The following is a 111167-nucleotide window of genomic DNA, read 5'->3' on the forward strand; positions in this document are numbered from 1 at the left end:
CGCGGTGGATGGCACCGGCTTCGCCGGTGTTCGCGCTAGCGCTTAGGTGCTATGCAAGGCAGTTGCCCCCATAGGTACTGCATAAGCCTGAAGCCTGCGCGAACCTGTAGGACCGTACTCCCCGGGCATATTGCTGCCTACAGCGTCAGCGGGTAGCTGACGATCAGTCGCGTCTGGTCAAAATCGCTGTTGAAGCTACGCCGGTTGGTGGCGTTGTTCAGGCGGATGTTGAGGTTCTTCAACGCGCCGCTCTGGAACGTGTAGTTCACCTCGGTATCACGCTCCCACTCCTTGCCATTGCTGCCCGCCGCCGTGGTGGCATTTTCGCCATGCCCGTAACGCACCATGGCCAATAGCCCAGGCACACCCAGCGCGGCAAAGTTGTAGTCGTAGCGCACTTGCCACGAGCGCTCGTCGGCATTGCTGAAGTTGCCGTTGAACATGTCGTTGCCCAAGGTGCGCCCGCTGCTGCCGTACACCGACATCCACTGGCTGTCGCCACTGACTTTCTGCAACCCCAGGTACAGTGTGTGGCCACTGTGCGAAGCTGAGAGCAAGGCGTAGCCCGTGCGGCTCTGGATATCGCCGATGCGCGCCTGGCCGTCATCACGGTCGATGAAGTAACCCAGGTTGGCCCCCAGCGTCCACTCGCCCACTCGCTGGCTGTGCAGCAGGTTGAAGTAGCTTTGCTGGTAGATGTCCTCCAACTGCGAATGCCACGCGCCGATCAGGGTGCGCTGCTGGTTGAAGCGGTACTCGGCGCCGACGTAGTTGAAGCCGTCCGAGGTGACCCCAGGCGCGGCCCAGGCAGAAAGGTCCTGCATATCGGACGAGTTGCGCAGGCTGACCTCGCGGTACTGGCCGGCTTGCAGGCTCAGGCCTTCGATTTCCCGCGAGTCGAGCATGGCGCCACGGAAGGTTTGCGGCAGCAGGCGGCCATCGTCGTAGCGCAGCAGCGGGATATCCGGCAGCAGCTCACCCACCTTCAGCTCGGTCGATGAAATACGCAGCTTGGCCGCCAGCCCGGCGCGGCCATAATTGTCGGCCGCACGCCCGTCGTCGTGCACCGGCAGCAGTTCGGAGCCGCTGGTACCACGGCCACTGTCCAGCTTCACGCCGAACATGGCTATGCCGTCCAGGCCAACACCAATTAGCCCCGGGGTGTAGCCAGAGCTGAACTTGAGGATGAAGCCTTGGGCCCATTCTTCGACTTTGCTCTTGGCCGCACCCGGGTCACGGAAATCGCGGTTGAAGTAGTAGTTGCGCAGCGTCAGCCCGGCCTTGGCATCCTCAAGGAAGCCCCCCTCCTCGGCCCAGGCCGGCAAACCCAGGCCAAGCGCCAGCGAAACCGCCAGGGCTGAACGGGCCAGGGTGCAGTTTGTGTGCATCATTATTATTGTTCTCCGCGTTACTTGGGCGCAGCCGCCCCCCGCAGGCTGCCCAGAGCCCGTGGTCGAATGGCTGCATGAATGCCCGGCCTGGGCCGGGCGCTACTCAGTGGCTCAATGCATCAGAACGGATACTGGCGCGGCACGTGCTGCACGCTTACCCAGTGATCGCGGGTGAACTCGTCGATGGCCCAGTCCCCGTTGAAACGGCCAAGCCCCGAGTTCTTCTCACCGCCGAACGGCGCGTTGGCCTCGTCGTTCACCGGGATGTCGTTGATGTGGCTCATGCCTGCACGCACCTGGCGGGCAAAGCGCACGGCACGCTCCAGGTTGCGGCTGAACACCGCGCTGGAAAGGCCGAACTCGCTGGAATTGGCCAGCTCCAGGGCATGCGCTTCGTCACGCGCGCGCAGCAAGCCCACCAAGGGGCCGAAGATTTCGTTACGCGCAAGGTCCATGTCGACGGTGACCTCGCCATACACATGCGGCGCCAGCAAGTTGCCGTCGACCCCGCCCTCGTACAGCGGCTCGGCACCTTCGCCGCGTGCCAGGCTGATCTTGTCCAGCAGGCCTTGCAGTTGCCGGGCATTGATTACCGGCCCGATCACCGTAGCTGGCGAGTCCGGATCGCCTACCACTAGTGCCCTGACACGCTCGACGAAGCGCTGCGCAAAAGCGTCGTAGAGGCTGTCGTCAACGATGATCCGGTTCACCGCCATGCAGATCTGCCCCTGATGCAGGAACTTGCCGAACACGGCAGCATTCACCGCCTGTTCAAGGTCGGCATCGTCCAGCACCACGAACGGGCTGTTGCCGCCCAGCTCCAGGGCAACGTGCTTGAGGAATTCGCCACCGCTGGCAATACGGCCAATGCCACGCCCCACCGGGGTGGAGCCAGTGAAGGTGATCAGCGCCGGCACCGGGTGCTCGACAAAGGCATCACCGATATCGCTGCCCGCGCCGACCACCACGCTGAGTACGCCGGCTGGCAGCCCTGCCTCTTCGAAGATGCGCGCCAGCAGCAGGCCGCCGCACACCGGGGTGTCGCTGGCGGGCTTGACCACCACGGCATTGCCCAGCGCCAGCGCCGGGGCAATCGAGCGCTGGGTCAGGTGCAGCGGGAAATTCCACGGGCTGATGACCCCGACCACACCCAGGGCACTGCGGTACACACGGCTTTCCTTGCCCGGCACGTTGGACTCGACAATGCGCCCATGCACCCGCGACGGGAACGATGCCGACTCCAAAGCAATTGCCCGCGCCGCGCCCCACTCCAGTTGCGCCTTGAGCCGGGTACTGCCGGATTCGCGGATGATCCAGTCGATGATCTCGTCGCGGCGACGATCAAATATCGCCACCACTTCGTACAGTACCGCCGCGCGTGCGGCGGGGCCCAGTGCCGCCCATTTTGACTGGGCCCGGGCTGCAGCCTGATAGGCGGCATCCAGGTCGGCACGACTGGCCTGTTGAACCTCAAGCAACAAGTCGCCGTTGTATGGGTTGTACACATTCAGGGGCTTGCCGGCACTACCGGCGCGCCACTCGCCGGCAATCGGCAGCAGTTGAAGGTCTTGATAACGAGGGCAATTGGCAGACATACAAGGCTCCTTGGTCAGCACGTAGGTTTGTTGGCAGCTTCAGGCTCACTGGCCTGTTGTGGCGCACGCACCTGGATGAAGGCGATGGCCAGCGCACCGATCACCCCAGGCAGGGCGAAGGCGAGGAAGTTTTGCTGGATCGGCAACTGCAACGACAGCAGGGTGCCACCCAGCATGGGCCCGGCGATGGCGCCGAGGCGGCCGATACCGGCAGCCCAGCCCACCCCGGTGGAGCGGATGTGCGCCGGGTAGGCGATAGAGGCATAGGCATGGATTACTGCCAGCGTGCCGATGGTGGTAGCGCCGGCGATCAGCAACAGCAGGTTCAGCAACAGCGGGCCCGGGTTGAGCCCCAGCGCCGCCAGCGACAGCGCTGCCAGCACGAAGAACAGCGCCAGCGTGCGCTGCACCCCCAGGCGGTCGGCGAGCCAGCCACCAAACAATGCACCCACCGTGGCGCCAATGTTCAGCGTCACCAGAAACGCCAGGCTCGAGCCCAAGGGGTAGCCACCCTGCGCCATCAGCTTGGGCAACCAGGTGTTGAGGCCGTAGCTCATCAACATGCACATGCCGAACGCCACCCACAGCAACAAGGTGGCCAGGGCCTGACCACGGCCGAACAACTGCGCCAGGCGCGCCTTGCCTACCGGTTGGTCGCTGCCCGCCAAGCGTAGCTCGGTACCCGGGCGAAACGCAGGGTCGACCTTCGCCAGCAACCGCTCAAGCTCGGCACGGCGCCCCTTGAGTTCAAGAAACGCCGCCGACTCCGGCAGGTAGCGCAGCATGAACGGCACGGCCAGCACCGGCAGCACCGCCACATAGAAGACAGCCTGCCACCCCCACTGCGGGATCACCGCGATCGCCAGCAAGGCCGACAGCACTGCCCCTACCGAATAGAAGCTGGACATCACGGTGATCATGGTGCTGCGCCGCCCTTGCGGGGCGAATTCGCTGATCAGGTTGACGGCGCTGGGTACCAGCGCGCCCAGGGCCAGCCCGGTCACCAGGCGGCAGGCACCGAGCTCCAGCGGGGTTTCTGCATGCCCGGTCATGAACGCCGCCAGGCTGGCCAGCAGTGTGGTGAGGATGATCAGCTTGCGCCGGCCGAAACGGTCGGCCAGTGGCGCCAGCAAGGTACCGCCGAACAGCATGCCGAACAGCGCACAGCTGCCGAGCGTGCCGGCTTCGATGGCGCTGAGTTGCCATTCCTGCATCAGGCGGGGCACCACCGAGCCGTAAATCACCATGTCATAGCCGTCGAACAGCATGATGAAACAGCCCCACAGCAGTATCAGCAGGTGCGTGCGATTGAAGGGTGCAGCATCGATCACTTCACTTACGGAAGTCGTCTTCATAGCCACCTCGGTTCTTGTTTTTGTGGGTGTCGCGTGGTGTGCGTGTGTGTCGGGTTCAGGGCTCGATGGTCTGGGTCGGCACTTCGATCAGCACTGGCCGGTCACCTTCCAGCGCTTCACGCAAGGCCTGGGCGAACGCGCTGCCGGTGGCCGCATGCACCGCCTGCACGCCATAGCCACGGGCGATGGCGCAGAAGTCCAGGCCTGGCACGTCCAGCCCGGGCGCATCGTTGACGTCCAGCACATCGGCGAACCAGCGCAACGCGCCGTAGGTGCCGTTCTTGAGGATGATGAACACCACCGGGATGTTGTATTGCGCGGCGGTCCACAACGCGGTGATGCCATAGTTGGCCGAGCCGTCGCCGATCACGCCGATCACCCGCCGGCCAGGCGATGCCAGCTGCACGCCAACTGCTGCTGGCAGGCCAAAGCCCAGGCCACCGGCTGCAGGGAAGAAATAGCTGCCGGGCTCACGCATTTCCACGCGGCGCCAGAACGCCCCCACGGTAGAGGTGGACTCCTTGACGTAGATGGCGTCCTTGGGCGCCAGGGCGTTGAGCACGTCGAACACTGTTTCAGGGCGCAACAGGCCACCGTCATCCGCCACCGGTTCAGCAGCAGGCAAAGCGGTGGGCATCGGCCGCACGCTCTGCGGCACGCCGTCCAGCACGGCTTCGAGGCTAAGCGCGATGTCGCCGACCAGGGCGTCGCCCATGGGCGCGCGCGCCGCCTCGCCCGGGTCACAGGTCAGGTGTAGCAGCTCGCAGCCGGCCGGCAGGTAGTTGCCTGGGGCGAACTGGTGGTAGCGGAACACCGGAGCCCCCACCACCAGGACCAGGTCGTGCCCGGCCAAATTGTGGCTGATGCCGGCAATGGCTGCCGGCAATACCCCGCGGAAGCACGCATGCCGAGTGGGGAACGGGCAGCGAGACGCCGAAGGCGCGACCCAGGCAGGCATGCGCAGCTTCTCGGCCAACTGCACAGCCAGGCCATTGGCGGCGCTGCCATCGACATCCGGGCCCAGCACCAGCACCGGGTTGCGCGCCGCTGCCAGGCGTTCGCACAGGTGCTGCAGCTGCGCCGGCGACGGCAGCCCGGCACTGCTCACCTGGCGCCGTGCCAGGTGCTCGACACCGCTTGGCGCTTCACACGACCAGTCGTCGTATGGGATCGACACGTACACCGGCCCGCGTGGTGGCAGGCTCGCGGTGTGGATCGCCTGGCTCAGGGCACGCGGCACGTCCTGCGCGGCAGCAGGTTCGTGACTCCACTTGACCAATGGTTTAGGCAACTGTGCGGCATCGACATTGGCCAGCATCGCTTCTACACCGATCATCGAGCGCACCTGCTGGCCGGCGGTAATCACCAGCGGGCTGTGCGAGTACCAGGCATTGGTGAGGGCGCCCATACCATTGCCGGTACCGGCAGCCGCGTGCAGGTTGACGAAGGTGGGCTGGCCGCTGGCCAGTGCGTAGCCATCGGCCATGCCGACCACGGCGCCTTCGTGCAGGCCGAGGATGTAGCGGAAATCCTCCGGAAAGCCCTTGAGAAACGGCAGCTCGTTGGAGCCGGGGTTGCCGAAGATGGTGGTCAGGCCATGCTGGCGAAGAATGTCGTAAGTGGCGCCGTGAACAGTTTTCATAAAGCCCCTTGCAGCTTGTTTTTGGAATTCGGGTTACTTTTGCAGCCACGGTCAGATTGATCAAATTGATACTATCTTTACTAAAAATAAAACCTATCTATGTGAAGCCCGCGCCCCATGAGCCACATCGACCTGAACCTGATCCGCACCTTCGTCACCCTGTACGAGGCCCGCAGCGTCACCCTTGCCGCCGAGCGCCTGTTCGTCACCCAGCCCTCGGTCAGCTATGGCCTGGCCCGCCTGCGCGAACTGTTTGACGACGCCCTGTTCAGCCGCACGCGTGACGGCATTCAGCCGACGTTTGTTGCCGAGCAGCTGTACGGCACCCTGCGTGACGCATTGACGCGCATCGAAGGTGCCGTGCAGAGCACCCGCCAGTTCGACCCCGCGACCACCGAACGCAGGTTTCGCATCGCCCTTTCCGACCTTGGCGAAATGGGCTTCTTGCCGCTGATTCTGGCGCGCCTGAACCGCGATGCCCCGCAGGCTGAAGTCGAGGTGCTGCCACTGCAGGTCGACCAGGTGGGCGACTGGCTGGCCAGCGGCAAGATCGACGCCGCCATCTGCCGCCCCCCGGTGCCGGGCACGCGTAGCCAGGTACTGATGCGCGAACGTTATGTATGCCTGCTCAGTTGCGACCACCCACGCATCGGCAATGAACTGAGCCTTGAGCAGTTCATTGCCGAGCGCCATATCAGCGTTACCCGTACCACGGGCCACGGCAGTGTCGAAGACGTGCTCACCAGCATGCAGTTGCAGCGGCGCATCAGCCTGCAGGTGCCGCACTTCTCGGTGCTGCCGAAGATCATCCCGGGCACCGACCTGCTCGCCGTGCTGCCGGCACAGATCGGCCGGCTGTTCATGCAGGACGGGGGTTTGAAAATGCTTGAGCTGCCGTTCCAGGTTGCCGAGTTCAATGTGTCGCTGAACTGGCACCCCAACAGCGACAACTCCGCCGCCCTGCAATGGTTCTACGCCACGGTCGCCCAGGCGATCATCGACGGCCAGGCTTAGGCGTCGGCCAGCACTGGCGGCGCGGGCCTGGCCGCCGGGCGCAGCAACAGCAGGCAACCGGCGGCAAGCACGAATACGATGGCAAACACCCCGTACAGGTCCAGCGGTTGCCAGCCGCCATCGAGCAACACACCGGCCACGGTCGGCGACAGGATTGCGCCCATGCGGCCGATGCCGATGCCCCAGCCCACGCCGGTAGCGCGCACCGAGGCGTCATAGACCACCGGCGACAGGGCATACAGGCCGGCCACGCAGCCGTTGGAGAACAGCCCGATCAGCAACCCCAGCGCCAAAGCGGCACTGACCGACGCGCCATTGACCACGAACAGCACCAGCAGCGCCGCGGTGATCAACATGAACAGCGCCAGCACGCGGGTGAGTGGCCAGCGCGAAGCCAGGCCACCGATCAGCGCCGCGCCGAGGATGCCGCCGACACTCAGCAGCACCCCGCCGGTAATGCCCTGCTGTGCCGACAAGCCAGCGGCCACCAGCAGTTTCGGCGTCCAGCTCATGACGAAGTAGAAGCCGAACATGACCAGGAAAAACAGCAACCAGATCACCAGTGTGGTGCGGCGCATGGCAGGTGCCAGTAGCTGCCGGAAGCCGCGGGCGGCGCCCGGGTCCCTTGCTGCGGGTGTTGGCAGGTGTGCCAGCGCCGGCTGGCCAAGGCGCACGGCCAGGCGGTTGACCCGTGCCAGGGCATTGGCCGGGCGACGCGCCAGCAGAAAGTCCAGCGACTCCGGCAGCCACAACAGCACCAGCGGGATCACCAGCACGGTGACAATGCCGCCAAACAGGAACACCGAGCGCCAACCCCAATGCCCCAGCAGCCATACCGCCAGCAAACCGCCCAACGTCGCGCCCAGGGCATAACCGGTTGACTGCAGGCTCACCGCCAGGCCACGCCAGCGCTTGCTGGCGTACTCACTGGCAATCACGTTGCTGCTGGCCAGGATACCGCCGATGCCCAGCCCGGTCAGGCCACGCAGCAGCGCCAGTTGCAACGGGCTCTGGCTCATTGCCGAGAGCAGCATGCCGATGCCGGAAAGCGTCAGGCACAGCAGGATCAGCGGGCGACGGCCAAAGCGGTCGGCCCACGGCGCGATGAACAACGAACCGGCCGCCATGCCGAACAGGCCGGCGCTGAGCAGTAGCCCCACCTGTGCGCCGTTCAGGTTCCACTCGGCGGACACCGACGAGGCAGTGAAGGCCATGACCAGTACGTCAAAGCCATCGATCATGTTGAGGACGATGCAAATACCAATGGCCAGGTACTGGAAGCGGCCCATCGGGTCGTTGTCCAGGCGTTGCTTGAGATCGGTATTCATGGAGTCACCTGCCAGTTGGCCACAGGCGGGAGGACAGATGCGCACGCGCAGGCAAGACGGGGGGAACCCTGACAGTTCCGGGCCGCTGGAGAGCCATTCATGACTGAACCCTTTTTGTAATTGTTATTGCATACGGCAGGAGGGCTCCGGCCGTTGTCAGGCGCTAATCAATCAGATAATGGATCCATAAACAACAGGTCGCATTTGATCACTCCGAGAAAATCACCCATGGCGAAGGTTGGAAATGGATGATCAGTAGGTTTTCATCTCATTTATCAACAGCTTGATGATTTAGTATCTAATCCAATTTTCGTTCGTTTATCGAACACTACAGTTTTATGGATCCATAAAACACCAAAAAACCACACCTGGTACTCAAGGACTTAGCTGCCATGAACAAATCTTCATGTTCCCCGCCAGCGCCCTGATTGCGGGGCGAACAGCCGTTATCCACCCACCGCCAGCCGCCGCTCGCCTTGAGGGCGCGGTAGGTGTTGCGTAGCATCCCCGGCCCGATCGCGCGCCCGCACAGCCACCGCGATACCTGCAAAAAAGAGCTACTGATGCCACAACCCATCCCCCTCAAGGACCACGAAAAGGAAAAGCACCTGGTCAATCGCCGGCTCCTGGCCTGCGCCATCCTGGTCTTCAGCCTGGTCGCCGTGCTGGTGGGGCGGCTGTATGTATTGCAGGTGCTGCAGCACGACCAGCAGACCGCCGTGTCGGAAAACAACCGCGTGCACGTGCTGCCCATCGCCCCCGAACGCGGGCTGATCTACGACCGCAACGGCGTGGTGCTGGCCGACAACAAACCCAGCTTCGACCTGACCATGACCCGCGAGCGGGCGGGCGGCGACTCGGCCAAGGTGCTCGACACCCTCACCCAGGTGCTAGGCCTGACCGAAGACGACCGCAAGCAGTTCGACAAAGACCTGCGCCGTGGCCGCAAGCCGTTCGAACCGGTGACCCTGATGGTGGGCCTGAGCGAAGAGCAGATCGCCCTGGTTGCGGTGAACCAGTTCCGCCTGCCGGGCCTGGAGGTGGAGCCGCAGTTCATCCGCGAATACCCGCTGGCTGGGCATTTCGCCCACTCGGTAGGCTACGTGGGGCGCATCAACGAGAAAGAAGCCAAGGTCCTGGACAGCACCGAGTACCGTGGCACCCAGTCAATCGGCAAGACCGGTATCGAGCACTTCTACGAAAGCCAGCTGCATGGCCACGTGGGCTACGAGGAAGTCGAGACCAACGCCCAGGGCCGGGTGATGCGCGTGCTCAACCACAAGGCCCCGACCCCGGGCCAGGACATTGTCCTGACCCTGGACGCCTACTTGCAGGTGGCCGCAGAAAAGGCGCTGGGCGACCGCCGTGGCTCGGTGGTGGTACTGGACCCGGCCAACGGCGATGTGCTGGCAATGGTCAGCAACCCCAGCTTCGACCCCAACCTGTTCGTCAAGGGCATCAGCTTCAAGCAATATGCCGAACTGCGCGATTCCATCGACCGCCCGCTGTTCAACCGCGTGCTGCGCGGCCTGTATGCCCCGGGCTCGACGGTGAAGCCGGAAGTGGCCATCGCCGGCCTCGACAGCGGCGTGATCACCCCCGGCAGCCGGGTGTTCGACCCGGGCTATTACGAGCTGCCCAACTACGACCACAAGTACCGCAACTGGAACCGCAGCGGCGACGGCTGGGTAGACATGTACACCGCCATCATGCGGTCCAACGACACCTACTTCTACGACCTGGCGCACAAGCTGGGCATCGACCGCCTGCATGACTACATGGCCGAATTCGGCCTGGGCCAGAAGGTGTCGCTGGACATGTTCGAGGAAGCCTCCGGGCTGATGCCGTCGGCCCAGTGGAAGCGCGCCACCCGGCGCCAGGCATGGTTCCCGGGCGAAACGCTGATCCTGGGCATTGGCCAAGGCTACATGCAGGTCACTCCACTGCAGCTGGCCCAGGCCACCAGCCTGCTGGCGAGCAAGGGCGTGTGGCATCGCCCGCACCTGGCCATGACCGTGGGTGGCGATGCGCCGGTGGACCCCAACCCGATGCCCGATATCGTGCTGCACGACAAGCATGCCTGGGACCAGGTCAGCCAGGGCATGCAGATGGTCATGCACGACCCGCGCGGTATTGCCCGCGCCGCTGCGGCAGGCGCGCAGTACCGGATCGCCGGCAAGAGTGGTACCGCGCAGGTGGTGGCAATCAAGCAGGGTGAACGTTACAACCGCAACAAGACCCTGGAGCGCCACCGCGACAACGCCCTGTTTGTCGGCTTTGCACCGGCCGACCACCCGAGTGTGGTGGTGGCGGTGATGATCGAGAACGGTGAGGCTGGGGGCCGGGTGGCGGGGCCGGTGGTGCGCGAGGTGATGGATGCTTACCTGCTGGATGAGCAAGGGCATCTGAAGCCGGAGTATGCGGGCGGGGTGCCTGCTCGGGGGGTGCCGCACACTTGAGATTGCCGGGGCCGCTTCGCGTCCCATCGCGACGCAAGGCCGCTCCTACCCGTCCTGCGTTGGCCAGACAGGCGCCCAAAATAAAATAATAGTATAAGAATATGAATTCTTATTCTTTTTTTGAAAAGAGTAATCATTTATAACTTTCCCAACTGTACAGCAGCCAACACCCGGCCAACTGTCTGCAGCGCAACACCCGATCAACAGAAAACGCCCGCACGGCAACACCCGCGCAGACACGAATTTGCGCTAACCCGTTGATCCCAAACAACATTAGAACCAGGCACGACGATTGCTCAAGCAAAGTCCCGCTCAACCAGAACCGGAGACCTGCCCATGAGCACCCCACTGAACGTCGTAGCCCTGTCCGGCGGTACTTCCCGCCCATCGCGCACCCTGGCCCTGACCGAGGCGATCCTCGCCGAACTGGCCGAACACCTGCACATCAAGCCGCACCTGATCGAACTGGGCGACATCGCCCGCCCGCTGGGCAGTGCCCTGTGGCGCAGCGAGCTGCCCGAAACCGTCGAACAGCAACTTCGCCTGGTGGAAAAGGCCGACCTGCTGGTGGTAACCACCCCCGTATACCGTGGCAGCTTCACCGGCCACTTCAAGCACTTGTTCGACCTGATCGGCCAGGACGCCCTGGTCGACACCCCGGTACTGCTTGCCGCCACCGGTGGCAGTGAACGCCATGCACTGGTGCTCGACCACCAGCTGCGCCCGCTGTTCAGCTTCCTGCAGGCCTTGACCCTGCCCATCGGTGTGTTCGCCAGCCAGGCGGAGCTGGCCGACTACCGGGTCTCCAGCGATGCCCTCGCCGCCCGTATCCGCCTGGCCGCCGAACGCGCCGTGCCGCTGTTCGGCGCCCACCACGCACTGCGTAAAAGCGCCTGAGGAGCGGCCATGAATGCACCTGTAAATACCCCCCTGCGCCCGGCCTTGGCCATCGCCCGCGAACTGGCCGGGCAGTTTGCCCAGACAGCCGTCGAGCGCGACGAGCGTGGCGGCACGCCGAAAGCCGAGCGCGATGCCTTGCGTGACAGCGGCCTGCTGTCGCTGGTGATCCCGCAGGCCTTCGGCGGCCAGGGCGCCAACTGGCACGACACCTTCGCGGTGGTGCGCGAGTTCGCCCGGGTCGACAGCTCCATCGCCCATGTATTCGGCTTTCACCACCTGATGCTGGCCACCGTGCGCCTGTTCTCGCGCCCGGACCAATGGCAGCCGTGGTTTGAACAGACCGCCCGCAAACAGTGGTTCTGGGGCAATGCCCTTAACCCGCTGGACACGCGCACGGTGGTCAAGCACTTTGACGGCTGGTGCGAGTTCTCTGGCAAGAAAAGCTTCTGCTCCGGCGCCAGCGATTCGGAAATGCTGATTGCCTCGGCGGTGGACGAACGTGCCGGCGGCAAACTGCTGATCGCCGCCATTCCCAGCGGCCGCACCGGCATCAGCCTGCACCGCGACTGGAACAACATCGGCCAGCGCCAGACCGACAGTGGCAGCGCCACGTTCGAACGGGTGCGGGTGGAGCACAATGAACTGCTGCTCGACCCAGGCCCCCTGAGCACGCCGTTTGCCGCCCTGCGGCCGCTGATTGCCCAGCTGCACTTCGCCAACCTGTTCCTCGGCATTGCCGAGGGCGCCTTCGACGAAGCCCGCCACTACACGCTGAAGGAGAGCCGGCCGTGGTTCCGCTCCAGCGCCGCCAGCAGTGCCGAAGACCCTTACGTGCTGCGCCATTACGGCGAGTTCTGGGTCAGCCTGGAAAGCGTGCGCCTGCTGATCGAACGGGCCGCACGCCAACTGGACGCCGCCTGGGCCAAGGAGCATGCGCTCACCGCCGAGGAGCGCGGCGACCTGGCACTGGCCATCGGTACCGCCAAGGTCGCCGCCAGCCGCCACGGCCTGGACATCTGCAACCGCCTGTTCGAAGTCACCGGTGCCCGTGCCACCCATGCCTCGCTGCGCTTCGATCGGCACTGGCGCAACCTGCGCACGCAAACCCTGCACGACCCGGTGGACTACCGCATTCACGAACTCGGCGAGTGGGCCCTCAACGATAAACGCCCTACCCCATCCTTCTACTCCTGAGGACTGCCCATGCAACTGCTGACCCTCCCCCCGTCACCGACACTGGCTACCTCGATCAGGGCGACCGCACAGGTCTTCGAAGACCCCAGGTCGCAGGCGCTGCTCGCCCACTTGCAACAGGTCGCCCCCAGCGAGGCCAGCGTCCTGATCATTGGCGAAACCGGCACGGGCAAGGAGCTGGTCGCGCGCCACATCCACAACCTCAGCGGCCGGCGCAACGGGCCGTTCGTTGCGGTCAACTGCGGCGCGTTCTCTGAGTCGCTGGTGGAAGCCGAACTGTTCGGCCATGAAAAAGGCGCCTTCACCGGCGCCCTGTCGGCCAAGGCCGGCTGGTTCGAGGAGGCCAACGGCGGCACGCTGTTCCTCGACGAAATCGGCGACCTGCCGCTGCCAATCCAGGTCAAGCTACTGCGCGTGCTGCAGGAGCGCGAGGTGGTGCGGCTCGGGTCGCGCAAGAGCATCCCGATCAACGTTCGGGTATTGGCCGCGACCAACGTGCAGCTGGAAAAGGCCATCAACGCCGGGCATTTCCGTGAGGACCTGTACTACCGGCTGAACGTGGTGACCTTACAGTTGCACCCGTTGCGCGACCGCCCGGGTGACATCCTGCCGCTGGCCCGGCACTTCATCCGCAGTTACAGCGACCGGCTGGGCTACGGGCCGGTGGAACTGAGCCCCAAGGCCCAGGCCAAGCTGGTGGAATACAGTTGGCCGGGCAATATCCGCGAGCTGGAAAACGTGATTCACCACAGTTTGCTGACCTGTGGCGACGGTACGATACAGGCACAGGACCTGCGTTTGTCCAACCTGCGCATCGAGCGGCAAGAAGAAGAGCCGGCAGGCAATGGTGTGGAGGACTTGCTGCAGCGGGCGTTCAGCCGGTTGTACGAGGAGCAGTCGGGCGACCTGTACGAGAAAGTGGAAAACGCCCTGCTGCGCTCGGCCTATCGGTTCTGCCATTACAACCAGGTGCATACCGCGCAGTTGCTGGGGTTGTCACGCAACATCACGCGCACGCGGCTGATTGCCATTGGCGAGCTGGTGGTGAACAAGCGGCGCGGGCAGGAACAGCAGGTGCTGGACAACCGGGTAGTGCGGTTGTCGATCTGAGGCCTGGTAGTGCATGTGTAATTTAGGCAAACACAAGCCCTGTAGGAGCAGCCTTGTGCTGCGAAGAGGCCATCGCAGGCAAAGATAATGTTTAGCCTTACCGGCCTCTTCGCAGCACAAGGCTGCTCCTACAAGGTGATGCGGCAGCCTGAGTGATGGTGCAAGACAGCTGCTCCCATAAAGGGCCTCGTAAAGATTGAGCGCTGCGCTGTACCTGTGGGAGCGGGCGTGCCCGCGAAGGGGTCAGGATGCCGTGCGCGGCATCAGCTCATACGGGTGCTTCCACCCTGGCAGCGCCTGGATCCGCGCCTTCCACGCCTCGATATGGGCGAACTGCGCCAATGGAATACCGGTGTCTTCCGGCATGAATACATACCCCGCCAGCGACAGGTCGGCGATGGTGAGCCGGCCGCCAACCATGAACGGCGTCTTCGCCAGATGCGCGTCGACAATGCGATAAGCCGCCGTCGCACGCTCACGAAGAAACCGGGTCACGTCCGTTTCGCCGGTGTTCTTCAGGCAGAACAGAAAGCGCAGCGCGGCGTAATAGCTGGTGAACTTGTGGTTGTCGAACAGCATCCAGCGCCAGATCTCGCGCTTTTCGTCATCGTCACGCGGGCCGAACTGGCCGGTCTGTTCGGCAAGGTATTCCAGTATCAGCGCAGACTGGGTGAAGGTTTTGCCCGCGTGCTCCAGCACCGGCACCTCGCCCTGCTCGTTCACTTCGTCACGCCAGGTTTGCTCCCGGGTCTGGCCATGGAAGAAGTCGACAAACACCGGCTGCCAGTCCTGGCCCGTGAGTTCAAGCATCAGCGCAGCCTTGTAGGCGTTGCCGGATTCGGCGAAGCAATGCAGCTTGTAGTCGGGCATGGTGGGACCTTCAATTTCCTTTGAATGATCATGTAGCACGAGCAAATCACGCCCGGAACGGAACGGTCAATGCCCTCAGCCAAAACATCCCATTCCCCGTCCCTCCCGTCATAGTCCCCGCCCAACCGTCAATGCCATAGTGGAGAAAACAACACGGATAAAGACCATGTACAGAAACACCTCTACCCCCGCGGACGACAACGGTTGCGGCTGGTTCCACCTCAGCCCGCCGCGCCAGCCACGCGTTGCGCACCGGGGGCGGAGCGAGGCGCGCTGGGTGGTGCTTGGCGCGGGTTTCACCGGCCTGGCCGCTGCGCGCCAACTGGCCCTGCATCACCCTGACGACGAAGTGATCCTGGTCGACGCCCAGGAAGTCGGCTTCGGCGCCTCGGGGCGCAACTCCGGGTTTGCCATCGATCTGCCCCACGACATTGGCGCCGCCGACTACATCGGCGACCTGCCCACGGCGCGGATGAACCTCAAGCTCAACCTGCGCGCGCAGGCGATCTTGCGCGGGTTGATCAACCAGCACGGCATCGACTGCCAGATCCGCCCGGACGGCAAGTACCAGGCGGCCGTCGAAGACAAAGGCCTGGCGGTGCTCGAAGCCTACCGCAGCGGCCTGGAAAAACTCGGCCAGCCTTACCAGATGATCGATACCCGCGACCTGCCCGAGCACTTCGGCACCAGCTTCTACCGCAAGGCGCTGTACACCCCGGGCACCCAGTTGCTGCAACCCGCGGCCCTGGCCAAAGGCCTGGCCGACAGCCTGCCGGGCAACGTGACCCTGCACGAACGCACCACCATCACCCACATCGAGCACGGCCGGCGCATCACCCTCAAGCACGCCAACGGTGAGATCGTTGCCGACCAGCTGTTGCTGACCAACAATGCCTTCGCCTCGTACTTCGGCTTCCTGCCTGGCCGCCTGCTGCCAATCTTCACTTACGCCAGCATGACGCGCCCGCTGACCGAGGACGAACAAGCCCGCCTGGGCGGCAAGAACACCTGGGGCATCATCCCGGCAGACCCGTTCGGCAGCACCCTGCGGCGCACCCCGGACCAGCGCCTGCTGGTGCGCAACAGCTTCAGCTTCAATGCCGACGGCCGCGCCAACCCACGCCACATCGCCCGTGCCGGGCGCCAGCATCGCGATTCGTTCGAGCGGCGCTTCCCGATGCTGTCGGGCATGGCGTTCGAATACACCTGGGGTGGCTCGATGTGCCTGTCGCGCAACCACCTGTCGCACTTCGGTACCCTCGCCCCCAACGTGCATGCGGCGCTGTGCTGCAACGGCCTTGGCATCACCCGTGGCACAGCAACCGGCACCCTGCTGGCTGACTGGCTGAGCGGCGAACGCGACGAGCTGATCGACTTTCTGCTCGGATCCGCTGGCCCCAATCGCAACCCGCCGGAGCCGCTGCTGAGCGCGGGCGTCAACCTCAACCTGCACTGGGGCCAGCGCCGCGCCGGCCTGGAAAGCTGACCAGGAGGCACCATGCATAGCCTTGGCATTCTCGGGGTGGGCGAACTCACCGAAAAAGTGGTCATCGGCCTGCGCCGCAGCGGTTTCGAGGGCCCCATCCTGCTGTCACCGCGCAATGCGCAACGGGCAGCCCTGCTGGCCCAGGAGCACGGTTGCCAGGTGTTGCCGAGCAACCAGGCCGTGGTCGACCAGGCAGAACTGGTGATCCTTGGCGTGCGCCCGCATTCGCTCGCCGAACTGGCAGAGGACGTACACCTGCGCCCTGGCCAGCGGCTGGTTTCCCTCGCCGCCGGGGTCAACCTTGCGCAGCTGTCCGCGGCTTTCCCAGGCGCCCTCTGTGTGCGTGCGATGCTGTCGTATGCGGCGCAGTACAACCAGTCCACGGTAGTGGTGTGTCCGCCCGATACGCTCACCACACAGTATCTGGGGCCACTGGGCAAACTGGTGGTGCTGCACGGCGAGCCAGAATTCGAACTGGCCACCGTGGCGGCGTGCATGAATGGCTGGTTCTACTTCCTGCTGCACGACCTGCAGCAGTGGCTGATGGACAAAGGCCTGCCCGCAGCCGAAGCGCGTGCGCTGGTGCTGGGTAATCTGCAGGACTGCGTGGCCAGTGCCGCGCAGCAGCCGGAATACACGCTCAAGGCCTTGGGCCAGGCCATTGCCACGCCGGGCACCTTTACTGCCGATGGCCTGGCGGTGCTGATGCATCAGCCGGTAAGCGCCACCTGGGGCGCGGCATGCGAGGTGGTGCTGGACGGGTTGTTGACGCGGTCAGGGCTGGCCGGGCACTAAGCGTCACAGGGCCGACGACAGCATCGTCGGCCCCGCCTGCGGCTACAGCTGCCGATACACCCGCGTCGTATCCTCCTCAACGCCTCAGCCGCGTCTGCGCACCACCTCCACCCTCCGCACCACCCACTGTCATCCCATCCCATGACTCGTCCGAGCCGTTATAGGGCGCCCGCGCAGGCCGGTGCCATAGTGCCGCCACGTTAGTGCACCACATAACAACAAGAGGTAAGCCGTATGTCCGTTTCCAAACGCTCCGTAGAAGATGCGCCGCTCAACGGGTTCCACCGCAAGCTGACGGTCTATTCCGCTGGCGGGCCTTTTCTCGATGGCTATGTACTGAGCATCATCGGCGTCGCCATGCTGCAAATCACCAACGCCTTGCAGCTGTCGGCCCTGTGGGAGGGGCTGATCGCCGCGTCAGCTTTGATCGGTGTCTTTCTGGGTGGTTTTCTCGGTGGCTGGTTCACCGACAAGTACGGGCGCAAGGTGCTGTACCTGGTCGACCTGGTCGCCATCGTCGGTTTCTCGGTGGCGCAGTTCTGGGTCGAGTCGGCCTGGGCCCTGTTCGCCTGGCGGTTGCTGATCGGTATCGCGGTCGGTGCCGACTACCCGATCGCCACGTCGTTGCTGGCCGAGTTCCTGCCACGCAAGCAGCGTGGGCCGTTGCTGGCGGCCATGGTGCTGATGTGGTTTGCCGGTGCCGCCGTGGCCTATATGGTCGGCGAACTGCTGCTGCGCGTAGGCGGTGAAGACGGTTGGCGCTATGTATTGGCCAGCGCCCTGATACCCGGTGCGCTGTTCCTGGTTGCCCGCAGTGGCACACCAGAATCGCCTCGCTGGCTGCTGAGCAAAGGCCGAACCGCCGAAGCCGACGCCGTGATCAAGAAAGTCTACGGGCCCGACTACTCCATTGCCGACCTGCCAGAGCAGACCAGCGACAAACCGGTGTCGGTGTGGTCGCTGTTCCACTCTGGTTACGGCAAGCGCATGGCCTTTGTCACCCTGTTCTGGACCTGCGCGATCGTGCCGCTGTTCGCCATCTACTCGTTCGCCCCCAAAGTGCTGCAGGCACTGCAACTGACAGGTGACTGGGCGGCCTTTGGCTCCATCGCCATCACCTTGCTGTTCACCCTGGGCTGCCTGCTGGCCACCAAGCTGATCAACCGCCTGGGCCGGCGCAACATGCTGATTCACAGCTTCCTCTGGTCGGGTATGTCGCTGGTGCTGCTTGGGGTGTTCCCGGATTCCTCGCCAACGACCGTACTGGTGCTGTTCGGCGCCTATGCCGTACTGATCGGCGGCGCCCAGGTGCTTGAGTATGTCTACCCCAATGAGCTGTTCCCGACCGAAATCCGTGCGTCGGCGGTGGGGCTGGCTACTTCGTTGTCGCGCATCGGCGCGGCCGTGGGCACGTACCTGGTGCCGATATCCCTGGCCTCCTACGGCATTGCCAACACCATGTTCGCAGCGGCACTGATCTCGCTGTTCGGCGCCCTGATTTCCTGGTGGCTGGCCCCCGAGACCAGCAAGCTCGACCTGCAGCAAGCCGCGGCGCTTGGTAACCCCACCCGCACCTCTACCGCTGCCAAACCCGCTGTTCGTAAAGCCTGAAGGAGCCTTTTCGTGAACCAAGTACTGACTGTCGTGCGCAATGCCCCCCTCGCGTCGCTGGGTGCCCCTGCCCCGGCCCGCCTGCCGATCGGTGAACCCGTCGCCCAGGCCGCCACCGCACAGGACCAGACCGACGAAGCCGTCGGCGCCAGCATCGGCGTATGGGAAAGCAGCCCGGGTGTGTTCCGCCGGCACCTGAAAAACCGAGAGTTCAGCCACATTGTCAGCGGCTGGTGCACCTTCACCCCAGACGGAGGCGAGCCACTAGAGCTGCGCGCCGGCGACGCAGTGCTGTTCCCGGAGAACTGCGAGGGTGTCTGGGACATTCGCGAAACCCTGCGCAAGACTTACGTGCTGTTCTAAGGCACGCCAGCTCTGACACCCACGCGGTCCCTGTAGGAGCGGCCTTGTGTCGCGATGGGCCGCAAAGCGGCCCCGGCAATCTGTGCTGAATGTGCGATCCTGGGGCTGCTCTGCAGCCCTTTCGCGACGCAAGGCCGCTCCTACACCTGACCGCGATAACTTGTTAGAGCTCCGGGTCCAACCCCACCTTGTCGCCATGCCAGTCAAACCGCTCCACTTCATGCCTGCGCTTGCGGAAGCTATACGGCGTCTCGCCATACTGCTTGCGGAACCACAAGATAAAGTGCGACGCATCGGAAAACCCACAGGCCAAAGCAATGGTGGTGATGTTCTGGCTGGTGTTCACCAGCAACCGCCGAGCATGATCCAGGCGCAGTTTGCGCCAGTAGTTGGCCGGTGGCTCCTGGGTATTGGCCACAAATTCGCGGTGCAACTGCCGAGGGTGGGTGCCCACCGCTTCAGCGACGGCCTTGAGCGTCATCGAGGCATCCAGGTTGGCGCGCATGAAGCTGATCGCCCGCTGAACGCGGTCGTTCAGGTACACGCATTCGCTGGCCGCCTTGTCCTGCTCTTCGGCGCGCTCATCCACCAGCAGGTACTCCAGCCCCTTCTGCGCCCGCACTGCGCCGCAATGCCGGCGGATCAGGCTGGCCGCCAGGTCGATGGCCGTGCCGCCCGGGCAGGTGATGATGCCGCGGTCGTCCACGTAGCTCTTGTCGATCACCGCCGTGGCCAGTGGAAAACGCTCCTTGAACTCGTCACGCAAGGTGAAATGCAGCGCACAGCGCCGGCCATCGAGCAGCCCGGCTTTGCCCAGCACGAACGACCCCGAGCACAGGGCGATGATCGGGATATTCGCCGCATGCACCTCACGCAGCGCATCCAGCAGCCAGGCCGGCGGATTGCGGGTTTCGTCCAGCAGGCCACCGGCCAGCACCACATAGTCGTACTGGGCAAACAGGTTAAGCGGCTTGGTCGGCGAAATGGGCATGCCGCAACTGGCGGTGATCGGCTGGTCGTCCAGCGTCATCCAGTCCCACTGGCAGAACACCTGCTGGCTGCGGAATGACTTGTCCGCAGCAAAGCGCAGCGAGTCCACCAACCCCGCCACCGGCACCAGGGTGAAGTGGTTCATCAGCACGAAACCTACCCGTAGTTCGGGCTTGACCTGCGCAGTGATGACGGGGGCTTGTACCGGTTGTTCTTGTTGTTCGGCAAACATGGACGCTGGCCTCGTTACATCGGTAATGGCGTCATTCTAAAGCGCGCCCTGCGTCCGTCATATCATATGCATCCCCACAAATAGGAAATGCGTGACAAAAGGCGGCGTCGTTCTATCAATTGTCATGGCTGTAATATCAGCGCACTCGCCCGGCTGAGCATCATGTAGGCACAAGACAAACATGCTCAGAGGCACCCCTCATGTACCGTGGATTCTGGTATGCCCAGGCGCTTGACCTGGACAACGACCTGGCCCCTGCCCTGCAGGACTCGATTCAAGCCGACGTGTGCATCGTCGGCGGTGGCTTCCTTGGCCTGTGGTCGGCCATCCGCCTGAAACAGGCGCACCCGGAAAAAACCATCGTCATCGTCGAGCGCGACCGCTGCGGCTCGGGTGCCAGCGGGCGCAACGGTGGCGTGGCCACCAACTGGTGGGGCAAGTACCTGTCGGTGCGCACCATCTGCGGGGATGTCGAGGCGCGGCGCATCTGCGAGGCGGCCGAGTCGGCCATCGACGAGATCGGCAGCTTCTGCCGGGAGCACGGCATCGACGCCCAGTACCGCAAGGACGGCTGGCTGTGGACGGCCACCAACCAGCGGCAGATGAACTCGTGGCGCGTACTCACCGACGGCCTGCAGAAACTCGACGTCAACCCGTTCCAGGAACTGGACCGCCAGACCATTCGCGGCCGCGTCGGCTCGCCACTGGTGCTGGGCGGCATCTTCGACCCCAACGCGGCCACTGTGCAGCCCGCCATGCTGGCCCGCGGCCTGCGCCGCGTGGCACTGAAGCTGGGCGTGCAGATTTTCGAGAAATCGCCGTTCACTCACCTGCAGCGCGGCAAGCACCCTGTGGTGCACACCGCCAAAGGCCATGTAAAAGCCAACCACGTGGTGCTGGCGCTCAACGCCTGGGGCGCGCAATTCCCCGAGCTGCGCCGGATGATCGCGATCATGTCCAGCGACATGGTCGCCACCGCGCCGGTCAAGGCCAAGCTCGACGCCATCGGTTTCAGCGGCGGCGAATGCATGACCGACTCGCGCACCGTGCTCAACTACTGGCGCAACACCCCGGACGGTCGCGTGGTGTTCGGCAAGCCGCTGGGCCAGTTCGCCTATGCCGGGCGCATCGGCAACCTGTATGAAAAACCCTCGCCGGCCGCCGACAAGGTCGCTGCCGAACTGCGCCGCCTGTACCCGCAGTTGCAGGATGTACCGGTGGTTAGCAGTTGGACCGGGCCAATCGACCGGGCCATGAAGGGCCTGCCCAACTTCGGCTACCTCGACCATCACCAGACCGTCAGCTACGGCATCGGTTTTTCCGGCAACGGCGTCGCCACCACGGTGTTTGCCAGCCGCATCATCAAGTCGCTGGCCACCCATGCCAACGACGAGTGGGCCAACTGTGGCCTGGTCAACCAGAAGATGAAGCTGCTGCCGCCAGAGCCGTTGCGCTTCTTTGGCGCGCATCTGGTTCGCGATGCACTGGTGCGCAAGGAATCGCTGGAAGACCACGACCAGGATGCCGGCTTCATCACCCGCCAGCTTGTGGGCATGGCGCCCGCCGGTTACGTGCCCGCGCAGAAAAAATAAGGACAAGACCGTGAGCGAACATATCGTCTTCCTTGACGACGAAGGCCTGGCGCCTTCCACCCGCCTCAAGCGCCCCGACTGCGATCACACCTGGCAGCAGTACGCCTACACCCACCCCGACCAGATGCTTGAGCACCTGAAAGACGCGACGGTGGCGCTGACCTGCAGCGTACCCCTGCGCGAAAAGCACCTGCGCCAGTTGCCCAGGCTGAAGATGATCTCGCTGGCCCTGACCGGCCGTGACATCGTCGATGTCGACTACTGCGAAGCCCACGGCATCGAAGTATCGAGCGTACCGGGCTATGCCGCCAACACCGTGGCCGAGCACAGCCTGGCGATGATCCTTGAACTGTTCCGCCGCCCGGCCGCCTTCACCCGCCTGATGCGCCAGGTGCATGCCGGCGACAAGCCGTACCAGAACATCTACTTCAACCACCGCATTCGCGATGTGCGTGACAAACAGCTGGCGATCATCGGCAGCGGCCCGATTGCCCTGCGCCTGGCGCACCTGGCGCGGGCATTCGGCATGCAGGTGCTGTTCGAAGACCGTGGCGGCAAGCGCAAGGGCACCGATTGCCGGCCACTGGCCGAGCTGCTGAAAAGCTGCGATGTACTGTCGATCAACTGCCCGCTCACACCAGAAACCTACAACCTGATCGATGTCGACCAACTGGCGTTGATGAAGCCCGATGCCATCGTGGTCAACACCGGCCGCGGCGGTGTGGTCAACGAAGCGGCGCTGATCCAGGCGCTGCAACAGGGACGCTTGGGCGGCGTGGCGCTGGATGTGGTGGAAGTGGAGCCGCTGCACCCGAGCAACCCGCTGTTCGAGCTGATCGACCGCGACGACTTCCTGCTCAACCCGCACATCGCCTGGAGCAGCGAAGACGCCATGCAGCAACTGATGGACAGCGCCGTGGACAACATCAGCGACTTCGTCGCCCGCCAGGTTTCTGAAAAAAGGATTCGCACTGCATGACCCGGGGGAAGACCACCTACCAGTTGGCCTGACCCTGCCTCGGGGCCCGCGCGGCGGCCCCGACAATCTCCAGCCAGCTAAGGGAACTACCCGCCCCCCCGGCCCTCTTAAACACTGAGTGGTTTATTTCCCTGTGCTTCACGCTATTGGAGAACTCGACATGCGCCACCTACTCCTCGCCCCTGCGCTGCTGCTCCTGCTGCCTGCTGGTGCTGCCCTGGCCCGCGTCGATGCGGGCGACGTCGCCACCTCAGCCGGTGTTTCCGCTTCGCTTTATTCGACCTTCAAGGACGACAAACGGATCATCCCGGCCCGTGACGAGCTTTCTGCCTTCGTCGCAAGCGGCGGTGCGATCCGTGGCGCCTATGTTGAGTCGGCGCTGGAACAGGCGCGCAAGGATCATCCGGGGCTGCAGGCCAATGATGAAGAGCTGGCCAGGGCTATTCTTTCCCAGGATGACCGTATAGCCGATCATTGAAGTCAGCCAGTACCGGCCTCTTCGCGGGTAAACCCGCTCCCACAGGGACTGCACAGCGTTCAGATCTAGTGCGTTTCCTGTGGGAGCGGGTTTACCCGCGAAGAGGCCGGCACAGGCGACTTCACCCCCAGCCATCCATGCGCATGGTCGCCCTGACCAGGCGCTGCTCTTCCTGCTCGATCTCCCGCAAACTGTCGCGTATCCCGTTGATATGCTCACGCGCCGCCCGCTGCGCCTGCTCTGGGAGTTGCTCCATCACCGCGTGATACAGCCGCGCATGCTGCCGATCAATCTGGCGTTTCTGCGCCGGGCGGCAGTACAGGTTGTTGACCGACGCAAACACGGTGCTCAAGGTCAGGTCACTGAGCGATTGCAGGGTATGCACCAGCACCGGGTTGTGCGACGCCTCGCTGATCGCTCGGTGAAAGGCATGGTCACGGCGGGCGTGCTCACGGGCGTCCAGCGCCTCTGCCGCCTCGTGGGCAGCCAGCATTTCTTCATAACGCCGGCGAATCAGCAAGCGGTCGACCTCGGTGGCGCGTAACGCCGCCAGCCGCGCCGACTCGGCCTCCAGCAACGCCCGCACCTCCAGTAGGTCGAACAGCGTGCGTGGCTGGGAGCTGAACAGGTGCATCAACGGTGTGGCGCCCGCCTGCCCCGTCAGGTCGGCGACGAACGAGCCTCGCCCCTGCTCGGTGTCGATGATGCCGCGCCCACGCAAAATGCGTAGCCCTTCGCGCAGGGCCGAGCGTGAACAACCCAGCTTCTCTACCAGCCGCCGCTCCGAAGGCAGGGCCTGGCCCACCTTCAGCACGCCGTCGACGATCAGCCGCTCGACCCGCTCGGCCACCTGGTCGGCGACCTTGGCCTTGCCATCAGTAACCACTGCGCACCCTCCTGCTGGTAGGACCAGTTAGACCACCTGCTCCAATCTAGCCGGGTAAACCCATCAATAACCAGTACCCCGAAGAAAAACTGGTAGGACCAGTGCCTGCCATGCTCGACCGCTGATGCTGGCGCGCGCAGGCTGCAACGGTGACCGCTTTGCCAACAACAACAAAAACCGTTGCCGAGTGAGCCGATGAATATCCTGTACGACGAACGCGTCGATGGCGCGCTGCCCGCCGTGGACCAGGCAGAGCTGCTGCAGGCACTGCGCAGTGCCCTGCCGGACCTCGATATCCTGCACCGCGAAGAAGACCTCAAACCCTACGAATGCGATGGCCTGTCGGCCTATCGCACGGTACCGCTGCTGGTGGTACTGCCCGAGCGCCTGGAGCAGGTGCAGACGCTGCTCAAGCTGTGCCACCAGCGCGGTGTACCGGTGGTCGCGCGTGGCGCCGGCACCGGGCTTTCGGGCGGTGCCCTGCCGCTGGCCAAGGGTATCCTGCTGGTGATGGCACGCTTCAACCGCATCCTGGAGGTCAACCCGCAGGGCCGCTACGCCCGCGTGCAGCCCGGCGTACGTAACCTGGCCATCTCCCACGCCGCCGCACCCCATGGTATGTACTACGCACCAGACCCCTCCTCGCAAATTGCCTGCTCCATCGGTGGCAACGTCGCCGAGAACGCAGGTGGCGTGCACTGCCTGAAGTACGGCCTGACCGTGCACAACCTGCTGAAGGTGGACATTCTCACGGTCGAAGGGGAACACCTGACCCTGGGCAGCGATGCCCTGGACAGCCCCGGCTTCGACCTGCTGGCGCTGTTCACTGGCTCTGAAGGCATGCTCGGCATCGTCACCGAAGTGACCGTGAAACTGCTGCCCAAACCGCAGGTGGCGCGGGTGCTGCTGGCCAGTTTCGACAGTGTCGAGGACGCTGGCCGGGCGGTGGCCGAAATCATCGCCGCCGGCATCATTCCAGGCGGCCTGGAGATGATGGACAACCTGGCAATCCGCGCCGCCGAAGACTTCATCCACGCTGGCTACCCCGTTGACGCGGCGGCCATCCTGTTGTGCGAGCTGGATGGCGTGGAGGCCGATGTGCACGACGACTGCGAACGGGTGGCCGCCGTGCTGACCCAAGCCGGCGCCCGCGAGGTGCGGCTGGCCTGCGACGAGGCCGAGCGCGTGCGTTTCTGGGCCGGGCGCAAGAACGCCTTCCCGGCGGTGGGGCGCATTTCCCCGGACTACTACTGCATGGACGGCACCATCCCACGCCGCGAACTGCCGCGGGTGCTCAAGGGCATCAGTGACCTGTCCAGCGAATACGGCCTGCGCGTGGCGAATGTGTTCCACGCCGGCGACGGCAACATGCACCCGCTGATCCTGTTCGATGCCAACCTGCCCGGCGAGCTGGAGCGGGCCGAAGCCATTGGCGGCAAGATCCTCGAACTGTGCGTGGCGGTGGGCGGCAGCATTACCGGCGAGCACGGTGTAGGGCGCGAAAAAATCAACCAGATGTGCGCGCAGTTCAACAGCGACGAAATCACCTTGTTCCACGCGGTCAAGGCCGCGTTCGACCCGCAGGGCCTGCTCAACCCCGGCAAGAACATCCCCACCCTGCACCGTTGCGCCGAGTTCGGCGCCATGCACGTGCACCACGGACAACTGCCGTTCCCCAACCTGGAGCGCTTCTGATGAGCATGGACCGCGACATCGGCCAGGCCCTGCTGGAGCAGGTTAACCAGGCCTTGAACCAAGGCACGCCATTGCGTATCCAGGGCAGCAACAGCAAGGCCATGCTCGGCAACCCGGTGGCCGGCGAAGTACTCGACACCCGCAGCCACCGTGGCATCGTCAGCTACGACCCGACCGAACTGGTGCTCACCGCCCGCGCAGGCACTCCGCTGCGCGAGATCGAAGCGGCGCTGCACGAGGCCGGACAGATGCTGCCCTGCGAGCCCCCGCATCTGGGCCCCGAGGCCACCTTGGGCGGCATGGTCGCGGCGGGCCTGTCCGGCCCCAGGCGGCCGTGGGCCGGTTCGGTACGTGACTATGTGCTCGGCACGCGGGTGATCACCGGCCACGGCAAGCTGCTGCGCTTTGGTGGCGAGGTAATGAAGAATGTGGCCGGTTACGATGTATCACGGCTGATGGCCGGCAGCTTCGGTTGCCTGGGGTTGTTGACTGAAGTTTCCTTGAAGGTGCTGCCTCGGCCGCGCGAATGCCTGAGCCTGCGCCTGCCGATGGGCTGCCACCAGGCACTGGCCGAGATGGCCGAATGGGGCCAGCAGCCATTGCCGATCAGCGCGGCCTGCCATGACGGCGACGCCCTGTACCTGCGCCTGGAAGGCGGTGAGGGCTCGGTGCAGTCGGCCCGCCAGCGCCTGGGCGGCGAAACCATCGACAGCGGCTTCTGGCGCGACCTGCGCGAGCAGCGCCTGGCGTTCTTCAGTGACTCCGCGCCGCTATGGCGGCTGTCGCTGCCCAACGCCACCGGCGAGTTGCACCTGCCCGGCCGGCAGTTGGTCGACTGGGGGGGGGCCCAGCGCTGGCTGAAGTCCAGCGCACCGGCGCAGGCGATTCGCGAGCAACTCGCCAAGGTGGGCGGCCACGCTACCTGCTACACCCCCGGTGCAGCCAGCAGCCCACCCCTGCCCGCCGCACTGATGCGTTACCACCGCGCCCTCAAGCAGCAGCTCGACCCCCAGGGGGTGTTCAACCCTGGCCGCCTGTACCCGGACCTGTGAGGCCAGACCATGCAAACCAACCTGAGCGAAACAAGCCGCCGGCTGGCCCGCGCCGACGAGGCCGAAAGCATTCTGCGCTCCTGCGTGCACTGTGGTTTCTGCACCGCCACCTGCCCCACCTACCAGCTGCTGGGCGATGAACTGGACGGCCCGCGCGGGCGTATCTACCTGATAAAGCAGGTGCTCGAAGGCGAGCCGGTCACCGCCAGCACCCAACTGCACCTGGACCGCTGCCTGAGCTGCCGCAACTGCGAAACCACCTGCCCATCCGGGGTCAGGTACCACGACCTGCTGGACATCGGCCGCGCCGTGGTCGAACAGCAGGTACCGCGCCCGCTTGGCCAGCGCCTGCTGCGCCAGGGCCTGCGTGCGGTGGTGCCACGCCCTGCGTTGTTCAAGGCGCTGACCCGCAGCGGCCAGGCCCTGCGCCCGCTGTTGCCGGCCACGCTCAAGCGCAAGCTGCCGGCGCGCATCACGGCGCCCGGCGAGCGCCCCGCGCCACGCCACGCACGCCAGGTGCTGATGCTGGAAGGCTGCGTGCAGCCGGCCTTGTCACCCAATACCAATGCCGCTGCGACACGCCTGCTCGACCGCCTGGGGATTAGCGTGCAACCGATCCATCAGGCCGGCTGCTGTGGCGCGGTGGATTATCACCTCAATGCCCAGGAGCAAGGCCTGCAGCGTGCGCGGCGCAATATCGACGCCTGGTGGCCGGCTATCGAAGCAGGTGCCGAGGCCATCGTGCAAACCGCCAGCGGCTGCGGCGCGTTCGTGCGCGACTATGGTCACCTGCTGGAGCACGACACCCGCTACGCTGCCAAAGCTGCAAGGGTCAGCGCCCTGTCCCGCGATCTGGTAGAAGTATTGCGCGATGAGCCGATCGAGCAACTGGGCCTGTGCGCCGAACAGCGCCTGGCCTTCCACTGCCCCTGTACGCTGCAACACGCCCTGAAACTGGGGGGCGCGGTAGAGGCGCTGCTGACGCGCCTGGGCTTTACCTTGACCTCGGTGCCGGACGGCCACCTGTGCTGCGGCTCGGCTGGCACCTATTCGCTGACCCAGCCGGCGCTGTCGCTGCAACTGCGTGACAACCGCCTCAACGCACTGGAAAGCGGCAAACCGCAAGTCATCGCCACCGCCAACATCGGCTGCCAGGCCCACCTCGATGGGGCCGGGCGCACGCCAGTACGGCACTGGATCGAAATCGTCGAAGCAGCCTTGAACCCGGAGAACCCCCATGCATAGCAAGTTCGTGATCGGCCATGCCGAAGTCGCCCGTGTGCTGGCCGCCGCCCGCCAGGAAGCCTTGGCACAACAATGGAACGTGACCATCGCCGTGGTCGACGACGGCGGCCACCCCTTGGCCCTGGAACGCCTGGATGGCTGTGCGCCGGCCAGTGCCTACATTGCCGTGGAGAAAGCCCGTACCTCCGCGCTGGGGCGCAAGGAAACACGGGATTACGAGCAAATGGTCAATGGCGGCCGTACCGCATTCGTCACCGCACCGCTGCTGACCAGCCTGGAAGGTGGCGTGCCGTTGCGGGTGGATGGCCAGGTGGTGGGTGCCATCGGCGTATCCGGGGTCAAGTCCGAACAGGATGCCCAGGTAGCCAAGGCTGGGGCGGCTGCCTTGTAGATCCTGTAACGGCCTCTTCGCGGGTAAACCCGCTCCCACAAGTACTGCACTGGATTTGAGGTGCCTGCGGTCCCTGTGGGAGCGGGTTTACCCGCGAAGAGGCCCGCACAGGCGACTGAATTCCCGAAGACCGAACATCGAGCGAACAGACAATGTCAAACGAACTCCAGATCGCCCCCACCCTCCAGCGCTTCATCGAAGACGAAGTCCTCCCCGGTACCGGTATCGAAGCCAACGCCTTCTGGCAAGGTTTCAGCACCCTCGTCCACGACCTTGCCCCGCAAAACCGCGCCCTGCTCGCCGAACGCCAGCGCCTGCAAACCGAGCTGGACAACTGGCACCGCCAGCACCCCGGCCCGATCCGCGACATGGCCGGCTACCAGCACTTCCTGCAAGGCATCGGCTACTTGGTCGAAGCCCCCGAACACGTGCAGATCAGCACCGCCAACGTCGACCGTGAAATCGCCATACAAGCCGGCCCGCAGCTGGTTGTGCCGCTGAGCAATGCCCGCTACGCCCTCAACGCCGCCAACGCCCGCTGGGGTTCGCTGTACGATGCGCTGTACGGCACCGATGCCATTGCCGAAACCGCTGGCGCCGAACGCGGCCAAGGATACAACCCGGTGCGCGGTGCCAAGGTGATTGCCTATGGCCGGCAGTACCTCGACGCTAGCGCCCCACTCGACGGCGCTTCACACAGCGACGCCACAGCCTACGCAATCGACCAGGGCACCCTGCAGGTCACCCTGGCCGACGGCCGTCAGGTCGTGTTGCAGAATCGCGCACAACTGCGGGGTTACCAGGGTGAGCCGAGCACACCCACGGCAATCCTGTTGCAGCACAACCAGCTGCATTTCGAAATCCAGATCGACCCAACCAGTGCGATCGGCCAGCAGGACATGGCCGGGGTCAAGGACATCGCCCTGGAAGCCGCGCTGACCACCATCATCGACTGCGAAGACTCGGTAGCTGCCGTGGATGCCGACGACAAAGTCAGCGTCTATCGCAACTGGCTGGGCCTGATGAAGGGTGACCTGAGCGAACAGGTGAGCAAAGGCAGCAAAACCTTCAACCGCACCCTGGCCGCAGACCGCCGGTACCACGGCGTAGACGGCCAACCCTTGACACTACCGGGCCGCTCGCTGCTGTTCATCCGCAACGTCGGCCACCTGATGACCAACCCGGCCATCCACGACCGCGATGGCCGGGAAATCCCCGAAGGCATCCTCGATGCCGTGATTACCAGCCTGATCGGCCTGCACGACCTCAAGCGCCGCGGCAATTCCCGCGAAGGCAGCCTGTACATCGTCAAACCGAAGATGCACGGGCCGGCCGAAGTGGCCTTCGCCGACCAGTTGTTCGGCCGCGTCGAAGCCCTGCTGGGCCTGCCGGCACATACCCTGAAGATGGGCATCATGGACGAGGAGCGACGCACCAGCGTCAACCTCAAGGCCTGTATCGCCAGCGCGGCGTCACGGGTGGTGTTCATCAACACCGGTTTCCTCGACCGCACCGGTGACGAGATGCACAGCGGCATGGAAGCCGGCGCCATGCTGCGCAAGAGCGACATGAAAGGCAGTGCCTGGATCCAGGCCTACGAACGCAGCAACGTGCTGGTCGGGCTGGCCTGCGGCCTGCGCGGCAAGGCACAGATCGGCAAGGGCATGTGGGCCATGCCCGACCTGATGGCGGCCATGCTCGAACAGAAAGTTGCCCAGCCAAAGGCTGGTGCCAACACCGCTTGGGTGCCGTCACCCACGGCCGCCACCCTGCATGCGCTGCACTATCACCAGGTAGACGTAGCCGCCGTACAACAGGCGCTGGAACAGGTCGACCTGGAAGCCCAGCGCGGCGCCTTGCTGCATGACCTGCTGAGTATTCCGGTCAGCCCCGAACGGCCTTGGAGTGCCGCTGATATCCAGGCCGAACTGGACAATAACTGCCAAGGTATCCTCGGTTACGTGGTGCGTTGGGTCGAGCAAGGAATCGGCTGCTCCAAGGTGCCCGACATTCACGATGTGGGCCTTATGGAAGACCGCGCCACCCTGCGCATTTCCGCGCAGCACATTGCCAACTGGCTGCACCATGGGGTGGTAGGGGCCGAGCAGGTCGAGGCGACTTTGCAACGCATGGCCCAGGTAGTCGACCAGCAGAATGCGGGGGATCCGGCATACCGGCCGATGGCAGCCGGTTTCGATACATCGCATGCCTTGCGCGCTGCGCGGGACCTCGTGTTCAAAGGGCGCGAGCAGCCCAGCGGCTATACCGAACCGTTGCTGCATGGCTGGCGCTTGCGCTTCAAGCAGGAGGTTCAGCGCTAGCCCAAGCTGCGCGGTCCCTGTGGGAGCGGCCTTGTGTCGCGATCGGGCTGCAAGGCAGCCCCGGGATTTCAGCAGCGATGCACATATTGCCGGGGCCGCTTTGCGGCCCGATCGCGACACAAGGCCGCTCCTACACTTGATCGGTGCAGACCTGTTTGATCAATCCTGCGAATCGACCACCACCGCCTCGCCAATCGCATAAAAATGCCCACCCGCCACGTAGTGCAGACTGCGCCATTGCGGGTCGGCACTCTCATAAGCCCAGTGCCCGTCCCGGAACACCCGGTCATCGGCCCAGGCCGCCACCACTTCGCCAATGAACAGATCATAGGTGTTCTGGTTGTGCGGCTCGTCGATCACCCGGCACATCAGCCACGCCGAGCAGCCCTGCACCAAGGGCGCCACATGCCCTTCCACCCGCGCCAGCTGCACACCGATGCTGGCCAGTTTGTCGGGCTGGTCGAACAGGCTTCGGGTACCGACCTGATGGGTCAGCTGCGCCTGGGCTGCGGTCGGCACCTGGATCACGAACCAGCCACTGCCCTCCACCAGCTGCCGGGTGCGGGCGATCTTGTCGAGCACCACGGTCACCTTGGGCGGGTCGAAGTCCAGCGCACAAGCCCAGGCAGCCGCCATGACGTTGTCCACCCCCTCGTGGCTGGCCGACACCAGCACCGTCGGCCCGTGGTTCAACAGGCGATAGGCCTTTTTCAGGTCGACGGGTTGGAAATGGCTGTTCATGGCAATCCTCGGCAAGACGGGTATCAGACGACGAATTGTGCAGCAGCCCCCGGCCTCCTGCCAGTCACGCATTGCACCTCAGCGCCTTCAGGCATTTCCCACAAGGTTCTCGGAAGCGTCCTACTTGCTGCCGCTGACCTTAGAAAACAAGATCGGATCTGGATGAAGCAAAGCCGCGCTCCAGAGGAGGCTCCGTATGCACCTGTACGCCCGCTCCATTGCCGAACTGCGCAGCAGACTGCGCGAAATGCTGGCCCATGACATGAGCAACCCCGATGAAGACCCGCACCTGTCGGGGGTCATGTTCTTCTGCGCCACCGATGAACAGTCCCGGCAATTGATCGAACGCATCGAGTTGCTGGCCAGCGAGGTGTTCTTCGACGCCAACGGGCGGGCCATCACCGAACACCTGAAAGCTGCCGCAGTGGATGGTGTGCGTATCAAGCGCAACCGCAAGGCGCCAGCGGACGAGACAGTGATCCGCATCGCGGTGGCGGACAAGGGCTATATCACCGTGAGCACCGCCCGGTTCTGAGCTTTTTGGGGCTGCGTTGCAGCCCCATGCCCTTCCTTGTCCAATCCGCTATCCTGAGCACTCCCCCGCTCCGGACCGCCCCATGGAACTGCACATTCGCCTGGAAGGCCGCAAAGGCCTGGCAGACCAGCTTTACCAGCAGCTGCGCGCCGGTATCGACAGCGGCCACCTGGCTGCCGGCACCCAACTGCCGCCCACCCGCCTGCTGGCAGAACAACTGGGCGTATCGCGCAAGACCGTGGCCGAGGCCTACTCGCGGCTGACCTACGACAACCTGCTCAGCGGCGTGGTCGGCCGTGGCACGTTCATCACCCCGCGCCAACCCCTGCGCAGCCATGAATCAGCCAGCGTTCCCCTGGCCGGCGCCGCATCCCTCGAACGCTGGCAGCAGCGCGCCACCGTGCTCGCCCAACGCCAGCTGCAAACGCCCTCGCGCTATGACTTTGTCGGCGGGGCATCGAGCAAGTCGCAGTTCCCGTTCGACCAATGGCGCAGCTGCCTGAATTACGCCCTGCGCCGCAGCCAGCGCCACCCCGAACGGCAGTTCCAGGCGCAGGGCCTGCCAGAGCTGCGCGAGGCCATTGCCCACCACATCGCCTACGCCCGCGGCGTGCACTGCAGCGCGGCCGACCTGCTGGTGTGCAACGGCGCCCAGCAAGCGCTGGACCTCATCGCCCGGGTACTGGTCGAACCAGGTTGTCAGGTGGCCATGGAAGACCCAGGCTACCCGCCGGCACGGCAGCTGTTCCTGGCCCTGGGCGCACGCCTGCAGTCCGTGCCGGTGGATGATGAAGGCCTGTGCGTGGAGCAGATCACCGATGGCACCCGGCTGATCTACGTAACGCCCTCCCACCAGTTCCCGCTGGGCATGCCCATGAGCGAGCCACGCCGACATGCCCTGCTGGCGCGAGCTGCCGAGCTGGGTGCACTGATCATCGAAGATGACTACGACTGCGAGTTCCGCTACCACGGGCCAGCTTCGGATGCACTCCAGCGCCTGGACCGGCACGGGCTGGTGGCCTATGTCGGGACCTTTTCCAAGACCTTGCTGCAAGAGCTGCGGCTGGGCTATGCCGTGCTGCCGCCTGCCGTGTTGCAGGCCGCCTGCGTGGCAAAGCACCTCAGTGACTGGCACAGCCCCACTTTGCTGCAGTGGGCGCTGGCGCGTTTTTTGGGCGAAGGCCACCTGAACAAGCACATCCGCCGCTGCCATGAGGTCTACAGCGCCCGCCGCGAGCGCATCCTGGCGCGCCTGGGGGGCGACCTGGCACCATGGTTCAGCCCAATTCCCGCCAGCGCCGGGTTCCACCTCAGCGCCTTGGCCGCGCCCGGGGTGGATGTGGAGTTGCTGGCCAACCTGGCACGCAAGGTAGAGGTCGGCCTGTATTCACTGGCGCCGTTCTTCAGCGAAGCGCCGGTACGCCCGGGGCTGTTGATGGGCTTCGGCGCCATCGAACTGCTGGACATCGACCCCGCACTGGACCGCGTGCGCGATACCCTGCAACGTCTCAGCTGACCGGCGCGGCGTTACCTGGCGCGACCGGTCGCGCGATGGCTGCGGCGTAGCCGCGCGGATTGAAGCAGCTGGTTACCAGCAACATGGCCACCACGGTCACGGTGAGCAGCGTCCACGACGCCTGGAAGTCACCGCTCACGTCACGCAGCCAGCCGGTGATATACGGCACGATACCGGTGATGATGAAGCCGATGCCCTGCACGAACGCCGCCAGGCTGCCGGCCTCGGCGGGCGTCCTCAGGTGCTCCAGGGTCAGCGTCAGGCTTTGGCTGAAGCAGGCGCCCAAGCCAAAACCGATCATCGCCACCCACAGCCCCGAAGCCTGGGTGGGTGCCAGCAGCAGGCCGAGAAAACCGGCCAGCTGGATCGCCAGTGCCAGCCACAGGCCCGGGCGGCGGTCGGCCCAACGCCGCAGCAACAGCGGCAACCCCAGAGCGCCGGCCACCTGGAACACCGTCATCAGGCCAACCAGGTCTGCGCCGCCCTGCGCACTGCCGCCGTGCTCGATATGGTACGCCGGCAGCCACGCCACCATGCTGGTGTAGCCGCCATTGATCAGGCCGAAGTACAAAGCCAGCAACCAGGCCCGGCGCGTGCCGAACCAGTGCCCGCCAGCAGCGCCGGCCAGCTTTGGCGCCCCCTGCCGTGGCCGCAGTACCGCCCATGCCAGCAGCGCCAGCAGCGCCGGGATCGCCCACAGGCCAAGGCCGACCTGCCAGTGGCCGAAATGGCCGCTGATATGGGGGCCAAGCACGGCAGCCATGCCGCCACCACTCATCAACGCTGCCGAGTACAGCCCCATCGCCCCCGCCAGGCGGCTTGGAAACCAGCGGTTGACCAGGCCCGGCATCATGCCCTGCACCACCGCCACGCCCAGGCCGGCGACCACCGCACTGGCAATCAACGCCCAGGCGCTGTCCAGTTGCAGGCGCCACAGGCAGGCCAGGGCAATTGCAGCCAGGCCACCGAGCATGCCGCCATGCTCGCTGATCCAGCGTCGTAGCCAAGGTTGCAGCAACGGCACCAGGCCCATGCACAGCACCGGCAACGCCGTCAGCAGGGCTGCCTGCTGGTAGCCCAGCCCGGTGCTGGCGCGCATGGGTTCGAGTAACGGGCCGATACTGGTCAGGATCGGCCGCAGGTTCAGCGCCAGCAGAATCACCAGCAACAGGTTCAAAGCAGCTCTCATTGTGCATCGGTTCTCGGGTAGCAGGACCCAGCCATTATCCCGGCTTGGCAGGCCTGGCAGAAATGAAGAGATTGGATGCTTGTCAGTGGCCACCTGAATGGCCGATTGGCCTCCCGCTTATGTGCGTAATTGGCTATCGGGGAGGCCAAAGGGCAGCGCTACAGTAGAGCCATTCCCACCCCACACCTTTTGGAGACAGCCATGCACAACCGTATCGAATGGGCCAAGCACGCCCCGGAAGCCTACAAAGCCATGGTCGGCCTGGAACAGGCCTTGGCCAAGAGCGGCCTGGAGAGTTCGCTGCTGGAACTGGTGCGCCTGCGCGCTTCGCAGATCAACGGCTGCGCCTATTGCATCAACCTGCACGCCAACGATGCCCGCAGGGCCGGCGAGACCGAAGCGCGCTTGCAGACCTTGAGCGTGTGGCGCGAAACCGCCTATTTCACCCCGCGTGAACGTGCGGCACTGGCCTGGGTAGAAAGCCTGACTCGCCTACCTGAACAGGGCGCGCCGCAGGGGGAGTATGAAGCCCTGCAGGAACACTTCGAGCCGGCCGAGGTGGCCAACCTGACCCTGGCGATTGCCACCATCAATGCCTGGAACCGCTTCGGGGTCGGGTTTGCCATGGTGCCGGCCTGATCATGCCTCATTACCTGCACCGGCCTTTTCGCGGGCACGCCCGGTCCCACAGGGACTGCGCAGGTTTCAGATCCCGTGGGGGCCTGTGGGAGCGGGCGTGCCCGCGAAGAGGCCGGTGCAGGTGACACATCAACGCCCGGCCAACCGCGCCCGATAGCTGCCGGGGCTCTGCCCGGTCCATTTCTTGAACGCCCGGTGAAATGCACTGGGCTCCTGGAAACCTGCCTGCTCGGCGATCTCGGCAATGCTCAACACCCCCTCGCGCAACCGCTCGAAGGCCATCGCCCGGCGCACCTCATCCTTGATCTGCTGGTACGACCGCCCTTCCCGCTCCAGCTGCCGGCGGAACGTACTGGCACTGATCCCCTGCTGCTGTGCCAGCGCCGCCAGTGTCGGCCACTGCCCATAGTGCCGGGCGCGCAAAAGCCGGTATACCTCAGCCGCCAGCCCGTTCTGGTTGCGAAAGCGGATCACCAACCCCTGCGGCGCACTGCGCAGAAAGGTTTTCAGGGTCGCCAGGTCCTGCACCACTGGCAGACGCAGGTAGGCGCTGTCGATCTCCACTTCGGTACGCCCGCTGCCCAGGCGCAGGTCCGGGCCCCACAACAGCAGGTCGTCGTCCTGGGCCGGGCGCGACACGGCCAGCTCGGTGCGGTCGATGGCAATCCGCCGCCCAGCCAGCCAGCACAACATGCCGATCATCAGCACCAGGTAGGTTTCCTCGGCATACACCCGGGTCAGCGGGTCGGCAATGCCCGACTGCACGCTGATCAGCGCGCGCCCACCGCGCACCGTCAGGCTGCCACGCAGGTCGCGCAGGAACAGGCCGAAGCCACTCATGCACTGGCGCAAGGCCTTTTCCAGGTTCGGTTCAAGGATCAGCCCCCGGCAGATCAAGGCGAAACTGCCCAGCGGCATGCCATGGCTGTCGAGGCGGAAGAACTCGTCGTCCAGGTGCTGGATCTGTGCCAGCCACAGCTCGGCGAAGGCCTTGGCCGGTACGCGTGCCTGGGGCTGTTCAAGCAGCTGCGGGTCGATGCCTACCGCGCGCAACTGTGCATCACGCTCGGCTGGGCTGTCGCGCAGGGCGTGGAGCATGGCATTGAGAAAGTACACGGCGACCGAATCGCTATCGCGCATGGTGGTTTTCGCTGTCTATGCTGAGTGGCAAAAAGTGCCAGGTTGTTTGAACAGATCCGGCATAGGCTGCAACAGAGCCTTTGCCTAGACTCGATCCCACTCCGGGACCGCCGGCCATTCTCGCAGAGCCTGGCCCGGTCCCGCCATGCCTAAGCTTACGGAGCCTCTATGAGCAGCCCAGAAATCTACGTCGTCAGTGCCGTGCGTTCCGCCATCGGTGGTTTTGGAGGCTCGCTCAAGGACCTGCCCCTGGCTGACCTGGCCACCACCATCACCCGCGCCGCCATCGAGCGCTCGGGCGTGGCCGCCGAGCAGATCGGCCATATGGTCATGGGCACCGTGATCCCGACCGAACCGCGCGATGCCTACCTGTCGCGGGTTGCCGCGATGAACGCCGGCATCCCCAAGGAAACCCCTGCCTTCAACGTCAACCGCCTGTGCGGCTCGGGCCTGCAGGCCATCGTCTCTGCCACCCAGTGCCTGCTGCTCGGCGATGCCGATGTGGCCGTGGCCGCCGGTGCCGAGTCTATGAGCCGTGGCCCGTACCTGCTGCCGCAGGCGCGCTGGGGCGCGCGCATGGGCGACCTGCAAGGCATCGACTACACCGTCGGCGTGCTGCAGGACCCGTTCGAACACTTCCATATGGGCATCACCGCAGAAAACGTCGCCGCCAAACACGGCATTACCCGCGAGATGCAGGATGAACTGGCACTGACCAGCCAGCGCCGCGCCGCCCGCGCCATTGCCGAAGGCCGTTTCGACAGCCAGATCGTCCCGGTGGAGCTGAAAACCCGCAAAGGCACCGTACAGTTCGCCGTGGACGAGCACGTGCGTGGCGACGTTACCGCCGAGCAACTGGCCGGCATGAAGACCGTGTTCAAGAAGGACGGCACCGTGACTGCCGGCAACGCCAGCGGCATCAACGATGGCGCGGCCGGCCTGGTGCTGGCCAGCGGTGATGCCGTGCGTCGCCTGGGCCTGAAGCCGCTGGCGCGCCTGGTGGGCTATGCCCACGCCGGTGTCGAGCCCGAACTGATGGGCCTGGGCCCGATCCCGGCCACCCGCAAGGTGCTGGAAAAGACCGGCCTGAAACTGCAGGACCTGGACGTGATCGAGTCCAACGAAGCGTTCGCCGCCCAGGCCTGCGCCGTGGCCCGCGAGCTGGGCTTCGACCCGGAGAAGGTCAACCCCAACGGTTCGGGTATTTCCCTGGGCCACCCGGTGGGTGCCACTGGCGCAATCATCGCCACCAAGGCCATCCATGAACTGCAGCGCATTCAGGGCCGCTACGCCCTGGCCACCATGTGCATCGGTGGCGGCCAAGGCATTGCCGTGGTCTTCGAGCGCGCCTGAGGGAGCCTGACACATGAGTATTGAACAGATCGCCGTGATCGGCGCCGGCACCATGGGCAACGGCATTGCCCAGGTGTGCGCCGTCGCCGGCTACCAGGTGCTGCTGGTGGATGTTTCCGACGCGGCGCTGGAGCGCGGCGTGGCCACCTTGAGCAAGAACCTCGAGCGCCAGGTGAGCAAAGGCACCCTGGATGCGGACAAGGCGGCGGCGGCAAAGACGCGCATCCGCACCAGCACCGACTACGCCCAACTCAGCAGCGCGCAGCTGGTGATCGAGGCCGCCACCGAAAGCCTGCAGCTCAAGCAGCGCATTTTGCAGCAAGTGGCCGCCAACGTCGCCAACGACTGCCTGATCGCCACCAACACTTCGTCGCTGTCGGTTACCCAGCTGGCCGCCAGCATCGAGCACCCCGAGCGCTTCATTGGCGTGCACTTCTTCAACCCGGTGCCGATGATGGCGCTGGTCGAGATCATCCGCGGCCTGCAGACCAGCGACAGCACCTACGCCCAGGCGCTGGTGGTGACCGAAAAGGTCGGCAAGACGCCGATCACCGCAGGCAACCGCCCAGGCTTTGTGGTCAATCGCATCCTGGTCCCGATGATCAACGAAGCGATCTTCGTGCGGCAGGAAGGCCTGGCCAGTGCCGAGGACATCGACACCGGCATGCGCCTGGGCTGCAACCAGCCCATCGGCCCGCTGGCCCTGGCCGACCTGATCGGCCTGGACACCCTGCTGGCGATCATGGAGGCCTTCCATGAAGGCTTCAGCGACAGCAAGTACCGCCCTGCCCCGCTGCTCAAGGAAATGGTCGCGGCCGGTTGGCTGGGGCGCAAGACCGGCCGCGGTTTCTTCACCTACTGAGGACAAGGCGCCATGCCCCCGGTCAATGCCGCAATGCGCTGTGCCAGCTTTGAGGAGCGACGTGACCGGGCCATGGCGCTGTTTGCCGAAAAGGGCTTTGGCCAGGTCAGCATGCGCGAGCTGGCGGCCCATGTGGGGCTGACGGCAGGCTCGCTGTACCACCACTTTCCCAGCAAGCAGGACCTGTTGTACGACTTGATCGAGGAGTTGTACGAAGAACTGCAGGCCACTTTGGACCAAGGCCGCCGGGCCATGGCCCGCGGGGCCTCGGCACTGGGCTGCCTGATCGCAGCGCACTGGCAATTGCATGCCGAGCGGCCGATGCAGTTTCGGCTGGCGGAGCGTGACTTGTGCTGCCTGAGCGATGACCAGCAGGCGCGCCTGGCCTTGTTGCGCAACCGTTACGAGGCGGGGTTGCTGAGGTTGATCGCGCCACAGGCGAAGTTGCAGGGGCAAGCCTTGGTGGCGACGGCGCATGTGGTGGCGACGCTGCTGAACCAGTTGCCGGGGATGTTGAAGGCATTGCCAGAAGAACAGGGGCTGGGGCTGATGGAAAGCATGTTGGCAGGCGGTATAGAGCGGACCCTGCGCTAGGCCCACCCAGGCCAACACAGACCTGTAGGAGCGGCCTTGTGTCGCGATGGGGCGCGCAGCGGCCCCGCCAATCTCGCGATGAGGCAAAGATCTAGGGGCCGCACTGCGCCTGAAGATCTGCTTTCAGCGCAACAATTTCTGGATCTGCTCGTGCAAGGTATCCAGGTCAAACGGTTTGGCCAGGATCGGTGCCTTGCGGGTGATCGGGCTGCCAGACTCGAGGATCTCGGCCGGGTAGCCACTGATGAAAATCACCTTCAGGTCTGGCCGCAACTTAACCGCGGGCTCGGCAATCTCCACGCCGGAGATGCCACCCGGCAAGCGGAAGTCCGTCACCATCAGGTCCAGGTGCGGTTTGCTGGCCAGGATGGCAAACGCCTGTTCGCCATCTTCGGCCACCAGCACGTGGTACCCCTCACCTGCCAGGTAATCACGCAAAATCATGCGAATCGCCGGTTCGTCCTCGACGACCAACACCACATCTTGTGCATCTTCACTCATGTTAACGCCTTGAAATTCTTACAGTTGGCCATCAGACCCCAGGCTCACGCAGAGGTTGCCCGCGCCTGGTCGTTTTGTTCTTTGAATGTTGCCAGCGGCAATTGCAGGGTGAATGTGGCGCCCTTGCCTTCCTCGCTTTCAACCCGTATCCGGCCACCGTGCGCCTGCACGATCTGTTCGGAGATGTACAACCCCAAACCCAAGCCCCCACTGGCTTGCTGGGCAGCGACCCGCTCGAATTGCTGGAAGATCCGCTGCTGGTTGGCGGCGCTGATACCGATGCCGTGATCCTGCACCTGCACCCAGGCCATGCCCTCCTGCTCGAACACCCGCACCTGCACCGGTTTGCGCTCGCCGTAACGCATGGCGTTGGACAACAGGTTGGCCACTACTTGTTCAATCCGGAATTCGTCCCACTCACCCTTCAACGCTTCGCAGCGCTGCAGTTCGATGTGTGTTTCCAGGGCCATGGCCTGGGCGGTGAAGTTTTCCACCAACCCGCGCACCAGCTGGCCGAGGTCGAACAGCCTGGGGCGCAGCGACAATTTACCGGTACGGATGCGCGAAACATCAAGCATGTCTTCGACCAACCGGATCAGGCTGTTGATCTGCCGCTCGTCGCGCTCGACCATGGCCTGCAGCTTGTCGGCGCTGAAGGCGTCCAGGTTGCCCCGTGCCAGGTGCATCTTGCGCAACTGGGTTTCCAGGATCAGGCCATTGAGCGGCGTGCGCACCTCGTGGGAGACGATCGACATGAAGTCGTCGCGCATGCGCACGGCATGCTCCAGCTCACATCGCGCCACCTGCAGCTGGCTGAGCAATAGCTCTTGCTCCTGGCGGCTATGCTCCAGGGCTTCCAGCTGCCGGCCCAGCACCTTGCGCTGGCGGAAAAGGTCGACGAACACCGAGACCTTGCTTTTCACCGCCAGGGTATCGAGCGGCTTGTGCAGAAAGTCCACGGCGCCGCTCTCGTAGCCCTTGAAGGCATAGTTCATCTCGCGGCCTGCGGCGCTGACGAAAACGATCGGGATGTTCTTGGTCTTGTCGGTGCCGCGCATCAGCTCGGCAAGTTCGAAACCGTTCATGCCCGGCATCTGTACATCGAGGATGGCCAGCGCGAACTCGTGCTCGAGCAGCAACGACAACGCCGCTTCGGCAGACTGGGCCTGGTGCACCTCGCGGTCGTCGCCCTGGATCAGGGCATCGAGCGCCAGCAGGTTTTCCGGCAGGTCGTCGACAATCAGCAGTTTGGCGGTGGTGTGGCTTAGCATGCGCTGTATTCCAGGGTCGCGAGCAGCTGCCCGATACCACTCAGAGTAAGGATATGGTCGGGCTGGTGCAGGGCCAGGGCGGCCTCCGGCATCAGGGCGACCTGTGCGTCGCGAGGGTCTTGGACTATCGTGCGGCCCCCATTGTTCTTGATATAGGCAAGGCCCCTAGCGCCGTCTTCATTGGCACCGGTGAGCAGCACGCCTAGCAGGCCGTCGCCATAGGCATCGGCCGCCGAGATGAACAAAAAATCGATTGCTGGACGCGAGAAATGCACGGGTTCTTCCTGGCTCAGCGACAGCGTCAGGTCGTGCTCCACCGACAGGTGGTAACTCGGCCCCGCCACATAGATCTGCCCGCTGCTGATCCGTTCCTTGTCACGTGCCTCGTGCACCGGCCGATGCAGCCGACGCTGCAGCACTTCGGCCAGTTGGCTGTGGCGGTCGTCCGGCAGGTGCAGCACGCAGAGCACAGGCAGGGCGAACGCCGGTGGCAGCGCGCCGAGCACTTCAAACAATGCCGCCACGCCGCCAGCCGAGGCGCCGATCACCACTGCGCGTACGCCGTTCATGATTTACGGAAGATCCGTTCGGGCTTGACCAGCGGCTCGAACCGGTCGCTGTAGGCCGAAAAGTCCACCGACTCCTTGCTGCCCAGCACCAGGAAACCCCGGTGGCAGAGCGACTCATGGAATAGCCCGAGGGCGCGGTCCTGCAGCTCCTTGTTGAAGTAGATCAGCACGTTGCGGCACGACACCAGCTGGGTCTCGGAGAAAACGCTGTCGGTGGCCAAGCTGTGGTCGGCGAAGGTCACGTTGTCGCGCAGGCTGCTGTCCATGATGGCGTTGCCATAAGCCGCCGTGTAGTACTCGGTAAAGTCACGACGGCCGCCGGCCAGGCGGTAGTTTTCCTCGTACTCGCGCATGCTCTGCATCGAGTAGATGCCCTGCTTGGCCCTGTCCAGCGAATGCGGGTTGATGTCGGTGGCGTAGATGATAGTGCGCTCGAGCAGCCCTTCTTCACGCAACAGAATGGCCATGGAATACACCTCTTCCCCTGTGCTGCAGCCTGCAATCCAGACCTTGATCGAGGGCCAGGTACGCAGCAGCGGCACCACTTCGTTGCGCACGGCAAGGAAGTGGTCAGGGTCGCGGAACATCTCGCTGACCGGGATCGTCAGGTACTGCAGCAACTGCATGAACATGCCTGGGTCATGCAGCACACGCTCCTGCAGCGCCGACACCGTCAGGCAGTCGAACTGGCGCAGCGCGTGCAGGATCCGGCGCTTGATCGAAGCGCCGGAGTAGTTGCGGAAATCGTAGCTGTACTTGAGGTAGATGGCCTCGATCAGCAAGCGGATTTCGATGTCGGTGTTACGTTCGCTAGTCAAATTCGCTCCAGTTGCGGCAGCCATACACGAATCAACGAGAACAAGCGGTCCAGGTCGATCGGTTTGGCCAGGTAATCATTGGCTCCGGCCTGCAGGCAACGCTGCTGGTCATCCTTCATGGCCTTGGCGGTCACGGCGATGATCGGCAGTTTGCGCCAACGCGGTTGCTGGCGGATCAGCCGGGTGGCCTCGAAGCCGTCCATCTCGGGCATCATCACGTCCATCAGCACCAGGTCGATGTCGTCATGCTGCTCCAGGCGCTCGATGGCCTCGCGGCCGTTACGGCCGATCTCGACGATGGCGCCCTTGTGCTCCAGGGCACTGGTCAGGGCGAAGATATTACGCACGTCGTCGTCCACCAGCAGCACCCTGCGCCCCTCGAACACCTTGTCGCGGCTACGCGCAGTCTTGAGCATGCGCTGGCGTTCGTTGGACAGCTGCGATTCTACCTTGTGCAGGAACAGCGTCACTTCGTCGAGCAGGCGCTCCGGCGAACGCGCGCCCTTGATGATGATCGACCGCGAATACTTGAGCAGGTCGGCTTCTTCTTCGCGGGTCAGGTTGCGCCCGGTGTACACGATTACCGGCGGGAAGGAGCGGATATCCTCGGCGGTCATGCGCTTGAGCAGCTCGTTGCCGAGCATGTCGGGCAGCTTGAGGTCGATGATCATGCAGTCGTAGATGTTCTCGCGCAACAGCGCCAAGGCGTCCTGGGCCATGGCCACGGCAGTGATCTCGATATCGTCGTCGCCAATCAGCCGGGCGATGCTCTCGCGCTGCAGGTCGTCGTCTTCCACCAGCAGGATATGCTTGAGCTTTTGCGTAAGCTTGGCTTCCAGGCGAGCGAAGACTTCCTTGAGTTCTTCGCGACTGGTCGGTTTCACCGCATACCCCACCGCGCCCATGTGCATGGCCGCTTCGACGCGGTCCTCCACCGAAATGATGTGCACCGGGATATGGCGGGTGCCAGCCTGCTCCTTCAGGCGCTGCAGCACGGTCAGGCCCGAGTGGTCGGGCAGGCGCATGTCCAGCAGGATGGCATCCGGTATGTACTGGGCCGCCAGCTCGAAGCCTTCGTCGGCACCATGAGCCACCAGGCAGCTGTAGCCCAGTTCGTGCGCAAGGTCGAATAGGATGCGGGCAAAGTTGGGCTCGTCTTCGATCACCAGAATGCACCGGGTATCGAAGGGTGCCCGCTCGCGGTCGTCGGCAAAAGTCGGCGCCGGGCGCATGGCGGCAGCGGCCACCGGCACTTGGGGTGCAGGTGGCAACGCGTCGACGGCAGGGCGCAGGCTTTGCGGCTCTATGTCCTCGGCCTCGGCAGCATAGCGTTCCGGCAGAATCAGGCTGAACACACTGCCCTGGCCCGGGGTGCTCTCGACATTGATCTGGCCACCGAGCAAATGCGCCAGGTCCCGGGAAATCGACAGGCCCAGGCCGGTGCCGCCGTAGCGGCGGTTGCTGGTGCCATCGACCTGATGGAAGGCGCCGAAGATCGCCTGCTGCTGATCGGCAGCAATGCCGATGCCGCTGTCGCGCACGGCGAACACGATACCGCTGCCAGCCTGGAAGCTGACGTTCATGCTGACCTGGCCGCGCTCGGTGAACTTGATGGCGTTGGACAACAGGTTCTTGAGGATCTGCTCCAGGCGCTGACGGTCCGTGAACAGGGTGGCCGGCACCTGCGGCTCGACCTTGACCTCGAAGGCCAGGCCCTTGTGGCCGGCAAGCGGCTGGAACATGCCGCGCAAGCCTTCTGCCAGGCGCTCGACCTGGGTGGTCTCGGGGCGCACTTCGAGTTTGCCGGCCTCGACCTTGGCGATGTCGAGAATGTCGTTGATCAAGTTGAGCAGGTCGTTGCCGGCCGAGTAGATGGATTCGGCGAACTTGACCTGCTCCTCGCTGAGGTTGCCTTCGCCGTTTTCTGCCAACAGCTTGGCCAGGATCAACGAGCTGTTCAGCGGCGTGCGCAGCTCGTGGGACATGTTGGCGAGGAATTCGGACTTGTACTTGCTCGAGCGCTGCAAGTCGTCGGCGCGGGCCTGCAACTCCACCTGCGCCCGGCCCAGCTCGTCGTTCTTGCGGTCGAGCGCATCGGTGCGTTCCGACAACTGCTCGTTGGTCTGCTCCAGCTCGGCTTGTTGGGTCTCCAGGTGGGCCTGGGACTCCTTGAGCACCCGTGACTGCTCTTCGAGCTCTTCGTTGGCAGTCTTGAGTTCTTCCTGCTGCACCTGCAGCTCTTCATTCAGTTGCTGGGTTTCGGCCAGCACTTCCTGCAGGCGCTGACGATAACGGGCGCTTTCGATAGACATGCCGAGGTTGCCGCCGACGCGTTCCAGCAGCTCTTCATCGCGTTCTTGCAGCGGGCGCAGGAAACCCAGCTCGATCACCCCGTTGATCTGGCCGTCTTCGGTAGCCGGCATCAGCAGCGCACTGCGCGGCAAGCCGCTGCCCAGGCCGGAACTGAGGCGATAGAAGTCTTCTGGCAGGTCGTCCAGGCGCAACAGGCGGCCTTCGCGCACCGCCTGGGCCAACAGGCCATCGTGGTCCAGCCTGATCTGCTCGCGGGCCTGCTCTTCGGCGCCCAGGCCATAACAGGCCACCCGCACCAGGCGGCCATGCTCGTCGCGCACATACACCGCGCCCACCACGCTGCCCAGATAAGAAGCGAAAAAGCGCAGGATGTTGTCGCCGAGCATGGGCAAGGTCAGTTGCCCGAGCACCTGCTGAGCCAACTGGGTCTGGCCGTTGCGCAACCAGGCCTGGTGCTCCAGACGCTGCGCCGAGCGCTGCTGGGCCTGAAGGTTTTCATCGTAGCTGGTCGACAGGGCCAGCAAGTCTCGACGGCCCAGGTACGCCAGCAAACCACTGAGGCTGACGATGAACAGCACGAAGGCCGAAATCGCCGTCACAGTAACCGAGCTGACCGTTTCGTTCCGGGCCATGCGCAGCTGTTGTTCGGTGCTGATCAGGCCATCGAATTCCTTACGGATTTCATCGGTGATGCGCTTGCCCCGGCCATTGCCGATTGAGGCCTGGTAATCGCCCTGGCTGCGGCGCAGGGTGATCATCTCGTTGCCGAAGTCGTTCCAGGCGTGCTGCAAGGCAATCAGCCGGTCGATGCGATCAACCTGCTGCGGGTTGTCCTCGACCATCGCGCGCAGGCTTTGCAGGCTGCCGAGAATACGCGGCTTGGCCACCTCGTAGGGGTCAAGGAAACGCTCGTCACCCGTGATCAGGAAGCCGCGCATACCGGTTTCCATGTCGATCGACAGTTTGACCGTCTCGTTGGCATTGCCGATCACCCGGTCGGTGTGCTCGACCCACTGCATGGCCGAAAGCAGGTAATTGATCACCGCGACGAAGGCCACCGCACCCAGCAGGCCAACCCCCAAGGGTAGGCCGATGTTACGGCTCAGCAGTTTGCGGAAGCTTCGCTGGTCCATCGAGGCTGCTTGAATCATGTGAAAACGCCCGAGAAAGAAAAGTCCATTGGAAAAGAGTGGCGGATTGTTGTTATCTGCCACTGCGCCGTCCTGATAAGCGAGTCTAACCAGCTTTACCGGGTCTGGCAGGGCATTTAGCCAGTATTTGAAGGCGCAGTGCGCCAATCGTTCCATCTGATTGCAGGGATCGGTATCCTCGGGAACTTCTGCTGCCAACCGGAGCACAGATTAAAGACATTCATTGCACAGGACCCAAACCATGCACCTTCTGGTAGTCGAAGATGACGACATCGTCCGTATGCTGATGGTCGAAGTGCTCGACGAGTTGGGCTACTCGGTCATCGAAGCCGAAGACGCCGCAGCCGCGCTGCGGGTGCTCGAAGACCCGAACCAGACACTGGCACTGATGATGACCGATGTGGGTTTGCCGGACATGCGCGGTGAGGCGCTGGCAGGCAAAGCACGCGAGTTGCGCCCGTTGCTGCCCGTGCTGTTCGCCAGTGGCTATGCCGACAGCATCGATGTGCCCGAGGGCATGCATCTGATTGGCAAGCCGTTCAGTATCGACCAATTGCGCGACAAGGTGGTGGCCATTCTCGGTCCGGTTTGAGATTGGGGCTCCCTGTACCGGCCCCTTCGCGGGTAAACCCGCCCCCACAGGGACCGCACCGTTTCGAACGCTGTGCAGTACCTGTGGGAGCGGGTTTACCCGCGAAGAGGCCAGTACAGGCAACACAGCTCACAGCTCCCTGCGCAACAGATAGGTATCCATGATCCACCCCTTGCGCCGCCTCTGCTGCTCACGCACTTCCAGTATCCGCGCCTTCACCCCCTGCAACGGCCCGGCAATCAGCACTTCATCCTCAGTCCCCAGGTAAGCGCCCCAATAGATCATCAACTCCGGGTCGTCGAGCTGGGCAAACGCGCACTGCCCGTCCAGCATCACCACCACGTTGTCGATAGGCCCGTGCCCGGCCAGGCGCCGCCCTGGCAGCACGGTCAGCGGCTCGCCGATGCGGTTGAGCGGCACCTGGTGACGCGCCGCCAGCGCCTGCAAACTGCTGATGCCAGGGATTATCTGCAGGCGCAGGGCCACGCCGCGTTCGCGGACCAGCTCGAGAATACGCAGAGTGCTGTCGTAAAGGGCTGGCTCGCCCCACAGCAGAAAAGCGCCGGTTTCCCCATCGCCAATCTCCTGCTCGATCAGTTGGGCATACAGCGCAGCACGCTGCCGGTGCCAGTTCTGCACCGCGCCAAGGTAGTCATCCGCCTGGCCATCGCGCAAGGGGTCGGCCACCTGCACCAGGCGATAGCCACCCTCGGGACGGTAGCGTTGCAGAATGGCCTTGCGCAGGCGGACCAGCTCATCCTTTTCGCCGCCCTTGTCGAGCACGAAGAACACGCAGGCGCTACGCAGCGCATCCACTGCTTCGTAGGTGATCTGGCGCGGGTCACCCGCACCGATGCCGATCAACAACAGCTCTTTCATTGCCCTGCCCTTTGCGGGAACCAGCAGCCATTGTCAGGCGGCCGCCGGTATTTGGCAAAACGCTCGCCTAGAAGACCGAGAAGTTGTAGCTGACAATGACCCGTGTTTCATCCATGTCACGCGCCCACTTCTCATAGTTGCTGCGGTAGGTGGAATTACGCAGGCGCACGCTGACATCCTTGAAAGTGCCACTTTGCACCTGGTACTTGAACTCGGTGTCGCGTTCCCATTCCTTGCCTTCGGCGCTGCTGCCCGGCACCTTGATATTGTCGCCGTTGATGTACCGGGTGAAGAAGGTCAGGCCGGGCACGCCCAGCGCCTTGAAGTCATAGTCGTAACGCACCTGCCAGGAACGCTCCTGAGCGGCGGCGAAGTCGTTGACCTGGGCATAGTTGACCAGGTACGGGTTGCTGCCATCCAGGTAGGGCATGGCGCTGTCGCCATACATCCGCTGCCAGCCGGCACTGACCTTGTGGCCGCCCAGGCTGTAGCCGAGCATGCCGCTGAAGGCACGATGGTCGATTGCACCGGCGCGAGCGTTGCCAATGTCATCACTCTTGATCAGGCGCAGGTCGGCCGACAGGCTGCCTACCGCCAACGGCTGGCTGGCCACCAGGCCGAGGAAGTGCTGGCGGTAGATGTTTTCCAGCTTGGCCACCTGGTACTGGGCACTGATCCGCTCGTTGAAGCGGTAATCGACACCCGCCAGGTCGAAGTGGTCAGCCTCGATGTCGCAGGCATAGCGCTTGTTCTTGCAGTGCACGCGAATGTCCTGGCGGTCGGTAGAATCCCGCGCGGTGTATTTGTCCATGCGGGCCAGGGTGAACTTCAAGTCGCGCACTTCTTCAGAAGTGAGCATGGCGCCATGGAACATGGTAGGCAGCAGGCGGCCATCGTTGTATTTGAGCAAGGGCACATCCGGCATCATCGAGCCGTATTTGAGCACGGTATTGGACACCTTGACCTTGGCCGCCAGCCCCATCTTCGCGTACTGGTCAGCCGAGTGCCGAGGATCATGCCCGGAAGAAGGCAGCAAACCGCTGTTACTGTCCGCCGGGCTGGAGTCCAGTTTGAAACCGAACATGCCCAGTGCATCCACGCCGAAACCTACCGGCCCCTGGGTATATCCCGACTGCACATTAAGGATGAAACCTTGTGCCCATTCTTCCCGCTTGGACGCACCTTGGCTGGAACTGCTGTGGCCGTCACGAAAATCCCGGTTGAAATAGACATTGCGTGCTTCAATCTTGGCACTGCTGTCTTCAAGAAAACCGGCGGCCTGGGCGTTGACGCCGGCACACAACAGGAACAGGCCGGCAACACGGCGCCCGGGGGCGAGGGGGAAAGGGGCAAACATGCGAGGAAACATCCAGAATCAAAGGCGAGTTAACACACTGTGGCACGAACTGGCCACGGCACTGCGACAAGGCCGAACAATCGCCGACCATCATCTGAAATGATCGCGCAAAGGCTCTGTCACAGGCCATTGGACCATGGTCTAGACGTGCCGAAGGGCATGCGCAAAAAACCCGGAAAATACCGCACGCAAAACTAGGAAAGTTCCCGCCTTACTTACAAAAGTTAGCAGTTTACCGAGTACCCATGAGTGACTACACTCGATATCAGCGAACAGCGGAACCCACCCGCGTGGCTGGCGTTTTTATGCGTATTCAATGTTCGTCACGCCCTGCCACGACCGACGTACAGGAGTGATTACAGTGTCCAGACTTGCAGAGTTTCGTGCTGCCGAAAAAGCGCTCCAGGAGCAGATGGCGCAACTGGAAGCCTTGAAAAAGGATGCCGGCCTCAAACGCGAAATCGAATTCGAGCAGAAACTAGTCGGCCTGATGAAAAGCTATGACAAGAGCCTGCGCGATATCATCGCCATCCTCGACCCCAAGGCGGCAAGCAGGGGTACCAGCACAGCGCCCAAGCAACAGCGCCGCCCGCGCGTGGTCAAGGTTTATCAGAACCCGCACACCGGCGAGCGGATCGAGACCAAAGGTGGCAACCACCGGGGCCTCAAGGCCTGGAAAGAACAATACGGGGGCGCCACGGTAGAAAGCTGGGTACGCTGATGAAACGTCCACACTTGCTTCACACTTTTTTCACAAGGGCTGGCTCAGTATCGAGACAGCTAAAGGACTAGCGACCCCACGCGCCCGCACATGCGGGCCTCTAATTCCAGCGCCCTGCCTTGTGCAGGGCGCTTTCATTTGCGCAATCAGCGCACTGCCGTATCATGGCCAGCCTGTCTGTTTTGCCGGTGCCCTGCGCCCGGCCCCGTCTCAGGAGTTCCCATGAGCCTGCACGATCTGCAAACCCTGCCTGGCGTCACCGCCCAACCGGATGCCGCTACCGCCCAATTCGTCTTCAACCACACCATGCTGCGGGTCAAGGACATCGAGAAGTCGCTGGACTTCTACACCCGCGTGCTGGGCTTCCGCCTGGTGGACAAGCGCGACTTCCCGGAAGCCGCCTTCAGCCTGTACTTCCTGGCCCTGGTCGACCCGGCGCAGATCCCCGCCGATGACGCGGCACGCCACCAGTGGATGAAGTCGATCCCTGGCGTATTGGAGCTGACCCACAACCACGGCACCGAAAACGATGCCGAGTTCGCCTACCACAATGGCAACACCGACCCGCGCGGGTTTGGCCACATCTGCATCTCCGTGCCGGACGTGCGCGCCGCCTGTGCGCGCTTCGAAGCACTGGAAGTACCCTTCCAGAAACGCCTGCAAGATGGGCGCATGAACCACCTGGCCTTCGTCAAGGACCCGGACGGTTACTGGGTCGAAGTGATCCAGCCCACCGAGCTCAAAGGCTAAGCGTTCGTCGCTGTTCGCTCGTCGGGCCGGGAACTCCCGGCCCCTTGCTGTGGTATATGAAGGTAACTGCTTCACATGCCACAGCGAGGTAAGGACGATGCAATCTCTTCACTGTGAATACCGCGAGCACACCATCACCGCCAGCGTGATGCCCCACCCCGACTCCCCCCTGCCCTATGCCGCCGGCTGCCTGATCACCGCGCCCGACGGGCACACCAGCAAGCGCCTGTCGATGCCAATGAAGTTTTTCTCCGACCTTGAGAATGCGCAGCATGTGTCGCTGGCCCATGGTCGGGCCCTGGTCGACCAGCAACTGGATGACGGGCACAAGGTGTTCTGACCCTGGTATAGCCTGTACCGGCCTCTTCCCGGCTAAAGCCGCTCCCACAGGTACTTCACAGATTTCAGTGGCTGCGCTGTACCTGTGGGAGCGGCTTTAGCCGCGAAGGGGCCAGCACAGGAGTAACTAGATATCCCGGGCGTAAGCCACTGCCGCATCTACCTGCGCCCGCGTCGGCCGTACCCCGGTGTACAGCACAAACTGCTCCAGCGCCTGCAGCGCAATGACCTCCAGCCCGGTAATCACCGGCTTGCCCAACGCCTGGGCCCGGCGGATCAACGGCGTGTGTGCCGGCATCGCCACCACATCGAACACCCGCTCTGCCGCCGCTATGGCCTGCTCGGAAAACGCCAGCGCCTCTGCCTCCGTCCCGCCTGCCATACCGATCGGCGTCACGTTCACCAGCATCGGCGGGCAGATATCGCCCAGCTCCGCCACCCATCGATAACCGCACACATCCGCCAGTTGCCGACCGGCCTGCTCGTTGCGCGCAACAATGAGGCCTTCGGCAAAGCCGGCATCACGCAGGGCACTGGCCACGGCCTTGGCCATCCCGCCGCTGCCACGCAAGGCAAAGGCGGTGCCTGGATCGACCTGATGCTGCGCCAGCAACTGGCGCACGGCCAGGTAATCGGTGTTGTAGGCTTTCAGGTGGCCATCGGTATTGACCAAGGTATTGACCGACTCGATGGCCGCCGCCGAAGGGTCGATTTCGTCGACCAGTGCCATGCAGGCCTCCTTGTACGGCATCGACACGCCGCAACCGCGGATACCCAGCGCCCGGACCCCCGCCACCGCCGCAGGCAGGTCATCGGTGCGCATGGCCTTGTAGTAGAAGTCCAGGCCCAACTGCTGGTACAGGTGGTTGTGAAAACGAACGCCGAAGGTGCCGGGGCGACCGGCCAGGGAGATGCACAGCACGGTATCCCTGCTGGGAGTTGTCGACATAACCTGCTCCTTTGTCATAACTGAAACGTTTGTGCAGCGTAACAGAGGCAACCACTGGTCGTCCCTTACACAACCTTTACCGTTCCCCTGTGCTCAGCTGACAGAGACTGGAGTCATATTAGTAAGGCCCCGAACGTGGGGTTTCTCTGCGAGGTTGCTCTATGAACCGTCACATTCCCGGAATCGCCCTGCTGGTCGGCGCCTTGGCCATCAGCGGGCCCGCTGCTGCCCACGGCGGCCATGGCGGCGGTGGCTGGTATGGGCCGGGCCCGCTGCTGGGTGCGGCGGTGGTGGGCGCTGTGGTCGGCGCGACGGTTTATGGCGGGCGTGACCGTACGGTGTACGTCGAACGCCAGCCGGTCTATTACGGGCCGCCGCCGGTCTATGTGCAACCACCGCCGCAGCCGGTGTATTACCAGCCGTACTACGCGCCGGCGCCACCGCCCCCGGGCTACCGCACCTACTACGGCCCGCCCCCGGTGTATTACGGCCCACCGCGCTGGTAACGGTTGATAGAACTAATGACCACTATCGAGGAAGTTGATTTCAAACCGCCCAGGCTGCTGCGTATGGTAGAGCCATGTTTCACAGGAGGTCCTCATGGCCACTATCCAGATCATGTCCGTTGTTGGCAGCGCCGTCCCCACTCCACTGCGTGAGCAGGGCCTGCTGGCGTGCTGGTACCTGGTGCGCAACGGCGAAGCGGTGAGCGGGCCGATGCCATCCCTTGCCTCGGCCCAAGCCCTGGCTGAACAGTTGCAACCAGGCACCCTGGTCGCCTGACCGAATTTGTTGTGCGTTGCTCCCTACGCCCTTATGGCCCGCCAATTTGGCGGGCTTTTTTTGGTTTTTCCCGGCCCTGTCACCTCAGCGTTGGGAGCTACGCCCCAGCTGGCTGGTCAGCGCAAGTACTTTGCCTTGCAGCCGTCCTACGGTCAGCACCAGCTCGTTGCGCTCCCTGGCGAGCTGATCAGCTTTGGCCTCTGCCTCTCGGCGGGCGTCCCGCTCAATGTCCAGCAACTCGGTCAGGCGGCGGATAACTGCAATATCTGCGTTGTCCATCGCACGCTCGGCGGCATCCCGGGACAGCCACTTGCGCAGCCATAGAAATGCCCCTAGCAACACAGTGCCCATGCCGCTCAGCCAAGTGACTGTGCCCGGGCCGAGGTCGGTCGGATCCATGTAAACCTCATTACCGATGATGATGCGACGAGCCCTGGACAAAAATGTCTCACTGGCTTTCCTTGTTGACGGATTTAATTTAGCCTACAGCTAACATTACCACAAGAGCTGATTTAGCCATGCGCACATTTAGCAGCAAGCTAAACACTGGCATGCTTCGCCCTATGGACATCTACGACATTCGCAAGCACAACCTGGTCAAGCTTATCGGCAGCCAGAAAAAGGGATCCTGCGCAGAACGCTGGGGGATGGCGCCTGCACACCTGAGCCAGATTCTTTCCGACAAGACCGCGAAAAACCTGGGCGATGATGTGGCCCGCAGAATCGAGGGTATCGAAGGCCTGCCGCGGGGTTGGTTCGACGCACTGTCGGCAGGCGACCCCGTGCAGCCGTCGGTCGAAGCGGGCGAAGGCAAGCTTTCGGCGGCCGACCTGGTCAAGCAGATGCTTGCCCGAAGCGGCAAGGGCATCCCTGAAGAAACCCGGCAAAGGTTGCTGGCCGCTGCAGAAGAACCGCAGGATGCCACGCTGGTAAAGGCTGACTTTGTTCGCCCGGGCCTGGTCGGTGACGAAGTGTGGATTGCCCACTACGATGTGCGGGCCGCCATGGGCGGTGGCCAGATCCCCCACGACTACCCCGAGATGTTCAAGGACGTTCGCGTCAGCCCCAGCCATCTTCGCGAACTGGGAGTGGCGTTCACTGAGCACCACCACCTGAAGATGATCACCGGCTGGGGCCAGTCGATGGAGCCGACCATCAAGCACCGCGACCCGCTGATCGTCGATGTCAGCATCCGCGAGTTTGTCGGCGATGGCATCTACTTCTTCTCCTGGGGTGATCACATCTACATCAAGCGATTGCAGATCGCTGACGATGACCACTTCGAGATGATTTCCGACAACTCGCGGCACAAGGACCGCATGATTCGCCGGGAAGAAACCTACATTCAGGCCAGAGTGCTGTTGGTGTGGAATGCGCACCTGGTATGAAGCCGAAGCCCGCCATCCAGGCGGGCTTTGCATAACGCTCAGAAAGGCGCTGCCGCTTCAACCTCCTCCTTGCTGTACTGCTCGACGATAAAGTCGTCACGCTCCTCCACACTGCTACGCTCCCAGCGCACGGTGACGCTTTCGTCGTCGTTGAACGTCAGGTCCAACTCAGGCGTGTCGGATAGCAGGCCCATCACTTCCTCCCACTCCGCATCACCGTCGGTATCCAGGCGATGCACAACGACCCAACGCTGCGTCTGTGCGAGCGGGTGGTTGATCATCGACGACACCCGCAGGCTAAGCCGCTCTATTCCGGTCATTTCCTCATGCTGCTGGGCTGCTGCCTTCATGTGCTTAGACATATTCTCATCCTGATAGCTGTATATTCGTACAGTGCTCGAGGAAAGCTTATCTCACCGCCAAATCCAGCGTAAAGCCCTGGCACAGAAAAATTTCGCCAGCAGGTAATTTTTCTCAGAGCGAAATTATTTAGCTGTCCGCTATTGACCATTTTTTAGCTTGAGGCTAATTTTGAATTCGACAGCCAGATGCAAGGCTGCTCGATCGGTTCTTCATTCAAGCCACTTTTTTGTCAGGAGCTCCCATGGCCGTAGACATCAGCAACCTCACCATCGCCACCCCGGTGGCCGTCTCCTCAACCAATCCTGTAGCACTCGAACTCAACGGTGCCGAAGCGATCGCGCGGTTGCCGAGTGTGGTAACGGTACTCAGCGATGGCTCAATCCAGCTTTCAGCCCCTACCAAAGGTGCTTCGAGCAAAAGCACCCACAGGACCCGCTGCGAGTGGACAGAAACCGAAGACTGGACATTGTCCAGCGCGCAGGATCACTGGAATCGCCAAACCATGACCCTGACCAAGATCAACTCGGCGCTAAAGGTGGTTATCGCCCAGATGCACGTGCGTGGGGATGACAGCCCGCCGGTGAAGGTGTTCTGGAACAAAGGCAACATTACCCTGGGGTTTCGGCGGACCTACAACCAGACCGACCCGGTGAACTCGACCGTGCTGAAAGGGGTGCCTCTGGGGGCGCAGTTCAACGTCAGCATTCACACCACGTCTGCAGGCGTGGTGAATGTAACGGCCAAATGCAACGGGGTGTCCGGCGCCTCTGGTGATTTACAGCTCGACAGCACCTGGGCGTCGCGCCAGTTCGAATTCCACGGCGGCATCTACAACCAGGTTGACTACACCGAGGCAACGCCGGCCACTGACGGCTCGGTCTGCATCATCAGCGAACTCTCGCTGATCCATCGCTGAGCGTCGAAAGCCGGCAAGGCATCCCGATGCCCCGCCCGTCACAAATGGCATCGGGACGCCGGCTGACCAAAAGCGCGTGGTTGACACACGTGACACGCCACGCCATTGATTAGTCTCGATGAGTCATATTGTGGCCTCCCCGCTCTCAGACTAATAATTAGCTATCTGCCTGGGGAGGCGCGAAACATGCAACCAAGGTTCGCTATCGTTCCTGCTGTGCCGGTGGAAGGCGAGTCCTTCTGCATTGGCAACCGGTTCTATGCCGCTACAACTTCGGGCGGCTTCGATATCTACGACAACCAGCAGAAACAGCGGCTCAAGCGCGGCTTCATCAACAAGTCCGAGGCCGCGAGTGCGTGCGCATTGATGAACGCCGAATCACGCAATCCAGCGGCGCAGTTCCCGATCTTGCGCACAGATTGATGCGCGGTATCACGCTGCCTTAACGCTAGCGGCAGCAGCGGATCAGTCCCCCGGTGAAGCTGCAGGAAACAAGCGCTCGAAAGGGCTTGCAGTGTCATGGCGCCGTGCCGTAAATTTGCCCGATCCTGTCATTCCTGCTGGTGTTGAGGAGTGACGCTGAAGCCCAACACTCAGTTGGGCTTTTTCGTTTTTGCGACAGGGCCATTTTTCAAGGTGTGCCGATTGTTGCGATTCATTAAAAGAAAGTTCTCCAGGATGCTGCGAAAGTGGTTTGTATACCTCGCGGTTGCAGGGCTGGCGGGTAACTACAGCCGATTGTTCGATCATCTTTCAATCTGGAAACCTTGGCGCTTGGCCAAGGGTGTAGCGGCTTACCTCATCGCATCCTGACGCGCCTTTCACGCGGCGCAGGATTAAATTTCGTTCACCTTGCGCCCTTTAGTCATAAGGCATTCGACAGCGTTTAGGCCATACTCCACAATGCAGCGGTTTGGGGGAAAACCCTTGCACAGCCAACGACATACCAACTTTTAGTGAGCCTCAACGTGAAAACATCCCTGTCCATCCTCAGCCTGCTGCTGTTGCTCACAGGTACCGCGACCCTTCCGTCGACTGCTGCTGCACAACCCCCGGTCCAAGCCCAACGAGATCCGTCCAAGTTGCATCTGGCTTCAGGCAGCGCCCTGCTGATCGATTTGAATACCAACCAGGAGTTGTATTCGAGCCACGCCGACCGTGTGGTGCCGATCGCCTCGGTAACCAAGCTGATGACAGCGATGGTGGTGCTGGATGCCAAGCTGCCCATGGATGAAATGCTCACCATGACCATTGCCAACAACCCGGAAATGAAAGGTGTGTATTCGCGCGTGCGCCTGGGCAGCCAGCTCGACCGCCGCGAAACCCTGCTGATTACCCTGATGTCGTCGGAAAACCGTGCCGCCAACAGCCTGGCCAACGCCTACCCCGGCGGCTATCCGGCGTTCATCAAGGCGATGAATGCCAAGGCCCGCAGCCTGGGCATGGCACATACCCGCTACGTAGAGCCGACCGGCCTGTCGACGCAGAACGTGTCCACCGCCCGCGACCTGGCCAAATTGCTGATGGCTTCGCGTAAGTACCCGATGCTGAGCGAGTTGTCGACCACCCGCGAGAAGACCGTGGCCTTCCGCAAGCCCAACTACACACTGGGCTTTCGCAACACTGACCACCTGGTAAACAAAAGCAACTGGGACATCAAACTGACCAAGACCGGCTTCACCAACGAAGCCGGGCACTGCCTGGTGCTGTTGACCCGCATGGACAACCGCCCGGTGGCCATGGTCATCCTCGACGCCTTTGGCAAGTACACCCACTTCGCCGATGCCAGCCGCATGCGTCAGTGGCTGGAGACCGGTGCCGCCAAGCCGGCACCGGCAGTGGCCATGCAGTACAAGAGCGAGCGGCAGAACAAGGGGCGCATAGCGTCCGAATGACCGCCTGGCCCTGGCGCTGCGCAGAACCTGTGTAGGAGCGGCCTTGTGCCGCGATGGGTCGCAAAGCGGCCCCGGCAATTGATGCGGCGAAGCTGAAATCCTGGGGCCGCTTTGCGGCCCATCGCGACGCAAGGCCGCTCCTACAGGTTGTTGCGCCAGACAGTCAGGCCGTAGCGCTGACCATCCCGCCCGAGCTGCTGCCACCCTCTTGCTGCAACAGCTCCAGCAACTGCGCCGTGGCAGCCATGATCTGCCCATTGATGGTGGCAATGCTCGCCTGCTTGGCACCGACCGCAGCCGCCTTGGCCGCTTCATCCATCTTGCTGTTCTGCAGCGCGGCCAACTGCTTCTGCTCCTCGACCAGTTGCTTCTGCAGGTCCTTGATCAGCTGACGCAGCTCGGATACGGCCTCTGACTCACCACTGTCCTCACTGTCCGCAGGTTGCGCCTGGCTACCCGCAGAAACCTTCATGCTGTCGCTACTGATGCTCAAGGGGCCCAGCGCCTCGCCGGCCTGTTTTGCCTGTTCGCGTTCCGTCGCCGCGTTGGCGCTCAGCGTCTGCGCGGAAACGCCATTGATCATCAGGTTGCTAGCCGTAATTGCGCTCATCTCGATTCCCTGCTGAAAGATAGGTCCTTGCCGTAACCACCCTATCGGCCCCAGCTCGCGGTTCTTTAGCCCCCTTAAATTCCCCCACGACTGGCTCGTTCCAACTCATGTACTTGCGCAGGAGCCGGAGCCCCGGCGGGCGTCCATATTCGACCATTCAGGGAATCGCAACCATGAGCCAGCCCTCACAGCAGGAAACCATCAAAGATCTGATCGGCGTGGGCTTCGGCCCTTCCAACCTGGCCTTGGCCATTGCCCTGGAAGAACTCGCCGAATCTCAGGGCCACGCCCTCGATGCGCTGTTCATCGACAAGCAGCAGGACTACCGCTGGCACGGCGAAACCCTGGCCACCCAGAGCGAGTTGCAAATCTCGTTCCTCAAGGACCTGGTGTCGTTGCGCAACCCCACCAGCCCTTACAGCTTCGTCAACTACCTGCACCAGAAGCAGCGCCTGGCAGACTTCATCAACCTCGGCACCTTCTACCCCTGCCGCCTGGAGTACAACGACTACCTGCGCTGGGCCGCCGAACACTTCGCCACCCAGGCGGTATATGGCCAGGAAGTGCTGCGCATCGAACCTGAAGTGCAGGCTGGCCGGGTCGAGCACCTGCGCCTGGTCTCGCGCGACGCCCAGGGCCGCGAATACAGCCGCCGCACCCGCTCGGTGGTGGTCGGCAGCGGCGGCACGCCAAAAATCCCGGAAAAGTTCGGTGCCTTCAAGGACGACCCGCGGGTATTCCATCACTCCCAGTATCTGAGCAGCCTAAACAAGCTGCCGTGCACCGCCGGCAAACCGATGCGCATCGCGGTAATCGGTTCGGGCCAAAGCGCGGCCGAGGCATTCATCGACCTCAACGACAGCTACCCGTCGGTCAAGGTCGATATGATTCTGCGTGGCTCGGCGCTCAAACCCGCCGACGACAGCCCGTTCGTCAACGAGATCTTCTCGCCGGACTACACCGACCTGGTCTACAACGAACCGGCCGACCAGCGCAGCAAACTGCTGGGCGAATACCACAACACCAACTACTCGGTGGTGGACCTGAACCTGATCGAACGCATCTACGGCATCCTGTACCGGCAGAAGGTCGCCCACCAGCACCGTCATAACGTGCTGTGCCGCCGCCAGGTCGAAGCCGTTGTGGCTACCCGCGAAGGCCTGGAACTGACCCTGCGCGACCTCGCCACCGGCCAGCAGCAAACCCACCGCTACGATGCCGTGATTCTGGCCACCGGCTACGAGCGCCGCTCGCACCGTGACCTGCTGGCGCCGTTGGCCGGTTACCTGGACGATTTCAGCGTTGACCGCAACTACCGCGTGCTGGCCAGCCCCGACCTGCAAGCCTCGGTCTACCTTCAGGGCTTCTGCGAGAACAGCCATGGCCTGAGCGACACCCTGCTCTCGGTGCTGCCTGCCCGCGCTGCGGAGATTGGCCGAGCGCTGTACCAGGACCTGGCGCAGTTGCACGGCAAACCGCAACCGGCCGTGGCCCTGACCCGCGCCTGACCCCTCTGCTGCATGCCTTCAAAGCCGGCCTGACGCCTCGCGCGCAGGCCGGCTTTGCGCTTCGAAACATTTGCTTGCATTTAAAACGGCAGGTTTTCAATTCTCATTCGTCCTTATCAGTACAGCCCTCTTTGGTTGGGCATACGCTCGACCACCCAATGCAGAAGACCGTCTGATGGCCAAATCACCGAAAAAATCCAAATCCAGGCTGTGGTTCCTGGTCCATAGCTGGCTCGCCCTGCCGATCTGGTTCTTTGTGCTGATCGTCTGCTTTACCGGCATGCTCGCCGTGGTCAGCCAGGAGATCGTCTGGCTTGCAAACCCCGATGTGCGTGCCAGCAAGCCCGACGCCGACGCCGAGCGCCTCAGCTTCCAGCAGGTGCTGGACGCCATGCACAAAGCTGATCCGGACATGGTCGTGGAGTCGCTCAGACAACCCGACGGCTCTCACTTTGCCCTCACGGCGGATGTGACAATGCCAGACGGCACCAGCCCGACGCTGTACGTCAACCCGTACACCGGCGCCATCCAGGGCAAATCCCCCGACTTCAACTTCGAAGGCTTCACCCGCGCCCTGCACGGCTGGTGGCTGGTGCCCTTCACCAACGGTTTCAGCTGGGGCTGGTACCTGGTGTCGATTCTCGGCCTGCCCATGCTGGCATCGCTGGTGACCGGGCTGGTGGTGTACAAGAAGTTCTGGAAGGGCTTCTTCAAACCGGTACGCACAGGGCATGGCTCGCGCATCTTCTGGGGCGACCTGCATCGCCTGGCGGGCGTCTGGTCGATCTGGTTCATCGGGGTCATTTCCATCACCGGTACCTGGTTCCTGATCCAGGCAATCCTGTTCGACAACCACATCACCATTTCCAGCCGGCCCATCGTGCCAGTGATCGCCCGCGAAGATGTGCCACAAACACCCGATGGCAGCCCTGCCCCGCGCATTGACCTCGATGAGGCGGCGCGCATCGCCGGCCTGGCTATTCCTGGCCTGGAAATCAGCTTCGTTTCGTTGCCGTCCACCGCTTACAGCCATGTTTCAATGGGCGGGCGCGGTTGGTATCCGCTGATGTTCCAGAGCGCCGACGTCAACCCTTACACGCGCAACGTCGACAGCCAGTTCCTGCTCAGCGACCGCTCGACGCTGGAGTTCGTCACCGAGTCCATGCGCCCCTTGCACACCGGCGACTTCGGCGGCCTGCCGATCAAGCTGATCTGGTTCTTCTTCGGCCTGGTGCTCACCCTGATGGTATTCAGCGGCTTGCTGATCTGGACCAAGCGCACCGCACAGGCCACCGCCGCCGCCCTCAAGCGCAGCGAACGCGCACCCCGCGCTGCGCGCGCCCAGACCTCGCTGGAGACCCAACCATGAGCCACGCCCAGGCCGTGCCCGCTAGCCCACTGAAGCAATGGTGGCTGAAGTGGCGTTTTCACCTGAACATCCTGTTGATCCTGGTGCCGTTGGGCTTCATGCCCAAGTATTTCAACGACGCAAAGCTGTTCCGTGGCGACGCCGGGCTGGGTGCCAACGTGATCACCGGTATCCAGGCAGGCCCCTATACCCTGGACCTGGCTGAACTGCGTGACGAAGCACCACGCCAAGACGGCCCGGCTGGCAATTTCAAATCCTTCAACGCGGCGCTCTGCAAAGCCTGCATCAATGACGTCAAGGCCGTTTACCTGCGCATTGGCAAACCGCGCAGCCTGCGTGCCGCCGGCACGATCTTCTTCGGTGCGCCTTATCGCATGGGCACCAACCTGCCCATCCCGCCCCGCACCAAACCCGACGCACAAATCTGGATCACCCTGGAAGGCTGGGACGGCAGCATGCACCAGGCGTCGGTCCCCCTGGCCAAAGCATCGCCAGCCACCGTGGCCTGGCTCGAAAAACAAGGAGGCAAGAAATGAAACAGCTGATGCGAACCCTCGCCCTGCCCTTGCTGGTGCTGGCCGCCGGCCCCGCCCTGGCGCATAACCCGATGTGCGAATGCGAAGAAACGGCCGGCGGCCAGGTCAAGTGCACCGGCGGTTTCTCGGACGGCAGCGGTGCCCCGGGGGTGACCCTGGATGTGATCGGTTATGACGAACAGGTGCTGGTCGGCGGCAAGCTTGGCGATGACTCGACGCTCACCTTCAAGCGCCCGGACGGCGAGTTCTACGTGCTGTTCGATGCAGGCCCCGGGCATGTGGTTGAAGTCGACTACGCCGATATCGCTCAGCCATGAGCCGTACCCAAGTGATTCGCCCGGCCGGCGCCGGGCACGAAACCCTGTACGTGCTTTTGATCAGCCTGCTGATTGTGGTGCTCGCTGCCAGCGTGGTGCTGCTGCGTGGCGAGCGCGAAGACGAACAGACCATCGCCAGCCACCAGATCGACGCCCGGCGCGACCTCACCGCCGCCGAACAAGGCCTGTACACCGACCTGCGGGTGGCCTTCGACGAAATCCAGCTGTTGCGTGAAGAAAACGCTGCCGTGCCTAGCGTGCAGGCCCTTGCCGAAGAAGGCCTACCGCCCTTCGTGGTCGATGCCGGCAGCCAGAGCCGTGGCGGCCACCAATGGTCGTGGCTGGAGCCCGGCGCCTACCTGGGCCGCAGCCAGGCCCCTGAAGTCGCCGGCAGCCTGCTGCTGATCCTGCCGGCCGACAGCGCTGGCCAGGCCGATGTCTGGCTGCGCCGCGACAGCGCCGCCATGACTCCGGACGACCTCGGCGAGGCGGCACTGATTGCCGCTGGCTGGCAGCAGGTGGTCAGCCACTACGACGCCGGGGTCACCCGCGAACACCGTCACTGAACCCAAGGACTCCCCCATGTTCCGCTCCGCCCTCGCCCTGCTCCTGGCCCTTGCCCTGCCGGCAATGGCCCTGGCCGATAACGGCAAGCCGCTGCGCATCGGCATCACCCTGCACCCCTACTACAGCTACGTGACCAACATCGTCGGCGACAAGGCCGAAGTGGTGCCGCTGATTCCAGCGGGCTTCAACCCCCACGCCTACGAACCCCGGGCCGAGGACATCAAGCGCATCGGCACCCTGGATGTGGTGGTGCTCAACGGTGTCGGCCACGACGACTTCGCCGACCGCATGATCGCAGCCAGCGAAAAGCCGGGCATAAACACCATCGAAGCCAACCAGAACGTGCCGTTGCTGGCGGCCACCGGCATTGCCGCCCGTGGCGCAGGCAAGGTGGTCAACCCGCACACCTTCCTGTCGATCAGCACCACCATCGCCCAGGTCAACAACATCGCCCGCGAACTGGGCAAGCTTGACCCGGACAACGCCAAGCTCTACACGCAAAACGCCCGCGCCTACGCCAAGCGCCTGCGCGCCCTGCGTGCCGAAGCCCTGGCCAAGGTCACCGAGGCGCCCAGCGCCACCTTCCGGGTGGCCACCATCCACGCCGCGTACGATTACCTGGTCCGCGACTTCGGCCTGGAGGTGACCGCCGTGGTCGAACCGGCCCATGGCATCGAACCCAGCCCGGCTCAGCTGAAAAAGACCATCGACCAGCTCAAGGCCCTGGACGTGCGGGTGATCTTCTCGGAAATGGACTTCCCGTCGGCCTACGTCGAGACCATCCAGCGTGAATCCGGCGTGCGCCTGTACCCGCTGACGCACATCTCCTATGGCGAATACACCAAGGACAAGTACGAAGTGGAAATGAAGCGCAACCTCGACACCGTGGTCCGCGCCATCCAGGAGAACCGCGCATGACCGCCGCCGCCAACCTGGTGACGGGCTTCGGGCCGCGCATCGAGTTCGCCGGCATCGACCTGACGCTGGGCCGCACTCGCATTCTGGAACAGGTCGGTTTCAGCGTGGCCGCTGGCAGCGTGCACGCCATCGTCGGCCCCAACGGCGGCGGCAAGAGCTCGCTGATCAAGACCTTGCTCGGGCAGATGCCGCATCAGGGCCAACTGACCCTGCATTGGCCAAGCGAACGCGAAGTGATCGGCTATGTGCCCCAGGCATTGGAGTTCGACCGCGGCCTGCCAATGACCGTGGACGACTTCATGGCCGCCATGTGCCAGCGCCGCCCGGCCTTTCTCGGCCTGTCGCGGCGCGTGCAACCGGCCATCGACGCGGCCCTGGCGCGGGTCGGCATGCTCGACAAGCGCAAGCGGCGCATGGGTGCGTTGTCCGGGGGCGAGCGCCAGCGCGTGTTGCTGGCCCAGGGCCTGATCCCCGAGCCGCAGTTGCTGGTGCTGGACGAGCCCATGTCGGCACTCGATGAAGCCGGTATCCAGGTGTTCGAGCAGTTGCTCAAGGGCTGGCGCCAGGCTGGCACCACCGTGCTGTGGATCGAACACGACCTGGAGGCCGTGCTGCGCCTTGCTGACCGGGTAACCGGCCTGAGCCGCAAGGTGCTGTTCGACGCCCCACCCGCCCAGGCCCTGACCCCGGAGCGCCTGCTCGGCCTGTTCTCCGTTCACCCGCGTAGCGAGAGCCTTGCCTCATGAGTTTTGAAGCATTTCGCCAACTGGTCCAGGACTGGGCCAACGCTGGTTACCTGCCCGAGGCACTGGCCTACGGTTTCGTGGTCAACGCCCTGCTGGCCGGCATGATGATCGGCCCGGTGCTGGGCGGCCTGGGCACCCTGGTGGTGGTCAAGCGCTTTGCCTTCTTCTCCGAGGCCGTGGGCCATGCCGCGCTGACCGGCGTGGCCATCGGCATCCTGCTGGGCGAGCCCTACACCGGCCCCTATGGCAGCCTGTTCGGCTACTGCCTGCTGTTCGGCATCTTGCTCAACTTCCTGCGCAACCGCACCGGGCTGTCGCCGGACACGCTGATCGGCGTGTTCCTGTCGGTGTCGCTGGCGCTGGGCGCCAGCCTGCTGCTGATGCTGGCAGGCAAGATCAACGTGCACATCCTCGAGAACGTGCTGTTCGGCTCGGTGCTGACCGTCAGCGGCCAGGACCTGGTGGTGCTGGGCATCGTCGCCGTACTGGTGCTGGCCCTGGCGCTGCCGCTGTACAACCGCATCATGCTGGCCAGTTTCAACCCGCAGCTGGCGGCCGTGCGCGGGGTGGCGGTGAAAACCCTGGACTACCTGTTCGTGGTGCTGGTGACCCTGGTGACCGTGGCCGCCGTGAAAGTGATCGGGGCCATCCTGGTCGGTGCGCTGCTGGTCGTCCCCGCTGCCGCCGCACGCCTGATCAGCCAGTCGCTCAAGGGCTTTTTCTTCCTGTCGGTGGTGATTGCCACCATCAGCACCCTGTTTGGCATCCTGCTGCCGATCGTTTTCGACCTGCCAGTGCCGTCAGGCGCCGCGATCATTCTGGTCGCCGGCATGTGCTTTGCCCTGGCCGCCCTGGCCCGCGCCCTCGTCCCCCGCCTGCAAGGAAACCCGGCATGAACTTCAAACGCCTGACCCTGGCGCTGGCCCTGGCCGGCCTGCCGTCGCTGTGTTTTGCCACACAAGTGCTGACCACCCTGCCCGTCACCCACAGCCTGGCCAGCGCCCTGCTCGACGGCACTGCAGTACAGCTAAAACGCGCAGCGCCGGCCAACCTGCCGGCCAGCCGCCAGCCGTCGTACTTCAGCGGGCGCGGTGGCGCCAGCCTGGAGAAAGCCGCACAGCAGGCCGACGCTGTGATCGGCGTGCGTTCGATCTGGCGAGACGACCCGCTGTACCCAATGGCCCGGCGCAGCAACATCCGCATCGTCGAAATCGATGCCGCACGGCCGGTGGACGGTGCGTTACCAGGGATTGCGGTCTCGGGTGACGATGCCTATGGCGCCTACCCCTGGCTCAACCCGACCAACCTCGGGCGCATGGCCGATGTGGTGGCCAACGACCTGGAGCGCCTGGCCCCGGGTGACAAAGCGAAGATCCAGGGTAACCTGGCGGGGCTCAAGCGCCAGTTGCTGGAGCTTTCGGCCAGCAGCCAGACACGCCTGGCCAAGGTCGACAACCTGACCGTGGTGAGCCTGTCCGAGCGGCTGGGTTACCTGGCCAGCGGGTTGAACCTGGACGTGGTGGAGCAGCCGCTGCCGGCCGAGTGGGATGCTGCCGCGCTCAAGGCGTTGGATGAAAATCTGAAAGCGCAGGATGTGGCACTGGTGCTGGACCACCGCCAGCCGGATGCGGCTGTAGCCGAAGTGATCAAGGCGGCCGGGGCGAAGCTGGTGGTGGTGGAGAGCGATCCTGAGGATGCGTTTGCAGGGCTCAAGGCCAGTGTCGACCAGGTGGTTGGGGCATTGGGCGAAAGCTGATGGTGTCTGCGCCGGCCTCTTCGCGGGTAAACCCGCTCCCACAGGGACCTCACTGCCTTCCGAACCAATGGTATCCCTGCAAAGGCCTTGAGGTACTGCGCTGACCTCCTGGTCAGTGCTAACCCTGTGGGAGCGGGTTTACCCGCGAAGAGGCCGGCACAGGCAACACATGGCTAACGCTTCATGCACCCCTGATAACGCTCATCCACCCGCCCGGCAAACCACGCCGTGGTCAATTTGCGGGTAATCTTCGGGCTCTTCAGTTCGATCCCCGGCAACACCGCCCGTGGCACCGGTTTACCGGCCTTGGCATCCGCCAAGGCAAACACCCCGCTGTACAGTTTGCTGTCTTCGAACGCCAGGCTGTCGCCCTCCCCCAGCTGCCTGCGAATCTGCGGGTTACGCAGCCCCAGCTTCACCCCCAGCTTTCTCGCGGCCTGCTCGGTGGTGCCTGGCATGATCGCCCCCGGTGCAATCAGGTCGCCGTCCAGGGCGAGCGGCACGCCGGTGGCCTTGCTCAATGCCGCCTGGAACGCGGCGTTGCGGCTGGCGTACCAGCCTGCGTTGAAATCGGCAAAACGGTACAGCTGGCGTTCATAACTGGCCGGGTAGCCCAACAGGTGGGCAATACCGAAATACATGCCGCCGCGCCGGGTGAACACTTCCTGGCGAATCGTGCCGTCATGGCTGTAGGGGTAAGCCTGCGCATGCTTTTCGGCGAAGTCGATGCTGACCTGCATCGGCCCGCCGGTGTGCACCGGGTTCAGCCCGCCCAGCAAGGTCTTGCCTAGCGGCACACGGGCAATGACCTCGTCATACAGTTCGCTCAGCTGCTTCTCGCTGCGCACTGCCTGCAAACGCTGCTGGTAACTCTGGCCGTTGCCCGAAGGGGTTTTCAGAGCGCCGTCGACCAGCAGCCTGGGAATATGCAGGCGTGCGGCACGGCGGTCGATTTCCTCACGGGCGATACGCCCCAGGTTGGCCACCTGCGGGTCGGCAGTGAAGGTCGATTCCTGCTCGGTCACCGCCAGTACCGCGCACAGATTGCTTTTGCTTGGCGTTATACGCTGGGCTTCGAAAGCCACTTGAATGTCCCTGGCCCAGCCCTCGCGGTCCTTGGCCTGTGCAGGCAGCAACCGCAGCAGCTGGGCACGGACCTTGGCCGGGTCCGCTTCTGGCGCTTCTTCACGGCGCCCGGCACAACCTTGCAGCAGCGCCAGGGCCATCAACCCGGCAGCCAATAACCGGCCGTTCAGGGCTGTTCACCGACCAGGTAGGATTTGCTGATGTGGCGGAACAGCGGGTGGCCGGCACTGCCCATCAATTCGAACAACACCATCTCACGGGTCACCACTTGCGCCCCGGCGGCACGCATGCGCGCCAGGCCCGCCGCCTTGCTGGCCGGGGTGCGGCTGTCGCAGGCATCCTCGACCACGAACACCTGCTTGCCCAAGGTCAGCAGGCCAAGCACCGTCTGCAGCACGCAAACATGGGTTTCCATACCACACACGATCACCTGCTCACGCGCCATCAGGCTGGCCGGCAGGCACTCGGCGGCCACGCAGGAAAAATGGCTTTTTTCCACCACTTCGGCTGCCGGGGCTGCGGTCAGGAGATCCGCCACGGTATGCCCCAGGCCCTTGGGATACTGCTCGGAAATCACCGTCGGCAACTCCAGCTCGGCAGTCGCTGCCAGCAACCAGCGCGCCCGTGCCCGGGTGCCCTCGGGGTCGCTCATGGCGCCGATGAGTTTTTCCTGGATGTCGACGACCAGCAGCGTGGCCTTGTGTGGATCGATCAGCATTGTCCGCCCCTTGCCTGGGAAAAGGCCTAGCCTCCCCCAGGCAAGCGGTGACGTCAATCAGGCAGAAAGCCGAAGCGGTTCCAGCGAAGCAGTCAGCGCGCCGAGCACGTGGTCCTCCTGCTCATGGATGAAGAAGTGGCCGCCCGGGAACATCCGCAGCGAGAACTCGCCGTGGGTTTCCTGGCGCCACGCCTGCAATTGCTCGTCGCTGGCCCGGTCATCCGCGCCGCCCAGCACGTGCAGCGGGCACTGCAACGCCGGTCGCTGGCGGTAGGCGTAGGTGCCGCAGAGCAGAAAGTCCGCGCGCAGGGTCGGCAAGGTCAGGCTCATCAGCTCCGCATTGGCCAGCACTTCCTCGGGCGTACCCTGAAGCTCGCGCAACTCGCTGATCAGCTCGGCGTCACTCTTGGGCTCGCGCCAGTTCTTGCCGTCGTAGTCCTCGCGCCGCGTGGGCGCCGCCGTGCCACAGGCGAACAGCGCCAGTGGCGGCGGGCAGCCCAGCGCTTGCAGCTCATGGGCCAGCTCGAACGCCAGCAGCGCGCCCAGGCTGTGCCCGAGCAGCGCATAGGGGGCATTGGCCGCCAGGCGCTGCTCGCTGGCCAGTTGCCGAGCAAGGGCTTGCATGTCGGTGTGCAGCGGCTCGGCCATGCGCGCGCCACGCCCGGGCAGCTCCACCGGGCGTACTTGCAGCCAGGCTGGCAGCTTGCGCCGCCAGCGGCTGTAGACCATGGCGCTGGCCCCGGAATACGGCAGGCACAGCAGGTTCAGTGCAGTCACTGAGTAGCGGCTTCGGCCATTTTCTGACGCAGGCTCAACGGGCGCATGTCGGTCCACACCTCGTCGATGTAGGCCAGGCAGTCCTTTTTCAAACCACTCTTGCCCACGGCACGCCAGCCGTTGGGGATGGCCTTGTAGTCCGGCCAGATCGAGTACTGCTCTTCGTGGTTGACCACTACCTGGAACTGAATATCGTCGCGGTCGAAAACGGAAGTCATTGCCTGTCTCCTTGAATGGTGAGTGCCGCTGCACGCCTGGTGCAGGGGGGCTTTCAAGTAGACGTAGCAAGTGGCAAAAAAATTAGTGAAAGCCTGACTCGAGCCCCTGTAGGAGCGGCCTTGTGTCGCGATCGGGCGCGCAGCGGCCGTAAAACCTGCCTCCCCGATTTTCCTGACTAACCTCGGTTGCCTGAATTGCGGCCGCTGCGCGCCCGATCGCGACACAAGGCCGCTCCTACAAAAGACCGCCTACCACTTCAGGCATCACGCAGCAGGTCGTGGGTATCGAGCAGGCGGAAGGCGACCTGCGGGTTGCGCTCCAGCCCACGCCGAATTGCTGCCGGGATGGACTGCCGGGTCTTGCGGCACAGACCCGGCTGGTCATCCAGTTCAATGACGATACCGCGCATGGTCCGCACTTCGTTGTAGCCGGGGGCAATGTGCACGCGGATGCCGAGGTTTTCGTACAGGCGTTGCTGCAGGCGTTGCAGGTCCTCGAGGTCCTTGAGGTTTTCCAGGCGTTCGAGCAGGCGCTTTTCTTCCTGACGGGTCAGCAGGAGGATGCGCTGGGCCGCCTGCGGGTGATCGACCAAGTGTTCCCGGCCGCAGTCGCAGGCACCAGGAGGGCAAGGTTGGCGCAGAGGCGGTGGTGTGGTCATGAAGCAAGCATAGCCCGGCAAAGGCCTGAAAAAAACTTTCCTGTCAGGATAAAAAAATTCACAAACCGCTAGACCGTCACCCCTCATTTCGCCTATAAATCGCCTAAGGGAAATTTATATTCCTACCAAGAAACACTGCTTCGCCCCCTCGCGAAGCTTCTTTTGCCCTTGTGCCCGACCTGCCCCACTCCATCACGAGGCCTATCCGACATGCACCCCGCTCCCGATCACTTCATCCTGCGCGTCAGTTGCCCGGCCGTGTCCGGCATCGTCGCCGCGGTGACCACCTACCTGGCCGAGCACGGTTGCTACATCAGCGAGATGGCGCAGTTCGACGACGAGGACAATGGGCGCTTCTTCATGCGCGCCGTGTTCCGCTTCAACACCGGTATCAGCGGTGACACGCCGCAGCTGGTGGCCGGCTTTACCGACGTGGCCCAGCGCTTCGACATGCAATGGAGCCTGCACAGCAGCGCCCGGCCGATGCGCGTGCTGCTGATGGTGAGCAAGTTCGACCACTGCCTGTCCGACCTGCTGTACCGCCACGCCAAGGGCGAGCTGGACATGCACATCACCGCCGTGGTCTCCAACCACCTGGACCTGCGCCCGATGGCCGAGCGCCAGGGCATTCGCTTCGTCTACCTGCCGGTGAGCAAAGACACCAAGGCCGAACAGGAAGCCGCGCTGCTGCGCATCGTCGAGGACACCGGCACCGAACTGGTGGTGCTGGCGCGCTACATGCAAATCCTCTCTGATGACCTGTGCCGCCAGCTGTCGGGCCGGGCGATCAACATCCATCACTCGTTCCTGCCCGGTTTCAAAGGTGCCAAGCCCTACCACCAGGCCTACCAGCGCGGGGTCAAGCTGATTGGCGCTACCGCCCACTACGTGACCAGCGACCTGGACGAAGGCCCGATCATCGAGCAGGAAGTGCAGCGCGTGGACCACGCCTACGCCCCGGAGGACCTGGTGGCCATCGGCCGCGACACCGAAACCATCGCCCTTTCCCGCGCCGTGAAATACCACCTTGAACACCGGGTATTCCTCAACCACGACCGCACGGTGATCTTCAAATGAACACCCTTCCCAGCGTCAAGCTGATCGATGGCAAGGCTACCGCCGCGCGGGTGCTGGCCGAAGTGCGCGAGCAAGTGCAGCAACTGCGCCACGGCGGCGTGCAACCGGGCCTGGCCGTGGTGCTGGTGGGCGCCGATGCCGCCAGCCAGGTGTACGTACGCAACAAGGTGCTGCGCGCCAAAGAGGTGGGCATCCGCTCGCTGGAACATCGCCTGCCCGCCGACACCACCCAGGCCCACCTGCTGACCTTGATCGACCGCCTGAACCGCGACCCGGAGGTAAACGGCATCCTCGTGCAACTGCCGTTGCCCGCGCACATCAACGAGCACCGTGTATTGCAGGCCATCAGCCCGCTCAAGGACGTGGACGGCTTCCACAGCGAGAACGTGGGTGGCCTGGCCCAGGGCCGCGATGTGCTCACCCCGTGCACCCCCAGCGGTTGCATGCGCCTGCTGCGCGACGCCTGTGGCGAGCTGCGCGGCAAGCATGCGGTGGTGGTCGGCCGCTCGAACATTGTCGGCAAGCCCATGGCTGCCCTGCTGCTGCAGGCCGACTGCACGGTGACCGTGGTGCACTCGGGCACCCGCGACCTGCCGGCGCTGTGCCGCCAGGCCGACATCCTGGTGGCCGCGGTGGGCAAGCCACGGCTGATCGGTGCCGACTGGCTCAAGCCCGGCGCGGTGGTGATCGACGTCGGCATCAACCGCGTCGATGACGGCGGCCACAGCCGCCTGGTCGGTGATGTCGACTTCGCCGCTGCCCTGCCCCAGGTCGCCGGCATTACGCCGGTGCCCGGTGGCGTCGGCCCGATGACCATCGCCTACCTGATGAAAAACACCTTGCTCGCCCTCGACCTGCAGCAACAGGCCGCCCACCAGGAGCGCACCGCATGCCTTTCGCCCTGCTGAAATACGGCCTGAGTGCCGACTACCCGGTGGAGGTCGACCTGCCGCCACCGTGCGAACTCAAGCCTCGTTATGACGTGGTGATCATTGGCGGCGGCGGCCACGGCCTGGCCATCGCCTACTACCTGGCCAAGTACCACGGCGTGACCAACGTCGCCGTGCTGGAAAAGGCCTACTTGGGCGGTGGCAATACCGCACGCAACACTGCGGTTATCCGCTCCAACTACCTCACCAGCGAGGGCGTGCGCTTTTACGCAGAATCGGTGCGCATGTTCCAGAACCTGTCGAACGAGTTCGACTTCAACATCATGTATTCCGAGCGCGGCCAACTCACCCTGGCGCACACCGATGCCACCGTGCGCGCCTTCCGCCAGCGTGCCGAGGTGAACAAGCACTTTGGCGGGCGCACCGAAATGATCGACCGCCAACAGATTCGCGAACTGGTGCCCAGCCTTAACCTCGACCCTGGCCACCTGCCGGTGCTGGCAGGCCTGTGGCACATCGACGGTGCCACCGCACGCCATGACGCAGTGGCCTGGGGCTACGCCAAACAGGCGGCCAAGCGCGGCGTGGAAATCCACCAGCTGACCGAAGTTCAGGACCTGCTGATTCGCAATGGCCGCATCGAAGCCGTCAAGACCAACCGGGGCACGGTGCAGTGCGGCTGCGTGGTCCAGGCCGTGGCCGGCGCCAGTTCGCTGCTGATGGCCAAGGCTGGCATCCATGCGCCGATCCACACTTACCCGCTACAGGCCATGGTCACCCAGCCATTCAAACCGTTTCTCGACCCGCTGGTGAGTTCTTCAGCGCTGCACTGTTATGTGCAGCAAACCAGCCGGGGCGAAATCGTCTTTGGCGGCGGCTCCGACCCTTACCCGCTGTACAACACCCGCTCCACCCTGGACCTCAAGGAAAGCCTGCTGGCCCACGCCATCGAGATGTTCCCGTTCATGGCCAACGCCAAGCTGATGCGCCAATGGGCCGGGATGACCGACATGACCCCGGACTACAGCCCGATCATGGGCCTGTCGCCGGTACACAACTACTACCTGGACGCCGGCTGGGGCACCTGGGGCTTCAAGGCCACACCAATCTGCGGCAAGACCATGGCCGAGCTGGTGGCCAGCGGCGGCAAGGTGCCCGAAATGATCGCCCCCTTCGCCCTGGAGCGCTTCAGCCGCTTTCAGCAAGTCAACGAAATGGGCGCCACTGCGGCCAGCCATTAGGAGCATCAACGATGAAGATCCTGACCTGCCCCTTGAACGGCCCGCGCAACATCAGCGAGTTCACCTACGGCGGCGAGTTCAAGCACATGCCCGACCCAGCCAGCTGCAGCGACGCCGAGTGGGCCGGCTATGTGTTCAACAGCGACAACCTGGCCGGGGTGGTGACCGAGTGGTGGCTGCACAACGCTTCCAGCTACTGGTTCCTGGCCGAGCGCCACACGGTAAGCGACCAGGTGCTGCGCACCTTCGACCCGAAAGAACTGTTCGACCGCCGGGTCGACTTCACCCCCGCCGCCACCCCGGAGATCGCCGGATGAACAGCCACACTCGCCTCCCCGCACCCATGGGCCTGCTGATCGACCGCGAGCGGCCCCTGCTTTTCCAGTTCGACGGCCAGGCCTGCCAGGGCTTTGCCGGTGACACCATTGCCAGCGCCCTGCTTGGTAACGGCCGCTGGCTGCTGTCGCGCTCGTTCAAATACCATCGCCCACGCGGCCCGCTGAGCATGGCCGGCCAGGACGCCAACACCCTGGTGCAGTTGCCTGAAGAACCCAACGTGCTGGCCGACCTGGAGCCCGCCCGCGAGGGCCAGGTGGTGGAAGGGCAGAATTTCAACGGTAGCCTGGAGCATGACCGCGACGCCTACCTGGGCAAGTTTTCCCGCTTCATGCCGGTGGGCTTCTATTACCGCTCGTTCTACAAGCCCAAGGGCATGTGGAAAGTGTGGGAGCCGCTGATTCGCAAGAAGGCCGGCCTGGGCGTACTCGACCTTGGCTTCAAGCCGCAGTATCACGACAAAGCCTATCTGTTCGTTGATGCGGCGGTGATCGGCGGCGGCCCCGCCGGCCTGCGCGCCGCGCTGGACGCGGCCAATGCCGGGGCCAAGGTGCTGCTGATCGAACAACAGCCGGTGCTGGGCGGCTCGCTCACCTACGCCCGCTTCGACATCGCCGGCACCCGCGCCGCCAGCCTGCGCCAGGAGCTGCTGGCCGCCATCGAGGGCCACCCGAACATCCAGGTGCTGCTGGATGCCACCTGCAACGGCTGGTTCACCGACAACTACCTGCCGGTGATCCAGCACAAACGCTTGTACAAGGTGCGCGCCAGCCGTTGCCTGGTGGCGGCCGGTTCGTTCGACCAGCCGGTGGTGTTCCGCAACAACGACCTGCCGGGGGTGATGCTGACCAGCGCCGCGCAGCGGCTGATGAAGCTGTACGCAGTCAAGCCGGGCCAGCGCGCGGTGATCCTCACCGGCCACGATGATGGCTACCTGGCCGCCCTCGACCTGCAGGAGCAAGGCGTGGCCGTGGCTGCCGTGGTCGATATGCGCGCCGCGCCAGCCGATGCCGCACTGGCTGCCGAACTGAAGCGCCGCGATATCCCCGTGCACCTGGGCAGCACGGTGTACGAAGCGCTGCACGAAACAGGCATGCGCCATGTCAGCGGTGTGGATATTCGCCCCATCACCGGACAGGGCAAGGTCGGCGCGCATGGCCTGCGTCTGGCCTGCGACTTGCTGTGCATGTCGGCGGGCTACATGCCGGTGTATCAGTTGCTGTGCCAGGCCGGTGGCAAGCTGGCCTATGACGTCAACCGTGACGAGTTCACCCTCAGCAACCTGCCGGCCGGGCTGGATATCGCAGGCTCGGTGAACGGCCGTCACGCGCTGGCCAACGTGCTGGCCGATGCCACACGCGGGGCCGCCGAAGCAGTGGCAGCGCTGGGCCTGCAAGCGCCGTCGCAGCCGGTGTTCAGCGCCGAAGCCAAGGTCAATTTCCCCTGGCCGATTTTCCCGCACCCCAAGGGCAAGGATTTCGTCGACTTCGACGAAGACCTGCAAGTGCGCGACATCGTCAACGCCACCCGCAGTGGCTACCGTGACATACAACTGGTCAAGCGCTTCTCCACGGTCGGCATGGGCCCGTCCCAGGGGCGCCACTCGGCGCTGCCCACTGCACGCCTGGTCGCCCATGCCACCGGCCGCAGCATCAGCGAGACCGGGGTGACCACCGCGCGCCCACCGTTCCAGGCAGAAAAACTGGCGCACGTGGCCGGTCGTGCCTTCGACCCGTACCGGCACACGCCAATGCACCGCCGCCACCTGCAAGCGGGGGCGAAAATGATGCCTGCCGGGACCTGGCAACGCCCGGCCTACTATGGCAAGCCAGAGGAACGTGAGCGCTGCATGCAGGAAGAAGCCCGCCATGTGCGCGAGAAAGTCGGCCTGATAGACGTTTCTACGCTGGGCGGCCTGGACGTACGCGGCCCCGACGCCGCAGAACTGCTGGAGCGCGTCTACACCTTCGGCTTTGCCAAGCTGCCGGTCGGCCGCACCCGCTACGCGCTAATGACCAACGAACAGGGCGTGGTGATTGACGACGGTGTCTGCGCACGCCTGGGCGAGCAACACTTCTATGTCACCGCCACCACCAGCGGCGTCGACGGCATCTATCAACAGATGCTGAAGTGGAACGCGCAGTGGCGCCTGGACGTGGACATCACCAACGTCACCGCCGCCCTGGCCGCCGTCAACCTGGCCGGGCCACTGTCACGCCAGGTGCTGGCCAAGCTGTGCGAAGACGTGGACCTGTCGGCCGAAGCCTTCCCCTACCTCGGCGTACGTCTGGGCAAGGTGGCCGGCATCCCGGCGCGCATCCTGCGGGTCGGCTTCGTCGGTGAACTGGGGTATGAGGTGCATGTGCCAGCGCGCCATGCCGAGCGCCTGTGGGACGAGCTGATGCAAGCCGGTGCCGGCCTGGGTATTCGCCCGTTCGGTGTCGAGACCCAGCGCCTGCTACGCCTGGAAAAAGGCCATGTGATCATCAGCCAGGACACCGACGGCATGACCCACCCGGCAGAGATCGACATGCAGTGGGCCATCGGCCGCAAGAAGCCGTTCTTTGTCGGCAAGCGTTCCATCGAAATCCTTGAGGCGCAGCCGCTCAAGCGCAAGCTGGTCGGCTTCACCCTGCCACAGGGCAGCCCGCAGCCCCTTGAGGGGCACCTGGTACTGGACGGGCCGGACATCAGCGGCAACGTCACTTCCTGCGAGTACTCACAAACCCTGGGCCAAATCATCGGCCTGGCCTATGCCGGCGCCCATCAGGCCACCCCCGGCATGCACATCCCGATCCGCGTGGAGGGCGGCGCGATGGTGCATGCCAAGGTGGTGCAACTGCCCTTCCACGACCCCGACAACCTGCGCCAGGAGCTCTGACCATGACCAGTTTGCAAGCCGAAGCGTTTGTCCCTCGCAGCCCGCGGGCCGAGTTGTTGCACACCTGTGCGTTGACTGACCTGACCGAGTTGGCGCGAGTCGGATTTCGCGGGAGTGACAGCGCCGCTTATCTTCAGCAGCTTGGCTACGATTTGCCTGCACAGCCAAACCATGCCGTGCGCCAGGATGACGGAAGCTGGGTGGCACGGTTGTCTCAGACCGAGTACCTGCTGTTGGGCAACCTGGCCGACGATGGCGCGCGGGTGGCTGGCCTGGAGGCCGGGTGGGTTCAGGATGCCCGGCGCAACTACCTGCTGCCGCGCCAGGACAGCCATGCCTGGCTGCAGCTGTCAGGGGTATATGGCAGCGCGGTAATGGCCAAGTTGTGCGCCGTGGACTTGCGTGCCGGGGCATTTCCGGTTGGGGCGGTGGCGCAGACTTCGGTGGCACGCATCAATGTGATTGTGGTGAATGTGGGCAGTGATGAGCGGCCGGCGTTGCAGCTGCTGTTTGATCGGGCGTCACTGGTGTACTTGCGCGCAGCGATGCTGGATGCCATGGATGAATTCGATGGCGGTTTGATTGAGCCGGGTTTGTTGCTGGGGTGATACGTGGTGCGGTGTGCGGAGGGTTCGCCGCAGAAGTTTCGGTGCCTGGGAGATCGAGCGCCGCCCGCGCGGCGCATCGCGAGCGAAGCTCGCTCCTACGTTTGTTTCGGGCCAGTCATGCCTGTCGCAGGCGCGTGCGACCGCCTTGTTTGCTTGACACGATTTCGAACCATGCGCTTCACAGCAAGTGCACCAGGCGCTCGTGCAGAAAGCTCACAAAACCCTGCACCGGCCTCGCCACCTGCCTGTGCTGCGGGTACACCGCTGATAACTGCAACGCCGGCGGCGTCCAGGCTTCAAGCACCCTCACCAGGCGCCCATCCGCCAACGCCTGGCCGACTATGAAGGTCGGCAGGTAGGTCACGCCCATCCCGGCGATAGCGGCATCCCTGAGCAACTCGCCGTTGTTCGCACGCATGCGCCCGGCCACCTGAATCGCCTGCGCCTTGCCGCCCTGGCGGAACTGCCACTGCACCTGTCGCGAATGCCCGTAGGGCAGGCAGTGGTGCTCGGCCAGATCCTCTGGTTTTAGCGGTACTGCCCGCGCCTGCAGATACGCCGGGCTTGCGCAATAAACCCGCTCGACACTGGCAATACGCCGCGCAATCAGGCTGGAGTCCTCCAGCGCGCCAATCCGCAGCGCCAGGTCGTAACCCTCACCGATCAGGTCCACGGCGCGGTCACTGAGGTCCACCTCTACATCGACTTGCGGGTGCAATTGCAGAAACTCGGTCAGCAGGCAGCCCAAGTGCGACATGGCGAACGACAGCGGTGCGCTCAGCCGCAAAGTGCCGCGCAGGGCCTGGGCCTGGCCGCTGATGTCGTGCTCCACCTGCTGCACCTCGCCCAGCAGGCGCAGCGCCGACTGGTAGTAGTGCTGGCCCAGCGGTGTGGCGTCCAGGCGCCGGGTAGAGCGGTTGAGCAGGCGCACGCCCAGGCGCTCTTCAAGCTGCATCAGGCGCCGGCTGACCGATTGCTTGGACATGCCCAGGCGGTCGGCGGCAGCGGTGAAACTGCCGGCCTCCATGACCTGGGCAAAGATACGCATGTCTTCGTAGGGGTTCATTGTCTCGCTCATGGTGACAGTCAAACGCTTTATAGCGGCTTTTTCCCGCCAGTGCATCTGCCTAATCTACGCACAAGTCGCAGCGATGGCCCAGCAGGCCAGGCAAGACGCCCACTACATACACTTGCATGGAATAGGATTCGCTCATGAACATTGTCCACAAAACCCTTACCGCCTCTCTTCTGGCCCTGTCCGTTTCCAGCGCCTTCGCTGCAGGCAGCACAGGTGTCGAGCCACACACCCAGGCCTTCCTCGAAGCCCTGGAACAAGGCGGCGGCAAGCCACTGGAGCAACTCAGCCCGAAAGATGCCCGAGCAGTGCTGACGGGCGCCCAGGCTTCGGTCAAGGTCGACCTCTCCGGTATCGAGGTGAAGGAACACACCCTTCAGGCCAACGGCGAGTCGATCAAGCTGCAAGTGGTACGCCCGGCCAATGTGAAGGGTGAGCTGCCAGTATTCATGTTCTTCCACGGCGGCGGTTGGGTGCTTGGCGACTTCCCGACTCACCAGCGGCTGATACGCGACCTGGTGGTTGGTTCGGGTGCGGTGGCGGTTTATGTGGACTACACTCCGTCGCCGGAAGCGCACTACCCGACGGCGATCAACCAGGCCTACGCTGCGACCCGCTGGGTGGCCGAGCATGGCAAGGAGATCGGCGTGGACGGCAAGCGCCTGGCGGTGGCTGGCAACAGCGTTGGCGGCAACATGGCGGCAGTCGTGGCGCTGAAAGCCAAACAGGCCGGCACCCCTGCCCTGCGCTTCCAGCTGTTGCTGTGGCCGGTGACCGATGCCAGCTTCGGGACGGCATCGTACAAGCAGTTTGCCGAAGGGCACTTCCTAACCACCGGGATGATGAAGTGGTTCTGGGACAACTACACCACCGATGCCAAGGCGCGGGAACAGATCTACGCCTCGCCGCTGCGAGCCAGCAGTGAACAATTGAAGGGCCTGCCACCGGCGCTGGTGCAAACGGCCGAGTTCGATGTGTTGCGCGATGAAGGCGAAGCGTATGCCCGCAAGTTGAACGCTGCTGGGGTAACCGTTACCTCGGTGCGCTACAACGGCATGATCCACGACTACGGCCTGCTCAACCCGCTGAGCCAGGTGCCAGCGGTGAAGGCAGCCATGCGTCAGGCGGCCGCTGAACTCAAAGTCCACCTTCAATAACCTTACCCACCCATGCGGCAGAGGCTGGCGTGCCGTAAGGCAGGCCAGGCCTCTTCGCGGGTAAACCCGCTCCCACAGGTACACCACAGAACTGGAAATTTGTGGTGCACCTGTGGGAGCGGGTTTACCCGCGAAAGGGCCATCAGCCCAACATCAGGGTTCAAACCCTTCGACAATGATCACCTCTGCCTTCGCCACCCCCTGGCGATGGCTGCAAGCCTCCTGATACAGCGCGGACCGATAACACGCCACCGCCTGCTCGTACGAATCGAACTCGATCACCACGCTACGCTGAGGGGTAGGCCGCCCTTCCATCGCTTCGCTGCGCCCACCACGGGCCAGGAAGCGACCGCCGAATGCCTTGAAGGCTGCCGGCGCGCGTTGGGTGTACTGCTGGTATTGCTCGGGGTCGGTCACGTCCACATGGGCGATCCAGTAGGCCTTCATGCGCTGCTCTCCTGTTACGGCGATATTTGTGTATGATGGTATACCATAAAAACCACCCCACCACAGTGAGCGTGCAACATGGCATTCAACACCATCGAGGAACTTCTCGAGGACTACCGGCAAGGCAAGATGGTCCTGCTGGTGGATGACGAGGACCGCGAGAATGAAGGCGACCTGCTGATCGCCGCCGAGCGTTGCGACGCCCAGGCCATCAACTTCATGGCCCGCGAAGCGCGCGGCCTGATCTGCCTGACCCTGACCGACGAACACTGCCAGCGCCTGGGCCTGGAGCAGATGGTACCGGCCAACGGCAGCGCTTTCAGCACGGCGTTCACCGTGTCGATCGAAGCAGCCACCGGCGTCACCACCGGCATTTCCGCTGCCGACCGGGCACGCACCGTGGCAGCGGCCATGGCCCCGACCGCCCGCCCCGAAGACCTGGTGCAACCTGGCCACATCTTCCCCCTGCGCGCCCGCGAAGGCGGCGTGCTGACCCGCGCCGGCCACACCGAAGCAGGATGCGATCTGGCGCGGCTGGCCGGCTTCAGCCCGGCGTCGGTCATTGTTGAAGTGCTGAACGACGATGGCACCATGGCCCGCCGCCCGGACCTGGAAGTGTTCGCCGCCCGGCATGGCATCAAGATCGGCACCATCGCCGACCTGATCCACTACCGCCTGAGCACCGAGCAGACCATCAAACGTATCGGCGAGCGCGAACTGCCGACCGTGCACGGCATCTTCCGCCTGGTCACCTATGAGGACCGCATTGAAGGCGGCGTGCACATGGCCATGGTCATGGGCGACATCCGTCGCGAGCAAGCGACCCTGGTGCGGGTGCACGTGATTGACCCGTTGCGCGACCTGGTCGGTGCCGAATACGCAGGCCCCGCCAACTGGACGCTGTGGGCGGCGCTGCAGAAGGTAGCAGACGAAGGGACAGGCGTGGTGGTGATCCTGGCCAACCATGAATCCTCCCAGGCCCTGCTTGAGCGTGTGCCGCAGCTGACCCAGCCGGTAAGGCCGTACCAGCGCGGGCAGTCGAAGGTGTACTCCGAAGTAGGCACCGGGGCGCAGATTCTGCAGGACCTTGGCGTGGGCAAGCTGCGTCACCTGGGGCCACCGCTGAAGTACGCCGGCCTGGCAGGGTATGAGCTGGAGGTGGTGCAGAGCATCCCGTTCGAGCCAGGCCTCCCGACCTGACACAGTCCCCTTGTAGGAGCGGCCTTGTGCTGCGAAAGGGCCGCATAGCGGCCCCGTCAATTTGTGTGTCGACGCTGAAACCCAGGGGCCGCTGTGCGGCCCTTTCGCGGCACAAGGCCGCTCCTACAAAGGGTTGCGGCAGTTGGCAAAGGCCGGGGTGATGGCCGGTCGCCTCATACCCCTTGCCAAAAGTTTGGAATACCATAATATGATATCCCGTAGACCTTGAATCTGTAGGCCGGCTCCTACAATTAAAACGGCCACCAAGACACTTTGTTTTAGCTGCTCCCCGAACACTGTTGGCGGGCGCACCACAAGCCCCGCCTCGAATAACAAAAGCAACGAGGGCGTAACCATGCTGTTGAGCAAACGTGTAACCGCAGTGCTGTCCGCCAGCCTGCTGACCCTGGCATGTCAAGCCGCCCTGGCCGCTGACAGCCTGAACTTCGTCAGCTGGGGCGGTACCACCCAGGACGCCCAGAAAGAAGCGTGGGCCGTACCCTTCACCAAAGCCACCGACATCAAGGTCGTGCAGGACGGCCCCACCGACTACGGCAAGCTCAAGGCCATGGTAGAAAGCGGTAACGTGCAATGGGACGTGGTCGATGTCGAAGCCGACTTTGCCCTGCGCGCCGCCAGCGAAGGCCTGCTGGAACCCCTCGATTTCAACCAGATCAAACGCGACAAGATCGATCCGCGCTTCGTCTCCGACCATGGCGTCGGCTCGTTCTTCTTCTCCTTCGTACTGGGCTACAACGAAGGCAAGCTCGGTGCCAACAAGCCGGTGGACTGGACTGCACTGTTCGACACCAAGACCTACCCGGGCAAACGCGCCCTGTACAAATGGCCCAGCCCGGGCGTGCTGGAACTGGCCCTGCTGGCCGACGGCGTAGCGCCAGACAAGCTGTACCCGCTGGACCTGGACCGCGCCTTCAAGAAACTCGACACCATCAAGAAAGATATCGTCTGGTGGGGCGGTGGCGCCCAGTCGCAGCAGCTGCTGGCCTCGGGTGAAGCCTCGCTCGGCCAGTTCTGGAACGGCCGTGTCTATGCCCTGCAGCAAGACGGTGCACCGGTGGGTGTAAGCTGGAAACAGAACCTGGTCATGGCCGACTTCCTGGTCATCCCCAAAGGCGCCAAGAACAAGGACGCGGCCATGAAGTTTCTGGCCAACGCCAGCAGCGCCGAAGGCCAGGCCGAGTTCGCCAACAAGACCGCCTACGCCCCGGTGAACGTCGACAGCGTGGCCAAGCTGGACAAAGACCTTGCGCCCAACCTGCCAACTGCCTACGCCCAGGACCAGGTCACCCTCGACTTCGCCTACTGGGCCAAGAACGGTCAGGCCATCGCGGCCCGCTGGAATGAGTGGTTGGTCAAATGAAAGTCGCCATCAACGCCCTGCATAACGCGCAAGGTGCCCCCACGGGCACCGGCGCCCCCGGAACGGCCCCCCGCCGCGCCAGCCTGAGCCAGCGCTGGAAGGGCAGCCGCAACCTGCTGCCGGCCCTGCTGTTCCTTGGCCTGTTCTTCTTCGCCCCGCTGGTCGGCCTGTTGCTGCGCGGGGTGCTGGAGCCAACGCCGGGGCTGGGCAACTACGAGCAGCTGTTCGCCAACTCGGCCTACGCAAGGGTGCTGTTCAACACCTTCTCGGTGGCCGGCGTGGTCACCCTGATCAGCGTGCTGCTGGGCTTCCCGCTTGCCTGGGCGATCACTCTGGTGCCCAAGGGCTGGGGCCGCTGGCTGCTGAATATCGTGCTGCTGTCGATGTGGACCAGCCTGCTGGCGCGCACCTACTCGTGGCTGGTGTTGCTGCAAAGCTCGGGGGTGATCAACAAGGCGTTGATGGCCATGGGTATCATCGATACCCCGCTGGAAATGGTGCACAACCTCACCGGCGTGGTAATCGGCATGAGCTACATCATGATCCCGTTCATCGTGCTGCCGCTGCAGGCCACCATGCACGCCATCGACCCGATGGTGCTGCAGGCCGGCTCCATCTGCGGCGCCAGCCCGTGGACCAACTTCTGGAAAGTGTTCCTGCCACTGTGCCGTTCGGGGCTGTTCTCCGGCGCGCTGATGGTATTCGTGATGTCGCTCGGTTACTACGTCACCCCGGCACTGCTGGGCGGGGCGCAGAACATGATGCTGCCCGAATTCATCATCCAGCAGGTGCAGTCATTCCTTAACTGGGGCCTGGCCAGCGCCGCTGCCGCACTGCTGGTGGCGATCACCCTGGTGCTCTTCTACCTGTACCTGAAGCTGCAGCCGGAATCCCCGGTTGGCAACGCGAGGTAAACCGCCATGCTCCTGTCTCCCAATGCTATGGGCCGCCCGCTGCGTACGGGCCTGTACCTGACCACCGGGGTCATTGCGGCCTTCCTGCTGCTGCCGGTGGTGTTCATCGTGTTGCTGTCGTTCGGCTCGTCCCAGTGGCTGGTGTTTCCGCCACCGGGCTGGACCTTCAAGTGGTACGGCCAGTTCTTCTCCAACCCGGAGTGGATGGACGCCGCGCTGGCCAGCCTGAAGGTGGCCGTGCTGACCACCGTCGCCGCCGTGCTGCTGGGCCTGCCCAGCGCCTTCGCCCTGGTGCGTGGCCGCTTCCCGGGCCGCGAGCTGCTGTACGGGCTGTTCACCATGCCGATGATCGTGCCGCTGGTGATCATCGCCGTGGCGGTGTACGCACTGTTTCTCAAGCTGGGCTACACCGGCACGCTGTTCGCCTTCGTGGTCAGCCACGTGATCGTCGCCCTGCCCTTCACCATCATCTCGATCATCAACTCGCTGAAGCTGTTCGACCAGTCGATCGAGGATGCTGCGGTGATCTGCGGTGCCTCGCGCCTGCAGGCGATTTTCAAGGTCACCTTCCCGGCCATTCGCCCGGGGATGATCGCCGGCGGCCTGTTCGCCTTCCTGGTGTCGTGGGATGAGGTGGTGCTGAGCGTGATGATGGCCAGCCCCGACCTGCAGACACTGCCGGTGAAGATGTGGACCACCCTGCGCCAGGACCTGAGCCCGGTCATCGCCGTGGCCTCGACCTTGCTGATCGGCCTGTCGCTGCTTGTCATGTTCATTGCCGCCGCCTTGCGCCGGCGCACCGAAACAAACGCCTGAACGCGCGGAGAAAACAACAATGAGTGCAGTGATCAAAGACAACGCGCCAGGCAAGACGCTGGTTAGCCTGCGCGGCCTGAACAAGCACTACGGCGACTTCACCGCCGTGGACAACCTCGACCTGGAAATCCAGGACGGCGAGTTCCTGACCTTCCTCGGGTCTAGCGGCTCGGGCAAATCCACCACCCTGTCGATGCTGGCCGGGTTCGAAACGCCCAGCAGCGGCGAAATCCTGGTAGACGGCCAGTCGCTGGTCAATGTACCGCCGCACAAGCGTGACATCGGCATGGTGTTCCAGCGTTATTCGCTGTTCCCGCACCTCAACGTGCGCGACAACATCGCCTTCCCGCTGGCCATCCGCAAGCTGAGCGGCAGCGAGACCAACAAGCGGGTCGACGCCATGCTCAAGCTGGTACAGCTGGAGCAGTTCGCCCACCGCAAGCCGTCGCAGATGTCCGGCGGGCAACAGCAGCGCGTGGCGATTGCCCGGGCACTGGTGTACGAGCCACGCATCCTGCTGATGGACGAACCACTCGGCGCGCTGGACAAGAAGCTGCGCGAAGACCTGCAGGACGAGCTGCGCCAGCTGCACCGCCGGCTGGGCATCACCATCGTCTACGTCACCCATGATCAGGAAGAAGCCATGCGCCTGTCCCAGCGCATCGCCATCTTCAGCCATGGCAAGATCGTCGGGCTGGGCACCGGTTACGACCTGTACCAGAACCCACCGAATGCCTTTGTCGCCTCGTTCCTGGGCAACTCCAACTTCCTGCGCATCAAGGCCAGCAGCAACGGTGCAGGCAGTTTCGAAGGCCAGTCGGTGGCCATTCGCCTGACCCCGGGCCTGGCCGCTGCGCAGGATGCACTGATCATGGTGCGTCCGGAAAAAGCCCTGGCCCTGACCGCCGAACAGGCTGCGCGCGAGCCGCTGCCGGCGGGCTGGAACGAGGTCAGTGCCAAGGTTGGCGAAGTGCTGTTCCTGGGTGAAAGCCAGACCTGCCATGTGGTGACTGCAGGGGGTACCGAGCTGACGGTGAAGGCACTGTCGGCCGCAGGCATGCCGATGCAGCCGGGCGACAGCGTGAAGGTGCGCTGGGCGGTGGCGGATGCGTGCATCTATACCGAGTGGGCCGAGAGTGATTTGAGCAAGTCTGCCGGGGCGCACTAACATATTGAGAGGTGCAGTGCTTGTCAGATCGAGCGCCGCGCGGGCGGCGCTCGATCTGACAGGCGCTGCACTTCTCAAGACGTAAACAGCACTGTCACATTATCATCACGCCACTGTCGTAATCTGCCGGCCAACTCTATGCCACAGGGCCACCCGGCATGCCCCGCCTGCTTGTATTGCTGCTTACCCTGATCCCGTTTGCGACCTTGGCCGAGCCCATGCACATGCGTGCGCAAGGCTCCAACACCATCGGCGCGGCCTTGCTGCCAGCGCTGGTGCAGGGGCAATTGCGCGCGCAGCAAGCCACCGCCATCGAGCAGCAACCTGGCAAGTGGGCCAACGAGACCGTGATCACCGCACGCGATGCGCATGGCCAACCGCTGCGTGTCGACATCGCCGCACACGGTTCCAGCACCGGCTTCGCCGCCCTCGGCCGTGGCGACGCCGACCTGGCAGCCGCCTCGCGACCGATCAACGACAGCGAAGTGCGCCAACTTCAGGCCCTAGGCGACCTGCGTGCTGCCAGCGCCGAGCAAGTGATCGGGCTGGACGGTGTCGCGGTCATCGTCCACCCCGACAACCCGCTACCTCGGTTGAACACGCAGCAACTGGCGCAGATTTTCTCCGGGCAGATCCAACACTGGGAGCAATTGGGTATTGCTGGCGGCGCCATCCACCTATACGCCCGTGACGACCGCTCCGGCACCTTCGAGACGTTCAAGGCGCTGGTGCTGGAGCCTCAGCACAACGACTTGTCAGCCAAGGCCCGGCGTTTCGAGTCCAGTGACGAACTGGCCGCGCAGGTGGCCACCGACCGCCAGGCCATCGGTTTCAGCAGCCTGGCTGCGGTGCACGGGGCCAAGGTGCTGGCGGTAGCCGAAGGCGACGCACCGGCCATGCTGCCGGAGCGCGCGCTGGTGGCCAGCGAAGATTACCCGCTGTCACGGCGCCTGTACTTCTACTTGCCGGCCAACCCCAAGCCGCAGGCCAGGGCCCTGGCCGACTTTGCCCAGAGCCCGGCCGGCCAGGCGATCGTTGCCCAGCAGGGCTTTGTTTCGCAGCAGATCAAAGCCCTGGCAGTAGCGCCCCTGGCCGCCATGCCGCCGCGCTACCGCACCCTGGCCCAGCGGGCGCAACGGCTGAGCGTGAACTTCCGTTTCCAGGAAGGCAGCGCCAGCCTCGACAACAAGGCCCTGCGCGACGTGCAGCGGGTGGCCGAGTACCTGCGCCAGGCTGGCAAGCTGCAGAGCAAAGCGGTGCTGGTAGGTTTTGGCGACCCCAAGGAAACGCCTGGCCGCGCCGCCCTGCTCTCGCGCCTTCGGGCCCAGGCAGTGCGCCGCGAGCTGGCGCGCGATGGCGTGGAGTTGCTCGAGGTGACGGGCATGGGCGATGAACTGCCGGTGGCCGGCAATGAGCTGGAGCAAGGGCGACTGCGCAATCGGCGGGTCGAGGTGTGGGTGTATTGAATTGATGCAGAGGCTCTGGCAAAGAAATGTAACAGCTCCCCATTCGGTATCTCCTGCAATCGGGTCTAGGCTCAAATTCATGTGATACCGGGCCCCTCTGACGGCTGCCAAGCCGCCATGTCGGATCACTGTTGCCATGCAACGTCGACATTCAAGGAGGGGCTCATGACAGCTCTGCAAGCATTCCTCACCACCCCTGTACTCGGCACCAGCGCCTGGATGTGGCTGGTATTCATGGCCATCGTCATCGGTTTGCTGGTGCTCGACCTGGGCGTACTGCACCGCCACGACCGCGAAATCGAAATGCGCGAAAGCCTGCTGCTGTACTCGGGCTACTTCAGCGTTGGCGTGTTGTTCGGCGTCGGGGTCTGGTACCAGCTGGGCGCCCAGTCGGCGCTAGAGTTCTACACCGGTTTCCTGGTTGAACAATCGCTGTCGATGGACAACGTGTTCGTCATGGCAATGATCTTCAGCTACTTCGCCATCCCCCGCCGCTACCAGCATCGTGTGCTGTTCTGGGGCATCCTGGGGGTGGTGTTCCTGCGGGCGATCATGATTGGTGTGGGCGCCGCGCTGGTGCAGAACTTTGCCTGGGTGCTGTATATCTTCGGTGCCTTCCTGCTGTTTACCGGGGTGAAGATGGCGCTTTCGAAAGAAGACAGCCACCCTGACCTGGCCAACAACCCGATACTCAAGTTCGTGCGCCGGCACATGCGGGTCACCGACCAGATCCACGGTTCGCACTTCTTCGTACACCAGACCCCGGCCGGCCACAGCAAGGCGCTGCGCTATGCCACCCCGTTGTTCCTGGCACTGGTGCTGATCGAACTGGCCGACCTGGTATTCGCCGTCGACAGTGTGCCGGCGATTTTCGCCATTACCCAGGACCCGTTCATTGTCTACACCTCGAACATCTTTGCCATCCTTGGGCTGCGTTCGTTGTACTTCGCGCTGTCGGCGTTGATGCACCGGTTTGTTTACCTCAAGTATGCGTTGGCGCTGGTGCTTATCTTTATTGGTTGCAAGATTTTCTATCACGGCATGGTGGGCAAGGTACCGGCGCTGCTGTCGTTGGGGGTGACGTTCGGGTTGTTGCTGGGTGGGGTGGTGGTTTCGTTGGTGAAGACGCGGGGGGAGAAGGCGGAGATTCAACCCAAACAGCCTGCGAATGCCGGTGGTGAATTTAGCAACAAAAAGGAAGACCCGCAGATGCGGGTCTGAAGTTACGAATCTGGGCGGAGATCATTTCTTTATAATGAAATAACCCACCCCCGCCCAGACTGATGAGATCAGGATCAGCCAAAGAGCTGCCCCTAATTTTCGCCTCAACTTGGGCGGAAACCTTTCAAGTTCCGCCTCGTCCAACCATCCCAAGCGCAAATGAAGCCAAGGAAATGTAAGCAATGCGCTTACCGTGCTCATCAGTAGACATCGAGACCTCAGATTCCCTCCGCCCCACACGGGCTTCATCTGTTCCAGGTAGGGATTGCTGGTAATCGCTGAAAGAGCGATATCAAAATCCGTCGACAGCGCGATCTGTACATTCATAGCAATACCGACAAGGCCGATAATGAAGGGCGCAACTAAGAAAGCTATTCGCAAGTATGGCGACCAGCTATCAAAGTCAATCATCCATCACCTCATAAATCACTTCACCGACCTTCTCGCCAGCTGCGCCAGCGCGCCATCCATGGCCACCCGCTGGCCATCGGAAATAAAGTGATCCACACCTTCAGCGACGGTTCCCACCTGCCCACAAAGAGGGCATGGCGTGGTGTGGTCGCCTTCACGGAGCACCATTCGGCCTTCGTCCAGGTAGCCCGCCCCCGTCGCAATACAGACAGCACCCGTAGTAGTGACATCACCATCTACCGCCTGACCCTTTCCCTCCAAATTGACGCGCATCCCTAAACGCCCTGTACCTGGTTAGGGTTGAAAACCTATCACCAGCAAGGGAGATTCAGGGGGCCTCAGCCGAGATTCAGATGCTTCCTATACATTGCGGGAGTTTGTGCGATCACTGTGGGAGCGGGTTCACCCGCGAAGAGGCCGGCGCAGGCTGACGACTTCACCGCCCGCTACGCAACAGCTCCACCGGCACATACTTGCCAATTTCATATTTGCCAATCGCCGCCCGGTGCACTTCATCCGGCCCGTCGGCCAGGCGCAAGGTGCGCTGCATGGCGTACATGTAGGCCAGCGGAAAATCGCCGCTCACCCCTGCCCCGCCATGCATCTGGATCGCCCGGTCGATCACCTTCAACGCCACGTTCGGCGCCACCACCTTGATTTGCGCGATTTCGCTGCGGGCCACCTTGTTGCCGACGGTGTCCATCATGTACGCCGCCTTCAACGTCAACAGCCGGGCCATGTCGATTTCCATGCGTGAGTCGGCGATCTTGTCGACGTTGCCACCCAACCGTGCCAGTGGCCGACCAAAAGCAGTGCGCTCCACCGAGCGCTTGCACATCAACTCCAGCGCACGTTCGGCCATGCCGATCGAGCGCATGCAGTGGTGGATACGGCCTGGGCCAAGGCGCCCTTGGGCAATCTCGAAGCCGCGCCCCTCGCCGAGCAGCACGTTCTCATACGGCACCCGTACGTTCTCGAAAAGCACCTCGGCGTGGCCATGAGGGGCATCGTCGTAGCCGAACACCGGCAACGGGCGGACGATCTTCACGCCCGGCGCATCGGTGGGCACCAGCACCATCGAATGCTGCAGGTGGCGTGGGCCTTCGGGGTCGGACAGGCCCATGAAGATCATGACCTTGCAACGCGGGTCGCAGGCGCCGGAGGTCCACCATTTGCGGCCATTGATGACCCATTCGTCGCCGTCACGCACGGCGGTGGCGGCCATGTTGGTAGCGTCCGAAGAGGCCACGTCCGGCTCGGTCATGGCAAACGCCGAGCGGATCTCGCCGCGCAACAACGGCTCCAGCCACTGGCGTTTCTGCGCTTCGCTGCCATAACGCACCAGCACTTCCATGTTGCCGGTGTCCGGCGCCGAGCAGTTGAAGGGCTCTGGCCCGAGCAGTGAGCGGCCCATGATTTCCGCCAGCGGGGCGTATTCCAGGTTGCTCAGGCCGGCGCCGTATTCCGATTCGGGCAAGAACAGGTTCCACAGCCCTTCGGCGCGGGCCTTGGCCTTGAGTTCTTCCATGATTGCCGTGGGCTGCCAGCGGTCGCCCTCGGCAACCTGGCGCTCGAACACGGCTTCGGCGGGGTACACGTAGGCGTCCATGAACGCAGTAACGCGCTCGCGCAGTGCCTGGACCTTGGGCGAATAGGCGAAATCCATCGGGGCTACCTTCACGGTTCGGAGTACATGGGCAGAGCCTAGAGCAGCGCGGCCCCATCCACCTAGTCTATTTTCCGCGTGTATAAACATTCATAACCGATATATGATCGGCCAATAATTCCAACAAAGAGCGGCGCCCATGAACCTCAGCAAGGTCGACCTCAACCTGTTCATCGTGTTCGATGCGATCTACACCGAAGCCAACCTGACCCGCGCCGGTCAGATTGTCGGCATTACCCAGCCTGCAGTGTCCAACGCCCTTTCGCGGCTGCGCGAAACCTTCAACGACCCGCTGTTCGTGCGCACCGCACAAGGCATGGTGCCCACGCCGATGGCGCAGAACATCATCGGCCCGGTGCGCAACGCCCTGGCACTGTTGCGTACCTCGGTGCAGGAAAGCCGCATCTTCAACCCGCAACAGGCCAACAAAACCTTCCGCATCAGCATGACCGACCTGACCGAGGCGGTCATCCTGCCGCCGCTGTTCCAGCGCCTGCGCCGCCTGGCGCCCGCGGTGCTGATCGAAAGCTTCCTGTGCAAGCGCCGCGAGACCACCAAGGAGCTCGCCGCCGGCCGCCTGGACTTCGCCATCGACGCCCCCCTGAACACCGACCCGCAGGTGCGCCATATCAAGCTGATGCAAGACCGCTATGTGTGCGCCCTGCGCCAGGGCCACCCGCTGGCTGACAGCAAGCTGACCCTCGACAGCTACCTGGGCATGACCCATATCCATATTTCCAGCCGCCGCAACGGCCTGGGTTACGTCGACCTGGCGCTGGGCAAGATGGGTGTACAACGCAAGGTCGCGCTGCGTTCGCAGCACTACCTGATGGCCTCGCAGGTGTTGCAGCAAACCGACATGGCGATGACCGTTCCCGAGCGCTTCGCCCGTCGTCATCAGTTGCGTTACCAGCCACTGCCAGTGGAGGTGCCCGCACTGGAAACGCACCTGTACTGGCATGAAAGCACCGACCAGGACCCGGCCAACCGCTGGATGCGCGAGCAGATCACCGAATTGTGCGAACGCGTGGTAGCCGAGGAAGAGAAAGCCCTGCAGCCCGCCTGAAGCCGCCTGCGAGGGGCGGTTGATCAGCCCCGCCCCTCCCGTAGAAAAATATTCTGCAAACAGTTAGATAGAGAGAAATTTTTCTCTCATCAATTGAAAAAAAACGTGGCGGGAAGCGAAACATATCTCGCCCATGGCGGATACGCTTAGCCCAACAATCGCCGATTTCACGGCGACAGACATGGACCCGCCCCAATGCCCAGCGCCCCACTCTATTTCGATTACGCCGCCACCACCCCCGTCGACGATCGGGTCATCGAAACCATGCTGGCCTGCCTTGGCAGCGAGGCCAACTTCGGCAACCCCGCGTCCAGTGGCCATGCCTACGGCCAGGCCGCCCGACAGGCCGTGGAGCAAGCCCGCCAGCAAGTGGCCGAGCGCATCGGCGCGCAAGCCGACAACCTGGTCTGGACCTCGGGCGCGACCGAATCCAACAACCTGGCACTCAAAGGCATTGCCCAAGGCTTCGACCAGCCCGGGCACCTGATCACTAGCCAGCTGGAGCACAAAGCCGTGCTCGACACGGTGGCCGAACTGGAGCGCCAAGGCTGGGCCGTTACCCGCCTGGCGCCGGATGCCGCCGGCCTCATCCAGCCTGCAAGCGTGCAGGCAGCGTTGCGCGCGGACACCCGCCTGGTATCGCTGATGGCGGTCAACAACGAGCTGGGCACGGTTACCGATTTTGCCGCCATTGGCCAACGGGTGCGTGCCCACGGTGCCCTGCTGCACGTGGATGCCGCACAGGCCGTAGGCAAGCTGGCCATCGACCTGAACGCGATGGCCGTGGACCTGATGTCGTTCTCGGCGCACAAGGTGTACGGGCCAAAAGGGATCGGCGCGCTGTATGTCGGGCCACGCGCCCGTACGCTGATGCGTGCGCAGATGCACGGCGGCGGCCATGAACAGGGCCTGCGTTCCGGCACCCTGGCCACCCATCAGATCGCCGGCATGGGCAGCGCCTTTGCCCTGGCCGGCGAACCAGGTGACAGTGAGCATCAGCGCCTTGAGCAACTGGCCACGCGCCTGCGCGAGGGCCTGCTGGCTTTACCCGGCGTCACCCTCAACGGCAGCGCCAGCCAACGCATCCCCCATACCCTGAACTTGTGCATCGACAGCAAGGGCTTCAACAGCGCGGCCCTGGCCAGCGAGCTGGCCTTGTCGACCACCTCGGCCTGCAACTCGGCAAGCAACGCTGCCTCGCATGTGCTGCTGGCACTGGGGCTGGACGAACGTCAGGCACGCAACAGCGTGCGCTTGAGCATCGGCCGATTCACCACCGAGGCGCAAGTAGACCAGGCGCTCGCCGTGTTTGACCGGGTGCTGACGACGGCGTCGGCTGCACTGTGGTGAACACGCGCTAGAACAAGCGGCTGTCCGGGGTAAAATCCTCGACCTGGATTTTCGCGCGCTGCGCCTGTGCGTGCCGTGGGTTGAACAGGTAGTTGATGGTGCTGGGCATGATCGCGCTCGGCACCGGCAGCAACAATGCTGAGCAGTCATCCAGAAAGCGATTGCCCAGCGCCCGGGTCAACTCAGGCTGAGCGGACCAGCCTGGCTGCAAGGCGGGCAACTGGGCCTGTGAAACCGTGTCTGGCAATTCGATGCGGATCAGGCGCATGGTGGTAGGAAAATCCTCCGGGTCGATCTCCAGGTGCACCAGCACCTCGAGCATGGCCCCGGAAGGGCTGGTGGCGGCATACACCACGGGCCGGCCCGCCTGGTGCCAGCGGCCGCTTACACGCAAACCCCCTGTGCCACTCAAATCTGCATAGGCGCTGATACGCCACAAAATCACAGGCCAAAGCCCTCGGCAATCTGCAGCAGCATCTCTTCGACCTGAGTAGTGCCTTGCTGGGTGGTGAGCATCTGCATGGGCGTCAGCCCCGAGAAGCGTTCCTTGGGCTTGGACAGCCAGCGCTTGGCCTTGTCCGCTTCACCGAACACGGCTTCGGCCATGGCGGTGATGTGGGCCGAGCGGAACAGCCGATCACTCTCTTCCACGGTCAGCGGCTGGTCACGCTCGATACGGGTTTTCAGGGTGCGCAGGGGAATGATCTGGTCCCGCTCCACCGGCGTGAACACACCACGCTCAGTCAGCTTCACCAGCCAGGTGGCAGCAAAACCATGGGTGATGCGGGTGTGGATTTCGAAGTCACTAGCAAGTTCGGGTATTTCCAGCAGCGCCTGCAGGCGCGCCCGGTACTCGTGGTAACCGTTGTCGCGAAGCACTTCGGCAAGCATGGCATACTCCTGTTTCGGCGTTTGCCGACAAGTATGCGGTATTCGCCGGATCATTGCCAGTTTGCCTGGCCCCCGTGGTTGTGGGGGGCACTCTGCCCCCGCACCTCTCAGAAGGTACCCGGATACGCCCCGCCGTCGATCAGCAGGTTCTGCCCCGTGATATAACCGGCATGCGCACTGCACAGAAACGCACAGTACGCGCCAAACTCCCCGGCATCGCCAAAGCGCGCCGCCGGGATGGCCTTGCGCCTGGCCTGGGCGGTGGCTTGCACATCGCCACCCGCCGCCTGCAAAGTCTTTTGCAAACGCGCCGTGTCGAACGCCCCTGGCAGCAGGTTGTTCAGTGTCACATTGCTGCCCGCCAGGCGCTGCTGCCGGGCCAGGCCGGCGATGAACCCGGTCAGGCCGCTGCGGGCGCCGTTGGACAAACCGAGAATGTCGATCGGCGCCTTCACCGCGCCGGAGGTGATGTTCACCACCCGCCCGAAACCGCGCTCGGCCATGCCGTCGACCACCGCCTTGATCAGCTCTATCGGGGTGAGCATGTTGGCGTCCAGCGCCTTCAGCCAGTCGTCACGCCCCCAGTCACGGAAGTCCCCCGGTGGCGGGCCACCGGCGTTGTTGACCAGGATGTCGACCTGCGGGCAGGCTGCCAACAGCGCCTGGCGCACCTGGGCATCGGCAACATCGCCGGCCACGGTAAGCACCTCGATGCCCGGGCAGGCCGCACGCAACTCGCTGGCGGTCTGCTCCAGGGTGGTTTGGGTGCGGGCATTGATGAGCAAGTTCACGCCTTCTTTGCCAAGCGCCTCGGCGCAGCCTTTGCCCAGGCCTTGGCTGGCCGCGCAGACGATGGCCCAGCGGCCGGTAATGCCTAGATCCATTGGGTTGCTCCTTGATGCAATAGGGTTACAGGGGTACTGGCAGGCCGTGCCGGGGGTAATCTAGAGCACAGGCAAGGCCGCCGATAATGAAAAGAGCTGATCCACCAATAACCATCGCTTATCCCCACCAGCCCGCCAGCAATGGGCTGGCGGGCGAGCCCCGTCAAACTTCAATTGGCCGTCAATTCTTCTACCAGCAACCGCGCCGCTGGCGATAGCGGCGCCGCCACACGGTGCACGATGCCGAAGGGCTCGCTCAACGCCCGTAGCTGCACCGCCAGCGACACCAGCAACCCGCGCTGCTCGGCAAAAGCCGCCACGGCACTGGGAATGACCGCCACCAGTGTCGGGTCATCTTCCAGCAGCATGAACGTAGCGAAGGTGGAAAAGGTTTCCAGCGGATAGCGTGGCACCTCCACCCCTGCTTCGCTCAACTCGCGCTCCAGGGCCTGGCGCATGGGCATGTTCACCGGGTAGACCACCCAGCGGTAATGGCTCAAATCGCTGATCGCCAGTGCCGCTGCCCCGGCAAGCGGATGCTGCGGGTGCGCGACCACCACCAACGGCTCCTGGGCCAGCTCGACAAAGGCATAGTCCGCCGCGTCGCGGCCCAGCCCGGGCCGGCAGATGGCGAGATCCAGGCGCCCCTCGTCCAGTTGGGCGAGCAGGTTGGCGCTGGTATTTTCGGCAATTTCCACCGCCAGCTGCGGCTGCTTGCGGCGCAAGCGCCCCAGGGCGCTGACCAGGGTCGGCATGGCCCCCATGATGCTGCCCACTGCCAGGCGCCCGCCCTGGCCCTGGACGATGCCTAGCACCTCTTCGCGCAGATGCCCCAGGTCGCTGTGGATCAGCCGCGCATAGCGCACCACGCAACGACCCACGTCGTTGGCTACCAGCCCGCTGGGCAGGCGCTGGAACAACGGTACCCCCAGCACCTCCTCCACCTCGCGCAGCGCCTTGGTAGCCCCAGGCTGGGAAATGGCCATGGCTTCGGCCGCCTTGTGCAGCGAACCACAGCGATCCAGCTCGATCAGCAGACGCAACTGGCGCAGGCGCAGGCGAGAGAAAATGGAATCCAGTGAAGGGATCATCAGGCAGGCTCGGGTCTTGTAATGCCGAGCACTATAGAGGGTCGGCAACGGGGGAGTGTTGAGTTTCAAGCAAATGACCCTTGATCGCAGGCCACGCATACCGCATTTCGCTGTAGGAGCAGCCTTGTGCTGCGAAGAGGCCGGTTCAGGCGATGCATTAGTGTCGCTCGTACTGGCCTCTTCGCAGCACAAGGCTGCTCCTACAGACAAGCGTAACGCTGTAAAACGGGGCAATGATCTGCCACCACCGAAAGCGGCTCCAGCCTCTATGGTTGGTGCTCACAACGAATGGATGCGAGGTACACAATATGGATCGAGCCGAAGCAAACCTCTTACGGCGGGGGCGTTTTTCCGAACCTGGCAGGTTGTACTTGCTAACCACTGTTACCCACCAGCGCAGGCCGTTTTTTCACGACCTGCGCGCGGCACGCCTGGTCATCAGGGAGTTGAGGCACTCGGAGTTACTCGGCGACTGCCGCTCACTTGCCTGGGTGTTGATGCCTGATCACTTGCATTGGTTGATAGAGTTGCATGCCATCACTTTGAGCAGCCTGATGCGGCAGTTCAAATCCCGCTCAGGCACAGCATTGTGCAAAGCGGGTATTTGCCCAGGCCGAGCCTGGCAGCGTGGCTATCATGACCGGGCGCTGCGCAAGGAGGAGGATACACGTAAGGTGGCCCGGTACATTGTTGCCAACCCTTTGCGGGCAGGTCTGGCTGCACAGATTGGCGATTATCCCCACTGGGACGCAGTGTGGCTCACAGACGCTGACAGCCTGCACAACTCCTTGTAGGAGCTGCCTTGTGCTACGAAGAAGCCGGTTCAGGCGATGCATCAGTGTCGCTCGTACTGGCCTCTTCGCAGCACAAAGCTGCTCCTGCAGGTGAGGCGTTTACCGCGGTCTACGCCGTGCCAGGCAGGCATAACCCAGGCCCAGCACGCTGATCGCCAGTACGCTCAACAACACCATCAACTCGCGGCTGTAGCGGGCCACAGTGGCCGGAAAACCGATGACCTCGTGGTACACCTGCACATTGGCCACTCCGTCGGCGTGGCTGATGCTGACCCCGCCTTGGCGGATCTGCAAATAGTCTGCATCGAAATAGACCCAGACCTTGCACGTGCCACCCGGCTCGATGGCCGGGATGTCCACCTGCGCGGTGGCGGTCTCCAGCAAGGTGTCGTTGCCGGCAGCATCACGCACCTGCACCAGGCCCTTGGCTGGCAGGCGGATCTTTACCTCGCGTACCGGCGCGTCACCACTGTTGCGTAGTTCGATGAGCAAGCCAGTACGGTGATCGACCAGCCCGGCCTCGAATGGCTTGGCGAACAGCTGGGCATAGGGTGCCTGGGCCATTTCGATCAACCTCTCGACCTGGTCGTGGCTTAGCTCGCCCTGGCCGATGCTGTTGATGCGCCCCTGCAACTGCTCATACTTGAGTTGCTCGCTGGCTTTGCTGATGCGCTCGCTGAACTGGGTGGGATAGGTGAGGTAGGCATAGGTCAGAGACGCCTCCAGGCGCGGGCTGCCCCTGAGCAACACGTAGGCGGTCAAAAGCACCATCAGGCCTAAAAGCACGGCTACGAGGAGTTTCCCCACCTTGTCCCAGCTCAATGCAAACTTCCTTCTGTGGTGATACAGACGATTCAAACCGCCCAAGGGTGCCAAGTTAAGGGCCCCCAGGCAAGCTTGACTAGGGTTCGCGCTCACCTTCGCGCGCCTGACGCACCTGCAGCAGCTGGCCATCGATCAGTGCCTTGGCCATGCCGGCCAGATAGAACGTGGCCTGCATCATCACCTTGCGGTCGCCTGGCCTGTCGATGGCCTTGCGGGTAATTTCAGTGATGCAGCCCATGATGCCCGAGGCCTCCGTCAGGGCGGTCCTCATTGGCAGCTGCGGTTTCATCTGCACCAGTTCGGCATCGGCGTGGCCAAACCGGCTCGCTGCACGCACAACATTGAGCTTGCTGCTTTTCGGGGTGTCGTTGTCCATGTCCATTCCTCGGGGTTACGAGCATCCCCAGCCTAGGACGCCACCTTCCCCATCACAATGACCAGCAAAGTGGAAAGCATCAGTTTCGGAAATGGACTACAAGAACCCCATTAAATGGGCGCTCTGCCACCGATCAGCCCCTTGACCGGCACCTGCCAGTGTCAGACGATCAGCCTCCCCCACACCAGGATGAACACCATGCTACGGATACTGGGCAGAGCCTCTTCCATCAATGTGCGAAAAGTCCTGTGGGCCTGCGCCGAATTCGAGGTCGCATTCGAGCGCGAAGACTGGGGCTCAGGCTTCAAGGCCACCGACAGCGCCGAGTTCCTGGCGTTGAACCCCAACGCCATGATCCCGGTTATCCAGGACGGCGACTTCACCTTGTGGGAATCCAACAGCATCATCCGCTACCTGGCCAACCGCTATGGTGCCACCGCGTTCTACCCCGCCGACGCCCAGGCGCGGGCCAGGATCGACCAGTGGATCGACTGGCAGGCCTCGGACCTGAACCGCTCGTGGAGCTACGCGTTCATGTCACTGGTCAGGCACTCCCCCGCGCACCAGGACCCGCAAGCACTTGCCGCCGGTTGCGGGGAGTGGTCACGCTACATGCACATCCTCGACCGCCAGCTGGCCAGCACCGGTGCGTATGTGGCCGGCAGCCAGTTCACCCTGGCGGACATCCCTATCGGCCTGTCAGTCAACCGTTGGTTCGAAACGCCGTTCGAACACCCGCACCTGCCAGCGGTGCGCGATTATTACGAGCGCCTGAGCGAACGCCCGGCCTATCACCTGCACGGCCGTAACGGTACGCCGTAATCGTACGACACTGGTTTCACTGCCGGGCATTGGGTAATAATGCGAGTCATTACCATTAGTGCACGAACACGGAAGAGCGTCATGCCCGGCAGCAGACACCCCATCGAGCATCTTTACGTCGAGCACCACGGCTGGCTGCAAGGCTGGCTGCGCCATCGGCTGAACAATGCAGCGGATGCTGCCGACCTCGCCCAGGACACTTTTGTCCGCGTGCTGCAAAGGCGCCAGGCAAAGGCTTTGTTGGAGCCACGTGCCTATTTGCGCACGATCGCCCGCGGGCTGGTCATCGACTTGTGGCGCCACCGCGACATAGAGCGGGCCTGGCTGGAGACGCTGGCGCAGTTGCCCGAGGCCGAAGTGCCGTCACCGGAGACCAGTGCCCTGGCCATCGAGGCACTGGTGGCCATCGACCGGCTGCTTGACGCGCTGCCCGCACGCACGCGCACCATCTTCCTGCTGGCACAACTGGATGGCATGGCCTGCCCGCGCATTGCCGAACAGCTGGGGGTGTCGCTGTCCACCGTCGAGCGCGACCTGAGCAAAGCCTTGCGCCACTGCTATCAGCTTGTCTACGAGAGCGCTCCATGAGCACCAGCGCACTGCCGGCGCTACCCAGCGCAACAGTAGACCAGGCCATCGAATGGTCGATCCGTCTCACCTACAACCGGCCCGACCCTGCCACCCGGGCAGCGTTCCAGGCCTGGCTGGCGGATGACGAAACCCACCGCCTGGCCTGGGCGCGCATGCAGAGCCTGAGCGGGCACTTTGCCGGTGTGCCGAGCGGGCTGGCGCGCCAGGCGCTGGATAAACTGCCTGAAGCCCGCCTGCAACGGCGCCAGGTGCTGAAACTGCTGGCACTGTTCGCGGCAGTCGGCAGCACCGCCTGGGGGACTCGCGAAACCGCGCCTTGGCAGCGGCTGATGGCCGACTACAGCACCCGTGTCGGCGAACATCAGCGCTGGACCCTCGCCGATGGCAGCCAGTTGGAGCTAAATACCGACAGCGCCGTGCGTGTGTATTTCGATGCCCGGCAACGGCGCATCGACCTGCTGCGCGGCGAGCTGTACCTGGTCAGTGGTGCCGACAGCGCCAGCCTGCAACAGCGCCCATTGCAGGTCACTACCACCTTGGCCACGTTCACCGCCCACGGCAGCCGCTGCAACATACGTCAGTACGCCGACGCCTGCCGCCTGGGCGTTGCCGAAGGCACCGTGAACATACAGCCACGCTCGGGTACCGGTGCCGTTGCCCAACCCGGAGAAACCTGGCAGGTAACCCGCGACAACGTGCTGCGCCTGCCCGGCAACGCCGAAAACGCCGCAGCTTGGCGCGACGGCCTGCTGACCGCGAGGGCGATGCCGCTGGCCGAACTGCTCGACGAGCTCGGCCGTTATCGCAACGGCTATCTGGGCTGTGACCCGCAGGTTGCGAAACGCACTATCAGCGGTAATTTCAACCTCACCGACACCGACGCCACCCTGGCGTTCATCGCCCAGGCCCACGGCTTGCGTGTACAGGCAATGACGCGTTACTGGGTACGCCTGAGCGCCTGAAACAACCTGGCAAAAAAGTGCTCGCCGGGTGAAGGGGTTTGCAATCTCGCCCGGCATACACAGCAGAACACTCAAATTGCCAACGAGAACCCCACGTGACCCGACCCGCCCCCTTGCGCCTCGCCATCCGCCAAGCCCTGCTTTGCACCAGCCTTGGCCTGGCTACGCTGCCGCTGGCCCATGCCGCAGACAGCGCCAGCACCACCACGCGCTACGACCTCGCCATCCCCGCCGGCTCGCTGGATGCAGCCTTGACCACCCTCAGCCGCAGCACCGGCCTGAACATTGCCTTCACCCCGGGTGATCTGGCCGGCAAGTACAGCGCCGGGCTGCGGGGCAGCTTCAACAGCCAGCAAGCCCTGCACCAGCTACTGGTCGGCAGCGGCCTGCAAGCGATGCCGCAGGACGGTGGTTACCGCCTGATCCCGGCCAGCGAACCGCTGCCATTGGGTGCTGTGGCACTGGACCCGACCAACGTGACCGGCACTGCCAACCTCGGCGAGCAGACCGAGAACACCGGTTCCTACACCACAGGTGCGATCACCACCGGCGGCAAGACACCTCGCAGCCTGCGGGAAACCCCGCAGTCGGTGAGTGTCATGACCCGCCAGCGCATGGATGACCAGCACCTCACCAGCCTGACCCAGGTGCTGGACCAGACCACCGGCATCACCGTGGTCGGCGGCAACGACACGAAAAACCAGATCTACTCGCGTGGCTTCGTCATCCGCAGTATCCAGACCGACGGCGGCGCACCGATGCTGCGCAACGAAGCCTTCGACACCCTGCCAGACATGACCGCGTACGACCACGTCGAGGTTTTACGTGGCTCCGACGGTTTGTTCGGCGGCACTGGCGACCCGGGCGGCAGCATCAACCTGGTGCGCAAGCGCGCCCTGCCGTTCAACCAGTTGAGCATCAGCCAGTCGGCGGGCAGCTGGGACAATTACCGTTCCGAAGTCGACCTGACCGGCCCGCTTGGGTTCGACGGTGCACTTCGCGGCCGCGTGGCGATGTCGTTCGAGGACAAGAAATACTTCTACGACAATGCCGACAGCGAGAAGCACGTGATTTTCGGCACCCTGGAGGCAGACCTGAGCCCGGCCACCCTGGTGAGCATCGGCGGCACCTATGAATGGCGGGACATGGACGGTTACTGGGACCGGGGCCTGGTGCGCTACAAGGACGGCACCGAGATCGGCACCTCACGCAGCCGCTCGCTGGCCGCCGACTGGTCCGCGAACAACTACAAGCGCACCGAGTACTTCGCCAAGGTCGAGCACGCGCTGGACGACAATTGGAAGCTCAAGGCCAGCTACACCAAAAGCAAGTTCGATTCGACCCAGGACATTGGCGAAGTGAGCGCCGCCGTCGACCCAAACACCAACCAGACCACTTTCAAGCGTTTCATCCGCGGTTACAACAACCAGCAGGACTTGTTCGATGCCAACCTGTCCGGCACCTTCGAAGCCTTTGGCCTGACCCACGAACTGCTGGTCGGTGCCGACTATGAAGAAGTGATGCGCAGCTACTCCGACGACAGCGACCTGTCGCAAGTAAGCGACATCAACGTGCCCTTCGACATCACCACAGGTGACGCCGGCGCCATGCCCAAGCCGCGCACACCCCCCAGCTACTACTACAACCCCGACTGGAACCAGCGCAAATCCGGTGCCTATGCCACCTTCAAGGCGCAGCTTGCCGAGCCACTGCACCTGACCTTGGGCGCACGCTACTCCGACTACCGTGACAACACCCGCACCGTGGTGCCGGCCTTCAACAATGCCGACACCCGGGTCAAGGAAAGCAACCGCGGCGTCATCACCCCGTTTGGCGCGCTGGTGCTCGACCTGAACCGGCAGTGGTCGCTGTACACCAGCTATGCCGAGATCTTCCAGCCACAAACCGCCTTCAAGTCCCCCAGCAGCCAGCCACTGGACCCGATCGAGGGCGAAACCTACGAGTTCGGTACCAAAGGCGAGTTGCTCGATGGGCGCCTCAACCTGTCCAGCGCGCTTTACTACACCAAGCGTCTGAACGAAGCGGTGAGCACTGGCCAAGGCTTCTACAACGCCTCTGGCGAGGTGATCAGCAAGGGTATCGACAGCGAGATTTCCGGTGAGCTGGCCCCCGGCTGGCAAGCCATGGCCGGCTACACCTTCAACATCAACAGGCAACGTGTTGCCGGCAATGCCGCCAACAACGGCACGCCGATGAGCACGCAAACACCCAAGCACCTGTTCAAGTTCTTCACCACCTATCAACTGCCCGGCGAGTTCGAACGCTGGAAGGTCGGCCTGGGTGCCACCATCCAGAGCGACAGCTACAAGAGTGGCTTCATCCAGCGCCGCCTGCCCGACGGCGGGCTAAGCCAGCAAGACCCGTATGCGTTCCGCCAGGCCGGTTATGCGGTGTGGAACGGCTTGGTCGAGTACCGCATCGATGACCACTGGACGGCCACGCTCAATGGCAACAACCTGTTCGACAAGACGTACTACCAGACCGTGGATGCCAGCGACACCGGCAATTGGTACGGCGCGCCGCGCAACTACATGCTGACCTTGCGCGGCAAGTTCTGAGGTGTGTTGAGGGGTCCCACCTGCAAGATCCTGGGGCTGCTTTGCAGCCCTATCGCGACACAAGGCCGCTCCCACCAAGACCGCGCAGCACCTGAGGCGTGCGCCGTACCTGTAGGAGCGGCCTTGTGTCGCGAAAGGGGCGCACAGCGCCCCCGGCGATCTCAGCTAATTACACCGCAACCTGCCGCCCCGCTGCCACCACCCGCCCACGCCAGGCAAACAGCAACACCATCACCAAACCCAGCGCCGCCATCGCTGCGCCCGCCTGGGAAATCGCCGGGTAGCCCAAACCTGCGTTGATCACTGCGCCACCCAGCGCCGCGCCAATCGCATTGCCCAGGTTGAATGCACCAATGTTCACCGCCGATGCCAGGTTGGGTGCATCCTTGGCTGCCTCCATCACCCGCATCTGCAAGGGCGGTACCAGTGCAAAACTGGCCGCGCCCCAAAGCAGGATCGCCAATGCCGTCGGCAGCGGCCAGTCCAGCACCAGCGGGAACACCAGCAGCACAGCAATCAACAACGCCAACGACAGGATCAGCGTGCGGTCGATCGAGCGGTCTGCCGCCTTGCCGCCCCACACGTTGCCCAAGGTCAGGCCCACACCGAACAACACCAGCATGGCTGTCACGAAGGTGGTGGACGCTGCCGCCTCGCTCTGCAGGATCGGTGCAATGTAGGTGAACACCGTGAACATCGCACTGGAACCGACCACTGTCAGCAGCAACGCCGCCAGTACCGGGCCACGGCCCAGCACCCGGATTTCGGCCATGGCCCCGTCGCCTTTGGGCGACGGCACATTGGGCAGCGCGTACCAGAGCGTAGTCATCGCCACCAGACCAAGCCCGGCAATACCCCAGAATGCCGTGCGCCAACCCAGCATTTCACCAAACCAGGTCGCCAGCGGCACGCCGCCGATGGTGGCCAGGGTCAAGCCCATGAACATTGCCGCCACCGCCCCGGCGCGCTTCTCGGGCGGTACCACGCTGGCCGCGACAATCGAGCCGATGCCAAAGAAGGCACCGTGGTTGAGCGAGGTGACCACACGGGCCACCAGAAGGCTGGTGTAATCGCTGGCGAGGGCCGACATCAGGTTACCCAGCGTGAAAATGGCCATCAGCCCGATCAGCAAATAACGCCGCGGGATCTTCACCGTGGCCAGGGTCATCAGCGGTGCGCCGATGAGCACGCCAATGGCATAGGCGCTGACCAGCAGCCCGGCGGCAGGGATGGAAACGCCAAGGTCAGTGGCGATGCTGGGCAACATGCCCATGGGGGCGAACTCGGTGACACCGATGCCAAAGGCGCCGATGGCGAGTGCGACAAGAGGTGGATTGATACGCATGGCAAGCTCCTTATCTATGCCGCAAATGCTACGATCCATTTCAAAATCGCACTAGACTGCTTTTTTGCTAACCACCTTTGCGTACGAGGCACAAATGGACTTCAGTGGAAGATCCGGCGAGATGGAGATATTTGCCCGGGTGGCGCAAGAAGGTAGCCTGTCGGCCGCCGCGCGGGCACTGAACCTGACGCCTTCTGCGGTCAGCCGCATCATCGCCCGCACCGAACAGCGCCTGGGCACCCGCCTGCTGCTGCGCACCACCCGGGCGATCACCCTCACCCCCGAGGGTGAGGCGTACCTGCGCGGTGCACGGCGGGTGCTGGCCGACATGCTCGAAGTGGAGGAAGCCATCACCGACCAGGGCGTGCCGCGCGGGCGCTTGCGGGTAAGCGCTGCGCTGGGCCATGCCCGGCTGACCGTGGTACCACTGCTGGCGGCCTTCAGCGCACGTTACCCGCAAGTGCTGGTTGACCTTACCCTCAGTGACGAAGTGGCCGACATTCTCGGCGGCCAGGCCGACGTAGCATTGCGTTTCGGGCACCTGCCGGACAGTTCGCTGAGCGCCCGCGCCATTGGTGAAACCGGCCAGGTGGTGGTTGCCTCGCCCGAGTACCTGCAACGCTGCGGCACCCCGCTTGAGCCCGAGGACCTGGCCCGGCACAACTGCCTGCGCTTCAACTTTCGCCGCGCCGCGCACGACTGGCCGTTCCGCCGCGACGGGCAGGTGTTCTCGTTGAAGGTGACGGGCAACATCGAATGCAGCAGCGGCGAAGCCTTGGCGCAACTGGCCAGGATCGGTGCCGGCGTGGCACGCATCGGCACCTTCACGGTGGTGGACGACCTGGCCAGCGGGCGCCTGGTGCCATTACTGGAGGCGTATAACCCTGACGACCGCGAGCCGATCCATGCGGTGTTCGTCGGTGGCCAGGCGATGCCGGCGCGGGTGCGGGTGTTCGTGGATTTTCTGGTAGAGCACCTGTCAGGCGGCTTACGCACCCCCCTGTAGGAGCGGCCTTGTGCCGCGATGGGCCGCAAAGCGGCCCGAGGGTTTTAGCGTTACATCAACCATTGCTGGAGCTGCTTTGCAGCCCTTTCGCGGCACAAGGCCGCTCCTGCAGTGGGGCCAATACCGGCCCTCGCATCCCGGCCAGGATAAAGCCCATGAAGCGCCGTACCTCCTCCCGGTGTGCTGCCATGTCCAGCGGCTCGCGGCTGCACAGGCGCAGCAACTGCAAGTGCCCGTAGTCATTGATCAGGAACGCCGCATACCCCACGTCCAGCCCCGCGCGCAGCCTGCCGCTGGCGCACAGGTCCTGCAGCAGGCACCTCAACTCGTTGACCAGCGCATCGTTGACCCGCTTGTAGGCCTGCGGCACGTCCTGCTGGCCACTGCCCAGCAACGGTAGTAGCGGCGGCAGTATTTCGCGCCACAGCGGCGCAGGCAGCACCTCGAATGCGTAATCCGTGAGGTGCGCCTCATAGCAGCACAACGCCTCCAGAGCATCGGCGAACTCCGGCAGGCGCCGCCGGGCTTCAGCCACCGCCCGGTGGTCGGCCTCGCGCAGCTTCTCCAGCAGGATTTCCTGCTTGCTGCCGAAGTAGGCAAACACCGTGGGCACCGACACCGCCGCCAGGCGCGCAATCTGCTCCATGGTGGTGGTCTGGTAACCCTGCGCTTCGAACAGGCCCAGCGCCGTGCGGCTGATGGTTTCACGGCGCATCGCCTTCTGCTGCTCGCGCAATCCGCTCACATTCACACCTTTTGCAACCCGTACAAGTCGGCGCCAAGCATACCGCAAAGCCAAGCCGCAAAAATATTTTATTGACTAAAAGTTTTAAGCAACTCAAAACTAATGCGACATTCTGACCCAGGGAGTTGCCATGTCCATCGCCGCAGACCTCATCATCCACAACGCCCGTGTCTACACCGTCGACCCGCACAAGCCCTGGGCCCAAGCGGTAGCCATCTGCGGCGAGCGCATCGTCTGCGTGGGCGACCACGCCAGCGTCATGGCGCACGCCGGCCCTGCCACCCGGCTGCTGGATGCCGGCGGTAAACTGGTGCTGCCGGGCTTCGTCGAGTCGCACTGGCACTTCTCTTCAACCGCTTTCGCCTTCCAGGCGTTGGTCAACCACACAGACCCGCAGCAGGTGCTGGCCTTGCTCAAGGCGTACGTCGAGGCCAACCCCACGGAAAAAGCCATCACCGGCATGGGCTGGATCCAGCCGCTGATGCCTGAGCACATGCTGCGCCGCGAGGTCCTCGATGCCATCTGCCCGGACAAGCCGGTGTGCCTGCTGTCTACCGACTATCACACCATGTGGGTCAACAGCTTCGCGCTGAACGCCGCCGGCATCGATCGCGACACCCCAGCGGTGGAAGCAGGCGCCAGCTGGTTCGAAAAAGACCCGCTCACCGGCGAGCCCACTGGCGTGATCATCGACTGCGCCGCCTATTCGCTGCTGATGCAACGTCTGAGCGAAGCGGGCTACCTGCCCACAGGCATCGACCTGTACCTGCGCTCGATCCCCTTCTGGCAAGAAAAACTGGTGGCTGCCGGCATTACCACGGTGTTCGATGCAGGGTTCCTCGACCCCGCCGGCGACCAGTCGCTGCTGTACGAAACCCTGCAGCAACTGGAGCGCGAAGACCGCCTGAAACTGCGCGTGGTCGGCAGCTACATCAACATGGGCACCGAGGACGATCCGGTCACCCAGCTGCAGGCCCTGCGTGCACGCTATGACTCGCCACTGGTCAAGGCGCAAACCCTCAAGCTGATGCTGGACGGCACCGAGCTGAACCACACCGCGTTCCTGCTTGAACCCTATTGCGACAAACCACACAGCTGCGGTTCGACGACCATGCCCGAGGAAGTATTCGAAGGCCATGTGCGCCAGGCCGATGCCCTTGGCATCGACGTGATGGTGCATGCCGTGGGCGATGGCGCCGTGCGCATGGCGCTGGACGTGTTCGAGCGCACGTTCGCCAGCAACCCGCCCCGTGACCGCCGCCACGTCATCACCCACGCCTTCCTCACCCACCCGGACGACATCCCGCGCTTTCGCCGCATCGGGGTCATGGCCAACACCCAGTTGCAGTGGGGCGTGGTCGACGCCTACGCCGAGGCCATCCAGCAGACCTACGGCTACCCCCGCTGGGCGTCGATGTACAAGTTCCGCAGCTTCATCGACCAGGGCGTGACCGTGTCCATCGGCATGGACGGCCTGGTGTGCCAATGCCGATGCCAGCACAAACCGGTGGAGCACATCGAATCGGGCCACACCCGCCAGCTCAGCGGCGAACCCGATGCCCCGGTTATGCCCGATGCCGACGAGCGCCTGAGCATCCCGCAGCTGATCGCCGCCTACACCCTCAACGGTGCCTACCAGCTGGGCCTGGAACAGGAAATCGGTTCGATCACCGTCGGCAAGCGCGCCGACATCATCGTGCTGGAGCAGGACCTGTTCGAACTTGACCGCTACCAGATCGGCAATACCGAAGTGGCGCTGACCGTGATGAACGGCCGCATCACCCATGACGCAGGTACCCTGCCCCGCGCCTGACCCCGGACCCGACCATGCACAACAATAACAATACCCTGCTTCTGCGTGCCGCCCTGATCTACGTCGCCGCCACGGCGCTGATCATCATCGGCGTACAACCTATCTTCATTGGCCTTTTGGCCGAACGGCTGCAGCTGGACCTGAGCCAGCAAGGCTGGGTACTGTCCAGTGAAATGAGCGGGACATTACTCGGTTCCCTGATACTACCGGTGCTGGGGCGCCGCCTGAGTGGTCGCGGGCTTTACCTGGCAGCTGCCATCGCTGCGCTGATGTTGAACGTGCTCAGCGCCGCACTGGACACTTTGACGACGCTCATTCTGTGCCGTTTTGCCTGTGGCATTGCGGCCGGTGTGCTGTATGCCGGGTCGATCAGCGGGCTTGGCCGGTTGCCGGGCCAAGATCGGTCGTACGGCTTGTCGCTGCTGATTCAAACCGCAGTTTTTGCCCTGTACGCCACCTGCATGCCGCAACTGGCAGAACAGTTCGGCAACCGCGCGGCGATTGCATCGCTGGGTTTCTGGTTCGTGCTGATTGGCGTGGCTGCACTGTTCATTCCGGCACAACTGCTGCGTGCAGCGCCGGTGCGCCTGGCGCAGGCAGGTGGCGGCTCGGCGCTGATCGGGCGCTACGCCTTGCTCGGGATGCTGTGCCTGCAACTGGCCATTTACTCGCTGTGGGGGTTTGTCGACCAGTTGGCGCGCGAGCGTGGTATCGACGCGGTGGATGTGGGCTGGGCCTTCGGGCTGGGGATACTGGGTGGTTTGCCTGGTGGTGCACTGCCCAGCCTGCTGGGCGCACGGGTGAGCCGTGGGCCGATGATCGGCCTGGGTTCGCTGGTGGTGCTGGTGTCAATCGGCATGCTCGCGCGCTACACGCATGACGCCGACCAGCTATGCATGGCGCTGTTCCTGATGAACTTCGGCTGGGTGTTGGCGCTGACCTACTACATGGGAGCGATTGCCACCAATGACCCACGTGGCACCTTGACGCCCTGGGTCAGCGCACTGCAGCTGGGCGCCGCGGCAGTAGCGCCGGCGTTCGTGGCGTTGCAGCAGCAGAGTGCCGGGCGGGAGATGATCTTTGCCAGTGCGGGGGCGGCGGTGGTGCTCGGGTTTGTGCTCAAGTGCGCAGCCGGAGTGGTTCAAAGGCGTGCAGCAGCGGCCTGAAATCAACCATTGCTGGTGGGCTGAAGGCTCCCACAGGGGACGGTTAAAATCTCGAGGTATGTGCCGGGCACTCGGGCGAACGGTACAATGGCGCCTATTCAATTCAGCCACGCAAAGGACCGCCCATGCTTTACGTCGTCATGCTCGGAGGCCGCCACCCCGGCGCCAAGATCGAAGTCCACGACGTGGTATTCGCCCAGGCCGACACCTTCGAACAGGCTTACCCGCAGCTGCGCCAGGCCTGGTTCGGTAGCGCGAAAGGCTTGCACATCGATTCGTGGCTGGAAGTGCACGGCGTGGACGGCCAACGGATCGAACTGCGCCCGGACGCCCCCGCCCGCGGCGCACTGCACCTGTACTTTATCAACCTCGGCGGTTACGAGCGCGATGTGTTCGGCGAGGCGCACCGCTACCTGCTGGTTGCCGCCCACAACAAGACCGAAGCCAAGGCCCTGGGCAAGCAGCGCATGCAGGCACACTGGCTGAAGCCGCACACCGACGCCTTGCTCGATGTCGACGACTGCCTGGCAATCGACCAGGTGGGCGGGCAGTTCGTGCACCTCGTCGAAGGGGCGCATGAGCCGGTGGTGGTGCGCAGCGACTACATCCTGATCTGACGTTGATACCTGCAGTTGGGGTATCTTCGACGCTTCACCGTACCGCCAGGGCCAGACCACCATGCGCATTGTCATACCCGACGACTACCAGGATGTGATCCGCACGCTCGACTGCTTCGGCAAGCTGAGCGGGCACGCGGTCAGCGTGCTTCATGAGCGCCAGCCGGCCACGCTGGAGCAACTTGCAGCACGCTTTGCCGATGCCGACGCACTGGTACTCACCCGCGAACGTACCCGCATTGACGCCGCTTTGCTCGACCGCCTGCCCAACCTCAAGCTGATCAGCCAGACCGGCAAGGTGTCCAGCCACCTGGACCTGGCTGCCTGCACGGCGCGCGGCATTGCCGTAACCGAGGGGCGCGGCTCGCCGGTGGCGCCTGCAGAACTTGCCTGGGCGCTGATCCTCAATGCCCGCCGGCAACTGGTGCCGGCCATCGATGCTTTCCGCCAAGGCCAATGGCAGGTCAACCTGGGCCAGGCGCTGGCCGGCCAGCTGCTGGGTATTTGGGGCTACGGCAAGATCGGCCAGCGTCTGGCGCGTTATGCCCAGGCGTTCGACATGCCCGTGTTGGTGTGGGGCAGCGACAGCAGCCGCGCCGCAGCACAAGCCGATGGCCATCGCGCTGCTGCCTCGCGTGAGGCATTTTTTGCCGAAGCGGATATTGTCAGCCTGAACCTGCGCCTGTCCGACCAGACACGCCACGGGGTGACCTTCGACGACCTGTCCAACATGAAGCCCGACGCCTTGCTGGTGAACGTCAGCCGCGCAGAACTGATTGCCCCGGGGGCATTGCTACAGGCACTGGATGCTGGGCGGCCGGGTTTCGCGGCGGTGGATGTGTACGAGGAGGAGCCGCTGCTCGACCCGGCCCATCCGCTGCTGCGCCACCCACGCGTACTCAGTACGCCGCACCTGGGGTACGTGGAAAAGAACGGCTACGAGCTGTACTTTGGCGACGCCTTCGAAAATGTGCTGGCGTTTTTCGAAGGAAAGCCAAAGAACGTTGCCAACCCTGAGGCCCTGGTGGCTCGACGCTGAGCCTGCGGGAGCAACTGTCTTGTTCAAAATGTCAGAGTTTGCGCGATCACTGTGGGAGCGGGCGTGCCCGCGAACACCGGCGAAGCCGGTGCCATCCACTGTACAGGATTCTTCGCGGGTGAACCTGCTTCCACAACGACCGCGCAGGCCTCAGGTTTGCCGTTAAGTTGCGTTCAACCGAACAGGTTCAGCCCCAGCGCAAACACAGCCACCGCCAGCGCCACCAGCGGCACTGCATTGCGCTCCAGATACACCGCCCAGCCCGTCCCGCACACCTGCTGCAATTGCAGCTCGCATTCACGCTGGCGCTCCACCAGGCTGGCCAACTGCGTCTCGACGCTATCAACGCGCTGAGCCTGGGTGCTGGTCGCCAGTGCAAGCCTCTTCAATGCCGTCGTCACCGTGGTAGACAACGCTTCCCGTGCCAGGTTGCTGGCGGCCAGCTGCTCCTGGTACTGCTCCAGGCTCTTGCGGATTGCCCCTTCCTTTTGCACGCGGGCCAAGGTACTTGCCACCAGCTTGCGGTTTTGCACCTCGGCACTGGCCTGCAGCGCGGCCATTTCGATTTCATGCTGGCCTTGCACACTTGCCAGGCGCTCCACCTCTTGCCTGCACAAGGCATGACCCTCGGCCAGCGCCAGCAGTTCGTCGAGCTGTTGCCTGAGTTCGCGCAACACCCTCAGGGGCCCCTGCAGGTCGCCATCCGGGGTCGCGGCGTCTGCGTTCAAACGTTCTACTTCGCCCGCCAACGCATCGTTTAGGCCACGCAGTACCTTGTGATCGGAAGCAGCGTCCAAACTGCCAAGGGCGGTCTCGATCACCCTGTCCACAATCGGCTTCGCGAGCGGGGTCAGAGTGCCGTGTTCGTATAGCTGGTTCATCAATTCCTGTCCGGATACAGCGGTAAGGGGCGGAAAGCTATCAAATTGGCATCACTGGATCCACTGATGAACGAGAGATTTGAGTGGTTGATCAGGTAACGGGGAGGTCTGCAATGCGTGGCCGCGTGCAGTACAGGCACCTGCCCTGCGGCCCCGTTACCTGCCGTTGCCCAAGCTTCAATCAAGGTTCAGCCAAGGCTTCAGTTCGGCCCGGTTCGCCAGCACCAGCTGCTGCGCTTCGGGCCTTCCATCATGCATGTTGGGGTTCACCCCGAAGCGCTTCACCACATACTTGACCAATGCCTGGGAGCTGCCCACCACCAACTGCCCGTCGGTCATGCCATAGTCCACCTCAATGATGGCCCGCTGCGCGGGTGCCAGGCGTTCATCCGGCTTGAAGATCAAGGAAGCGTCACATGGAAGCTATCGAAATCTCTCTGCTGGGCATCTGCGGCATCACCCTGCTGCTGGTGTGTCTGCAGCACGCTCGCCAAGGCGAGATGTGGGACCTGCTGCAAGGCGACCGCGAGCTGGAGCGCACCGCTCGCATCCATAAGCAGGAAAACCGCGAGCTGCACTCTGCGCTGCGCGCCGAGCGCGAGCATGTCAGCCAATTGCAGCGCCAGGTTCAGGTGCTGCTCGGCGTGCTACCGGAGGCCTGAGGGCTTTCGTCATCGCGCAGGCGTACACTTGCCATCAGCACAGGCTCAGGAGTTGCTCAATGCCCTACCCCATCGAACAGAAACTGGTCATTGGCGTTGCCTCGAGTGCGCTGTTCGACCTTACCGTCTCGGACGACATCTACAAGACCCAGGGTGTCGAGGCGTACCGCCATCACCAGCAGCAGAACCTGGACGAGCCATTCCCCAAAGGCGTGGCGTTCCCGTTCATTCGCCGCTTCCTGAGCATCAACCAGGCCTTCCCCGAGCAACTGCCGGTAGAAGTGGTGCTGCTCTCGCGCAACTCCCCTGAAACCGGCCTGCGGGTGTTTCGTTCGATCAACCATTATCAGTTGGACATCACCCGCGCGGCGTTCATGTCGGGTCGCTCGCCCTATGAGTACATCCCGGCATTCAATGCCTCGCTGTTCCTCAGTGCCAATGAGGAAGACGTGCAGAAAGCCATCGACGCCAACTACCCGGCCGGGCGGGTGCTGCCGACGCGCATTTACGATGACGAGATCGACACCGAATTGCGCGTCGCCTTCGACTTCGATGGCGTGATTGCCGACGACGAGGCGGAGAGCGTGTACAAGCGCAATGACAACCTGGACGACTTTCAGGAACACGAGCGCGTACACAAGGGCATACCGCATTCGCCAGGGCCGTTGGCGGACCTGTACCGCAAGCTTTCGCTGATACGCATGTTGGAGGACCGCAAGCTGGCCGAGAACCCGGACTACAAGCGGATCTTGCGGATTGCCATTGTCACGGCGCGCAATGCGCCTTCACATGAGCGGGTGGTAACGACGTTGAAGGACTGGGGG

The 111167-nt window shown here is 63.6% G+C and carries 112 protein-coding genes and 1 pseudogene (1 of these 113 running past the window's edge); 70 read left to right on the forward strand and 43 right to left on the reverse strand.

The window, feature by feature from the left end:
* Nucleotides 1–137: 137 nt before the first annotated feature.
* The 4 genes from ABI582_RS25810 to mdlC all read right to left on the reverse strand — a co-directional run bounded on the left by ABI582_RS25810 (nucleotide 138) and on the right by mdlC (nucleotide 5983).
* Entirely contained in the window at nucleotides 138–1391 is a 1254-nt protein-coding gene (locus ABI582_RS25810) for an OprD family porin (RefSeq protein ID WP_442120661.1), read from the reverse strand.
* Between the two features lie 119 nt (nucleotides 1392–1510).
* Nucleotides 1511–2986, reverse strand: coding sequence for an aldehyde dehydrogenase family protein (locus ABI582_RS25815; protein ID WP_442120662.1), 1476 nt, complete (start codon nucleotides 2984–2986; stop codon nucleotides 1511–1513).
* Nucleotides 2987–3000: 14 nt separating this feature from the next.
* On the reverse strand, nucleotides 3001–4341 hold the full coding sequence (locus ABI582_RS25820; RefSeq protein WP_442120663.1) for an MFS transporter: 1341 nt from the start codon (nucleotides 4339–4341) through the stop codon (nucleotides 3001–3003).
* Nucleotides 4342–4396: 55 nt separating this feature from the next.
* Entirely contained in the window at nucleotides 4397–5983 is a 1587-nt protein-coding gene (mdlC, locus tag ABI582_RS25825) for a benzoylformate decarboxylase (protein ID WP_442120664.1), read from the reverse strand.
* Nucleotides 5984–6100: 117 nt separating this feature from the next.
* Here mdlC and ABI582_RS25830 point away from each other — a divergent pair, with 117 nt between their 5' ends.
* Nucleotides 6101–6997 carry a LysR family transcriptional regulator gene (locus tag ABI582_RS25830; protein ID WP_016499165.1) on the forward strand — a complete coding sequence of 299 codons (897 nt, stop codon included), beginning with the start codon at nucleotides 6101–6103 and terminating at the stop codon, nucleotides 6995–6997.
* On the opposite strand, the gene ABI582_RS25835 is transcribed toward ABI582_RS25830, so the two are convergent.
* Nucleotides 6994–8325 (reverse strand): MFS transporter, encoded by a 1332-nt coding sequence (locus ABI582_RS25835; RefSeq protein ID WP_442120665.1) that lies wholly within the window; start codon nucleotides 8323–8325, stop codon nucleotides 6994–6996. The two genes, ABI582_RS25830 and ABI582_RS25835, sit on opposite strands and share 4 nt — an antisense overlap.
* Nucleotides 8326–8888: 563 nt before the next feature.
* On the opposite strand from ABI582_RS25835, the gene mrdA reads away from it, so the two are divergent.
* From mrdA to sfnR, 4 genes are all read left to right on the forward strand, one after another.
* Nucleotides 8889–10784 (forward strand): penicillin-binding protein 2, encoded by a 1896-nt coding sequence (gene mrdA, locus ABI582_RS25840; RefSeq protein ID WP_442120666.1) that lies wholly within the window; start codon nucleotides 8889–8891, stop codon nucleotides 10782–10784.
* 336 nt (nucleotides 10785–11120) lie between these two features.
* On the forward strand, nucleotides 11121–11681 hold the full coding sequence (gene msuE / locus ABI582_RS25845; protein ID WP_016487602.1) for an FMN reductase: 561 nt from the start codon (nucleotides 11121–11123) through the stop codon (nucleotides 11679–11681).
* A gap of 9 nt (nucleotides 11682–11690) precedes the next feature.
* Nucleotides 11691–12878, forward strand: coding sequence for an acyl-CoA dehydrogenase family protein (locus ABI582_RS25850; RefSeq protein WP_442120667.1), 1188 nt, complete (start codon nucleotides 11691–11693; stop codon nucleotides 12876–12878).
* 9 nt (nucleotides 12879–12887) lie between these two features.
* Entirely contained in the window at nucleotides 12888–13988 is a 1101-nt protein-coding gene (gene sfnR, locus ABI582_RS25855) for a sigma54-dependent transcriptional activator SfnR (protein WP_197898477.1), read from the forward strand.
* A 243-nt stretch (nucleotides 13989–14231) separates the two neighbouring features.
* Here sfnR and ABI582_RS25860 read toward each other — a convergent pair whose 3' ends face one another.
* Nucleotides 14232–14858, reverse strand: a complete 627-nt coding sequence (locus ABI582_RS25860) for a glutathione S-transferase family protein (protein WP_442120668.1) — start codon at nucleotides 14856–14858, stop codon at nucleotides 14232–14234.
* Nucleotides 14859–15024: 166 nt separating this feature from the next.
* Here ABI582_RS25860 and ABI582_RS25865 point away from each other — a divergent pair, with 166 nt between their 5' ends.
* The 4 genes from ABI582_RS25865 (at nucleotide 15025) to ABI582_RS25880 (ending at nucleotide 19113) form a co-directional block, all read left to right on the forward strand.
* Nucleotides 15025–16344 carry an NAD(P)/FAD-dependent oxidoreductase gene (locus ABI582_RS25865; protein WP_442120669.1) on the forward strand — a complete coding sequence of 440 codons (1320 nt, stop codon included), beginning with the start codon at nucleotides 15025–15027 and terminating at the stop codon, nucleotides 16342–16344.
* A gap of 12 nt (nucleotides 16345–16356) precedes the next feature.
* Nucleotides 16357–17139, forward strand: a complete 783-nt coding sequence (locus ABI582_RS25870; RefSeq protein WP_442120670.1) for an NAD(P)-binding domain-containing protein — start codon at nucleotides 16357–16359, stop codon at nucleotides 17137–17139.
* Nucleotides 17140–17373: 234 nt separating this feature from the next.
* On the forward strand, nucleotides 17374–18750 hold the full coding sequence (locus ABI582_RS25875) for an MFS transporter (protein WP_442120671.1): 1377 nt from the start codon (nucleotides 17374–17376) through the stop codon (nucleotides 18748–18750).
* A gap of 12 nt (nucleotides 18751–18762) precedes the next feature.
* Nucleotides 18763–19113 carry a cupin domain-containing protein gene (locus tag ABI582_RS25880; protein ID WP_442120672.1) on the forward strand — a complete coding sequence of 117 codons (351 nt, stop codon included), beginning with the start codon at nucleotides 18763–18765 and terminating at the stop codon, nucleotides 19111–19113.
* 163 nt (nucleotides 19114–19276) lie between these two features.
* Here ABI582_RS25880 and ABI582_RS25885 read toward each other — a convergent pair whose 3' ends face one another.
* Nucleotides 19277–20335 carry a GlxA family transcriptional regulator gene (locus tag ABI582_RS25885; protein WP_442120673.1) on the reverse strand — a complete coding sequence of 353 codons (1059 nt, stop codon included), beginning with the start codon at nucleotides 20333–20335 and terminating at the stop codon, nucleotides 19277–19279.
* Nucleotides 20336–20535: 200 nt separating this feature from the next.
* Between ABI582_RS25885 and ABI582_RS25890 the strand changes: the two genes are divergently transcribed.
* The 3 genes from ABI582_RS25890 to ABI582_RS25900 all read left to right on the forward strand — a co-directional run bounded on the left by ABI582_RS25890 (nucleotide 20536) and on the right by ABI582_RS25900 (nucleotide 23384).
* Complete coding sequence (locus ABI582_RS25890) at nucleotides 20536–21927, forward strand: NAD(P)/FAD-dependent oxidoreductase (RefSeq protein ID WP_258909209.1); 1392 nt, start codon at nucleotides 20536–20538, stop codon at nucleotides 21925–21927.
* A gap of 10 nt (nucleotides 21928–21937) precedes the next feature.
* A complete protein-coding gene (locus ABI582_RS25895; protein WP_442120674.1) occupies nucleotides 21938–22906 on the forward strand; it encodes an NAD(P)-dependent oxidoreductase in 969 nt (322 codons plus the stop codon).
* Between the two features lie 160 nt (nucleotides 22907–23066).
* The gene (locus ABI582_RS25900; RefSeq protein WP_016487609.1) at nucleotides 23067–23384 is read left to right on the forward strand and encodes a DUF2388 domain-containing protein; all 318 of its coding nucleotides are present in this window, start codon (nucleotides 23067–23069) and stop codon (nucleotides 23382–23384) included.
* Nucleotides 23385–23505: 121 nt separating this feature from the next.
* Here the strand turns inward: ABI582_RS25900 and glcC are convergent, their stop codons facing one another.
* A complete protein-coding gene (glcC, locus tag ABI582_RS25905) occupies nucleotides 23506–24270 on the reverse strand; it encodes a transcriptional regulator GlcC (RefSeq protein ID WP_197898485.1) in 765 nt (254 codons plus the stop codon).
* Nucleotides 24271–24465: 195 nt separating this feature from the next.
* Here glcC and glcD point away from each other — a divergent pair, with 195 nt between their 5' ends.
* The 5 genes from glcD to ABI582_RS25930 all read left to right on the forward strand — a co-directional run bounded on the left by glcD (nucleotide 24466) and on the right by ABI582_RS25930 (nucleotide 30974).
* Nucleotides 24466–25965 carry a glycolate oxidase subunit GlcD gene (gene glcD / locus ABI582_RS25910; RefSeq protein ID WP_442120675.1) on the forward strand — a complete coding sequence of 500 codons (1500 nt, stop codon included), beginning with the start codon at nucleotides 24466–24468 and terminating at the stop codon, nucleotides 25963–25965.
* Nucleotides 25965–27017: a glycolate oxidase subunit GlcE gene (glcE, locus tag ABI582_RS25915; RefSeq protein ID WP_442120676.1), complete on the forward strand. Its 1053-nt coding sequence runs from the start codon at nucleotides 25965–25967 to the stop codon at nucleotides 27015–27017. The genes glcD and glcE overlap by 1 nt, the downstream gene beginning before the upstream one ends.
* A 9-nt stretch (nucleotides 27018–27026) precedes the next feature.
* Entirely contained in the window at nucleotides 27027–28262 is a 1236-nt protein-coding gene (glcF, locus tag ABI582_RS25920) for a glycolate oxidase subunit GlcF (RefSeq protein ID WP_442120677.1), read from the forward strand.
* The gene (locus ABI582_RS25925; protein ID WP_442120678.1) at nucleotides 28255–28653 is read left to right on the forward strand and encodes a heme-binding protein; all 399 of its coding nucleotides are present in this window, start codon (nucleotides 28255–28257) and stop codon (nucleotides 28651–28653) included. Before glcF ends, ABI582_RS25925 begins: the two co-directional genes overlap by 8 nt.
* Nucleotides 28654–28805: 152 nt before the next feature.
* Nucleotides 28806–30974 carry a malate synthase G gene (locus ABI582_RS25930; protein WP_442120679.1) on the forward strand — a complete coding sequence of 723 codons (2169 nt, stop codon included), beginning with the start codon at nucleotides 28806–28808 and terminating at the stop codon, nucleotides 30972–30974.
* Nucleotides 30975–31133: 159 nt separating this feature from the next.
* Here the strand turns inward: ABI582_RS25930 and ABI582_RS25935 are convergent, their stop codons facing one another.
* Complete coding sequence (locus tag ABI582_RS25935; protein WP_442120680.1) at nucleotides 31134–31715, reverse strand: flavin reductase family protein; 582 nt, start codon at nucleotides 31713–31715, stop codon at nucleotides 31134–31136.
* A 196-nt stretch (nucleotides 31716–31911) separates the two neighbouring features.
* Here ABI582_RS25935 and ABI582_RS25940 point away from each other — a divergent pair, with 196 nt between their 5' ends.
* Nucleotides 31912–32250, forward strand: coding sequence for a hypothetical protein (locus tag ABI582_RS25940; protein WP_442120681.1), 339 nt, complete (start codon nucleotides 31912–31914; stop codon nucleotides 32248–32250).
* A gap of 82 nt (nucleotides 32251–32332) precedes the next feature.
* Nucleotides 32333–33766 carry a MocR-like pyridoxine biosynthesis transcription factor PdxR gene (gene pdxR / locus ABI582_RS25945; protein WP_442120682.1) on the forward strand — a complete coding sequence of 478 codons (1434 nt, stop codon included), beginning with the start codon at nucleotides 32333–32335 and terminating at the stop codon, nucleotides 33764–33766.
* Here the strand turns inward: pdxR and ABI582_RS25950 are convergent.
* Nucleotides 33759–34955: a cyanate transporter gene (locus ABI582_RS25950; RefSeq protein ID WP_442120683.1), complete on the reverse strand. Its 1197-nt coding sequence runs from the start codon at nucleotides 34953–34955 to the stop codon at nucleotides 33759–33761. The two genes, pdxR and ABI582_RS25950, sit on opposite strands and share 8 nt — an antisense overlap.
* A gap of 201 nt (nucleotides 34956–35156) precedes the next feature.
* Here ABI582_RS25950 and ABI582_RS25955 point away from each other — a divergent pair, with 201 nt between their 5' ends.
* Nucleotides 35157–35594 carry a carboxymuconolactone decarboxylase family protein gene (locus ABI582_RS25955; RefSeq protein WP_442120684.1) on the forward strand — a complete coding sequence of 146 codons (438 nt, stop codon included), beginning with the start codon at nucleotides 35157–35159 and terminating at the stop codon, nucleotides 35592–35594.
* Nucleotides 35595–35723: 129 nt separating this feature from the next.
* Here the strand turns inward: ABI582_RS25955 and ABI582_RS25960 are convergent, their stop codons facing one another.
* Nucleotides 35724–36734 (reverse strand): AraC family transcriptional regulator ligand-binding domain-containing protein, encoded by a 1011-nt coding sequence (locus tag ABI582_RS25960; protein WP_442120685.1) that lies wholly within the window; start codon nucleotides 36732–36734, stop codon nucleotides 35724–35726.
* 168 nt (nucleotides 36735–36902) lie between these two features.
* Between ABI582_RS25960 and ABI582_RS25965 the strand changes: the two genes are divergently transcribed.
* From ABI582_RS25965 to ABI582_RS25975, 3 genes are read left to right on the forward strand one after another with little or no spacing between them, the layout of a single operon-like run.
* Nucleotides 36903–38087, forward strand: a complete 1185-nt coding sequence (locus ABI582_RS25965; protein ID WP_442120686.1) for an acetyl-CoA C-acyltransferase family protein — start codon at nucleotides 36903–36905, stop codon at nucleotides 38085–38087.
* A gap of 13 nt (nucleotides 38088–38100) precedes the next feature.
* On the forward strand, nucleotides 38101–38949 hold the full coding sequence (locus ABI582_RS25970) for a 3-hydroxybutyryl-CoA dehydrogenase (RefSeq protein ID WP_049275465.1): 849 nt from the start codon (nucleotides 38101–38103) through the stop codon (nucleotides 38947–38949).
* Nucleotides 38950–38961: 12 nt separating this feature from the next.
* Nucleotides 38962–39543 carry a TetR/AcrR family transcriptional regulator gene (locus ABI582_RS25975; RefSeq protein ID WP_063426671.1) on the forward strand — a complete coding sequence of 194 codons (582 nt, stop codon included), beginning with the start codon at nucleotides 38962–38964 and terminating at the stop codon, nucleotides 39541–39543.
* A 123-nt stretch (nucleotides 39544–39666) separates the two neighbouring features.
* On the opposite strand, the gene ABI582_RS25980 is transcribed toward ABI582_RS25975, so the two are convergent.
* The 5 genes from ABI582_RS25980 to ABI582_RS26000 are packed head-to-tail and all read right to left on the reverse strand — an operon-like array spanning nucleotide 39667 to nucleotide 46166.
* The gene (locus ABI582_RS25980; RefSeq protein ID WP_338744384.1) at nucleotides 39667–40044 is read right to left on the reverse strand and encodes a response regulator; all 378 of its coding nucleotides are present in this window, start codon (nucleotides 40042–40044) and stop codon (nucleotides 39667–39669) included.
* 44 nt (nucleotides 40045–40088) lie between these two features.
* On the reverse strand, nucleotides 40089–41315 hold the full coding sequence (locus ABI582_RS25985; protein ID WP_338744385.1) for a hybrid sensor histidine kinase/response regulator: 1227 nt from the start codon (nucleotides 41313–41315) through the stop codon (nucleotides 40089–40091).
* Nucleotides 41309–41884 carry a chemotaxis protein CheB gene (locus tag ABI582_RS25990; protein ID WP_019472989.1) on the reverse strand — a complete coding sequence of 192 codons (576 nt, stop codon included), beginning with the start codon at nucleotides 41882–41884 and terminating at the stop codon, nucleotides 41309–41311. Before ABI582_RS25990 ends, ABI582_RS25985 begins: the two co-directional genes overlap by 7 nt.
* Nucleotides 41881–42702 carry a CheR family methyltransferase gene (locus ABI582_RS25995; protein ID WP_016499120.1) on the reverse strand — a complete coding sequence of 274 codons (822 nt, stop codon included), beginning with the start codon at nucleotides 42700–42702 and terminating at the stop codon, nucleotides 41881–41883. The genes ABI582_RS25990 and ABI582_RS25995 overlap by 4 nt, the downstream gene beginning before the upstream one ends.
* Nucleotides 42699–46166 (reverse strand): response regulator, encoded by a 3468-nt coding sequence (locus ABI582_RS26000; protein WP_442120687.1) that lies wholly within the window; start codon nucleotides 46164–46166, stop codon nucleotides 42699–42701. Before ABI582_RS26000 ends, ABI582_RS25995 begins: the two co-directional genes overlap by 4 nt.
* Before the next feature lie 241 nt (nucleotides 46167–46407).
* On the opposite strand from ABI582_RS26000, the gene ABI582_RS26005 reads away from it, so the two are divergent.
* Nucleotides 46408–46758 (forward strand): response regulator, encoded by a 351-nt coding sequence (locus ABI582_RS26005; RefSeq protein WP_442120688.1) that lies wholly within the window; start codon nucleotides 46408–46410, stop codon nucleotides 46756–46758.
* A gap of 129 nt (nucleotides 46759–46887) precedes the next feature.
* Here ABI582_RS26005 and cobF read toward each other — a convergent pair whose 3' ends face one another.
* Nucleotides 46888–47637, reverse strand: coding sequence for a precorrin-6A synthase (deacetylating) (gene cobF / locus ABI582_RS26010; protein WP_442120689.1), 750 nt, complete (start codon nucleotides 47635–47637; stop codon nucleotides 46888–46890).
* A 67-nt stretch (nucleotides 47638–47704) separates the two neighbouring features.
* Nucleotides 47705–48994 carry an OprD family porin gene (locus ABI582_RS26015; protein WP_442120690.1) on the reverse strand — a complete coding sequence of 430 codons (1290 nt, stop codon included), beginning with the start codon at nucleotides 48992–48994 and terminating at the stop codon, nucleotides 47705–47707.
* A 361-nt stretch (nucleotides 48995–49355) separates the two neighbouring features.
* Here ABI582_RS26015 and ABI582_RS26020 point away from each other — a divergent pair, with 361 nt between their 5' ends.
* From ABI582_RS26020 to ABI582_RS26030, 3 genes are all read left to right on the forward strand, one after another.
* Nucleotides 49356–49715, forward strand: a complete 360-nt coding sequence (locus ABI582_RS26020) for a histone-like nucleoid-structuring protein, MvaT/MvaU family (protein ID WP_442120691.1) — start codon at nucleotides 49356–49358, stop codon at nucleotides 49713–49715.
* 222 nt (nucleotides 49716–49937) lie between these two features.
* A complete protein-coding gene (gloA, locus tag ABI582_RS26025; RefSeq protein WP_043196134.1) occupies nucleotides 49938–50465 on the forward strand; it encodes a lactoylglutathione lyase in 528 nt (175 codons plus the stop codon).
* A gap of 97 nt (nucleotides 50466–50562) precedes the next feature.
* Nucleotides 50563–50805, forward strand: coding sequence for a hypothetical protein (locus ABI582_RS26030; RefSeq protein WP_043196135.1), 243 nt, complete (start codon nucleotides 50563–50565; stop codon nucleotides 50803–50805).
* A gap of 126 nt (nucleotides 50806–50931) precedes the next feature.
* Here the strand turns inward: ABI582_RS26030 and ABI582_RS26035 are convergent, their stop codons facing one another.
* Nucleotides 50932–51753, reverse strand: a complete 822-nt coding sequence (locus ABI582_RS26035) for a shikimate 5-dehydrogenase (protein ID WP_442120692.1) — start codon at nucleotides 51751–51753, stop codon at nucleotides 50932–50934.
* A gap of 161 nt (nucleotides 51754–51914) precedes the next feature.
* On the opposite strand from ABI582_RS26035, the gene ABI582_RS26040 reads away from it, so the two are divergent.
* Complete coding sequence (locus ABI582_RS26040; protein ID WP_016499111.1) at nucleotides 51915–52259, forward strand: hypothetical protein; 345 nt, start codon at nucleotides 51915–51917, stop codon at nucleotides 52257–52259.
* A 94-nt stretch (nucleotides 52260–52353) separates the two neighbouring features.
* Nucleotides 52354–52536 carry a hypothetical protein gene (locus ABI582_RS26045; protein WP_258652626.1) on the forward strand — a complete coding sequence of 61 codons (183 nt, stop codon included), beginning with the start codon at nucleotides 52354–52356 and terminating at the stop codon, nucleotides 52534–52536.
* Between the two features lie 84 nt (nucleotides 52537–52620).
* Here ABI582_RS26045 and ABI582_RS26050 read toward each other — a convergent pair whose 3' ends face one another.
* The gene (locus ABI582_RS26050) at nucleotides 52621–52935 is read right to left on the reverse strand and encodes a chemotaxis protein (RefSeq protein WP_442120693.1); all 315 of its coding nucleotides are present in this window, start codon (nucleotides 52933–52935) and stop codon (nucleotides 52621–52623) included.
* A 164-nt stretch (nucleotides 52936–53099) separates the two neighbouring features.
* On the opposite strand from ABI582_RS26050, the gene ABI582_RS26055 reads away from it, so the two are divergent.
* Nucleotides 53100–53924, forward strand: a complete 825-nt coding sequence (locus tag ABI582_RS26055; RefSeq protein ID WP_258652629.1) for a S24 family peptidase — start codon at nucleotides 53100–53102, stop codon at nucleotides 53922–53924.
* Between the two features lie 38 nt (nucleotides 53925–53962).
* Here ABI582_RS26055 and ABI582_RS26060 read toward each other — a convergent pair whose 3' ends face one another.
* Nucleotides 53963–54286, reverse strand: a complete 324-nt coding sequence (locus ABI582_RS26060; RefSeq protein WP_442120694.1) for a DUF1654 domain-containing protein — start codon at nucleotides 54284–54286, stop codon at nucleotides 53963–53965.
* Nucleotides 54287–54528: 242 nt separating this feature from the next.
* On the opposite strand from ABI582_RS26060, the gene ABI582_RS26065 reads away from it, so the two are divergent.
* Together ABI582_RS26065 and ABI582_RS26070 are read left to right on the forward strand one after the other, a co-directional pair.
* Nucleotides 54529–55203 (forward strand): polysaccharide lyase family 7 protein, encoded by a 675-nt coding sequence (locus ABI582_RS26065; RefSeq protein ID WP_442120695.1) that lies wholly within the window; start codon nucleotides 54529–54531, stop codon nucleotides 55201–55203.
* A 186-nt stretch (nucleotides 55204–55389) separates the two neighbouring features.
* Nucleotides 55390–55626, forward strand: coding sequence for an Arm DNA-binding domain-containing protein (locus ABI582_RS26070; RefSeq protein WP_442120696.1), 237 nt, complete (start codon nucleotides 55390–55392; stop codon nucleotides 55624–55626).
* Nucleotides 55627–55668: 42 nt separating this feature from the next.
* Here ABI582_RS26070 and ABI582_RS26075 read toward each other — a convergent pair whose 3' ends face one another.
* Nucleotides 55669–55953 (reverse strand): hypothetical protein, encoded by a 285-nt coding sequence (locus tag ABI582_RS26075; protein ID WP_442120697.1) that lies wholly within the window; start codon nucleotides 55951–55953, stop codon nucleotides 55669–55671.
* Nucleotides 55954–56171: 218 nt separating this feature from the next.
* On the opposite strand from ABI582_RS26075, the gene pbpG reads away from it, so the two are divergent.
* Nucleotides 56172–57098, forward strand: a complete 927-nt coding sequence (gene pbpG, locus ABI582_RS26080; RefSeq protein WP_442120698.1) for a D-alanyl-D-alanine endopeptidase — start codon at nucleotides 56172–56174, stop codon at nucleotides 57096–57098.
* Nucleotides 57099–57261: 163 nt separating this feature from the next.
* On the opposite strand, the gene ABI582_RS26085 is transcribed toward pbpG, so the two are convergent.
* Nucleotides 57262–57708: a hypothetical protein gene (locus ABI582_RS26085; protein WP_019473706.1), complete on the reverse strand. Its 447-nt coding sequence runs from the start codon at nucleotides 57706–57708 to the stop codon at nucleotides 57262–57264.
* A gap of 173 nt (nucleotides 57709–57881) precedes the next feature.
* On the opposite strand from ABI582_RS26085, the gene ABI582_RS26090 reads away from it, so the two are divergent.
* The 9 genes from ABI582_RS26090 (at nucleotide 57882) to ABI582_RS26130 (ending at nucleotide 65425) form a co-directional block, all read left to right on the forward strand.
* Nucleotides 57882–59216, forward strand: a complete 1335-nt coding sequence (locus ABI582_RS26090; RefSeq protein WP_063426809.1) for a lysine N(6)-hydroxylase/L-ornithine N(5)-oxygenase family protein — start codon at nucleotides 57882–57884, stop codon at nucleotides 59214–59216.
* A 175-nt stretch (nucleotides 59217–59391) separates the two neighbouring features.
* Nucleotides 59392–60585: a PepSY-associated TM helix domain-containing protein gene (locus ABI582_RS26095; protein WP_442120699.1), complete on the forward strand. Its 1194-nt coding sequence runs from the start codon at nucleotides 59392–59394 to the stop codon at nucleotides 60583–60585.
* Nucleotides 60582–61121 (forward strand): thiamine pyrophosphate-binding protein, encoded by a 540-nt coding sequence (locus ABI582_RS26100; RefSeq protein WP_258652647.1) that lies wholly within the window; start codon nucleotides 60582–60584, stop codon nucleotides 61119–61121. Before ABI582_RS26095 ends, ABI582_RS26100 begins: the two co-directional genes overlap by 4 nt.
* Nucleotides 61118–61438: a hypothetical protein gene (locus ABI582_RS26105; protein WP_028613213.1), complete on the forward strand. Its 321-nt coding sequence runs from the start codon at nucleotides 61118–61120 to the stop codon at nucleotides 61436–61438. The genes ABI582_RS26100 and ABI582_RS26105 overlap by 4 nt, the downstream gene beginning before the upstream one ends.
* Nucleotides 61435–62004, forward strand: coding sequence for a DUF6162 family protein (locus ABI582_RS26110; protein WP_442120700.1), 570 nt, complete (start codon nucleotides 61435–61437; stop codon nucleotides 62002–62004). The genes ABI582_RS26105 and ABI582_RS26110 overlap by 4 nt, the downstream gene beginning before the upstream one ends.
* A 16-nt stretch (nucleotides 62005–62020) precedes the next feature.
* A complete protein-coding gene (locus ABI582_RS26115; RefSeq protein ID WP_049274757.1) occupies nucleotides 62021–62923 on the forward strand; it encodes a metal ABC transporter substrate-binding protein in 903 nt (300 codons plus the stop codon).
* A complete protein-coding gene (locus ABI582_RS26120; protein ID WP_084966095.1) occupies nucleotides 62920–63669 on the forward strand; it encodes a metal ABC transporter ATP-binding protein in 750 nt (249 codons plus the stop codon). The genes ABI582_RS26115 and ABI582_RS26120 overlap by 4 nt, the downstream gene beginning before the upstream one ends.
* Nucleotides 63666–64565, forward strand: a complete 900-nt coding sequence (locus tag ABI582_RS26125) for a metal ABC transporter permease (RefSeq protein ID WP_442120701.1) — start codon at nucleotides 63666–63668, stop codon at nucleotides 64563–64565. The genes ABI582_RS26120 and ABI582_RS26125 overlap by 4 nt, the downstream gene beginning before the upstream one ends.
* A complete protein-coding gene (locus ABI582_RS26130) occupies nucleotides 64562–65425 on the forward strand; it encodes a metal ABC transporter substrate-binding protein (protein WP_442120702.1) in 864 nt (287 codons plus the stop codon). Before ABI582_RS26125 ends, ABI582_RS26130 begins: the two co-directional genes overlap by 4 nt.
* A 173-nt stretch (nucleotides 65426–65598) precedes the next feature.
* Here ABI582_RS26130 and ABI582_RS26135 read toward each other — a convergent pair whose 3' ends face one another.
* The 5 genes from ABI582_RS26135 to ABI582_RS26155 form a co-directional block, all read right to left on the reverse strand.
* The gene (locus ABI582_RS26135; RefSeq protein ID WP_442120703.1) at nucleotides 65599–66651 is read right to left on the reverse strand and encodes a DUF1615 domain-containing protein; all 1053 of its coding nucleotides are present in this window, start codon (nucleotides 66649–66651) and stop codon (nucleotides 65599–65601) included.
* Nucleotides 66652–66677: 26 nt separating this feature from the next.
* Complete coding sequence (locus ABI582_RS26140) at nucleotides 66678–67229, reverse strand: hydrolase (protein ID WP_442120704.1); 552 nt, start codon at nucleotides 67227–67229, stop codon at nucleotides 66678–66680.
* Nucleotides 67230–67286: 57 nt separating this feature from the next.
* On the reverse strand, nucleotides 67287–68006 hold the full coding sequence (locus ABI582_RS26145) for a thioesterase II family protein (protein ID WP_442120705.1): 720 nt from the start codon (nucleotides 68004–68006) through the stop codon (nucleotides 67287–67289).
* Nucleotides 68003–68224, reverse strand: a complete 222-nt coding sequence (locus ABI582_RS26150; RefSeq protein WP_016499090.1) for an MbtH family protein — start codon at nucleotides 68222–68224, stop codon at nucleotides 68003–68005. Before ABI582_RS26150 ends, ABI582_RS26145 begins: the two co-directional genes overlap by 4 nt.
* A 257-nt stretch (nucleotides 68225–68481) precedes the next feature.
* Nucleotides 68482–68883 (reverse strand): hypothetical protein, encoded by a 402-nt coding sequence (locus ABI582_RS26155; RefSeq protein WP_138736824.1) that lies wholly within the window; start codon nucleotides 68881–68883, stop codon nucleotides 68482–68484.
* A 210-nt stretch (nucleotides 68884–69093) separates the two neighbouring features.
* Here ABI582_RS26155 and purU point away from each other — a divergent pair, with 210 nt between their 5' ends.
* The 6 genes from purU to ABI582_RS26185 are packed head-to-tail and all read left to right on the forward strand — an operon-like array spanning nucleotide 69094 to nucleotide 75916.
* Nucleotides 69094–69960, forward strand: a complete 867-nt coding sequence (gene purU, locus ABI582_RS26160) for a formyltetrahydrofolate deformylase (protein ID WP_442120706.1) — start codon at nucleotides 69094–69096, stop codon at nucleotides 69958–69960.
* Nucleotides 69957–70868 (forward strand): bifunctional methylenetetrahydrofolate dehydrogenase/methenyltetrahydrofolate cyclohydrolase FolD, encoded by a 912-nt coding sequence (folD, locus tag ABI582_RS26165; RefSeq protein WP_442120707.1) that lies wholly within the window; start codon nucleotides 69957–69959, stop codon nucleotides 70866–70868. The genes purU and folD overlap by 4 nt, the downstream gene beginning before the upstream one ends.
* Entirely contained in the window at nucleotides 70850–72091 is a 1242-nt protein-coding gene (locus tag ABI582_RS26170) for an FAD-dependent oxidoreductase (protein ID WP_442120708.1), read from the forward strand. The genes folD and ABI582_RS26170 overlap by 19 nt, the downstream gene beginning before the upstream one ends.
* Before the next feature lie 11 nt (nucleotides 72092–72102).
* On the forward strand, nucleotides 72103–72408 hold the full coding sequence (locus tag ABI582_RS26175; RefSeq protein WP_442120709.1) for a sarcosine oxidase subunit delta: 306 nt from the start codon (nucleotides 72103–72105) through the stop codon (nucleotides 72406–72408).
* Entirely contained in the window at nucleotides 72405–75308 is a 2904-nt protein-coding gene (locus ABI582_RS26180) for a 2Fe-2S iron-sulfur cluster-binding protein (protein ID WP_442120710.1), read from the forward strand. The genes ABI582_RS26175 and ABI582_RS26180 overlap by 4 nt, the downstream gene beginning before the upstream one ends.
* A 2-nt stretch (nucleotides 75309–75310) precedes the next feature.
* Nucleotides 75311–75916: a sarcosine oxidase subunit gamma gene (locus ABI582_RS26185; protein ID WP_442120711.1), complete on the forward strand. Its 606-nt coding sequence runs from the start codon at nucleotides 75311–75313 to the stop codon at nucleotides 75914–75916.
* 178 nt (nucleotides 75917–76094) lie between these two features.
* Here ABI582_RS26185 and ABI582_RS26190 read toward each other — a convergent pair whose 3' ends face one another.
* Complete coding sequence (locus ABI582_RS26190) at nucleotides 76095–76982, reverse strand: LysR family transcriptional regulator (RefSeq protein WP_442120712.1); 888 nt, start codon at nucleotides 76980–76982, stop codon at nucleotides 76095–76097.
* A gap of 146 nt (nucleotides 76983–77128) precedes the next feature.
* Here ABI582_RS26190 and ABI582_RS26195 point away from each other — a divergent pair, with 146 nt between their 5' ends.
* Entirely contained in the window at nucleotides 77129–78148 is a 1020-nt protein-coding gene (locus ABI582_RS26195) for an alpha/beta hydrolase (RefSeq protein WP_442120713.1), read from the forward strand.
* Nucleotides 78149–78301: 153 nt separating this feature from the next.
* On the opposite strand, the gene ABI582_RS26200 is transcribed toward ABI582_RS26195, so the two are convergent.
* Nucleotides 78302–78595, reverse strand: a complete 294-nt coding sequence (locus tag ABI582_RS26200) for a DUF1330 domain-containing protein (RefSeq protein ID WP_023049469.1) — start codon at nucleotides 78593–78595, stop codon at nucleotides 78302–78304.
* A gap of 78 nt (nucleotides 78596–78673) precedes the next feature.
* On the opposite strand from ABI582_RS26200, the gene ribBA reads away from it, so the two are divergent.
* The 7 genes from ribBA to ABI582_RS26235 all read left to right on the forward strand — a co-directional run bounded on the left by ribBA (nucleotide 78674) and on the right by ABI582_RS26235 (nucleotide 86761).
* The gene (ribBA, locus tag ABI582_RS26205) at nucleotides 78674–79795 is read left to right on the forward strand and encodes a bifunctional 3,4-dihydroxy-2-butanone-4-phosphate synthase/GTP cyclohydrolase II (protein WP_442120714.1); all 1122 of its coding nucleotides are present in this window, start codon (nucleotides 78674–78676) and stop codon (nucleotides 79793–79795) included.
* A 355-nt stretch (nucleotides 79796–80150) separates the two neighbouring features.
* Nucleotides 80151–81176, forward strand: coding sequence for an ABC transporter substrate-binding protein (locus tag ABI582_RS26210; RefSeq protein ID WP_442120715.1), 1026 nt, complete (start codon nucleotides 80151–80153; stop codon nucleotides 81174–81176).
* A complete protein-coding gene (locus ABI582_RS26215; RefSeq protein ID WP_016499075.1) occupies nucleotides 81173–82090 on the forward strand; it encodes an ABC transporter permease in 918 nt (305 codons plus the stop codon). The genes ABI582_RS26210 and ABI582_RS26215 overlap by 4 nt, the downstream gene beginning before the upstream one ends.
* A 6-nt stretch (nucleotides 82091–82096) precedes the next feature.
* The gene (locus tag ABI582_RS26220; protein ID WP_016499074.1) at nucleotides 82097–82906 is read left to right on the forward strand and encodes an ABC transporter permease; all 810 of its coding nucleotides are present in this window, start codon (nucleotides 82097–82099) and stop codon (nucleotides 82904–82906) included.
* A 19-nt stretch (nucleotides 82907–82925) separates the two neighbouring features.
* Nucleotides 82926–84074, forward strand: coding sequence for an ABC transporter ATP-binding protein (locus tag ABI582_RS26225; RefSeq protein ID WP_442120716.1), 1149 nt, complete (start codon nucleotides 82926–82928; stop codon nucleotides 84072–84074).
* Between the two features lie 158 nt (nucleotides 84075–84232).
* A complete protein-coding gene (locus tag ABI582_RS26230) occupies nucleotides 84233–85540 on the forward strand; it encodes a substrate-binding domain-containing protein (RefSeq protein WP_442120717.1) in 1308 nt (435 codons plus the stop codon).
* A gap of 165 nt (nucleotides 85541–85705) precedes the next feature.
* Nucleotides 85706–86761: a TerC family protein gene (locus tag ABI582_RS26235; protein WP_028613236.1), complete on the forward strand. Its 1056-nt coding sequence runs from the start codon at nucleotides 85706–85708 to the stop codon at nucleotides 86759–86761.
* A gap of 21 nt (nucleotides 86762–86782) precedes the next feature.
* Here the strand turns inward: ABI582_RS26235 and ABI582_RS26240 are convergent, their stop codons facing one another.
* The 3 genes and pseudogenes from ABI582_RS26240 to ABI582_RS26250 form a co-directional block, all read right to left on the reverse strand.
* A complete protein-coding gene (locus ABI582_RS26240; RefSeq protein ID WP_442120718.1) occupies nucleotides 86783–87172 on the reverse strand; it encodes a hypothetical protein in 390 nt (129 codons plus the stop codon).
* Nucleotides 87173–87217: 45 nt separating this feature from the next.
* Nucleotides 87218–87445, reverse strand: a pseudogene (locus tag ABI582_RS26245) (PAAR domain-containing protein); the annotation flags it as partial.
* A 163-nt stretch (nucleotides 87446–87608) separates the two neighbouring features.
* Entirely contained in the window at nucleotides 87609–88838 is a 1230-nt protein-coding gene (locus ABI582_RS26250; RefSeq protein ID WP_442120719.1) for an acyl-CoA dehydrogenase, read from the reverse strand.
* Nucleotides 88839–88977: 139 nt separating this feature from the next.
* Between ABI582_RS26250 and ABI582_RS26255 the strand changes: the two genes are divergently transcribed.
* Complete coding sequence (locus ABI582_RS26255; protein WP_063426843.1) at nucleotides 88978–89904, forward strand: LysR family transcriptional regulator; 927 nt, start codon at nucleotides 88978–88980, stop codon at nucleotides 89902–89904.
* A gap of 195 nt (nucleotides 89905–90099) precedes the next feature.
* Entirely contained in the window at nucleotides 90100–91254 is a 1155-nt protein-coding gene (locus ABI582_RS26260) for a cysteine desulfurase family protein (protein WP_442120720.1), read from the forward strand.
* Between the two features lie 7 nt (nucleotides 91255–91261).
* On the opposite strand, the gene ABI582_RS26265 is transcribed toward ABI582_RS26260, so the two are convergent.
* The 4 genes from ABI582_RS26265 to ABI582_RS26280 all read right to left on the reverse strand — a co-directional run bounded on the left by ABI582_RS26265 (nucleotide 91262) and on the right by ABI582_RS26280 (nucleotide 94120).
* Nucleotides 91262–91699 (reverse strand): RES family NAD+ phosphorylase, encoded by a 438-nt coding sequence (locus ABI582_RS26265; RefSeq protein WP_016487683.1) that lies wholly within the window; start codon nucleotides 91697–91699, stop codon nucleotides 91262–91264.
* Complete coding sequence (locus tag ABI582_RS26270; RefSeq protein ID WP_016487684.1) at nucleotides 91696–92145, reverse strand: antitoxin Xre/MbcA/ParS toxin-binding domain-containing protein; 450 nt, start codon at nucleotides 92143–92145, stop codon at nucleotides 91696–91698. Before ABI582_RS26270 ends, ABI582_RS26265 begins: the two co-directional genes overlap by 4 nt.
* Nucleotides 92146–92252: 107 nt before the next feature.
* Nucleotides 92253–93029: an SDR family oxidoreductase gene (locus tag ABI582_RS26275; protein ID WP_338744424.1), complete on the reverse strand. Its 777-nt coding sequence runs from the start codon at nucleotides 93027–93029 to the stop codon at nucleotides 92253–92255.
* A 170-nt stretch (nucleotides 93030–93199) separates the two neighbouring features.
* A complete protein-coding gene (locus ABI582_RS26280) occupies nucleotides 93200–94120 on the reverse strand; it encodes a LysR family transcriptional regulator (protein ID WP_442120721.1) in 921 nt (306 codons plus the stop codon).
* 308 nt (nucleotides 94121–94428) lie between these two features.
* Between ABI582_RS26280 and ABI582_RS26285 the strand changes: the two genes are divergently transcribed.
* Nucleotides 94429–94914 carry an REP-associated tyrosine transposase gene (locus ABI582_RS26285; RefSeq protein ID WP_442120722.1) on the forward strand — a complete coding sequence of 162 codons (486 nt, stop codon included), beginning with the start codon at nucleotides 94429–94431 and terminating at the stop codon, nucleotides 94912–94914.
* Between the two features lie 99 nt (nucleotides 94915–95013).
* On the opposite strand, the gene ABI582_RS26290 is transcribed toward ABI582_RS26285, so the two are convergent.
* Together ABI582_RS26290 and ABI582_RS26295 are read right to left on the reverse strand one after the other, a co-directional pair.
* A complete protein-coding gene (locus ABI582_RS26290) occupies nucleotides 95014–95736 on the reverse strand; it encodes a hypothetical protein (RefSeq protein ID WP_442120723.1) in 723 nt (240 codons plus the stop codon).
* Nucleotides 95737–95815: 79 nt separating this feature from the next.
* The gene (locus tag ABI582_RS26295; RefSeq protein WP_258652747.1) at nucleotides 95816–96115 is read right to left on the reverse strand and encodes a DUF3077 domain-containing protein; all 300 of its coding nucleotides are present in this window, start codon (nucleotides 96113–96115) and stop codon (nucleotides 95816–95818) included.
* Between the two features lie 198 nt (nucleotides 96116–96313).
* Between ABI582_RS26295 and ABI582_RS26300 the strand changes: the two genes are divergently transcribed.
* From ABI582_RS26300 to ABI582_RS26315, 4 genes are all read left to right on the forward strand, one after another.
* Nucleotides 96314–96937: a glutathione S-transferase family protein gene (locus ABI582_RS26300; RefSeq protein ID WP_258909153.1), complete on the forward strand. Its 624-nt coding sequence runs from the start codon at nucleotides 96314–96316 to the stop codon at nucleotides 96935–96937.
* Between the two features lie 81 nt (nucleotides 96938–97018).
* Complete coding sequence (locus tag ABI582_RS26305; RefSeq protein ID WP_442120724.1) at nucleotides 97019–97525, forward strand: sigma-70 family RNA polymerase sigma factor; 507 nt, start codon at nucleotides 97019–97021, stop codon at nucleotides 97523–97525.
* Nucleotides 97522–98490 carry a FecR domain-containing protein gene (locus tag ABI582_RS26310; protein WP_442120725.1) on the forward strand — a complete coding sequence of 323 codons (969 nt, stop codon included), beginning with the start codon at nucleotides 97522–97524 and terminating at the stop codon, nucleotides 98488–98490. Before ABI582_RS26305 ends, ABI582_RS26310 begins: the two co-directional genes overlap by 4 nt.
* Before the next feature lie 95 nt (nucleotides 98491–98585).
* Nucleotides 98586–101069 carry a TonB-dependent siderophore receptor gene (locus tag ABI582_RS26315; protein WP_442120726.1) on the forward strand — a complete coding sequence of 828 codons (2484 nt, stop codon included), beginning with the start codon at nucleotides 98586–98588 and terminating at the stop codon, nucleotides 101067–101069.
* 169 nt (nucleotides 101070–101238) lie between these two features.
* Here ABI582_RS26315 and ABI582_RS26320 read toward each other — a convergent pair whose 3' ends face one another.
* A complete protein-coding gene (locus ABI582_RS26320) occupies nucleotides 101239–102414 on the reverse strand; it encodes an MFS transporter (protein WP_258909150.1) in 1176 nt (391 codons plus the stop codon).
* A 94-nt stretch (nucleotides 102415–102508) separates the two neighbouring features.
* Between ABI582_RS26320 and ABI582_RS26325 the strand changes: the two genes are divergently transcribed.
* Nucleotides 102509–103420, forward strand: a complete 912-nt coding sequence (locus ABI582_RS26325; RefSeq protein WP_442120727.1) for a LysR family transcriptional regulator — start codon at nucleotides 102509–102511, stop codon at nucleotides 103418–103420.
* 55 nt (nucleotides 103421–103475) lie between these two features.
* On the opposite strand, the gene ABI582_RS26330 is transcribed toward ABI582_RS26325, so the two are convergent.
* A complete protein-coding gene (locus ABI582_RS26330; RefSeq protein ID WP_442120728.1) occupies nucleotides 103476–104165 on the reverse strand; it encodes a TetR/AcrR family transcriptional regulator in 690 nt (229 codons plus the stop codon).
* Between the two features lie 130 nt (nucleotides 104166–104295).
* On the opposite strand from ABI582_RS26330, the gene ABI582_RS26335 reads away from it, so the two are divergent.
* The 4 genes from ABI582_RS26335 (at nucleotide 104296) to ABI582_RS26350 (ending at nucleotide 108800) form a co-directional block, all read left to right on the forward strand.
* Nucleotides 104296–105978 carry an amidohydrolase gene (locus tag ABI582_RS26335; protein WP_442120729.1) on the forward strand — a complete coding sequence of 561 codons (1683 nt, stop codon included), beginning with the start codon at nucleotides 104296–104298 and terminating at the stop codon, nucleotides 105976–105978.
* A 14-nt stretch (nucleotides 105979–105992) separates the two neighbouring features.
* Nucleotides 105993–107144 (forward strand): MFS transporter, encoded by a 1152-nt coding sequence (locus ABI582_RS26340; protein ID WP_442120730.1) that lies wholly within the window; start codon nucleotides 105993–105995, stop codon nucleotides 107142–107144.
* 125 nt (nucleotides 107145–107269) lie between these two features.
* Nucleotides 107270–107761, forward strand: coding sequence for a DUF1543 domain-containing protein (locus tag ABI582_RS26345; RefSeq protein WP_063426858.1), 492 nt, complete (start codon nucleotides 107270–107272; stop codon nucleotides 107759–107761).
* A gap of 61 nt (nucleotides 107762–107822) precedes the next feature.
* Nucleotides 107823–108800 carry a D-2-hydroxyacid dehydrogenase family protein gene (locus tag ABI582_RS26350; protein ID WP_442120731.1) on the forward strand — a complete coding sequence of 326 codons (978 nt, stop codon included), beginning with the start codon at nucleotides 107823–107825 and terminating at the stop codon, nucleotides 108798–108800.
* A gap of 173 nt (nucleotides 108801–108973) precedes the next feature.
* On the opposite strand, the gene ABI582_RS26355 is transcribed toward ABI582_RS26350, so the two are convergent.
* Together ABI582_RS26355 and ABI582_RS26360 are read right to left on the reverse strand one after the other, a co-directional pair.
* Entirely contained in the window at nucleotides 108974–109360 is a 387-nt protein-coding gene (locus ABI582_RS26355) for a hypothetical protein (RefSeq protein WP_309475521.1), read from the reverse strand.
* 498 nt (nucleotides 109361–109858) lie between these two features.
* A complete protein-coding gene (locus ABI582_RS26360) occupies nucleotides 109859–110086 on the reverse strand; it encodes a hypothetical protein (protein ID WP_442120732.1) in 228 nt (75 codons plus the stop codon).
* Between the two features lie 11 nt (nucleotides 110087–110097).
* Here ABI582_RS26360 and ABI582_RS26365 point away from each other — a divergent pair, with 11 nt between their 5' ends.
* Nucleotides 110098–110343 (forward strand): hypothetical protein, encoded by a 246-nt coding sequence (locus tag ABI582_RS26365; RefSeq protein ID WP_338744434.1) that lies wholly within the window; start codon nucleotides 110098–110100, stop codon nucleotides 110341–110343.
* 59 nt (nucleotides 110344–110402) lie between these two features.
* Nucleotides 110403–111167, forward strand: the 5' portion of a protein-coding gene (locus tag ABI582_RS26370) for a 5'-nucleotidase (protein WP_338744435.1). Its footprint extends 231 nt past the window's final position; 765 of the gene's 996 nt are visible here — the first part of the coding sequence; it begins with the start codon at nucleotides 110403–110405; the stop codon falls past the right edge of the window.

The organism is Pseudomonas sp. SAS7, from assembly GCF_052112345.1.
GTDB classification, from domain to species: Bacteria; Pseudomonadota; Gammaproteobacteria; order Pseudomonadales; family Pseudomonadaceae; genus Aquipseudomonas; species Aquipseudomonas putida_Q.

Bases quoted from the DNA above. Each gene is read 5' to 3' on its own strand.
- ABI582_RS25810 (WP_442120661.1), bottom strand. From the start codon at position 1,391: ATGATGCACACAAACTGCACCCTGGCCCGTTCAGCCCTGGCGGTTTCG.
- ABI582_RS25815 (WP_442120662.1), bottom strand. From the start codon at position 2,986: ATGTCTGCCAATTGCCCTCGTTATCAAGACCTTCAACTGCTGCCGATT.
- ABI582_RS25820 (WP_442120663.1), bottom strand. From the start codon at position 4,341: ATGAAGACGACTTCCGTAAGTGAAGTGATCGATGCTGCACCCTTCAAT.
- mdlC (WP_442120664.1), bottom strand. From the start codon at position 5,983: ATGAAAACTGTTCACGGCGCCACTTACGACATTCTTCGCCAGCATGGC.
- ABI582_RS25830 (WP_016499165.1), top strand. From the start codon at position 6,101: ATGAGCCACATCGACCTGAACCTGATCCGCACCTTCGTCACCCTGTAC.
- ABI582_RS25835 (WP_442120665.1), bottom strand. From the start codon at position 8,325: ATGAATACCGATCTCAAGCAACGCCTGGACAACGACCCGATGGGCCGC.
- mrdA (WP_442120666.1), top strand. From the start codon at position 8,889: ATGCCACAACCCATCCCCCTCAAGGACCACGAAAAGGAAAAGCACCTG.
- msuE (WP_016487602.1), top strand. From the start codon at position 11,121: ATGAGCACCCCACTGAACGTCGTAGCCCTGTCCGGCGGTACTTCCCGC.
- ABI582_RS25850 (WP_442120667.1), top strand. From the start codon at position 11,691: ATGAATGCACCTGTAAATACCCCCCTGCGCCCGGCCTTGGCCATCGCC.
- sfnR (WP_197898477.1), top strand. From the start codon at position 12,888: ATGCAACTGCTGACCCTCCCCCCGTCACCGACACTGGCTACCTCGATC.
- ABI582_RS25860 (WP_442120668.1), bottom strand. From the start codon at position 14,858: ATGCCCGACTACAAGCTGCATTGCTTCGCCGAATCCGGCAACGCCTAC.
- ABI582_RS25865 (WP_442120669.1), top strand. From the start codon at position 15,025: ATGTACAGAAACACCTCTACCCCCGCGGACGACAACGGTTGCGGCTGG.
- ABI582_RS25870 (WP_442120670.1), top strand. From the start codon at position 16,357: ATGCATAGCCTTGGCATTCTCGGGGTGGGCGAACTCACCGAAAAAGTG.
- ABI582_RS25875 (WP_442120671.1), top strand. From the start codon at position 17,374: ATGTCCGTTTCCAAACGCTCCGTAGAAGATGCGCCGCTCAACGGGTTC.
- ABI582_RS25885 (WP_442120673.1), bottom strand. From the start codon at position 20,335: ATGTTTGCCGAACAACAAGAACAACCGGTACAAGCCCCCGTCATCACT.
- ABI582_RS25890 (WP_258909209.1), top strand. From the start codon at position 20,536: ATGTACCGTGGATTCTGGTATGCCCAGGCGCTTGACCTGGACAACGAC.
- ABI582_RS25900 (WP_016487609.1), top strand. From the start codon at position 23,067: ATGCGCCACCTACTCCTCGCCCCTGCGCTGCTGCTCCTGCTGCCTGCT.
- glcD (WP_442120675.1), top strand. From the start codon at position 24,466: ATGAATATCCTGTACGACGAACGCGTCGATGGCGCGCTGCCCGCCGTG.
- glcE (WP_442120676.1), top strand. From the start codon at position 25,965: ATGAGCATGGACCGCGACATCGGCCAGGCCCTGCTGGAGCAGGTTAAC.
- glcF (WP_442120677.1), top strand. From the start codon at position 27,027: ATGCAAACCAACCTGAGCGAAACAAGCCGCCGGCTGGCCCGCGCCGAC.
- ABI582_RS25925 (WP_442120678.1), top strand. From the start codon at position 28,255: ATGCATAGCAAGTTCGTGATCGGCCATGCCGAAGTCGCCCGTGTGCTG.
- ABI582_RS25930 (WP_442120679.1), top strand. From the start codon at position 28,806: ATGTCAAACGAACTCCAGATCGCCCCCACCCTCCAGCGCTTCATCGAA.
- ABI582_RS25935 (WP_442120680.1), bottom strand. From the start codon at position 31,715: ATGAACAGCCATTTCCAACCCGTCGACCTGAAAAAGGCCTATCGCCTG.
- ABI582_RS25940 (WP_442120681.1), top strand. From the start codon at position 31,912: ATGCACCTGTACGCCCGCTCCATTGCCGAACTGCGCAGCAGACTGCGC.
- pdxR (WP_442120682.1), top strand. From the start codon at position 32,333: ATGGAACTGCACATTCGCCTGGAAGGCCGCAAAGGCCTGGCAGACCAG.
- ABI582_RS25950 (WP_442120683.1), bottom strand. From the start codon at position 34,955: ATGAGAGCTGCTTTGAACCTGTTGCTGGTGATTCTGCTGGCGCTGAAC.
- ABI582_RS25955 (WP_442120684.1), top strand. From the start codon at position 35,157: ATGCACAACCGTATCGAATGGGCCAAGCACGCCCCGGAAGCCTACAAA.
- ABI582_RS25960 (WP_442120685.1), bottom strand. From the start codon at position 36,734: ATGCGCGATAGCGATTCGGTCGCCGTGTACTTTCTCAATGCCATGCTC.
- ABI582_RS25965 (WP_442120686.1), top strand. From the start codon at position 36,903: ATGAGCAGCCCAGAAATCTACGTCGTCAGTGCCGTGCGTTCCGCCATC.
- ABI582_RS25970 (WP_049275465.1), top strand. From the start codon at position 38,101: ATGAGTATTGAACAGATCGCCGTGATCGGCGCCGGCACCATGGGCAAC.
- ABI582_RS25975 (WP_063426671.1), top strand. From the start codon at position 38,962: ATGCCCCCGGTCAATGCCGCAATGCGCTGTGCCAGCTTTGAGGAGCGA.
- ABI582_RS25980 (WP_338744384.1), bottom strand. From the start codon at position 40,044: ATGAGTGAAGATGCACAAGATGTGGTGTTGGTCGTCGAGGACGAACCG.
- ABI582_RS25985 (WP_338744385.1), bottom strand. From the start codon at position 41,315: ATGCTAAGCCACACCACCGCCAAACTGCTGATTGTCGACGACCTGCCG.
- ABI582_RS25990 (WP_019472989.1), bottom strand. From the start codon at position 41,884: ATGAACGGCGTACGCGCAGTGGTGATCGGCGCCTCGGCTGGCGGCGTG.
- ABI582_RS26000 (WP_442120687.1), bottom strand. From the start codon at position 46,166: ATGATTCAAGCAGCCTCGATGGACCAGCGAAGCTTCCGCAAACTGCTG.
- ABI582_RS26005 (WP_442120688.1), top strand. From the start codon at position 46,408: ATGCACCTTCTGGTAGTCGAAGATGACGACATCGTCCGTATGCTGATG.
- cobF (WP_442120689.1), bottom strand. From the start codon at position 47,637: ATGAAAGAGCTGTTGTTGATCGGCATCGGTGCGGGTGACCCGCGCCAG.
- ABI582_RS26015 (WP_442120690.1), bottom strand. From the start codon at position 48,994: ATGTTTGCCCCTTTCCCCCTCGCCCCCGGGCGCCGTGTTGCCGGCCTG.
- gloA (WP_043196134.1), top strand. From the start codon at position 49,938: ATGAGCCTGCACGATCTGCAAACCCTGCCTGGCGTCACCGCCCAACCG.
- ABI582_RS26030 (WP_043196135.1), top strand. From the start codon at position 50,563: ATGCAATCTCTTCACTGTGAATACCGCGAGCACACCATCACCGCCAGC.
- ABI582_RS26035 (WP_442120692.1), bottom strand. From the start codon at position 51,753: ATGTCGACAACTCCCAGCAGGGATACCGTGCTGTGCATCTCCCTGGCC.
- ABI582_RS26040 (WP_016499111.1), top strand. From the start codon at position 51,915: ATGAACCGTCACATTCCCGGAATCGCCCTGCTGGTCGGCGCCTTGGCC.
- ABI582_RS26045 (WP_258652626.1), top strand. From the start codon at position 52,354: ATGGCCACTATCCAGATCATGTCCGTTGTTGGCAGCGCCGTCCCCACT.
- ABI582_RS26050 (WP_442120693.1), bottom strand. From the start codon at position 52,935: ATGGATCCGACCGACCTCGGCCCGGGCACAGTCACTTGGCTGAGCGGC.
- ABI582_RS26055 (WP_258652629.1), top strand. From the start codon at position 53,100: ATGGACATCTACGACATTCGCAAGCACAACCTGGTCAAGCTTATCGGC.
- ABI582_RS26060 (WP_442120694.1), bottom strand. From the start codon at position 54,286: ATGTCTAAGCACATGAAGGCAGCAGCCCAGCAGCATGAGGAAATGACC.
- ABI582_RS26065 (WP_442120695.1), top strand. From the start codon at position 54,529: ATGGCCGTAGACATCAGCAACCTCACCATCGCCACCCCGGTGGCCGTC.
- ABI582_RS26070 (WP_442120696.1), top strand. From the start codon at position 55,390: ATGCAACCAAGGTTCGCTATCGTTCCTGCTGTGCCGGTGGAAGGCGAG.
- ABI582_RS26075 (WP_442120697.1), bottom strand. From the start codon at position 55,953: ATGATCGAACAATCGGCTGTAGTTACCCGCCAGCCCTGCAACCGCGAG.
- ABI582_RS26085 (WP_019473706.1), bottom strand. From the start codon at position 57,708: ATGAGCGCAATTACGGCTAGCAACCTGATGATCAATGGCGTTTCCGCG.
- ABI582_RS26090 (WP_063426809.1), top strand. From the start codon at position 57,882: ATGAGCCAGCCCTCACAGCAGGAAACCATCAAAGATCTGATCGGCGTG.
- ABI582_RS26095 (WP_442120699.1), top strand. From the start codon at position 59,392: ATGGCCAAATCACCGAAAAAATCCAAATCCAGGCTGTGGTTCCTGGTC.
- ABI582_RS26100 (WP_258652647.1), top strand. From the start codon at position 60,582: ATGAGCCACGCCCAGGCCGTGCCCGCTAGCCCACTGAAGCAATGGTGG.
- ABI582_RS26105 (WP_028613213.1), top strand. From the start codon at position 61,118: ATGAAACAGCTGATGCGAACCCTCGCCCTGCCCTTGCTGGTGCTGGCC.
- ABI582_RS26110 (WP_442120700.1), top strand. From the start codon at position 61,435: ATGAGCCGTACCCAAGTGATTCGCCCGGCCGGCGCCGGGCACGAAACC.
- ABI582_RS26115 (WP_049274757.1), top strand. From the start codon at position 62,021: ATGTTCCGCTCCGCCCTCGCCCTGCTCCTGGCCCTTGCCCTGCCGGCA.
- ABI582_RS26120 (WP_084966095.1), top strand. From the start codon at position 62,920: ATGACCGCCGCCGCCAACCTGGTGACGGGCTTCGGGCCGCGCATCGAG.
- ABI582_RS26125 (WP_442120701.1), top strand. From the start codon at position 63,666: ATGAGTTTTGAAGCATTTCGCCAACTGGTCCAGGACTGGGCCAACGCT.
- ABI582_RS26130 (WP_442120702.1), top strand. From the start codon at position 64,562: ATGAACTTCAAACGCCTGACCCTGGCGCTGGCCCTGGCCGGCCTGCCG.
- ABI582_RS26135 (WP_442120703.1), bottom strand. From the start codon at position 66,651: ATGGCCCTGGCGCTGCTGCAAGGTTGTGCCGGGCGCCGTGAAGAAGCG.
- ABI582_RS26140 (WP_442120704.1), bottom strand. From the start codon at position 67,229: ATGCTGATCGATCCACACAAGGCCACGCTGCTGGTCGTCGACATCCAG.
- ABI582_RS26150 (WP_016499090.1), bottom strand. From the start codon at position 68,224: ATGACTTCCGTTTTCGACCGCGACGATATTCAGTTCCAGGTAGTGGTC.
- ABI582_RS26155 (WP_138736824.1), bottom strand. From the start codon at position 68,883: ATGACCACACCACCGCCTCTGCGCCAACCTTGCCCTCCTGGTGCCTGC.
- purU (WP_442120706.1), top strand. From the start codon at position 69,094: ATGCACCCCGCTCCCGATCACTTCATCCTGCGCGTCAGTTGCCCGGCC.
- folD (WP_442120707.1), top strand. From the start codon at position 69,957: ATGAACACCCTTCCCAGCGTCAAGCTGATCGATGGCAAGGCTACCGCC.
- ABI582_RS26170 (WP_442120708.1), top strand. From the start codon at position 70,850: ATGCCTTTCGCCCTGCTGAAATACGGCCTGAGTGCCGACTACCCGGTG.
- ABI582_RS26175 (WP_442120709.1), top strand. From the start codon at position 72,103: ATGAAGATCCTGACCTGCCCCTTGAACGGCCCGCGCAACATCAGCGAG.
- ABI582_RS26180 (WP_442120710.1), top strand. From the start codon at position 72,405: ATGAACAGCCACACTCGCCTCCCCGCACCCATGGGCCTGCTGATCGAC.
- ABI582_RS26185 (WP_442120711.1), top strand. From the start codon at position 75,311: ATGACCAGTTTGCAAGCCGAAGCGTTTGTCCCTCGCAGCCCGCGGGCC.
- ABI582_RS26190 (WP_442120712.1), bottom strand. From the start codon at position 76,982: ATGAACCCCTACGAAGACATGCGTATCTTTGCCCAGGTCATGGAGGCC.
- ABI582_RS26195 (WP_442120713.1), top strand. From the start codon at position 77,129: ATGAACATTGTCCACAAAACCCTTACCGCCTCTCTTCTGGCCCTGTCC.
- ABI582_RS26200 (WP_023049469.1), bottom strand. From the start codon at position 78,595: ATGAAGGCCTACTGGATCGCCCATGTGGACGTGACCGACCCCGAGCAA.
- ribBA (WP_442120714.1), top strand. From the start codon at position 78,674: ATGGCATTCAACACCATCGAGGAACTTCTCGAGGACTACCGGCAAGGC.
- ABI582_RS26210 (WP_442120715.1), top strand. From the start codon at position 80,151: ATGCTGTTGAGCAAACGTGTAACCGCAGTGCTGTCCGCCAGCCTGCTG.
- ABI582_RS26215 (WP_016499075.1), top strand. From the start codon at position 81,173: ATGAAAGTCGCCATCAACGCCCTGCATAACGCGCAAGGTGCCCCCACG.
- ABI582_RS26220 (WP_016499074.1), top strand. From the start codon at position 82,097: ATGCTCCTGTCTCCCAATGCTATGGGCCGCCCGCTGCGTACGGGCCTG.
- ABI582_RS26225 (WP_442120716.1), top strand. From the start codon at position 82,926: ATGAGTGCAGTGATCAAAGACAACGCGCCAGGCAAGACGCTGGTTAGC.
- ABI582_RS26230 (WP_442120717.1), top strand. From the start codon at position 84,233: ATGCCCCGCCTGCTTGTATTGCTGCTTACCCTGATCCCGTTTGCGACC.
- ABI582_RS26235 (WP_028613236.1), top strand. From the start codon at position 85,706: ATGACAGCTCTGCAAGCATTCCTCACCACCCCTGTACTCGGCACCAGC.
- ABI582_RS26240 (WP_442120718.1), bottom strand. From the start codon at position 87,172: ATGATTGACTTTGATAGCTGGTCGCCATACTTGCGAATAGCTTTCTTA.
- ABI582_RS26250 (WP_442120719.1), bottom strand. From the start codon at position 88,838: ATGGATTTCGCCTATTCGCCCAAGGTCCAGGCACTGCGCGAGCGCGTT.
- ABI582_RS26255 (WP_063426843.1), top strand. From the start codon at position 88,978: ATGAACCTCAGCAAGGTCGACCTCAACCTGTTCATCGTGTTCGATGCG.
- ABI582_RS26260 (WP_442120720.1), top strand. From the start codon at position 90,100: ATGCCCAGCGCCCCACTCTATTTCGATTACGCCGCCACCACCCCCGTC.
- ABI582_RS26270 (WP_016487684.1), bottom strand. From the start codon at position 92,145: ATGCTTGCCGAAGTGCTTCGCGACAACGGTTACCACGAGTACCGGGCG.
- ABI582_RS26275 (WP_338744424.1), bottom strand. From the start codon at position 93,029: ATGGATCTAGGCATTACCGGCCGCTGGGCCATCGTCTGCGCGGCCAGC.
- ABI582_RS26280 (WP_442120721.1), bottom strand. From the start codon at position 94,120: ATGATCCCTTCACTGGATTCCATTTTCTCTCGCCTGCGCCTGCGCCAG.
- ABI582_RS26285 (WP_442120722.1), top strand. From the start codon at position 94,429: ATGGATCGAGCCGAAGCAAACCTCTTACGGCGGGGGCGTTTTTCCGAA.
- ABI582_RS26295 (WP_258652747.1), bottom strand. From the start codon at position 96,115: ATGGACAACGACACCCCGAAAAGCAGCAAGCTCAATGTTGTGCGTGCA.
- ABI582_RS26300 (WP_258909153.1), top strand. From the start codon at position 96,314: ATGCTACGGATACTGGGCAGAGCCTCTTCCATCAATGTGCGAAAAGTC.
- ABI582_RS26305 (WP_442120724.1), top strand. From the start codon at position 97,019: ATGCCCGGCAGCAGACACCCCATCGAGCATCTTTACGTCGAGCACCAC.
- ABI582_RS26310 (WP_442120725.1), top strand. From the start codon at position 97,522: ATGAGCACCAGCGCACTGCCGGCGCTACCCAGCGCAACAGTAGACCAG.
- ABI582_RS26320 (WP_258909150.1), bottom strand. From the start codon at position 102,414: ATGCGTATCAATCCACCTCTTGTCGCACTCGCCATCGGCGCCTTTGGC.
- ABI582_RS26325 (WP_442120727.1), top strand. From the start codon at position 102,509: ATGGACTTCAGTGGAAGATCCGGCGAGATGGAGATATTTGCCCGGGTG.
- ABI582_RS26335 (WP_442120729.1), top strand. From the start codon at position 104,296: ATGTCCATCGCCGCAGACCTCATCATCCACAACGCCCGTGTCTACACC.
- ABI582_RS26340 (WP_442120730.1), top strand. From the start codon at position 105,993: ATGCACAACAATAACAATACCCTGCTTCTGCGTGCCGCCCTGATCTAC.
- ABI582_RS26345 (WP_063426858.1), top strand. From the start codon at position 107,270: ATGCTTTACGTCGTCATGCTCGGAGGCCGCCACCCCGGCGCCAAGATC.
- ABI582_RS26350 (WP_442120731.1), top strand. From the start codon at position 107,823: ATGCGCATTGTCATACCCGACGACTACCAGGATGTGATCCGCACGCTC.
- ABI582_RS26355 (WP_309475521.1), bottom strand. From the start codon at position 109,360: ATGGCCGCGCTGCAGGCCAGTGCCGAGGTGCAAAACCGCAAGCTGGTG.
- ABI582_RS26365 (WP_338744434.1), top strand. From the start codon at position 110,098: ATGGAAGCTATCGAAATCTCTCTGCTGGGCATCTGCGGCATCACCCTG.